Raw genomic sequence first — 115,343 nt, forward strand, 5'->3', positions numbered from 1 at the left:
GCTTCAGAATTTATGTCTTCTTCCTCACCTAATTCCTTTTGTATAGCTTTTAATTGCTCTCTAAGATAGTATTCTTTTTGAACTTTATTCATTTGTTTTTTAACTCTTAAAGTTATCTTTTTTTCTATTTTTAATATATCTATCTCTTCTAGTAATATAGAATATATAAGTTCAAGTCTTTTCTTAATATCAAATTCTTCTAATATTTCTTGTTTCTGACTTGATTTTAGATAAATATTTGCAGCTATTGTATCTATAAATCTATCTACATCTTCTATATCAGCTAAAGATATCAATATTTCTGGTGATACTCTATTTCCAATATTTATATACTCTTCAAAAGCATCAAATACATTTCTTACAAATGCTTCAATTTCAACTTCTGTTTCACTATCTAAATTATCACTATCAAAAACAATTTCTTCTATTACTGCTCTAAAGTATCCTTCTTCTTGTTCTATTTTTTTAACTCTACCTCTTGATACACCCTCAACCAAAACACGAACTGTATCTCCTGGTAATTTTATCATTTGTTTAACTTTACAAATTGTTCCTACATGATAAAAATCCTCTTCACCTGGTTCATCAACATCTGCTTCTTTTTGAGATGTTAAAAATATAAGTTCTTCATCCATCATAGCTTGGTCTAAAGCTTTAAGAGATATTTCTCTTCCTATATCAAAATTTAATATCATATATGGAAATATTGCTAATCCCCTCAAAGGGATTAATGGTAATTCATGATCTATTTTAGTATAATTTTGTTCCATCAACATTACTCCTTTTCTAGTTTAATTATTTTGCATTTTATATTATATATTTGCACATGTTAATTTTCAACATTAACAATAACTTCTTGGCATATTATATTATTATTTTATTATGATATAATATTAATGTTAGTATACTTAGATGTTATTTATCATTTGGAGGTTTCTATTATGTTGAAATTGTTTTTAACCTTTTTAAAAATTGGTGCGTTTACATTTGGTGGTGGATACGCTATGGTTCCTCTTATACAAGATGAACTTGTAAACAAACAAAAACTTTTAGAGCAGGAAGAATTTATCGATTATCTATCCATAGCTCAAAGTTATCCTGGAGTACTAGCAATTAATATATCTGTATTATTAGGATATAAGCTTTATGGTATACCAGGAGTTCTTATATGTACCCTAGGCTCTGCTCTACCGTCATTTTGTATAGTCTTAGTATTGTCATATTTATACTTTAAAAATTCCTCATCTAAAATTCTAGATGGATTTTTTAAAGGAGTTGCGCCTGTAGTAATAGCTCTTATATTGTATTCTTTTACAAGCATGTTTAAGAAACTGCCAAAGTCTAAAACTAACATACTACTATTAATTATAGCAGTTTTATCTGTTGGTGTATTCAATATAAGTCCTATTTATTTAATAATTGGAGGAGGTGTATATAGTCTATGTCAGAAATAACACTACTCTTCTTAATATTCCTTAAAATAGGAGCCTTTAGTTTTGGTGGTGGTTATGCTATGCTACCATTTATTCAACAAGAATTTATATCTAAATACCACCTTATAACTAATCAAGAGTTCTTAGATTTACTTGCTATATCACAATCTACGCCAGGTCCTGTAGCAATAAATAGTGCTACATTTGTTGGATTTAAGACTGCTGGTTTTTTTGGTTCTTTATCTGCAACTATCGGTGTTACAGTATTTGCATTAGTAGGTTTAACCATTATATCAAAGTTATTTGCTAAGTTCAAAAATAATAAAAAGGTAGAGAATTTATTAATGGTACTTAGACCAATTACTCTAGGTTTTATACTGTCAGCCGCTTTTTCATCTGCAAAAGAAGTTAACTGGGACTTATATGGAATAATCGCATTTGTAACATCATTCTATCTTCTATATAAGGGAAAAATTGGCTCTATTGCAATTGTATTCGTCTTTGGTATTATAGGTATTCTACTCACATTTTTATCATAATAATACCTAATTTCATATTAGCATAAAAAAAGGAGCCTTTTAAAGCTCCTTTTCATCATCTTATGCACTTTCCTCTTGATCCTTAAGTACTATGATAGGATTTACTGAGTCTTCGTTCACAGATTTCTCTGTTACTATAACCTTCTTTATATTATCTCTAGATGGTACTTCAAACATAGTTTCCATCATTACACTTTCAACTATACTTCTAAGTCCTCTAGCTCCTGTATTTCTTTCTATAGCCTTTTTAGCTATTGCACGAAGAGCATCATCTTCAAATTCTAGTTCAACATCATCTAACTCTAATAATTTCTTATATTGTTTTACTAGAGCATTTTTAGGTTGTTGTAGTATTTGCATTAGTGCATCTTCATCCAGCAATTCTAAAGTAGCTAAAACTGGTATTCTTCCTATAAATTCAGGTATTATACCATACTTTAATAAATCCTCTGGAAGTACTTTTTCATATAACTTCCCTAAATCTAATTCTTTTTTACTTTCTATCTTAGCTCCAAATCCTAGTGTCTTATCTCCACCACGTTTTTGGATTATCTTTTCTAGCCCATCAAAAGCTCCACCTAATATAAATAATACATTTGTAGTATCTATCTTTAAAAATTCTTGATGAGGATGTTTTCTTCCTCCTTGTGGTGGGACATTTGCAACAGTACCTTCTAATATTTTTAAAAGAGCTTGTTGAACACCCTCTCCACTAACATCTCTAGTTATAGATGGATTTTCAGATTTTCTTGCAATCTTATCTATCTCATCTATATATATTATACCTCTTTCAGCTTTTTCTATATCAAAATCAGCAGCTTGAATAAGTTTTAAAAGTATATTTTCAACATCTTCTCCAACATATCCAGCCTCAGTTAGTGATGTAGCATCTGCCATTGCAAAAGGTACATTTAAAGTTCTAGCTAAAGTCTGTGCTAATAATGTCTTACCAGAACCTGTAGGCCCTAATAAAAGTATATTACTCTTTTGGATTTCTATATCCTTGCTACTAGACTTTTTACTATATATTCTCTTGTAATGATTGTAAACTGCAACTGATAAAGCTTTTTTAGCTTTTTCTTGACCTATTACATAATCATTTAAGATATTCATCATTTCTTTTGGTTTTGGTAAAGATGTAGTATCTTCATCTATAGTATCTTCTATTTCTTCTTGAATAATTTCGTCACAAAGTTCAACACACTCATCACAAATGTATACATTTGGACCTGCAATTAATCTTCTTACTTGATCTTGATTTTTACCGCAGAATGAACACTTTAATTGTCGTTTCTCTTCGTATTTAGACATATTAACACCTCTCTCTATCTACGGTCTCTTTGTAAATACTTCATCTATTAAGCCATATTCCTTAGCTTCTGATGCACTCATGAAGTTATCACGTTCAGTATCCATTTTGATTTTCTCTAATGGCTGACCAGTTCTTTCAGATAATATTTCATTTAAAGTTTCTTTTATTTTTAAAATTCTCTTTGCGTGAATTTCTATATCTGTTGCTTGACCTTGAGCTCCACCTAGTGGTTGATGTATCATTATCTCACTATTTGGTAGTGCTAGTCTTTTTCCTTTTGCTCCTGCTGCCAACAAGAATGCTCCCATAGAAGCAGCCATACCTATACATATAGTACTTACATCTGGTTTGATGTATTGCATAGTATCATATATAGCCATTCCAGAAGTTATACTTCCTCCTGGAGAATTTATATATAAATGTATATCTTTGTCTGGGTCTTCAGCTTCTAAGAATAATAGCTGTGCTACTATAAGCCCTGCTGTGGCATCATTAACTTGATCTCCTAAGAAGATTATTCTGTCCTTTAATAGTCTAGAGAAGATGTCATAAGATCTTTCTCCTCTTCCTGTTTGTTCAACAACTACAGGTACTAATGCCATGGTTTCATACCCCCTTTATTCTATATAATTTACAGTAGCTTTTTTAAGCTACTGTAAATTATTTTACGCATTTAACTAAATTATATTTGCACAACATTATATACTAAACATTCTATAACGTCAACTATATTAGTTATAGCGGTTATTTTATTAAGCTATTGTCGCACTTTCAACTAATAAGTCTATTGTCTTTCTTATTTTTATTTGTCCTTTTATATCTTCCTTATCAGCATCTCTTAAAGTAGTTTCTATTTTTTCTACTTCCATATTGTAAGCAGAAGCCATTTTTTCTAATTCAGCTTTAAATTCTTCTTCTGTTGATTCAATTCCTTCAGCTTTAGTTATTGCTTCCAATACTAGAGAAGATTTAACTAATTTTTTAGCATCTTCTTTTCTTTCTTCTCTTAATTCTTCCATAGTTCTACCAGTCATCTCTAGTAATTGTTGTAATCCAAATCCTTGATATTGTAATTGGTAGTTAAGTTCGTTTAACATATTATCTATTTGATGTTCTACCATAACTTCTGGTATTTCTATTTCTGTATTTTCAGCAACTTTTTCTACTACTGAATTTCTAATTTCTGCATCTGCTTTATTTTTAGCTTCTTCTTCTAATTTAGCTCTTACATCTGCTTTTAATTCATCTAAAGTATCAAATTCACTAGTATCTTTAGCAAATTCATCATCTAATACAGATAATTCTTTTACTTTTACATCATTTACTTTTACATTAAATACAACTGGCTTTCCAGCTAAATCTTCTGAGTGGTATTCTTCTGGGAAAGTAACATTAACTTCAACTTCTTCACCAGCTTTTTTACCTACTAATTGCTCTTCAAATCCTGGTATAAATGTGTTTGAACCTATAACTAAGTTATAATTTTCACCTTTACCACCATCAAAAGCTACACCATTGTCAAAACCTTCAAAGTCTATTATAGCTGTATCTCCATCTTCTAAAGCTTTGTCTTCAACACTTACTAATCTAGCATTTTTTTCAACCATTTCTTGTAATTTAGCTTCAACATTTTCATCACTTACAGTATTCTCAACCTTAGCTACTTCTATACCCTTATAGTTTCCTAATTCAAACTCTGGTTTAACTTCAACATTAAGAACCATAACTAATCCATTGTCTTTGCTTATTTCTTCTATATCTAAATCTGGATTGTCTATTGGATCTATATCTAATTCCTTGATAGCTTCTGGATAAACTTCTGGGAATAACACTTCTATAGCATCATTATAGAAGATACCTTTTCCATATTGAGTTTCTATAACAATTCTTGGAGCTTTACCTTTTCTGAATCCAGGTATATTATATTTGCTTTTGCTTTTATTATAAGCCTTATTTACTGCTGCTTCAAATTTATTGTTATCTACTGTTATTTTTAAAGTAACTTTATTACCCTCTTTTTTAATTAGTTCTGCTTTCATCCTTCTAATCCTCCTAGTGATATTTATGTAATACCCGATAATGGTATCATAATTCATTCTATTTATAATTCAACCACTTAATTATATCACATAAGTTTTTTTATTTACAAGTGTTCCATTAATATCGTTGTACTTATTTGATAAAATTTAATTTTTTGAGTGTTTTTTGCTATTTTTTTAGATAAATACACCTTTATATGCGTATTTCCTCTATATTTATATCATCTTCTTCTATCTCCATAATTACAAAACTCTTATACGATACTCCTCTTGGAAGTGAAGTACTTCCAGGATTTATGTAAAGCACACCATTTTTAATTTCTCTAAATGGAGTATGAGTATGACCGAATATAACTATGTCAGCATTAACTTCAGTAGCTTTATTTTCTAACATTTGTGTTCCATATTTTACACCATACTTATCACCATGGCATAAAAATATAGTCTTATTTGCTACTTCAAAGACAAGTTCTTCTTCTATAGCATCAAAATCACAATTTCCTTTAACTGCAATAATTCCCACTTTAGTCATATTATGAAGATATCTTGAGTCTGTAAAGTTGTCTCCTGCATGAATTATTAAGTCACATTCTTCTAAATATGGTATTGTCTTTTCCATATTTTTAATCATCATATGTGTATCACTTATTATGCCTATTCTCATTACTTCACTACCCTTTTCATAAACTCTTGTTTCATAATCTTTAGTCCATTTGCTCTGTGGCTGATTGAATTTTTTATAACACTAGGTATTTCACCAAAAGTTTTATTATATCCCTTTACTATAAACAAGCTATCATATCCAAAGCCATTTTTGCCCTTTTCTTCAAAGCCTATCATTCCTTCACAAATTCCTCTTACTACAAATTCTTTTCCATCTGGAAAAACTACTGCTATTGCAGAGACAAATCTTGCATTTCTTTTACTCATTGGCACATTTTGCATGGCTTTTAATAGCTTTTCTCTATTTTCTTCATCTGTAGCATGCTCTCCTGCATATCTAGCTGAATAAACACCTGGTTTTTTGCCTAATGCATCTACCTCTAAACCAGAATCATCTGCTATAGCTATAAGTTTAGTTTTTCTAGCTATTGTTCTAGCTTTTATCAATGCATTATGCTCAAAGGTTTTTCCATCCTCTATTATTTCTATACCTGCTAAATCAACATCTTTTAGAGAATATACAGTATATTCAAAGTCCTTTAAGATTGCACCTATTTCTTCTAACTTATGAGCATTATTAGTAGCAATAACAACTTCATTGCCATAATCCATACCTAATATCTCATCTGCTATTTCACCTAAAACATCCCTTTGATGCCTTATTAGTTCTTTATTCCCTTTTTCTCCTAACTCTAACAATAAATTTAAATCTTTTCTTGAAAAAGGTTTCTCTTCACCAGTCCCCTGTACTTCTACAAACTCACACTTATCAGTCATTATTATATTCATATCTACTTGTGCTTTAGAATCTTCTTCGTAACATAAATCTAGCATATGAGTTTCATTTACTATTCCGACACTAATTGCAGATACAAAATTTGTTATTGGCATTTCTTTTAATGTTTTTGCTTTATATAATTTATAGATTGCTTCTGCAACTGCTACAAACGCCCCAGTTATAGATGCAGTTCTAGTTCCACCATCAGCTTGAATCACATCACAATCTACCCAAATAGTTCTTTCTCCTAATTTATTTAAGTCTATAACAGACCTTATCGCTCTTCCTATTAACCTTTGTATCTCTTGAGTTCTTCCGTCGATTTTTCCTCTAGATGCGTCCCTTATTTTTCTCTGTTGAGTTGCCCTTGGTAACATTGAATATTCAGCATTTATCCACCCAGTACCACTATTTCTCAAAAAAGGAGGTACTTTTTCTTCCACTGATGCAGTACATATAACCTTTGTCTCTCCCATTTCTATAAGAACAGAACCTTCTGCGTACTTTGTATAATTTCTAGTAATCTTTACAGGTCTTATCTGTTCATTAGTTCTATCATAACTTCTGGTCATTTTTTATATCCTTTCCTAATCCTTATATATTTTATAAATTTATTTTTATAAGTTTTAATTTTATTAATCTCATATAATGTCATTTTTCATAATTCGATAGCTTACTGAACTATTCTATCATTAATTATAGTAGTTTTCTACTAAATTAAGTGACTTTTTAGCCCTCTAATATAGCTTTTACTTCATCTTTCGATAATAAAGTTAATAATTCTAAAAATCTCTCTTCATCTATAACTTTAATTCCTAAATCATTTGCTTTTGTAAGTTTAGAGCCAGCTTCTTCTCCAGCTAAAACAAAAGTTGTCGATTTACTTACACTAGATGTAGCTTTTCCACCTCTTTTTTCTATCATATCTTTTGCATCATTTCTTTTTAATGTAGGAAGTGTACCAGTCAATACTATTTTCATTCCTTCAAATATTCTTTCTACTGTTTCACCTGTATTTTCTAATGATTTTGTATTTACTCCTACACTTTTTAGTTTTTCTATGACATTTATATTTTTATCTTCCTTAAAAAACTCAACAACACTATTTGCCATTATACTCCCAAATTCCTCTAAATCTTCTAATTGCTCAATTGTTGCAGAAATCACATCATCTAAATCTTTAAATTTTGAAGCAAGTATCTTAGCTGCCTTAACGCCTATAAATTTAATTCCTAAACCATTTATAAGTCTCCATAAATCATTTTCTTTTGACTTTTCTATTGAATTTATTAAATTATCAGCAGATTTTTCACCCATTCTTTCTAAATCAACTACATCTTCCTGTTTTATATAATATAAATCAGACACATCTTGAATTATTTTTTCATTTAGCAACAATGTAATTATAGATTCTCCTAAACCATCTATATTCATCGCGTCTCTTGATACAAAATGTATAATTCCCCTTCTTATTTGAGCTGGACAAGACATATTTATACACTTTACAGCAGCTTCTCCTTCTAATCTTACTGTTGGTTCTGAACAAACAGGGCATTTTTCTGGCATTTTAAAATCTACTTCCTCCCCAGTACGAGCTTCTTTTATAACTTCTAAAACTTGAGGTATTATATCTCCTGCTTTTTGAACCAATACTGTATCATTTATTTTTATGTCCTTCTCTTTTATATAGTCTTCATTATGAAGTGTTGCTCTACTTACAGTAGTACCAGCAAGTCTAACTGGTTCAAGTACTGCTGATGGTGTTATTGTACCAGTTCTTCCAACTTCTACTATTATATCTACTATTTTAGTTTTTTTCTTTTCTGCTGGAAATTTATATGCAATTGCCCATCTTGGGCTCTTTGCCGTATATCCCATCTCTTCCCTTTGTTTTATATTATTTACTTTTATTACCATTCCATCTATCTCGTATTCTAAATTACCTCTATTTTCTGTCCAATGTTCAATATGTTCGATAACTTCATCTATATTTTTACAAACTTTATAATTTTGACTTACTGAAAAGCCTAGCTTTTCTAAATATTCTAAGGATTCGCTGTGACTTTTTAAGTCATAATCTTCTATATTTTCCATATTGAATACAAATATATCTAGTGGTCTCTTTGCAGTTAATTTTGAGTCTAATTGTCTTAATGAACCTGCTGCAAGATTTCTTGGATTAGCAAATAGTGGTTGTTCCTGTTCTTCTTGTTGTTCATTCACTTTTCTAAAGTTATCTTTTGATATATAGACTTCTCCTCTAACTATTAACTCTTTTTTTTCATCTATTTTAAGAGGTATGCTTTTGACCGTCATTAAATTTTGAGAAATATCTTCTCCCACAATCCCATCACCTCTAGTTGCTCCTTTTTCAAACGCTCCATTATCATAGGTAAGACCTACTGAAAGCCCATCTATTTTAAATTCAACAACGTATTCAACATTGTCTCCCACATAATCTTGAACTCTCTTATCAAAATCTCTCAAATCTTGTTCTGAAAAAGCATTTGATAAACTTAGCATAGGAGTTTTATGTACAATTTGATTAAATTTATCTAATGGCTTACCTCCTACTCTATTTGTTGGAGAATCAACTCTCTTTAGTTCTGGATTTTGTTCTTCCAAAGATATTAGTTCTTTCATTAGCTTGTCATATTCGTAGTCCGATATTTCTGGGCTATCTTGGTTATAATACCTTTCATTATGATAGTTTATTTGTTCTATAAGTTTATTAATTTCATTTTTAACGCTCACTCTTAGCACCTCTTCATATTTTTTAAATTGAATCATTTTAAAATTTCCCTATAATTAATTATTTCCTATTTATATATTTTTTAGTATATCACTTTTTTGACTTTAAATTTATTACAAAAAAAACTCTTATAGTATCTCTAACAATACCAATAAGAGTTTTTTATTTTCATTAGAATTTTTATATATTTAATAACCTTTTGATATATCTACAACATTATCTACAGGTTTATTTTCTATTATATAATGTTTTAAATTATTATAGACCATATTAAATGTTCTCTCTTTATTTTTATCAGACACCCAAGAGTTATGAGGAGTTACTATAACATTTTCAAGCTCCCATAGTTTATTATCTTTACTTAAAGGCTCACTTTCAAATACATCTAACGCTACACCTCTAAACTTCTCTACACAATCTTCTAAATCTTTCTGATTAATGGTGTTTCCTCTACCTACATTAATAAATACAGAACCTTCTTTCATAAGATTAAACATATCTTTATTTACTATTCCGTCTGTACTCTTTGTAGAAGGCATTGCTACGACTATTATGTCACATTCCTTAAATACAACATCCATATCTTCAGTAGAAAAACACTTGTCAAAGTATTTTTTATTACTTCCATCAGTATTGACTCCCCATATTTCTACACCAAAGGCCTTTAACCTTTTAGCTGCTTCTGATGATATAGTTCCTGTTCCAAGAAATCCAACCCTTTGACCATATAATTCTGATACAGAAAAATCCATTTTCCATTCTTTATTTTTCTGTTGTTTAAAAAATTTTGCACTATTTTTATAAATTTCTAAAATATACATAACAATGCTTTCACCAATAGGTATACTATACCCGCCTCTATTGTTAGCTATTTTGATATCTCTTTTTAACACATCTTCTTTTGGTATTTGGTCTATACCTACACTTGTTGTTTGTATATATTTTAAATTTTCCATTTTGGAAATATCTAGTCTGTCAAAAGGATTATATGTAACTAGCACATCTGCAGTGTTTACATCTTCATTATTTTCTATACTATCTTCAGAATAATGTATAACATCATATCCTAATTCATTTATTTTTTTAAATTTTTCTTCTCCATAATTTATTGTAAATAATACTTTCATTTTACTTTCCTCCATCCACTTATATTAAGATTTTTATATCTTACAGTATAATATGATACTTAACACATATTAGTTAAATTTATTAGAAGATGGTTCTAAAAACTAATTTACTTATGCTCAATTGTTTTTCCTGAAGACATAGCATTGCGTTCTTGAACTAAATTTTCTATTAAATTATTTAATGTCCAATCAATAGATGTCTCTGTTACCATTGCTGTAAAAGGTCTATTTATTCTTACTTTTTTCAATCCTTCTAAAAATGCATTTACTTGTGTGCTGGAAATATTATTAAATATTACAGACTTACTTTTAATTCCATTATCACATTCACTTGATATATTCCCATCCAAAATATCTCTTACTATGTTTTCACCATTTTTATCACTTAAAATGATATGGTCTCTTATTCCAGCAAAATTACTAACATTTTTAATTAATGATAATTCTTTTTGATTAAAATTTACAAACATAATACATTTCCTGCTGTGTATTTTATCTAGATTATTATTATTTATTTTTTCAAATGACATTTTATCCATCCTTTCATTTATCTATATATTTTAATTTACCCTATCTATTTAAAATAATCAATTTTTACAGATAATTTTTATATTAATACCCCAAATTACATACAACTAATTCATCTATCCAAAACTAATATATAAATTTAGAATAATTAGATTAATATTTACAAATTATAATCTAAAGGAGAGATATCATACCATGAAGACACTACTAAACAAAAATTTTAGCATTAAAAACTTTTCATCTGCTTGGATTATAGTACTTGGTTGCATGTTGATACAAGCTATACCATTTAGTATTGTAGCAAGTATACAGCCTCAGTTTATAAGTTATGTTGTAGAAGGAGAAGGTTTTAGATTAGCATCTTTTTCTCTAATATTTACTTTTGGTACTATTGCTTCAGCAATTGCTTCACCATTTATAGGTAAATTATTTTCCAAGGTCAATGTTAAGATATTATATTTATTAGGCTGTATAATTTCTAGCATTGGTTTTGCTACATTTTCTATATGTACTGAACTATGGCAATTTTATACAGTATCATGCATCGTACAAATTGGAGCTACAATTATATCTGCGATAGGAATACCAATTTTAATAAGTGCTTGGTTTGATGAAAAAAGTAAAGGAAAAGCTATGGGCTTTGCTTTTGCTGGTGGCTCTATTGGTAGTATATTTCTACAACAACTTGTAGTTCGTTCATTAGCATCTCAAGGATATAGCCGTTCTTATCTAACATTTGGAATTGTAGCACTAATAGTTGGTATACCTGTGACATTATTTATGCTTAAAATGCCTAAAGATACTAATGAGAAAATAAACTCTAAAATAAAAAATGATGAAACACCTAATAAAATAACCCCTTCAGTATGGGGTTATACGTTAAAAGAGGCTAAAAAGAATAAATATTTTTGGATTATGACAATTGGATTTGCTTTTGTAGGTATATATGTTTCATCATTATCTGTACAATATCCAACCTACCTTAGAAATTATATAAATCCAATTTTAATAGGAACAGTAGGTTCCACTTTTGCATTATTTGCTCTTATTGGTAATTTATTTGGAGGATTATTGTTTGATAAATTTGGTCAAATAAAACCACTGATTATATCTTTTATATTTGTACTTATAGCTACTTTATCATTACTATTTGTCGATAAATCTTCTAATCTTGCATTTGTATTTGCTATTTTAAAGGGTCTTTCTGTATTTGCTTATATGATAGGACCTGCTTATTTAACTGGTGCTTTTTTTGGTCAAAAGGAGTTTGGCAGTATTTTTGGCATTGTTCAGTTAATTTTTGCAATTGGATTTGCACTTGGTTCAACATTATTTGGATTACTCGTTGATAATTTTGGCTATAAATTCTCTTGGTCTATTATAATTTTATCAGTTATAGTCGCCTATGCCTTACTTATCACAGCTTCTATGGGAATGACAAAGTTAAATAAGAAAAGGTTAGATAAATTGGCACAATAATTAATTCTTAATCCCTATAAAAATTATACAAAAAAGATGGAGACTCTAATAACAACTAGAACTCCATCTTTTTATTAATTATATTATAATATAGCTAACTTTCTTTTATTTTTAACAGTATTATCTATATCCTCATCTTTAACTATAGTAAATGCTTTTGTTGGACATACATTTACACATGCTGGTCCTTCTGGTGAATCTATGCAAAAATCACATTTGTTTGCTGTCATTCTTTCTCTAAAGCAAAGCTTTCCTTTGTCTATATCTTTTAGTGTAACTATATCTATTGCTCCTATAGGACATGCCAGCATACAAGTCTTACATCCTATACAATTTTCTTCATTTATTTTTATTGTATTACCCACCCTAACTATACCACCATTTGGACAGGCCTTTGCACAAGGAGCATCCTCACAATGTCTACATTGTATTGGAGCACTAACTTCCTTTGTTTTTATGACAGAAAGTTTTGGATTAAAGTTTATCTCGTCTGGACTTTTGTAAAAAATATCTTCATCTGAATGTGCAACCACACATCCTATCATACAAGTTCTACATCCTATGCACTTATCAGGGTCTGCTATAACAAAATAATTCATTACTTAGCCACTTCCTTTCCTATACAGTATGTAGTGTGTAATAAATGATGAGATTTTTCTCCTAATGGCTCCACTAGATATTCATCATATAATTTTTTAATGTCAGAATTTTCATGAGATTTTCTAATTGCCAAGTGTTCATCATGCACATATGTTGCTTTTGTTCTATTTTCATAGGCTAATTCTTTATATTCTTCTAGTAAAATTTTTGGCTGACCTCCACCACTTACACATCCAACAGGACAAGTCATAACCTCTATAAAATCTATATCCAACTTTCCTTTTTCTAAATCTTCAAGTACTGGTATTACATTTTGCAGTCCACTTACTACACCAACTCTTAAGTCTAAATCACCTACCTTAATAGTTGATTTTCTAAAACCACTTTCTCCTCGTACTTGTTTTACTTCTACATTAGGTATGCTTTCTCCAGTTATAAGCTCATAACCTGTTCTTATAGCTGCTTCCATAACTCCACCAGTAACACCAAATATAGTTCCAGCTCCACTGTAACTACCTAAAGGGCTGTCAAACTTTTCTTCTCTTAAATTTTTAAAATCAATTCCCATGTCTTTTATTAGGTAAGCTAGTTCTCTAGTAGTTAACACTACATCTACATCTCTATATCCACTAGAATCCATCTCTTCTCTATCACATTCATACTTTTTACATGTGCATGGCATTATAGAAACACTAAATATTTTAGATGCATCCACATTATTTATTTCTGCGCCATATGTCTTAAATATTGCGCCACCCATCTGTTGAGGTGATTTACAAGAAGATAAGTGATTAGTTAACTTAGGATAATTTTTTTCCATAAATTTAACCCAAGCTGGACAACAAGATGTAAACATTGGAAGAGTTCCACCTTCTGTAACCCTCTTAATTAACTCACTACCTTCTTCCATTATAGTTAAATCAGCTGCGAAATTAGTATCATAAACTCTATCAAATTTTAATGCTCTAAGCGCTGCTGCCATTTTTCCAGCACCTAAATATCCTAGATAGTATCCAAAATCCTCTCCCAAAGCTACTCTAACTGCTGGTGCACATTGAACCATAGTAAATACATCTGGGTCACTTAAAGCTTTTTTTACCCTATCTACATCGCATACATTATGTGCTGCGAATATAGGTTCATTTATTGATTCTGGTATTTTTCGTTCTTGTTTTTTATCTTTCAAAAACTCAAATCCTTCATCTATAACTGAAGCATACGATTTACAAGTTTGAACACATTGACCACACATAACACATCTATCTAGGTTTATCTCTTGTGGTTTTCCTTCTTCCCCCTCAATAGCATTTACTGGACATACCTTTGAACATTCTCTGCATCCAGTACATAAATCTTTATCTATATTTATTATCATAAACGTCACCCCTTTATCCTTTATTTATTTGTCAACAATAAACTAAGTGCAGCTTGTCTATTCTTAGCTTTTTTGTCATCTATTGGAGTAACAAGTTTTAATGCATCTTGAGGACATGCGCTTATACAAGCTATTTTTTCATTGTCTTTACATAAATCGCACTTATACGCTATTTTTTTATTTTCTTCCAAAATTACTTGTTCTACTTCTTTACCATCTTTATATTGTGGAAGTAAATCTATAGCTCCAAAAGGACATGCTAGGAGACAAGTTTTACACCCTATACACTTTTCTTCATTAACAAACATGACATTGTTCTCTTTGTTTATAGCTTTTTGTGGACATGAATTTAGACAAGGAGCATCTTCGCAATGTCTACATTGTATTGGCATACAGAAAGTATCACCTTTTACTAAATAGAGTCTAGGTATAACTGGTATGTCAACTGTCCCAACCGTATATCCTACATTATTATGTTGGTTATGCATTGTAAAACAAGCTACTTCACAAGATCTGCAACCTGTACATTTACTTGGGTCTGCTATTACAAAAGAGCCTATTTTATTATTCATATTATCCCACCTTTCAATTTGTATATTTCTAAGTCCCTAGTTATTTTTATTATATATATTTATATATTTTAGTGTTTTTTCAATACTTATATTTCGCTTGCATTTTTTACACAAATTATATTTATTGGCATATACTTTGTCAGTATCATCAATTACTACTCCACACACTTCACATCTTGAATATTTTTTTTCTTCTTTATTAGCATACATACGCTTCAGTCTCACTTTTTGATAACTCTCTGTGAATTTGCATAGATATTCATTCGTCTTCCTCTTACAAATCCAATAAGAGTTATATTTAATTTTTTAGAAAGCTCTATTGATAAATTAGTTGGTGCTGATTTTGATATTACAATAGGAATTTGAGTCATAGCTGCCTTTAGTATCATCTCTAAAGATATTCTCCCACTTACAACTACAGTTTTATCTTTTAGTGATATTTCATTTAAAACACAAAACCCTATTGCTTTATCCATTGCGTTATGCCTTGCTACATCTTCACAGGTCACTATTTTTTTATCATTATCAAATATGGATACACTATGTACTCCACCTGTATTTTTAAATAATTCTGACGAATTTAAGTTTTTATCCATTATACTGTAAATCGCATCATAATTTATTTTTATATTACTCTCTACAGGAGCACAACTTATATAGTCTAGTGAGTTTAAAAATATAATTTGTTCCTCTTCATCCTTATGTCTCTCTTGAATAGTTACTTTTGTAACACGTTCCTTATCATTTATTTCTATATCTAATATGTCTTTTTTATTTTCTATATATCCCTTTGTTCTCAAAAAACCAACTACAAGCTCTTTTAAATTATATGGTGTACATAAAAATGTATTTATGTATTTATCATTTAAAATAAAGCTAAGTGGATATTCTGCAATTATTTCTTCATATTCATTTGATAAATCATGTTCATTTATTTTGCTTATTTCTAATTTAAAAGAATTCATGTATTCATAATCTACTAAACTATAACTGTTTTCAAAAACTTCACCTTTACTATTTTCTTGGGACTTAGTTTTTGAGTATATATTCTCCATAAGATATTTGCCCTTCCGCTTTTTATAAATCTTTAATCTAATAACTACTAAACATTTGTGGCAGTCATTTTATCTTTAAGACTTTGATATTCTTCTCTTACACATTTCTCTGCTAACTCTTGGTCATCAAGTTTTTCAAGTTTAACAGCACAATATTTGTATTCTGGTGTTTTAGATATAGGGTCTAAGTTTGCTATTGTAAGCTCATTACAAGCTCCAACCCACCACTGATAAGTCATATATGTTGCTCCTTCTTTAACTCTGTCAGTTACTGTTGCTCTTGTTATTACACTTCCTCTTCTTGAACTAATTCTAACTAGTTCATCATCTTCAATTCCTAATCTATCTGCATCATTACAATTTATTTGAACACGACCTGGCTCATCTTCTAATGAACTAAGTGTTCTACAGTTACCAGTCATAGTTCTTACTGAATAGTGACCAACTTCTCTCACAGTACATAAACTAAATGGATACTCATCATCTTCAACTTCCATAGGAGGTCTCCATTCTGCAGCAAATAAATTACCTCTTCCATTAGGAGTAGAGAATTTTTGTCCTTCATATAGATACATAGTTCCTTTGTCTTCCATACTTTCACTCTTACAAGGCCATTGAACAGAACCTTGGGCCTCTATTTTTTCATAAGTAGCACCTAAGAAATTTGGACATAATGCTCTAAGTTCATCCCATATTTCTCTAGTATTTTTGTAGTTCATAGGATATCCCATTGCTGTAGAAATTTCACTTATAATTTGCCAGTCTGGTTTTACATCTCCTTGTGGCTCTATAGCTTTTCTCATCAATTGGAATCCTCTATCTGCACATGTATATACTCCATCATGTTCGCCCCAAGAAGTAGCTGGAAGTATAACATCAGCATGAAGTGCTGTCTTATTCATAAATATATCTTGAACAACAACAAACTCTAACTCATCTAAAGCTTCTCTAACTTCTGATGCATCTGGGTCACTTTGTACTGGGTCTTCCCCAAATATATAATAAGCTTTAAGCTTCTTCTCTTTTAACACTAAATTTGGAACTTGAGTTAAACTATATCCATTATTAGGAGATAACTTTACTCCCCAAGCATTTTCAAATTTTTCTCTTATCTTATCATCAGTTACATTTTGATAACCAGGATATACATTAGGAAGAGCCCCCATATCACAAGCTCCTTGAACATTATTTTGTCCACGTACAGGTCCTATTCCAACGCTTTCTCTACCAAAATTACCTGTAAGTAGAGCAATTGATGCAAGCCCTTTAACTACATCAACAGCTTGACCAAATTGGCAGACACCCATTCCATAAAGTATCATTGCCTTCTTACCTTTTGCATATTCTCTCATAGCTCTTCTTATAAGTTCTTCTGGAATTCCTGTCAGCTTCTCAGCATATTTAGCTGTATATGGTTTAACAATTTCTTTGTACTCATCAAATCCTTGTGTATGGTTTTGAACAAAGTCTTTATTGTAAAGACCTTCTTCTATTAAAACGTTTCCAAAAGCATTTACTAAAACCATATTTGTTCCACCCTTTATAGGTAGATGTATATCAGCAATTCTTGCAGACTCAGTTAATCTAGGGTCAGTAACAATTAACTTAGCTCCATTTTTCTTAGCTTTAATTATTCTATTTGCAACTATTGGATGTGAATCTGCTCCATTATATCCAAATATGAATAAAACATCTGCGTTTTCTATTTCTGGTATAGAATTAGACATTGCACCACTACCTAATGAGTAAGCCAGACCGGCTACAGATGGTGCATGTCAGACACGAGCACAATGGTCAACATTATTAGTTCCTATTGTAGCTCTCATAAATTTTTGCATTATATAATTTGCTTCATTACCAGGCCCTCTTGCAGAGCCTGTTCCCATAATAGAATCAGGACCATATTTTTCTTTAATTTCGTTTAATCTTGAAGCTGTATAACTTATAGCTTCATCCCATTCAACCTCTTCTAACACACCTTGTTTTCTTATCATTGGTTTTTTTAGCCTAGGTGTTAAAATTTTAGGGTCATTTAGAAAATCCCATCCATAACGACCTTTTAAACATAAACTTCCTTGATTTGTTCTACCATCAGCTGGCTCCGCTTTTAATATCTTGTTATCTTTTACTACTAGATATAATTGGCATCCAGCTCCACAGTATGGACAAACTGTTAAAATTTTCTTCTCCATACATTTCCCCCCTTAGATTTATCCCCTGATGAGTAAAATTTACCTTAAAGATAATAAAGTACTTTTATAATATGCAAAATTTACAAATATTTTGCAATATTATCTATTAAATTCAACAATTTTCTCACAATTCCTTTTAAATTTTAAAAAAAATATGTCATAACAATCCTTATATTTTAATCGCCTAATTAAAATATTATAGTTCTTATGACATATTTTTTACTATATGCTTATTTAGATTTATCTAATTTTCACTTAAAATGGCATTTCTACCAATTCTATTTTTCATTCTATAGTGAGTGATTACAGTAAAGATACCACTTCCAATCAGAATCAAATAGTACATAAATCCACCATATAAAAATACTGCATAACCCATTAGAGGTTGAGGGAATACTGATTTAAATATAGTGAAAAATGCTAATTCATTAGCTCCTACATTACCAGGTGTTGGTATTGGAGATATTGCCATATATAAAAAAGCTTGTAGTGTTAATATATAAATATAACTATAACCTTGTAAATTAAATGCTTTATATATCCAAAATGAGACACTAAAGTAAGCACTTAATTGAATAAAAGTCACTATAATAGTTAAAATCAATACTTTTTTATTTTTAGCAAAAAAACTTATTGCTTTACTATAATCATCTATAAAATTTTCTATAGAGTCTACTTTACTCTCTAGGAATCTTAAAAACTTAAATTTTGATAAATATTTTACTGAAACTCTCATAAAATATTTTATTTTTTGAGGATTTAAAATAACTAAAATTATCATAATTAAAACAAATGAATTAATTGCTATTCCTAGAAACACTAAGGGCATGATTACTTTCATTTGTTTTTCTAGCATAGCTAGATTCATTAATACTAATATTGTGCAATAAACAGTAACTACTATTTGAAAAATAATAGACTTATTTGTAACAACTGCACTTGCTTTACTAAGTGGCATTTTGCATTTTTTAAGTACATATATTTGTACTGGTTGGCTTCCTGAAGCAAATGGAGTTATTAGATTATAATAAAATCCCATAATGGCTAGCTTGAAACCAATAAATCTAATATTGACTTTGTGAGTACTTTCTATAATTATCTTCATTACTAATCCTTCAAGCATTATGTGAGACATTATTGCCAAAGCCCCTACAAATAAAAACTTTTTATCTACCATAGTTATAACATTTGATAACATCTTAATATCTAATGTTTTAAATACCAAGTAAATTGTTATACCTATTAATAAAAATAAAAATGTATACTGTAGTAGACTCTTTCTAATATTTTTTAGTTTATCCATTAGAAAAACCATCCTTTGCTCAAGATTTATATTAAACACCATATTATTAGTATACACTACTAATATTAATATTTTATAACAAAATACCTTACAATTTTGTAATTTACAAAAAATATTAATCTATAAATTAAATTTTAATATATAGATTAATATTTTACAAACATTTTGTAGATATATAATGTATTTGCACTGAGTAATACTTTATTATATCCACTTATATCCTATCCCCCATACAGTCTCTATTGTATAAATATCATAAGATTTCAACTTGCTTCGTATATTTTTTATGTGTTCTGTAATAACACTTATATCACTTTCTCCATCAAATCCATATATATGCTCATATATTCTTTCTTTTGAAAAGACTTGTCCCTTATTTTTTGCTAGAAATTCACATATTAGGTACTCACTCTTAGTAAAATTTATCTTATTATTATCAACAGAAATTTCTTTTCCCAAAAAATTAAATTGAACATTTGATATAGTTAATGAATTTTTTTTCTCTCTATTTTCTCTTCTCAAATGAGCATTTATTCTGGCTCTTAACTCACCTACACCAAAAGGCTTTGTAATATAATCATCTGCCCCTATACCAAGACCATACATAACATCACTTTCCATATTTTTAGCTGTCAAAAACAATATTGGACAATCAACCTTATTTCTTATAATTTTACATACTTCAAAACCATCCATTTTGGGCATCATTACATCTAATATTATTAGATTAAAAGGATTATAATCAATATCAAAAATGTTTTCTACATCACTAATTACCTTTACTTCATGCCCATCTCTTTTTAATATATTTTCAATTAACTTTAACATATCTAATTCATCATCTACTACTAGTATCTTAGACATACTAACACCTCCATTACATATTTAATGACACCTTAATTTATATATTTAGTTATATCTTTATAAATTTATATAAAATCTCATACTATTATATTATAACTTAAAGCAATTAATTAATATTTTATAGTAGAATCATTTTAACACTTCAAACATAAAAAATTTATATTTTAAACACTTAATATTTATTTTACATAGATTCCTTTAAATAGCAAAATTTATTTATTAATTTAATATTGTAATATTCTGGATATATAATAAAATCAATAATAAGAAAACTTTTTATAAATATATAAATAGGTCTTTAAATCGGAGGAAAATATTATGGATAAAAATATCAAAACAAGTAATTATAATGTCCCATTTGATTATGCACGAAAAAAACTCAAAGAATTGGACCCTCATACAATTAGTAATTTAAGTAATATTGACTTTAATAGTGATTCAAGCAAATTTACTATTGATTTTTTTGGTAGACAGTATATAGTTGATTATCCGAGTGGAGAAGTTTGGAATAGTAATGGAAGTCTCTGTAAAAATTTCGAACTTAAGATTCTAATGCTTAGGTATTTGTGTAATTCTAAAGGTATACCTCTTACAAATAAATATATAACTTTTAAAGAAGTTCCTGGAGGCAATGTCTATTATCCTAACTTTCTAAATAGAACTCTAGCAAGACTTTCAGAAATCTTTACATCTAAAATAGATAAATATAAACTGGTCATGGAGAATATTGGAGCTGAAAAAATAAAGATGGGTGACCTAGCTTATAAGTTTACATACATAGGTAATACTTCTATGATATTTATACTTTGGTTTGGAGATGATGAATTTCCACCAAATTCAAATATATTATTTGACTCTAATATAATTTATTATTTTAATGCAGAAGACTTAGCAGTTGTTCCTGACACAGCTATAGATGCAATTTTGAATAAAGTAAATCAATTATAAACATTGATACTATTGTAGTAGAATTCTTGATAAATTTAGTCAGAATCTAATATGAAATGGAGTTAAGAAATGAACATAGAAAATCAATATTTATCAGATAAGGTAAGCCAAGTGCACTAGCTACAACACACTACTATGAGATATTAGAAAATCTAGAAAAAAGATAATGCTATTATACACAAATAAGTATAGCTTCTTTGTATTTTTTAAAGCTGCTATACTTATTTAAAATGATGTTACATAAAACATGTTAAACTGGCTGGTCTAACCGATTTAAATATTATTGTTTACTCTTTCCAATTTGTAACACAATCTCATAATTTAACTTACTTCTCCTTAGGTCAACTCCAGATATACTTTTTATCATCCCACAGTCTAACATGTCTTCAAAGACCTTTCTAGATATGCCAAGCTTCTCACGTAATAACGTGGATACCTTTAATTGACATGGATACTTACTTGTAATACGAATTTGTGTAGAGTCATCAATACAAATATCTTGACCTACTATTTTATATTCTGGGATGCCAACTTTCGCCCCATTTCTATGTAAAAACTCAACATTCATAGCATATTGTTTAACAAGATTATAATCATTCGTATAAAATTGTTCTAATATCTCTGGATTTAAGTTTTTTGGATTAATACGAGAATATATAGTTGAATTCCATGTTGAATCACAATTTGAGCATTTATATATTAACCAAATATCTAAATACTTATGTTGGGCATTCACTCTAAATAAATCTGAACAGATGTATTCAGTCTTTTTCCCACATTTTTTACAGTACCTAATTACTGGCAATTGGGATTTATACTCAATCTCCCAAGTAATTTTTTGCATAAATACATTTTCCTTTCTATAATATTGCTAAAATAGAAAGTCGTGAAAAGGTGGAATATAATCAAGCATTTTTTTCAAAACAGTACCTCCTAATTTTTAATAAATTTAAATTTCAATTACACACTTATATAATAAATTATTTCCTCTTAATATAGACACTACTGCTGAATTTTCTTATTATATAAGCTTCTGAAATTAATTAAATTATAGCATCCACTAAAAAAAAACTATACCTTAAACATTTTTAACAAAAGAAAATAAGCCAGTATAGTTATAGAACTATACTGGCTTACACTTAAATATCTTTTCTTTTTTCTTGTAATATAATTCTTTGAATACTCTTCAAAGACAGATAATATTTTTCTGATAAATACTGCAAATCATGACCAACTTGATAATCTTCATAAATTTGCATATTTCTAATTGTTAAATCTTCACGAGTAGATGTATTACTTCCCCATTCTCTTTTATTGTTTGATTTTCTGGGAATATAAATACATTCTCCATCCACATATTCTTGTATCAATTCAAGTAATTCTTCTGGTAATATATGTATTGCTTTTTTATAGCTCATTTTGCTCTCCTATTAAACAGTAATTTTTTATTAGGAATAGCAAAGGGCTATCTGTATATTAAATTTTATAGTTGCAATAGCCCTTGCTATGCAAAAATAAAGATTAAATCAAGCATAAAGTCTCACCCCTCCTTATATCACAGCGATACATATAAGTCTATCAATAGCACAAATAGTTGTCAATCAACATAATTTCTTTATTTTTTATTTATATTTGTAGTTTATTATATATCAAATTAGAATTGTTAATTAAAAAAAACTTTTACATTGATGGGTTTATTACTGAACATGGAACTCCAACTATACATTTTCCACAGATATCACATCCACCTATATAAGAATATTTTTTCTCATTTATCATACACATTTCATAACACTTATTTCTATCAAACCCATCTTCTTTTAAAGCTTCTTTCACACATTTACTTACACACTTTTTACAACTATTATTATGTTTATACAAGCAGTATTCCTTTTCTGGTCTTTTAGTTGGTTCTAACTTTAAGCTTGTGATTATACTTCCTATCCTTCCACAACATCCTTTTTCTGTAATAAGCATATTGTTTAGACCAAAAGTTCCAAGACCTGCTATGAATGCTACATGTCTTTGTGACCAATCACTAATCAATTTATCATTATCAAAATTATATGACCCAGGAATAGCATAGGAGTCAAATCCCATGTTGCCTAGCTCTTCACATAAAAAATTATTTAAATCGGAAATCAATTTATTAGTTTCTATATAAGCTCTTGCCCAACTTTCTGAACATTCGAGCCCTCCAATATTACTATTATTTATGTTTTTATCAAAGGGTATAAAATATGTAATTATAGTCTTACCATCTTTTAAAAAATCTTTTGGCATAGCATGAGATGTTCCTACAATATTTTTTAACTGATAAAACATTTCATCTTCAGCAGAAGCATAGGCAAATAAAAGCTCTTGCCACTTTTGAGTCACATCATTTGAATTATAATAATCTTTTACAAAGTTATTCATTAATTTTTCAATTCTATTTTTCATAATATCCCCCCAAAAAAGTATCTCTTTCTAATTTAATACTATTATTTTATATTATATAATAGTATGCTATATTCTGCTCATCAATTAATATAAAAAAGCTTCTAATATCAATCAGATACTAGAAGCCTTTTTTTAATTATATAATTTAGTTAATCGAAATTCCTGCACTTGCATATCCTGCTACAGTATTAACTAATGAAAGTCCTGACGCTGTCGCTGTAAATACTAGTAAGAATCTAGTTTGTGCTGTTACTGATATATTTAATCCTGTTACAATTCCATTAGAAACTGAACCAAGTGATAATATACCTGTAAGTGGTGGAGCCAGTGTAACTGTTGCTCCTGGTACAGCTGTAAACGAGTTGTTTGGTGCAGTTGATTCATAAAGTGTAGCTGTAATTGTGACTGTTGAACCAATAAGTGAAAGCGCTGCTGTTGTACTAAAATATGCTGAAATAGATGTTATTGTTCCAGCTCTTGGCATTGAAAATGCAAAGTTAGTCAATGTTCCTGCTGCATTTGTAAGGTCTATTACTCCACCAACTATACTTAGGCCTGGAGCTGAACTTCCAAAACCTACAAATCCTGGTGTGCCCACTAATCCACCAGCTATAGTTGTAAGTGCTAGTGGTATACCTGATGCAAAAGGTATTATAGCACTAGCTCCTGGTATTCCTGTTGCCCCTGTTGGACCTGTTGCTCCTGTTGGACCTGTTACTCCTGTTGCTCCAGCTGCTCCTGTATTTCCTGTTGCACCTGTTGGGCCTGTTGCTCCATCTGCTCCTGTATTTCCTGTTGCACCTGTTGGGCCTGTTGCTCCATCTGCTCCTGTATTTCCTGTTGCTCCTGTTGGGCCTGTTACTCCTGTTGCTCCAGCTGCTCCTGTATTTCCTGTTGCTCCTGTTGGACCTACCAATCCATCTGCCCCTGTATTTCCTGTTGCTCCTGTTGGGCCTGTTGCTCCATCTGCTCCTGTATTTCCTGTTGCTCCTGTTGGACCTGTTGGACCTGGTACTCCATCTGCTCCTGTGTTTCCTGTTGCTCCTGTTGGACCTACTAATCCATCTGCTCCTGTTGGGCCTGTTGCTCCTGTTGCTCCTGTCACTCCTGTTATTCCTGTTATTCCTACCCCTGTTGCTCCTGTTGGACCTGTTGGACCTGTTGCTCCAGCTGCTCCAGCTGCTCCTGTTGGACCTGTTGGACCTACTAATCCATTTGCTCCTGTATCTCCTGTTGCTCCTGTTGGACCTGTTGGGCCTGTTGCTCCATCTGCCCCTGTATTTCCTGTTGCTCCTGTTGGGCCTATCAATCCATTTGCTCCTGTTGCTCCTGTTGGGCCTGTTGGACCTGTCGCTCCAGGTGTTCCTGTTGCTCCTGTTGGACCTATTAAACCTGTTGCTCCTGTTATTCCTACTCCTGTTGCTCCTGTTGGACCTGTTGGACCTGCCAGTCCATCTGCTCCTGTTACTCCTGTTGGACCTGTTGGGCCTGTTACTCCATCTGCTCCTGTATCTCCTGTTGCTCCTGTTGGACCTGTTACTCCTGTCGCTCCAGGTGTTCCTGTTGCTCCTGTTGGACCTGTTGGACCTGCCAATCCATCTGCTCCTGTTGCTCCTGTTACTCCTGTTGGACCTGTTGCTCCAGGTGTCCCTGTTGCTCCTGTTGGACCTATTAAACCTGTTGCTCCTGTTATTCCTACTCCTGTTGCTCCTGTTGGACCTGTTGGGCCTGTTACTCCAAATCCTGTTGCTCCTGTTATCCCTGTTGGACCTGTTATTCCATTTGCTCCTGTTACTCCTGTTGGACCTGTTGGGCCTGTTACTCCATCTGCTCCTGTATTTCCTGTTGCTCCCGTTGGACCTGTTGGGCCTGTTACTCCAAATCCTGTTGCTCCTGTCGCTCCTGTTGGACCTACTGACCCTGTTGGACCTGTTGGACCTATTAACCCTGTTGCTCCTGTGTTTCCTGTTACTCCTGTGTTTCCTGTTGCTCCTGTTGGACCCATTGGTCCGGTTGGACCTGTTGGGCCTGTTGGACCTGTTCTACCTCTTGGACCCATTGGACCTGTTGGACCTATACATGATGGTGGGCAACCATGATGACAGTCACAACTATTACAACTATCACAACTGCTATTGCAATCATCATAGTTGTTATCATGGTTATTACCATCAAATGGGCCAAAATATTTATTTCTACTCATTACTTAAAGCACCTCCTAATATATTTGAGCTTTCATGCTCTCTATATAATATGTCAAAATTAGTATTATTGTGACTTATCAATAACTTTTATATTTACTAAAATAATTTTCATTGTACAAAATAGCACTATCGTTAGGTTTGATTTCTTTTGCTTTTTCATGATAAGATATCGCTTTATCCATTTCTCCTAGTTTGTCATAGCATACACTTAATTGTATATATGGTAAGTATCCATAACAATCATTTGACTTAAATCCTCCATTAATGTCATTTTTATCTCTAGTTAATGCTACTTTATACCAAAAAATAGCTTCTTTATATCTTTGTCTATCAAACAAGTGCTTTCCTATATCACAGCAAACTTCTGCTCTTGGCTCATCAAATTCAAAGCTTCTAAATAAAGAATATAAGGCACTTTTTTCATCATTAATTAAGTAATAACATGTGGCTAAATCTCTGCAAGCACTTATACAATCCTCAATCCACCCTTTTGAAGAGTCTAAAAACTTAGTAAAACCTTCTATAGCATCTTTATATCTTGCATTATAATACAATTCTCTTGAGTAATAAAACTGATGTCTTGGCTCCAATATCCTACCTTCTGAAATCATTTTTTCAAAAATTCTGAGATTTCTTAAAGGGTCCTGTCTATGAAGTTTTTTATGTGATATTGCAATGTCAGAATAAAATATTTCTCCAACAAGAGGTATTACTTCATGAATAGGGTCAACCCATTTATAATTAGAACTTCTCTTAAATAAGCGTTCTCTATAATATGATAAAGTTGGTTTTCCGTTTTCATCAAATGATACATTGTATTTTGCCATGACCATATCAATAGAAGTATCTAAATTTTCTTTAACTTTTGATAGTTCTTTTCTATCCTCTTCTAAAATTATGTCATCTGCATCAAGCCACATTATATAGTCTTTAGAAGCTTTAGAAAATGAAAAATTTCTCGCAGCAGAGAAGTCATCTATCCATTCGAAATCGTACACCATGTCTGTATATTTTGAAACTATTTCTTTTGTGGAATCTGTGGAACCAGTATCTACAACTATAATTTCATCTACTAAATCCTTTACACACTCTAAACATCTGCCTATAACTTCTTCTTCATTTTTAACAATCATGCACAAACTTATTGTAATCATAATGTACAACTCCTTTGTCTTTTATATATTACAGACATAAGTAATATATGGTATTTACTCTTATTTTGTTATTGAAATATGGAAAATTTTTAACGACAAAAAATTAGTAGGTAAGTTTATTTATCATATATGTTTATAGTTCATTTTTATTTAATTCATAATTTAAATATATCGATTTGATTGATATTTATTTTTGCGTTACCATAAGTATAAGAATACGTAAAATTTAACCATTCATACAAGATAAAAAATAAAACTATTTTTGATAGGAGGTAAATTATGAAAAAATACTTTGAAATATTAAAATCTAGTGGAGCTGACATTGCAGTTTCAATAGACCCTAAAACGATTGTCACAGCAGCATGGACAATTTATAAGTGTCAGTTTGGTTGTAATACATATGGTCATAGTCATTGTTGTCCACCCAATACTCCAACCTATCAACAGACGCAAGCAATAATAGATTGTTACAAAAAAGCTATTTTATTTCGATGTCATAAAATGAGTATTGTTACTCCTTTAGCTGTTGAAATAGCAAGAGAACTTTTTTTAGATGGATATTATAAATCAATTGCTTTTGGAAGTGGCCCTTGTACAAAGTGTGCTAAATGTAATCCTGATACTTGTAGTTTTCCTAACAAGACTGCTCCATCAATGGAAGCATGTGGTATTGATGTTTTTGCTACAGTAAGGTCAAATGGACTTGAAATAAATACTTTACGAGAAAAAGGAGAAATTCAAAACCACTTTGGCTTATTATTAGTTGATTAAAAAAATTAATATTTTCTACTGAACTTTTTATATCAATTTTTTGTATTTATTATCTGCATAATAGTATGCAATTATATATTATAAACTTATATTTATAATCTTCTTTATCTTTTATCATAAGTTCATAGGATTTACATCTAAATTAACCCCTTATGCAAATTAACCAGTGTGGTCTATAAGTTATCATATCATTGCAACCACATTGGTTAATATCTCTAGAAAATCTCTAAACTGATACGTAAAATTACTATTTATTACTTATTTACTTGACATTTTAAAAAACTTCTTTTTTTAAACAAAAAAATAATCATGTTCATTTAAACATGATTATTTTGACATTAGTTATATACTATAAATTAAGCTTTTAAAATAATACTCTACTCACACTTCTCCATTATATGATCAATCAATCCATATTCTTTAGCTTCCTTTGCAGTCATAAAATTATCTCTATCTGTATCTACTCTAATATCTTCTATTGATTTTCCAGTATTCTCAGAAAGAATTCTATCTAATTTTTCCTTTGTTCTCAACATATTATCTACTGCTATTTTTACATCTGTTGCTTGCCCTTTAGCTCCACCCATAGGTTGATGTATCATAATTTCTGCATTAGGTAAGGCATATCTTTTTCCTTTTGTACCTCCAGAAAGTAAAAAAGCGCTCATACTTGCAGCCATACCAATACAAATAGTTGATACATCACATCTTACATAGTTCATAGTATCGTATATAGCAAACCCTGATGTTACAGCCCCTCCTGGGCTATTTATATATATAGTTATATCTGCATCTGGGTCTTCTGATTCTAAGAATAGTAATTGAGCTACTACTAAACTTGCAATAGCATCATTAATTTCTTCGCCTATAAATATAATTCTATCTTTTAATAGTTTTGAATATATATCATAAGACCTTTCACCTTGACCTGTCTGTTCAATTACATGTGGTACTAAACTCATGCTACTTTCACCTCACAATTAATATTAAAGTTGAGATAAGAATTGATTTCATCTCTTCTTCGTTCATAACTAATACTTGTATAAGAAATACAATCTACATTTTGGATTTGATGATTTGGATTTAAAACAAATCTTTGTTGAATAGGATAAAATTCATCTTTACTTCTATATACTTGTGGAGATTCTTTATATAAAGTTTTAAATGCTAATGTGAAAGACTGGTGTGTAGCATATCCAACTGTAAGAGCTATATCTATAATGTATTTATCTGTAAATACAAGTTGTCTAGCTGCTTCAGTAAGTCTCCTTCTTTTAATATATTGATACATAGTACATCCCACAATGTTTGTAAACATTCTGTGTAAGTGATATTTTGAATAACTAGCAACATCAGCCATTTTATCTAGATTTAGATTTTCTGTAAGATGTTCTTCTATATAATCAATGATTTCCATAATTACATCTGTATTTGTTTTCAACCTCATCATCTCCTTTTAAGTATTATAACTCATACAAGAATTTTCTTCTTAATATAAATTGCTATCTTAAATTAATGACTGATATAAAAACTCAATTAATAATAAATTTATAATTTGTTGAATTGTCTTAGCTATTATTTACTAATTTTATTTTTCCTATATTCTTTCAAACCTTTATTTAATAAAATAGATTCTTCCTTATCTCTTTTACAAGTAGCAAGTGTTATACAAAGATAGATAATAAATATAGATAGTGCTATAAACAGAGTTTGAAAAATATGACCACTATCAATCCAATTACTTTTAAATGAAAACCACAGAACGAAAACAAATAGAAAAATTATATGAATTACTTGGCGAATTAGTAACTCTTTTCTACCTAGTTCTCGTTTTGAATAAAAAATTAATGTGGATAGAGATGTGACCAATGCAATTAATAAAATCTGTTGGAAAATATTTATACTAAATGTCTCATCAGGGCTAAATACTAAACAAGAAGTAAAAACAGATATTAAAACTCCTGTAGTTATCATACAAAAATAACGAACTACATACTTTAGTGTATTTATTAAATTCATATTCAATCAACTCCTTTATATCTTTAGTTTTTTCTTCAACATTGGTACATATTGGCGTGAAATAATTGTCTTTTCACCATTATCTAGTATTACTTCAAATCTACCATTAAACGCTGGTACAATTGAGTCTATTTTTGTAAGATTTAATATTACAGACTTAGATATTCTAAGAAAGTCACTATTAAAAAAAATTTCCTCAATCTGATAAAGCTTCTTCTTAAACTCATAAACATCATTTTTACAATAAAGATAAGTGTGGTTATCTACAGATTCGAAGTAATAGACATCTAAAGGATTGATACGATAGAGTTGTTCATTTTTATATGCTATAAGAGACTCTCTTTGCATCTTGATGTTAAAAATCAATTTAAGTATTTCATCATCAATATTTCTGCATCTTATTATAATTTCATCCTCTTCTCCGTCTAAGGGAGTTTCAATTATTACCTTCACTCTAACACATCCTTTCTTTTGATTTCTATAAAAAGACTATAGTATATTTTCCTACTATTAATTTCTAGCTTTTTTTCTTGATACCATAAGTATAGTAACAAAATAAAATACTATTGCAGAAATAACTAGAAACATAATATGAATTGAATTTTCAGACAAACTTCCAATACCACCAAATGTTACTCCCATATGCTCATTAAATTCAGTTAATGCATTTGTTGAATCCACAAATGTTACTTTTGATGGAGACTCCGTAATAATTTGTCTAAGCAATACAGTCCCATGTGAAATTGGAAATAACTTTATAAGGGTTTGCACTGCTTGAGGTAAGCTTCCAATAGGTATATAAATTCCTGTCAAGAATCCAATAAGAGTACCTATAATCGTAGAAGCAGTTGAAAATGTATCTATGCTATTTAACAAATTTACAATAAAAAATATCATTGCACTAGATGATAAAACGGTTAATAAAATTACACCAATAACCTTTATAATAGAAAGCATAGGTAAAAATTGTCCCCCACTTGATACAATATATATCTCTGCAAGTATAAATGTAAATATACTCATAATTACACCAATTAAATATGAACTTAAAATATATCCTCCTACCAGCTCTCTTGTTTTAACAGGTGAACAATAAAAATCTTTGTTTCTTTTTAACTCCTTATCCAATACTGTAACTCCAAAAGAACCCATTGTTGTAGTTACAGAAACAACAGAAATAATTCCTGCCATTGCCCAACTATTCATTAATATGTCTATATCTTTAATATTTGGATAACCTTCCTTTAAATTTTCTCCTAAAAAAATAACATAGATGCCGATTACAATTATTGCACCTAAAAAAGATGAAAATACTCCTCTTTTATTTCTTAAAAAAATCATTATATTTCTTTGTGCTATATTAAACATTTTTTTCACCTCTATTTCTAACTATATTCAAAAATACATCATCTAAATTATTTGCTTTGTATTTATATTTTAGTTCATGAGGTGAACCTTTTGCTGTTATAACACCATAGTCAAGCATTACAATATAATCAGCTTTTGAAGCCTCCTCCATATAATGGGTTGTAAGAACTATAGAAAAACCATATTGTTTTTGTAATTTTAATATAGTATCCCATACACATTTTCTAGATTCTGGGTCAAGCCCTGTTGTAGGCTCATCTAGAAACAGTATTTTAGGAGTATTTAAAAGAGCTCTTGCTATATCGGCCCTACGCTTTTGACCTCCAGACAATTTACCATATGGTCTATCTATAAATTCCATAGCTCCTACAGATAAAGCAGATTTATGCACAATTTGTCTTACTTTATCTTTATTCTTGATATAAAATTTTGCACGAATTGTAAGATTCTCTCTTACTGTCAAAAGTGAATCTAGTATACTTTCTTGAAATACTACTCCAATTTTTTCTTTAATTTTATTATCCTCTACACCTAATTTATGCCCATCTATAATCACTTCTCCGCTATCATAACTCAATAACGTACAAAGAATATCAATTGTTGTAGATTTTCCAGCACCATTAGCTCCCAGTAATGCAAACAAATTCCCTTCCTCTACATAAAAATCAATCCCTTTCACAGCTTTAAAAGTATCATAGCTTTTTTGCAAATTAATTACTTCTATTATCTTATTCATACATTTCATCTACCTTCCTTAATTGATGATTTCAGAATACAATAAGTAATTTGTCCACACAATACAACTGGAAGTATGTAGTATAAATGAATATGTGAGTTGTAAAAAAACTAAAGTAAAATACATACCTAAAAATAAGATATTGTAAAAAACCTTTCCTAATACATCTTAATTTGTATGTATTATTTTTCTAAGCATTCTTACTCCCTGTTCAATTTCATCAAAATTAAGATGAGCATATCCTAGGACAACTTCATGGTCATATTCTGCTTTATTCTCAATTGCATATTGCTGTATAGGATAAACCCTGATATTTGCTTTATAAATTTGATTGATTAGTTTTTCAGTAAAAATAACATTATAAAAATGAACAACTATGTGAAGCCCAGCTACTTGCCCCTTTATTTTAAATTCATTTGTAAATTCAATATTCAAAATATCAATAAGATATTTACGCTTTCTATTATATAGCTTCTTCATTTTAAATATATGTTTTTCCAAACCTCCATTTTTAATAAATTCAGCTAGAACATACTGAGATATAGATTCTGTATGAACATCAGAATACATTTTTAAGGATTTATAGTCATCTATTATATCATCTGGTAACAACATAAATCCCATACGAATGGCTGGAGATAGTATTTTACTAAACGAACCTATATAAATTACTTTATTTGGATTAAGTTCATAGAGGGAACTAATTGGTTGACCTTCATATCTAAATTCACTGTCATAATCGTCTTCAACTATATAGCAATTATTCTCTACTGCATATTTAATAAGTTCTAGTCTTCTTTGAATTGGTAAAATACCACCTAATGGATATTGATGTGAAGGTGTTGTATATATAAAAGAAACATCCTTTATAGATTTTATTAGGTTAGTATTTATACCTTTATCATCCACTTGAATCCCAACAACTGAATATCCCACAGTAGAAATTACCTTTAACAATCCTTTGTGGATAGGATCCTCCACAATAACTTTTTGATTATTTTTATATAAAACTTGTGATATTAAAGATAGCCCTTGTGTTGAACCAGAAACAATCATAATATTTCGTGGACTACATCTAATTCCTCTAATACGAAATAAATATTGTGATATTTCTTCTCTTAATTTCCACACCCCTGCAGTACTATTATATCTAAAATCTAAGTGTGACAAATCATGTAGTATTTGTTTATATAACTTTGATAATTCTTTGCGTGGAAATAGCTTTAATTCTGGAATTCCAGAACAGAAATCTATATAATTATTTTGTTTATACTCATGTAAACTATCTCTAATTTCAGAAGTATAGTCTAACTTAAAGTCAATTTGATGGTCTAATATTACTTTGGCTATAGTTGTGCCATAGCCATGCCTTGTTTCCAAATATCCCTCTGCAATTAATTGATTATATGCATCTAACACTGTATTTCGTGATACAGAAAGTTCTTTTGCCAAAGTTCTAGATGAAGGTAGTTTTTGTTCAAAATTTAAGCTCCCGCTTAAAATCATGTCTTTTATCTCACAATAAATTTGTCTTGACAATGATATGCCACTATTTCTATTAATTGTAATCCACATTTTAATACCTCCAAAAGTGGTTCTATAAAATTACTATAAAAATGGAACTACAAAATCCATTTTTTACTTGCTAAGATTATACCATAAAACAAAAAATTAAAAGGAGTCTAAATTATGTTAGAAATATCAAGTAACACAAAGGAAATTTATCCCAATATTAAATTTGGAGTTATGATTGTAAATATGACCTATTCAACACCTAATGAAGAAAATTTTTTACTTCTTAAAAACTCTGAAATTGAAAATATTATTGCACAAAACCCTGAATACAATCGCAAAGAAAAAATTAAAACAGAGCCTCTTTCCAACTACATAAAGTATTATAAAAAATTTAAAAAAACTTATCCTGTATTACTTCAATTAGAATCCCTTTTACTAAAATCAAAAGGTATTCCAAATGTAAATCTGCCTATTCAAGCAATGTTTTTAGCAGAATTAAAAAATCTTCTTCTAACAGCAGGACATGACCTTGATAAGATAGAATTGCCTTTAAAAATAGATTTAGCAAATGAAAATGAACATTTTTATGGTATAGGAGAAAGAAAGCAAACTCTAACAAAAGACGATTTATTTTTATCAGATAACCTTGGTATACTATCTAGTATTCTTAATGGACCAGATAATCGTACACAAATTACAAAAAAAACTAAAAATATTCTATACTTTGTATATGCTCCTGATGGAATTTATGAAAAACAAATTTATAACCACCTAAGTGATATAAAGGATTATATTTTAAGCGGTTTTCCAGACTCGAAAATTGATTTAATTGATGTATTTTAATTAATATCAATATATTTTAGTTAATATCAATGTATTTTAGTTAATATAATGAAAATTTAAGCTTAGCAAATATTCAAAGTATTAGTGGGTATTCTAAGTAATCAAAATAGTGAAGTATACATCATTGTTCAACTAGATATATACTTCACTAAAATTAATTTTATATAAGTATTAACTTTTTTTAAAACTTTATTTAAAAAAATAACTCATTATATATCTCATATAGATAGTTTACTTTTATATCTAAAGAGTTTCATAAGAAACAATTTCATTTAAAGGAAGACGAGTTTTATCATGTCTATTTGGACTTTCTGGTGTTCCAACTTCGTATCCTATTAGTAATATATTTACTGGCTCAAGATTATCTGACAAATTAAATTCTTCTCTAATTACATCTGGATTGAAATAGCATACCCATACACTCGCTAATCCAAGTTCAGTTGCTTGTAACATCATGTGATCAGTAACTATACTTGTATCAATATCTGTAAGTTGTTTACCATCAAAAGGTCTTGTCCAAACTTTATCCTTATCCCCACATACGATAATTGCTAATGGTGCATCATATATATTCGCAGCCTTAGAAACTTTATTAAGACCTTCTTTTTCTTGTATTACAATTAATCTTTGAGGCTGACGATTCCCCCCTGTTGGAGCTACTCTAGCAACTTCTAAAATTTTCTCAAGTTTTTCTTTTTCAACCTTTTTATCCTGATAATTACGACAAGAATATCTTTTTTTTGCGATTTCAACAAAATTCATTTATTTCCCCCCTATCATTTTATTAGGCTAAGTTGATGATTTATTTAACCTATGCTATAATCTTATCACTATAATTATATATTACAATAATGTACTTTTTTGTAACATAGTACCAAAAAGGGTACTTCAAAATATATTGAGAGGTCTAAAAAAATGAAAAAATGTTCAAGTAATTACAGTTGTCCTATAGAAGCAACCCTTGCATTGATTGGTGGTAAATACAAGACACTTATTCTTTGGCATCTTAAAGATACCACATTAAGGTTTAATGAACTTAAAAAATTAATACCTAAAGCAACTGCTAAAATGCTAACTCAACAATTACGTGAATTAGAAACAGATGGCTTAATTGTAAGAGTTGTTTATCCTGTTGTACCTCCAAAAGTTGAATATTCATTATCTGATTTTGGAAAAAGCATTATTCCTATTTTAGATGTTATGTGTGATTGGGGTTCTGATTACTTAAATAATCTTTAATTTATTATAATTTAAATCCCATAGCTAATTTTACAACTTCCATATGTTCCTTAGATGTCAACATTTCTAAAAGCTTAAAAGCTACATGTGGTGCGGTTTCTGGACAATATGAAGTTATAATGTTTCTATCTACAACAATTGGCTCATTGACTACATTTACATCAAATTTACTTAACTGTTTTTGTCTTTGACCATCTTTTAAATGATATGTAGTAGCTTTACGATTTTTTAAAACACCACTTTTACCAACAGGTAAAGCTGCTACACAAATAGTAGCAATTATCTTCCCTTTTGCATCAAACTCTCTTATTAAGTCTAAAAAAGATATATCATATGCTTCGTCATAAAATCCAAACTCTTCAAATCCTCCAGGAATAGCTAATGCATCATAATCATCTACACATATTTCATCTATTGTTTTGTCAACTAATACTGGAACATTAAATGTGCTTACAACTTGCTTTTTAAATCCACCAGTTACTACATCTATATCGTAATCATAATCATTTCTAGCCCATCCCATAACATCTACAAATACACTAAATTCCATAGTTTCAAAACCTTTTGCTAAAAAAACTAAAACTTTCATATTGTATTTTCCTCCTAAAAATATGTAAGAAAGTAGGTATTAATATAATCAATATTTTAGTATATGCTTATCTAAAAAATATCTTTGATTGTATTAATTTCCTCTTTAATTGTTGATAAAACAATGGTTGTATTAGCTTTCTGGATTCCTCTAATTTTTTTCAAAGTTATTGATATAAATTCTTCAAGTTCATTTGTATCCTCTGCTAATACTTTTATTAAATAATCATATTCTCCTGAAATGTGATGACATTCTAATACAGTGTCATACTCCAACATAGTCTTCTTAAACTCTTCTATGCTTTTAGATAAATCTGTATTGATAAATACGAAAGCTAAAAGTTTATACTTTGTTTTTTCTCGATTGATTTGAATAGTATACTTTTGAATTATATTTGACTGTTCAATTTTCTTTATACGCTCTGAAACTGCTGGTATTGATAGATTAACTTGTCTACTTATTTCAGAAGTTGAGGCTCTACTGTTCTTTTTTAGAGAATTAATTATTTTTAAATCTATCTCGTCTATGTCTATTCACCTCCTTAATTATTTAATATGATTTTATCTAATAATTTAAAATAAGTAAATAATTTAAATTATTTCAATAAAATTTAATGAAATATAGTATTTATCATTAAATTTTCAAACTAATTAAATACAACATACATGACACACTTAAAATATTTAAACTAAATTAAAATTAGTATTTTTATTGTATATCAACTAAATTTTTCTAAGTGTAAAGCTAATACTCTTCGAATTATTATTTTATAGTAACAAACTTTTTTATTTTATAAAAAAAGTAATGATTATAATTTATATATTTATAAAATTACAATCATTACTTAGTATTAATAATATATGTATTTCTCTATATACATATATTATATGTATCCTTTTACATACCTTTAAATTTATCTACTTCTTTAAGAAATGTATCTTTTGGCATAGGCTTTGCATACAAATAACCTTGTGCATAGTAACAATCAATACTCATTAAAAATTCTGCTTGTTCTATCCTCTCAACACCCTCACAAATCACCTCTAATCCCAAGTCATTTGCCATCTCAACTACTTTACTAATAATCTTACCTACCTTACCTTTTCCTTCAGAATTATCTAAGAGAGATTTATCTATTTTAAGAATATCTACAGAAACTTGATTAAGAAGATGTAATGAAGAATATCCAGAACCAAAATCGTCAACAGAAATTAAAAAACCAAGTTCCTTAATCTCATTTATCATATCATTTGATATACTATCATTTTCAAATAGACTTTCAGTTATCTCAAGTTCAATGATGCTTTTAGGTATATCATATTTAGCAAGCAAACTTTGTAATCTATTTATATAATCTTTTTTCTGAAAATGTACTCTTGATTGATTCACAGAGATTGAAATGGGTTTAACTCCAGAACTTATCCAAAATCTTGTCAACTTACATACTTCTTCTAACACAAAAAAATCAACATCTATAATTCCACCACTCTTTTCAAGTATAGGTATAAATTCTCCTGGATTCATAAATCCAAGTTCTTTATGATTCCACCTAACAAGTGCTTCTGCACCAATAATGTTATTTGTTCTCATATCAAACTTAGGTTGATAATAAACCTGAAATTCATTATGTTCTAATGCATAATCTATCCTATCAACAATCTCTTTTTCTTTGTTAAGACTTTCTCTAAGAGATTCATCAAAATATATAATAGATGAATTACTTCTTTTTGCTTTTCTTCTAGCAATTTCAGCATAATCAATAGCCTTTGTAATAACAATGTCTTGCTCTTTGATAATATATACTCCAAAGTTTGCCTTTACTTTAATGCCAATCCCCTTAACTTCAAAGTATGAAATACTTTTACTTATATCAATAAGAGTTAATTCCAAATCTTCTTTTAAATCATAGGGTAGGAGCAAAAGGAAATGGTCTGCTTTTACATGAGCTATTAATGCCCTGTCTCCAATAACTCTATTCAAAACTGATGCAACTTCTTTTATAATCATATCTCCAGAATCTCTACCATAATTTTCATTTATGATAGCAAACTTAGATATATCAAAAGCAATTACTGTATAAAATTTTTCTCTATGCTTTTCTAGAATTCGTGGTGCTTGATCTTCAAATCCATTGTAATTCCAAACTCCATTCTCTACATCTTTAAATGCCAAATCAAAAATATGATTGGAATGTCTTTTGTTGATTGCAATAACATAAGAAAGTACTGCTATTATAACTAAAAAGAAACAAAAAGAAATTAAAACTGTTTGAACTGGATGCTGATGAATATACTGTGATAAACTAATTTTATAGTCTTGAAAAATTGTATGCTTTGCAATAATTTCTGAATACTCATCTTTATTAAGTGCATTTATTCTCTTATCCAAAATGGAATATAATGTTGGATTTATATTTTTTCCAACACCTAAAGATATATTAGTTTTATAATCATTAACTAGAATTGCTTTTAAATTATTATAATCTTTTTGTATATAGTCTTCAGCAGAATATGTATTTACAAATGCTGCATCTGCATCTCCACTTTTTACTGCATTTATAGCTTTTTCTTCAGATTTATATCTTTGAATATTGCTACCTTTATAGTGTTCTTTGATATACTCATCATTGAATGTATCGCTCTCAGCAACAGCTATATTATCAATTTTGGTATTTTTATAATTTTTAGTTATAATGCTATAGTTCAATGTCATATAAGGAGATGTAATCTTAATTCCATTCTGCTCTGACCACCCATAATCTGAATTAAAAAAACATATAACATCTGCCTTTCCCTCTTTTACCATATCAATCGATTCTTTATATGAATTAGCTTTTACATAATCTATACTTAATCCAAGCTCTTTTACAATTAAATCAAATATATCTGGTACAATACCTTTAAGTCTACCTGTATCTAAATATGATAATGGATATGAGTTTGGCATACTTACTACACGTATATGATTATTTTTTTTTAAGTAATTGCTTTCTTCCCTGGAAAGAATAAATGTATCTTTATTACTAGACTGATAGTACTTACTATATAAATTAAACTTATATGCTGGATTGTCCATCTCAATATCTTCTAAAGCTTCATTTACATCTTGTAACAGTTCAGTGTTACCTTTTTTTACAATACAATAAAATGGGGATGGAGCAAATTGCGCAATTACGCTTTCATTTTTGACTTTTCTCAAACTACTAGTTAATATAGCATCTACTTTTCCACTTTTTAATGCATTTTCCAATTCTTCCTGATTTTTAAAATATTTAAATGTGTAATTAAATCCTTTTTCATTTGCAAATTTCTTTAAATGTTCATTTCTACTATTTCCATAAAGTAGTCCAACCTTTATTCCATTAAAATTTTTATAATCATTTGGTGTATACTTTGAATTTCCACTTTTTACTGTAAGTCGTGCATAACTACTTCCCATAGGTACCTCTGAAAAATCAAATTTCTCAGCACGTTCTTTTGTATATTGTGCAGAAGTAAGTAAATCAATCTGTCCATTTTCTAACATAGTTTGACACTCTTCCCATGTACCAGATACATACTCATATGTCCAGCCAGTATACTTTGCAATCTCATGAAGATATTCATATCCATACCCATTTCTATTTCCATTTTTATCATAATCATGATATCCTTCAAAATCAAAAAAACCTACTTTTATAACACGTTTTTCTGTCTTTGCAAGTGATTGTATTGGAAAACACATAAATATCATACAATTAATTAAAAATACGATGAAAATCAGTCTCTTAATTGACACAAACTTTATCCCCCCTCATATAAAACCTTCCCTCAAATTATTTATAATCATTCTAATAATACATTACTTAGATTTATATCATACATAAACTTATCATTATACTTAATACTTAAAAAAATATATGTTTATCTAAGAATAAATAAACATATATTTTTAGTGATTACTCTAAAAGTATAACTTTATATAGTAATTATATATTTTTATTTATTATAATTATATAAATATCTTAGCATACCATTAAAAGTTCAACAATACTACACCTTTGATTTTATAAGTCGCAATATTTTATGAATATATTCTGCTAGGGAAAAATATGTAATTTATAGCAAGTAATAGAAAATATTAACTGTACTTAGTTTTTTTCAAGCTATTGACAAATATTTTTTTATAGCTTACAATTTTAGAGAAATTAAATATTTCGGTAGGTGAGGCTACCATAGGGATACGGGTTGCTGCCGCAAAATAGTGGAGACACTATGAGAAGGTCAACAGTTTATGTCGATTCCAAGGCATAATCTAACGCAATTTCATCGCCCTATGAAGTTAAAGCTTGAACGATGAATGAAACAGTTTGTACTGTTTTATAAATATACTTAGGTTTTTATACCTTGGTTATTTTTATATGGATTTAAATCCCTTGTCATTGTTCTTGCTTTGACAAGGGATTTTTTAATACCTATTTGTCTATTATAGGTTTATATATTTTGAATTTAGGAGGTGGAGAAAATGGACGTAGGAAGTAGTAGTAGCATAAGCCCTGTCGGGCGAAGTAGTCACTTATTTGAAGAATACATGTACTATTTTGTACGTCTTATTTCTTCTACCTGTTTTTAATAAATATAAAATAAGCGATGTGTTTTCGTCACAGGCTTATGTCTTTACTTCCTTTTTTCTGTACAAAACAGATAATTATTAAGGAGGATTTAGACATGATAAAAAAATTAAATAAAAAATTTATTACAAGAACTTTATCTAGTTCAACTTCAAAGGAACGTTTAATTGATTCAGCTACAATGAGCGCCTGTATTTTATTAAACGAATATGAAAATTCTTATAATGGCTATTGTGAAAAAATGGTTAATAAAATGCAAGATAAGTACGGCAAAAATGAAATCACTCAAAAAAAAGGTGATTCTTTTATAAAAAAACTTATAAAATCTTTTATAAATCCCTTTACTATTGTACTTCTTACTTTAGCTATAATTTCCTTTATTACAGATGTTATTTTAGCAAAACCTGATGATAAAAATGCAACTACAGTTATTATAGTCTTAACAATGGTAACTATAAGTGGTCTATTGCAATTTATTCAAGAATCTCGCTCTGGAAAAGCAGCTCAAGCTCTAAGTGAAATGGTAAATACTACTATATCAGTTATGCGTAATTCTAAAGAATTAGTGGAAATACCACTAAGAGAAGTTGTAGTTGGAGATATTATCCATCTTACTGCTGGTGATATGGTTCCAGCTGATGTACGTATATTACAATCTAAAGATTTATTTGTTAGTCAGTCTTCTATTACAGGAGAAAGTGAACCAATAGAAAAGTTTTATAATACTAAAAAAAGTACTTCAAATAATGTTCTTGATTTAGACAACCTTGCATTTATGGGTAGTAATGTAATCAGTGGCTCAGCTATAGCTATTGTCATTGCAGTAGGTGATTGTACTATATTTGGTTCTATTGCTCAACAAATAACAAATAAAAAAACTATAACAAGTTTTGAAAAGGGTGTTAATTCAGTTTCATGGTTACTTATAAGATTTATGTTTGTCATGGTTCCAATTGTTCTCTTTGTAAATGGCTTTACAAAAGGTGATTGGACAGAAGCATTTTTGTTTGCACTTTCAGTAGCAGTTGGACTTACACCAGAAATGTTACCAATGTTAGTATCTGCAAACCTTGCAAAAGGAGCAGTTGCTATGTCACAGAAAAAGGTTATTGTTAAAAACTTAAGTTCTATCCAAAACTTTGGCGCTATGGATATACTTTGCACTGACAAAACAGGAACTTTGACTCAAGATAAAGTAATCTTAGAATATTCTCTTGATATTCATGGCAAGGAAGATAGACGAGTTCTTCGTCATGCATTTTTAAATAGTTACCATCAAACAGGTCTTAAGAACCTTATGGATATAGCTATTATCAACCATGCAAATGAAAATGGTATGCAAGAACTTTGGAAAAACTACACAAAAATTGATGAAATCCCATTCGATTTCAATAGAAGAAGAATGAGTGTAGTTGTTAAAAATAAACTAGGAAAAACTCAGCTTATTACAAAAGGTGCTATTGAAGAAATGCTATCAATTTGTACTCATGTTGAATATAAAGGTGATATTCAGTTAATCACTAATGAAATACGTAAGGAAATTCTTACAACTGTTTCTAAGTATAATGATGAGGGGATGAGAGTTTTAGGCATTGCCCAAAAAAACAACCCTTCACCTATAGATTCTTTTTCAGTTTCTGACGAAAGTAACATGGTTTTAATAGGTTATCTTGCATTTTTAGACCCTCCAAAAAAAAGTACAGCTAATGCTATAAAAGCATTACTTGAAAATGGAGTTGATGTAAAAGTCCTAACTGGTGATAATGATGCAGTAACAAAATGTATTTGTAAACAAGTAGGCATTAAAGTTAAAAATATCCTACTTGGTTCAGATATAGAAGACATGAGTGATACTAAACTTGATGAAATGGTGAAATGTACAAGTATATTTGCAAAACTTTCTCCAGAGCAAAAATCTCGTATAGTCGCATCTCTTCGTAGAAATGGTCATACGGTTGGTTTTATGGGTGATGGTATAAATGATGCTGCTGCTATGAAAGAATCTGATGTTGGAATATCTGTTGATACAGCTGTTGATATTGCTAAGGAATGTGCAAATATTATACTGCTTGAAAAAGACCTTATGGTATTAGAAGAAGGTGTTATTGAAGGAAGAAAAACATATGCAAATATTATAAAGTATATAAAAGTGACAGCAAGTTCTAATTTTGGCAATATGTTTTCTGTATTAATAGCAAGTGCATTTCTACCATTTTTACCAATGTTACCAATTCAAATTTTAGTGCTAAACTTAATCTATGATATCTCATGTATAACTATTCCATGGGATAATGTAGATGATGATTATCTAAAAATCCCAAGAAAATGGGACTCATCATCTATAAGTAAATTTATGACTTGGATTGGTCCAACTAGTTCAATATTTGATATTACAACATATATATTAATGTATTTTTTCATATGTCCAAGAGTATTTGGCGGAAGTTTTCATAGCTTAGATACTACAAGTCAACTTGGTTTTATATCTCTATTTCATGCAGGATGGTTTGTAGAATCTTTATGGTCTCAAACATTGGTTATTCATATGATAAGAACTCCACACATTCCATTTGTTAAAAGTAGAGCTTCATGGAGACTAACGCTCTTAACAACAATAGGAATTACAATTGGAACTATTATACCTTATACATCATTTGGAAATGCTATTGGTATGATTCCACTGCCAAACATCTATTTTATAGGGTTAATTTTTACTATCTTATCTTATATGGTATTGGTAACTATGTTAAAAAAAATCTTTATAAAAAAATATGGAGAATTGCTATAATTTAAATATTTATATATTATACAGATATAAATATTTTAAAATATATTCAAATAAAAGAAGCTATTTACTTTTTTAAAATCTTGTAAGTAGCTTCTATTTTATTGTAATTAATTCATATCCTTTATTTTTATAATATAACTTAAACTTATTGTATTATAAAAGTTCTCGTGTAAAAATATCTTTTATATTGACTATAATTAGGTATTATGATAACATGATTTAAGCTATAATTAGTGATATATGTATTAAATTAAATGAAAAAAATCAAAAGTACAATAGTGCAATTTAAATATAAATGAATTAGAATTAATATTGAGATTAGGATGTGAATAATTATGATTTATATAAAATTAGTTAAACTTGTTAGAAAACTTAACTCTACACAAATGTATATGATGAAGCGTTGTGTAGAGGTTAATCTGGAAGCTTAAAGCTTCTATCTTCATCGGCAAATATAGGTTTAGTGTAGTTTTTTAGCTATGCTTATTTAAATTTACCTATTTGCCGATAGATATATAGATTTTATGGCCATAGATAGCAATGCTTATCTATGGCCTTTTGTTTTTCCAAAAGCAGAGGTCGGCATTTTATAATGCTATTCCTCTGCTTTTTTATTTTCATAAAATTTTTATAGTAAAAAAGGAGTTTGAATTATGAGTTTATTAAAAGTAAATAATTTATCACAATGTTTTATGGATAAATCACTGTACGAAAAAGCTGACTTTGATTTATTTAAAGGCGAACATATAGGTGTGGTCGGCCAAAATGGTGTAGGTAAAAGCACCTTAATTAAAATTTTATTAGGAGAAGTTATCCCAGATACAGGAGAGATTAAGTGGCAACCTAATATCAAAATAGGTCATTTGGACCAATATGCAGATATTAATAGAGATACAACAATATCATTGTATTTACACACTGCATTTGAAGACCTCTATAAAATAGAGAAAGAAATGAATTTGCTATATCAAGAAAGTTCTATATCTGGAAATGAGCAACAACTTATTAAGGCATCAACTTATCAAGAGCAATTAATAGCAAGTGATTTCTACTCTATAGACAATGAAATAAATAAGGTAGCAAATGGTCTTGGACTAGATTCAATAGGAATGAATCGTATTATTGGGGAACTTAGTGGAGGTCAAAGAGCAAAAGTAATTATGGCAAAATTACTACTTTCTAATTATGAAGTTTTATTATTAGATGAACCAACAAATTTTTTAGACAAAGAGCATGTTGAATGGCTTGCCAATTATCTAAATACATTTAGAGGTGCATTTATTGTAGTCTCCCATGATTTCGACTTTCTAGAAAAAATTTCCACAGGTATTCTCGATATAGAATTTGGAATGATTAAAAAGTATCATGGAAAATACTCAGAATTTCTTAAACAAAAATCACACTTAAGAGAGGATTATATTAGAAAATATCAAGCACAACAAAAGAAAATAGAAAAAGAAGAAACATTTATACGTAAAAATAAGGCTGGTGTAAATTCAAAAATTGCAAGAGGAAGACAAAAACAATTGGATAGAATAGAAAAAATAGCTCCTCCTAACTTTACAGGAAAACCATGTATCCAATTTGCAGAAATTGAAATATCTGTGCAAAACGCACTCACAGTAACTAATCTTGAAGTTGGATACTATTATCCATTACTACCAAAATTAAATTTTTCTGTTAATGCAGGTCAAAAAGTAGTTATAACTGGATTTAATGGAATTGGTAAATCCACTTTGTTAAAAACATTGGTTAAAGATATCCCTTGTATTTCTGGAAGCTTCCTCTTTTCAGACCAGATAAAAATTGGTTATTATGAGCAGGATTTAAAATGGGAAAATCCTACTAAAACACCACTTCAAATAATGGCAGATATATATCCAAAATTAAGCACAAAGGAAATCAGACGCTCTTTAGCCAAGTGTGGTGTAAAAGAAGAACATGTTTCAAGAAGTGTTTCCACACTAAGTGGTGGTGAACAGTCTAAGGTTAAATTATGTTGTATGATGTTGTCACCTTGTAATTTCTTGATTTTAGATGAACCAACTAACCACTTTGATGCAGAAACAAAAGACGCTTTACAAAATGCTTTGAAACAATTTAAGGGAAGTATTATTTTAGTTTCTCACGAAGAAAAGTTTTATAAAGGTTGGATTGACAAGGTATTTAATTTGAAATCGTAAATATTTTACTAAAATATAAGCATATTAATAGGCACTCATAAATGAGTGCCTAAAAAACAACTACTAAAATTCAGCCTAATCAACTCTATTCACAAGCTTATATCCAAGCCCTTTGACTGTTATAAGTATTTTAGGATTTGAAGGATTATCTTCAATCTTTTCTCTTAGATGTCTTATATGTACCATAATTGTATTGTCGCATATACTACTATATACACCCCATACCTGTTCATAAAGACTTTCTTTTCCTATAATTTTATTTAAATTTTGAGCCATATAACTTAAAAGTTGATATTCTCTACCTGTTAACTCAATTTCATTTTCATCTTTATACACACGGCATCCTTCTGTATCAACTGTAATATTACCTAACCTAATTATTGAATTTTCTGATGATACAACACTTTGATATTGTTGTCTACGCAACTGAGCTTTGACTCTAAAAACAACTTCTCTTGGACTAAATGGCTTTGTTATATAATCATCTCCTCCACTACTAAGACCAAGTATTTTGTCAATATCATCATCTTTTGATGAAAGAAAGAGAATTGAACAATATGAAAACTCTCTAATTTTTTTGCACACTTCTATGCCATCTACATCAGGTAACATTATGTCGAGAATAACAACATCTGGACATTCTATCTTACACAAAGAAATCGCATCTAAGCCATTATAAGCTTTAACAATATTTTTAAAGCCATCCTTTATCAATACTTCCTCAATTAAATTTATTATATCTCTTTCATCATCAACAAGTAATATTTTCTTATCAAAGTATGTTTCCATAGTAAAATCACTCCTAATAAAGAGTTATTGTCTTTTATCTACTAACCCTCTAACTCTATGCGTTCTGCTTAAAGTATATTCAAATAATTAAACAAAATCAAGTACATATCAATTATAAATTAAATTATAGCTAATTGTAATCTTTCTCATATTAATTCAAACAATTAAATAAAGTTTGAACAGAATTATCAAGAATATTCCATCCTTTTAGAAATATTAATAAGATTATGTTGTTGCTATAATAACCTTATGAATTATATGTGTTATGCTAGCAAATTACATTTAGCATTTTCAACATATTGTTTACATATAGTCCATACTTTCTCTATTGTCTCTTTGTTATTGACATAAGGTGGATAAACATCTGTGCTTGTAATGCTTTTTATAAATGATATTGAGTCATTAGCCATTTCAACAATCTTTCCTTGGTGATTTATTAGTTTTCCAGTCATACCTGTATAAACATTAGAGGTGCAAATCGAAAAGTAAGCCTCTCCAATAATTTCTGATTTTGGTATAATAATGTTTTGTAAAAATGCAAGTACTTTCCAATACGAATTAAATTTCTTAATTGTTTCTTTACTCATTTTTGTTGCTGGAACCATAATTGCATTTACACTTATATTATAAGGCTTGTATTCTTGTTTCATCATACTTGTAACCATAAGTAAAGCTATTTTAGAATCTCCATAAATTTTATAAGAATTATATTCTTTATCTTCTACAGTTTCACCACTTAAAACTCCAAAATTAATTTTTCTTCTTTCATCAAAAAAATGCTTTATATTTGTACTACATACATTTAGAATTTTAGGATTTTTTGATTTAGCAAGCATATCCAATAATAAATTGGTCATAAGAACTGGCCCAAATAGATTGGTAGCAAATGTTAATTCTATACCATCAATACTTCGTTGAAAATTTTTTTCTCCATGTTTAAAATGTCCAGCATTATGGATTAAGATATCCAATACATTGTATTTTTTTTTATAGGTCTCACAAAAACTATAAATTGATTGTCTCGATGAAATATCTAGTTGAAGCAAATCCACATTAATATTTTTAGTTTTAGCTATAATTTCCTGACACACGGGTTCACTAATCTGAATATTACGACATGCCATTATAATCCTATAACCCTCTGATGCAAACTTAAATGCTGCTGCCTTTCCTATCCCTGAATTAGCTCCAGTTATTATTACAGTTCCTTTCATGTTAGCTACCCCCTTTTCCTTAATTCTGACTATTGTTTGGCCACTCATTAATTAATTTCTTCTTTAAATTTTCAAACCATGCTATTTCAAAATTTGTCCTATCAATTCCAAACTTTAAGGTCAATAACTCAAAATCAATTATATCTTGAATATCTCTTTGTATGTTGGAATGTTCAGTATCTTGTAAAAAGTGATTAAACTGTTCTTGGTTTTCTTCTAGATAGGTAATATACTGTAATTTTGCAACATTGATGTCTTGTATTTTGATATTCTCCAACTGCTCTCTTTCCTTTTTGAGGTCAACAATATAAGATTGAATTAGTGACAATCTTTTTTGCGTTGGAACAAATCCCATAAAAAATAATTTACTTAATTCCATATCCTTCACTTTACCTGCAACCATAGACGTCTCTACCCATTCTAAAAAACATGCTTTTCCTGCATCCGTTAATGCATAAAATTTCTTATTGACACTATTTTCAACAAACTCTTCATACACTATCATCTTCTTTTCAAGCAACTTTTTTATTGCTGCTTGAATACTTCCCATACTGTTGCTACACATAGAAGTGAAATTCATTTCTATGATACTTCTCAGTTCATAAATTGTCAGCTTCTTAAGCATAAGTAATCCTAAAATAATTTTGTCCATTTTATTTACTCTCCTTTTATATTACTAATAGTAACATTTCTAATAGATAAAATCAATCACTAAAAAAGTCAAAGTAACACCTTTAAAATCGCAGTAATAATCTTTTAAGAACTCTAGAAAATTAATTTTATATAGATTTTATAGCTTTAATAAGAAAACAGTAATAGTCTTAATGATAACACCTAGAATATTTTAAGATAAATAATTAAAGATTTGTATCATACTTCCACATGTGTAAGCTTTAATATTTTATATTATAAGAACAATATTCTGTTTATAATTGACTTTATCTAAATCGTATTATAAAATATAAACAGAACAATATTCTGTTTATTTGAATAAGATGCTAATTTTATGGCAAGAAAATCTGCTTTAGAAGGAGGAAAAAGAGAAGAAATACTAGATTCTGCTATTCAATTATTTTTAAAGTATGGGTATGAAATCATCTCTGTTAGCATGATATTAAATAAGGTTAATGGAGAAGTTGGAATGTTTTATCATTATTTTAGCTCTAAGCAAGAGCTATTTTACAAATCATTAGAGCATTTCACTATTTTACAAATTAGTTAATAATAAGGTCCAATAAAAATAAACAGCATACAGTTATTTCTGAATTTTTAGGTAGAACGTTAAAAGTTCCACCTCTTATATTTACAAAGTGAATATATAATAAAAACATTTTAAGGAGGTTTGATTATGAAAATTTTATTTATAAATTTACCTTTTTCTGGACACGTATACCCTACCCTTGGGTTAGTGGAAAAATTAGTGAATAGAGGTAATTCTGTAACATACTTACTAACTGAAGAATGGAAAGATAAAGTCTTAGAAGTGGGAGCTGATTTCCTTTATTATGAAGATAACGAAAAACTTTCTATTCAAATAAAAAATGTCTATCAAGCCTCTATAAAGGTAGCACATGAATTCGATTTAATTATTTATGAGCATTTTTTCTTTCTAGGAAAACATATAGCAGAGAGATTCAATAAACCTGTTATTAGGATTATTACTGCACCAGCTACTAATAAAGTTTTGATGAAAGAATTTATTAATTCGGGTGGCGTGTTAAGTGTATTTCGTTTTGAATGGGTATGTCGTAGATGGACTAAAAAAGTGTCAAAGGGAATTAAATTAAAGACTGATTCTTGGTTAAAAGAGATTACTGAAAATCCTCCAGAACTTAATCTTGTATATACTGTAAAAAAATTCCAACCATATGCAGAAGATTTTTCAGAAAATAAATTTAAGTTTCTGGGTACCTCTATTTATCAACGTAATAAAAAAAATGAATTTATATTGCCAAAATCAAAAAATAATTTGGTCTATATTTCTCTAGGTACAATTGTAAATAAAGCAATGTCATTTTACAAAAAATGTATCAATGCTTTTAAAGATGAAAATGTAACTGTCATTATATCTGTTGGTAATTCAATAAATATATCAGATTTAGGTAAGATACCAAATAATTTTTATATTTTCCCTTTTGTACCACAGCTTGAAATATTAGAAAAAGCAAGTGTTTTTATAACTCATGGTGGCTTAAATAGTGTTATGGAGTCTCTTTATTTTGGCGTTCCTATGGTGGTTATTCCGTTTATAAGTGACCAACCAACTAACGCACAGCAAATTGAACGCTTAAACTTAGGAAAAAAGATTTCTCACAAACACATTACAAGTGACATTCTTAAAAATTCTACCTTAGCTGTTCTTAATGATTCGACTATAGCTCAAAGTATATTGCTTATGCAAAAAGAAATTAGAAATGCAGGTGGTAATGAATTTGGTGCTGATTTGATTATTCAGTATATGGATAACAAAATGGTAAAAGAACATTAAAATCGTACTGTTGTTAGGAACAAACTTGTCAGTTAAGGAATGAATCCAAAGGAAAGAATACAATAAAAGCCCATAAATAAATGAAAAATCGTTACTTATGGGCTAAATGATGTACAGTCGAAAAAGATATATATTAATTATATTTATTATTGTATTTATATATAGTTATACTTATTCTTATATCTATATATAAAACTAACTGTTAAAAATAAGGTTAAAAACTCAGCAATTGGCACTGCTAACCATATTCCATCTATATTCAAGATATTTGGTAATGTCAATAAACCTATAGTTATAAAACCAAATGTACGTAAAAAAGATAATATTGCAGATATCTTTCCATTAGATAATGCTGTAAACATAGATGATGTAAACCTATACTGGTAATTAGTATTCCAATTATAGCTACAGATAATATAATCAAAGTAAAAATTTTCTTTGCTCCATCCATATCCATTCCCCATCTTGCAAGCTACAATAGCACTTCCTCCAGTAGCAAGCCTGGTTCCAAGTCCAACAATAATATTAATAATAGGACAGACAAGATTAATTGCAGATAAAGCATTTGTATCTACAAATCTAGATACAAATATAGTATCTACAATCGTATATAATCCCATAAAAATTATATATAATTATTTAAATAGAGTTTTAATATATCTTGCTATTATAATATCATATATGATAAGTATAATACCTTAATCTTTAATCTAATTATTTTTCATCTTTTAATCAATACTTACATAAATTTTAGTTTCTATTGTCTAGTATCATATGAAACAGGTTTATGAAATAAGTACTTCTATAATACTACTAATATCTATTTTTAACTCTTTAGATAATATATGTATTATTACTTCTTCAGTGGCTGAGATACTTGCTACAACACAAACTATACTTGCAAGTAAATTTGTATTCATAATATTATAAACTAAAGGTAAACAGAATAACATAAAACCAGATAATTTATTTCCATATGTATGTAATATAGCAAATGTGTTGTATTTACGAATCACTATAATTATTGATGTAATTCGAACAAGGACAATTATTAATATCCATAATACTATATATTTTGAAATATTTATCACTGGAAGCATAATAATAAACATTGATATTACTAAACATATATCAGCCATACTATCAAGCCTTGAGCCAAGCTTACTTTCTATATTCATTTTTCTAGCTATATATCCATCAAGAAAATCACTTACTCCACACATAATATAGACTGTAAAAAATAAAGAAGAAAACATATCTATTTTGAGCAAAGCTATTGATAAAATGATTCTAAGTATAGTAATAATATTTGCTATATTTTTCATTCCTTGTCACCTCTAAACTGAAAATTTATTAACTACTTGCACTTTTATAATGTTTCAGTCCTAATTTCCAAAACCTCCACATAAATACTGTAAATACAAATACAATACTAATTGAGTAGATTAATCCTTTTATTGTTAATGTCCCAGACAAAATTTGAGTTGGGATTGTTGACATAATTCCATATGGTAAAATCAAATAAAATAGTAGCTTAAAAATACCTTCATAAATTATACCTGGAATTTTCATATTCATTGGTAGTAAATTATCTTCCAATCTCATTATAGCAGAGGATGATATAACAAAAAATGGAATTGTCCGAAATATAATACACACATCATAAAAAAGCAATGTCATCAATAACACCATACATGTATATGCCAGTACCATAGCAAAAGTTATTTCTGAATTTAATCCAGATACTCCATATACAACTATAAGTATACTTGCCAAAATTAAAGGTGATGAACCGATATTAACATTCTCAAATGTCAATCTAAACAATGGGTCTATTGGCTTTGTAATATAATAATCTAATTCTCCTTCTTGAATTTTGCGTGGAATATCATAAATTCCAAAACAGAAAATGGTCATATTTATAGCATTTATTAATGAAAAAGTTCCTATAAATATTATCATCTCTCCACGCTGCCAACCTCCTATTGAATCTACATGAGAGTAAATGCCATTAAACATTAACAATTGTAATATAAATAATGAACTATCTACAAAAAATGCTCCAAAAAAATCAAATCTAAACACCATCATTTTCGATAATTTCATTTTTAGTAACATAAATATTATTTTAAATTTTTTTTTCATTATATCCCCACCCCATCAAATAGTGTTCTCATCTTCTTATAGACAATTTTATTTACTATAAAGAAGAATAAAACCCATAATGCTATAATAATCAGTCCTTGTACTGCATCATTACTATTTCTACCTATTAATAACATAGATGGTAAATAGGTTGTGTAATAAAATGGAAACAATTTCATAACATTTACTACAACTTCTGGCAAAAGAACAAGCGGTATCATTGTTCCTGTAACAAATTCAGTTATATTATCGATTATCATTCTAAAAAAACCAATCTCTAGAAATTTAAATGATAAAATTCCAATAAAGAAATGAAGCTGCATCATAAAAATAAGCCCTAAGAAAATCATCAAAATTGAAATTAAAATTTGTATTGGATTTGATGTAAAAGCAAAATCTATTTTAAATATAAAAATCCATACAAAAGCAGAAATCATATTAAATACTAAGTAAAAAAAGGTCATTCCAAAATTTTTAGCAAAAAAATAATTTTGTGCACCAATCGGAATAATCATGTATTTTGAAAATGTACCCAACTTTACACGATTGCATATCTCCTCACTTGTACTTCTTGACATATCAATACCTGATAAAAATGAACTTATTATATAATAAGACAACATTGAATTAAATGTAAAGCCAGAAACTATGTCATTTTCACCAAAAATTGCCTTCCACAAAATATAAGCAAATAAAATTTTTATAATAGTAAACATCATGTTAACTACTACATCAAACCTCCAAATAAGTTGTACTTTGAAATTAATTTTAGCTATTTCATAGTACTTTCTTATATTTTGTTTAAATCTATAAAACAATGATTGTCTTGAATATGCTTCATTATAGTTGTTCATAATACTCTTCACATCCTTCTTTGTATATTCGTTCTACAACATTCCCTATATCTTCTTCTTCAATTGTTACATCCTCAACATCATACTTATCAAAAATCCATTTAACAGTTTCATTACCTTTTTCTTTTGGTACAATTACTGATGTTTTATGTTTTGTTTGCTCAATAATCTTATAGTCTTTTGGAAATAAAATTTTAGTTTCATCAGTGAAGCTAACTGTTATTTTCTTATATTTTTGAAAATGATTAAATAATTCATCTGTAGAGCCATCATATATTTTATGACTATTTTCTATGACAATACTTCGACTACAAAGGCTCTTTATATCCTCCATATAATGAGAGGTAAGCATTATTGTAGTACCTTTTTTCTTATTTACTTCTTTCAGAAAATACCTAATTTGTTTTTGTGCCACTGCATCTAGACCTATTGTTGGTTCATCTAAAAATAAAATTTTAGGATTATGAAGAAGTGCTACAATAAGCTCCATTTTCATTCTTTCTCCTAAAGAAAGTGTTCTAACTTGAACATTTAGATAATCAGATACTTCAAACAACTCTATAAAATAATCCAAATTCTTTTTATACTCTTCATCAGATATATCATATAACTCTTTAAATAAAAGAAATGTATCTGCTGGCGTCAATTCAAAAAATAGCTGACTTTTTTGCCCCATAACAACAGCATATTGTTTTTTAAAGTTATTTTCTAACTTATTTGGATAATAACCCATGACAGAGATTTTTCCAGAAGATGGAGCAATAATTCCAGTCATCATCTTGACAAGAGTTGTTTTTCCAGCTCCATTTTTACCTATTAATCCAACAAATTCTCCTTCCTCTATTTTTAAATTAAGGGATGATATAGCTGTTTTTTCTGTATATTTTCTATTAAATAAAGATTTTATACTTCCCATAAATCCTGGTTCTTTCTCAAACCTCCTATAAGATTTAGTCAGTTCATTAAGTTCAATAATACTCATTTTTATTGCCTCCATATCTTGTATTTTCTACAAAAAAAGTCCACAGGTATTCATATCTGCCTTTTTATGTGGTATTATTTACCTACACAAAAACAGAAAACTCCTGTGGACTAGAAAATTTAATCTTTTCTATTTCAACATAATTATATTTAAAATAACACTATGGAAAATTAATAAAGGTGTAGCAGATTAAAGCCCACTACACCACAATTTAACAAAGTAATATATAATAATATTATTATTTGTTGTCATATGTTAGTTATCTATAAAGGCAGAACAAGACACAACAATTAAATGTATCAAAAATACACTTAAAAATTCTGATTAAACAGAATACCTATGCGTCTCCAACTATTTACTTGTTGGTTACCATTATATATAACTCCGACATCAAGCAAGACACTCCTTTACTAATATTATTGCTGATATTTTACCATAAAATTTTTTTATATTCAAGTATAATTTAAGATACTCATATATTTAAATTTATTTTATTTCTTTACAATTGAAATTAAATTTCATTAATTGCTTTAATCAAAATTTAAAAATACATTATTTACATTAGAGATGATTACCCTATGCTTCTTCTTATAAAGTACACTATTGTACAAATCAGATGCAATTTTTTTAATTCTATATTATAATATTGTCACAAGCATCCAAATAAATAGTACTAACTAAAAGAATTATAAACTACAAATCTTAAGGGGTTACTCTATGGAAAATAATACAATACAAGAACAATTATGTGATTTATCAAAGAAAATCTGGCACATTTATATTTTAAATCCAGACGAGGATGGCTTACAATTTATCATGTCTTTATTAGATGATAATTTTACATTGTTTGGAACAGGAAAACATGAATTCTATACATCATTAGAGAACTTCATTATAAATCTTGAAAAAGACCAAATAGAATCAGAAGAAATAAATTTTAAAATTATAGATGAGTGGTACTCATGTACTAAAGTTACAAATGAAACTTTTATAGTATATGGAACTCTATGGGTAATAGAAGAAGAGTACTTAGAAAGAGACATCTATGTAGAAATGGATACTCGATTTACTATGGTATATAAAGTTATAGATGGTAAAATCACACTGCTCCATATACACCATTCTATTCCAAACTTTGATCAGGTAAAAGATGAATACTATCCTAAAACAATAACTGAAAAAGCAAAAGAAGCTCTAGCTATGGCTAATGAATTTAAGTTGAAATCAGAAAAAGACCTTATGACTGGATTATATAATCGTCATTTTTTTGAAGTACATATAAAAGAAATGCTAGAAACTACTTCATGTGGGTATTTTTATATTTTTGATTTAGATAATTTTAAGCAAATAAATGATATATTTGGTCATATTAGAGGAGATGAAATATTAATACAATTTGCTAATGTTTTGACTAAAGTGTTTACCAATAATGCTATTATTGGAAGACTTGGAGGAGATGAATTTGCTGTATTTGAATATATCAATCAGTCTAAGGAAGATGTTGAAAATAAAGCAAAAAAAGTTGCAAAGTTATGTTCTGATATCAATTCTTGCTCTATAGGCATATCAAGACTAGAAAGCAACTTAGATACGTTTCAATCTTTATATAAACAATCTGATTATGCTCTATATTATACAAAGAGAAACAACAAAGGAAATTTTAGTTGGTTTTAAGATTAAATAATTTCAGATGCATGAAGGGGTGATAAGATTTGATTACCACCCTTTTCATTTGTATAATGTTTTATAATTTTTACTAAAATTGCCACCAAAATTACATTGTTTTGGCAATTCGGTGGCAATACAATATATTATTGATATATACTTCCTACAAATGTTACTATGCTTGATTATCTTAGCTACAGTTTCTACATATTTTAAGGATACCAAAATATACTTGTTGAATTTGGAACTCCAGTGTATTTCATAAAGAACCACCTATGAATGTAATTTTTTAGGCTCTTCTGCCTGCATTTTGTGAATTTAAATCTGCCTTCCACCATCAAATTTATAGCAATTCGCAACTCGCCTTCCGCTCTACAATCCCAATAAAAATTCATTTAAAAACTAAAAATAATAAAAATATTTTATCTGTAATTCGTTGCATTATTTTCTAACTACCCATTATCGTAACCTTTAGATAATTAATTTTAAGTTTTCTAAATTTTACAATTTCTATATACAACACATTATAGCTTCTTTTAATAGTAATTGGGTTATAAAAACCTTATTGTAATTACCTGCTTTTAAATAGTGTAACATAGCATTTATACTATATTAAACCAATAAACCACCTTCTGTCGTTTATTACTTAGAACATCTGTACATTCGATGCCAGCCAAATCTAGTTAGACTCTGAATGATACTATATAATTTCTGCATTTCTCATCATAGACATTAGCTATGATAAATTTTCCATAAACATTTACAATACTCTTATTTCTGTTGATTCTCCTCTCTTCCAATGCTATATAATATAGTTTGAAACAAAAAAGTATCTATTGACATTAAAATCGTTAAGTTTCTTTGCCCTCCCGAATCTCACAAATAGGTTTGACTGTTTCAATTTACTCAAGTCAATACCTTCACCTTAAATACCTAAAATTTCTTGTAAGCATTTATAGGCTAAATCAGGAGTGCTAATATCAAGCATCAAAAATATCTTTCCTTTTCTATTATATATTTTCTAAAATCTCTATTTTACATGCAATACTCTTTTCTTTACTATCTTTAATTGATTTCATCTCAGTTCACTCCATTTTATAATACCATTATTAATTGGAGTGTAAACAATTTTTATCACAGTTTTAACCAAATGATAGATTAATAAAACCCAATATAACCATGTGGAAACTGATAATAACACTTTGAACCTACACTATCTGTTTCATATACTCAAGGTTAGATTCAATTCTATGTTTTAGAAAAATATAATCATTCATATTATAGATTATATTTTGTTCTTTTAATTTTCATCCAAAATCATCTAGTCTTTGAATAACATCCAAAAGTTCTTTACCTCTATTACACTCCCCAATGCATACTGTATGGAAACAATATAATAAATTTTCGTTATACTTGTTTTCTTTTTTTTCTAGGACAAAAAACAATAATTAAAATCCTGCTGTGAATATCTCACATGCTCCTGAAATATATCTGTAGATTTAGTTAATTGATACACAACTCCTAAATATTCCTACCTTTCAAAATAATCAGTACTATGGTTGTGATAGTAAACATTCTTTGCAAATATTGTCTTTATTTTCTACTGAAAAAGTCAGTATCAGAAACAGTATGCTGTCTCCTAAAATTTTATTAGTCATCCTTTTTAAAATATAAAATTTTAATTATCATATTTAATTTTTGATTCATTTCTTATTAATCAAGGTAATACTTGATTTATAGTTATATTGATAGAATTAGAAAAATCATACATCCTTTTTATATACCCAATTATATTTTGGAAAATAAAATATCTGGTTATTTATATTTTTTATTGAGAAATCACATGAGCATTTTCAAATGTAATCCATCTTCTTAAATTCATCTATATACTGTGACTTATAAAGCTGGAGTTTTTGTTCAAATGATGAGACTACAAAACAGTTTTTTTAATTTTCTCTGATTTTTATTATCAAAAAAACAACAAACACAAGACATTCTAACCTCATACTTCGTGTATCATTAAATAGATTTTTAAAACTACATTAATTATAACTGTACTTATCATAATCTTTAAGCGACTATTTATAGAAATTATTACGTTTACAGAATAAATCGATTAAAGCTATTAATGTATCTCTCAAAACAATATTTGACCAATCACATATGGACTAAGAATAAGTATAATATTTCCTTCTACTATGTATAAAAAACCCTTCAAATACTTTCTATTTAAAATTTCATGTATCCCAAATAAACATAAGGGAATACATGAATTATCTCTATCCCTCGCAAATATAAATAAACTAAGAAAAGCAAACATATAAAAATCAATTTTACTTATATTTCTTGTTCTAAAGGAGTCAATTATATGTAACCAGAAATTATTTATCTTTGATGTGAATTTACTTTTTTCACCTAATTCTGAAGAAATCGCACACCATATAGAAACAAACAAGCATGATACTGCCTTTATAAATAAAATTACCATTGTGTTATTAGAGGCATCATATTTTCCAATTAATATTTTAAATATTGTGACTGACATTATTATTAGAAGCAGAATAAAGAAAACTATTACTGAAATTGCTTTTCATTCTGCATAGTTGTATTTTTTTGCAATAACACAATCAAGAAGACAATAAGCATTATAATATCCACTGATATTATGGTAAAATTTAACTTTCTAATCCCTAAAATAACATTATCTGATATAATTACTGCGTAAACAATAATAAATTTAACTATGTCAATTAATATCTCTCTTCTTTCCACTTTCTTTTTGTCTTTGAATTGCACAAATCTACCTTTCATAAGCATAGATATAAAAGATGTTAAAATGGAACTATTAATATTATAAGTTCCATAGATTCCCTCAGTTTATATCTAGAATTATTTTTACATTTCTATTTATCGATTTGAAACGCTATCCTTTTCACTCTATGACATTTTTGAAGTAACAAACACTTCTCAGATATTCAGATTTCAGAATTTCAAATATAATTTAAAGATAAATTCAATAAAAATTAAATTTATCCTAAAATCAGTTTACTTAGTATATTGATAGCTTTATCCTTTCTATGTTGAGGAACTTCATTACCAAGATAAGACGCTCGAATACATAAATCGTCGACATACTTATCTACTGTTTTAAGTGATTGAGATAAGATTCTTTCAAACTGCTGAGCAATGTTATGTTGTACTTCAAAATCAAGTGATGATAATAGCTCTTGGTAATTAAATTCACTAAATTTGATAAGCAAAAATTTTAATACTCCATCATTTCCTCTCCATTCATGTTTACTAATATATTCCATCATGTTTTTTATATTTATGAAATCATTTACAATCATGAGCATTTCAAAATTACTATTTAATATCAATTTATCAATTCCTATTTTATATTTTTGACAATCAAAGATATCGTATAATACCTTAATAAAGTACTCTTCTTTCATTACACCTCTTATTTTTGAGATTTCATTAATAAATTGAATCCTTATTTCATCATTTAGAAAGTTTATATCTTCTAATATTCTATAATAAAAACATCCATCTTTAAAAATATATTTAAATGATATAAAAGTCGCTAAACTCAAATATCTTCTTTCAGAACATGCCTTTACTATATTCTCATTTATTGGAGAATTTATATTGTGAAAAATCCAATTAATTAAATCATAAGAAATTTTATGACCTATATTGACATTTGCTATGGCTTCAGCAACAAAATCCACATTCTGTTTTCCAAGAATGTTATCTTCATAATGTCTAGATGAAATTAGGTTTTTAAAAAAGACTATTTCTTCCCTCCATTTTGAATAATCTGATCCTGTATATAGAATACGATAAGTAATAAAAAACATAATATATTTTTCTTCCATGAACTCACCTAATTTATTTATAAAACTTCGGTTAAGTTCATTATTCTCCAACTCAATAAAGTAATGTAACAGTTTATACTTGAGTAATCTTTTTAATTCTTCTCTAAAATTTATATAAGTCCTACATGTATCCTCTCCCTGTATTTGATTAAAATTCCTCTTTTCTTGTTTGCAAATTTTAATATCTAATGTATCCGCGATTTTTCTACTATCCATTTGCAAGATTATTTCTTTTTTCTTATTGAAAACTTTTATTATAAACTTACAATATTGTTCAATTATTTTTTCTCGCAATAATTCTGTACAATAATAATCACTACTTTTGAACAAATGATCTAGCATCTTCATCATTTGAAGGTTACGAACTGAGTTGCATAATGAAATAATATCTTCTTGAGAAAAAATGGCTTTCCAAATTGCTGTAGGAAGATCTAAAAAATTAATTTCACCTAATAATGTATTGTCAGTTTTATAAACTCTCTCAAACATGGATGAAAATTTCTCTTTATCATCACCAGATTCTTTTTTTATGAAATTGAACATAAAATCTTCTTGTTTTATATATATTTTTAGTAACTCTTCAAATTGTAGCTTAAGCTCACTTTTCTCATACTGATTCCAAAAATTCGAATTTATTAATCGTAAACTTACTAATTTATAATATGAGTTTTCCTTCTCTACCCTTTTGAAAATTTTCTTTAATGGAAGCAAAATCTTTTTATCTTTGCTTTCCCCAACCCATTGATACCATGAATATACATGGCATAATACTGAATATACCATTTCTTCCCTTTGTGATTTTTCTATATTTGATAAATCCACAAATAATATTTCTATAAAATCAAGATTCTTTGATTTTATTGTTTCGTTAAATACAAACTGATACTCTTTTAAAATAGTTATTTTAATTTGCCTATTTATCCTATCTCTATCCTCTTGAACATAAAATAGCACATTACTAATCATTAATCCCTTTATAAATAAAACAATAAATTCCATTATAATGATTGTTATAGAAACATAAAAAAGTGACTCAGCATAACCATTATATTTACTCAGTAAAAATATTTTCTTGAAATTTAAAATTGAATAAACAGATAAATATAAGAGTAACATCCTAAATAATTCCGAATTGAACATCCTATATTCAATGCTGTCCATAATAATTAATTTTGTTTTACTTTTTCCCCAATAAAGATCCCGATTATTCGCTGATGAATAACTAATTAAGAATTGTATAAATGAAATAAATATTCCATACATAGTATAAATAGCTACAGTTAAAACTATTGGATCGCAATTTAAAGGAATTCGCATAAACTGCGTTTTTTCTTGAAGAACAGTAAATATGAACAGTAAAATCATCGCTATATATTTAATGAGAAAAGTTATTAGACTACTCATTGTAGGATATTTGATTTCAAATTCTCTTTCTCTAAATCTAAACCTTATTCTCTTCATTTTTTTATCTATCAAAATAAAAAGTAAATATATAACTATAGTACATATAAAAATAATTAGTATATTATCCATTTAGTCCCCCTTACTACATATATATTACTGCTTACTACAAATCTGCTTATAATGCATTTTCTCAACTAGATTTCTTTACATTTTAATTAATATTAAGTATCACCATAATTCTCCAAGAACATATCTTGAATTCTCCTAAATAACTCTAGATAAATTGTGATTTTTTAAGTTTGAAATACCTATTATTGTTTGATTCAAATTTTCATATATTTCATGACAATGATTTATAGCTCTAATAAATGGTGCGTCTGTTTCAACAAGTAATTTATATTCTGGTATCTTCTGAATCACTCTTTTTCCTCCTACTATAGTAATTATTTTGCTATTGGAACCCCCAACTCTATAACTTGTCTTAAAGGCATATTTTTCACATTTTAAGAACTTCTTTAATGCATACAATCTAAATGTATATTCCTTTGGCAATTCACCATTCATTTCATAAAATGATATATATGAAAAATCCATTCTTATTTCGGTATTATAATCTATATTTTCTGATTCCTTAATTTTCCCTCTTTTTAATAATAATTCTGCTATACTAATCCTATATTTTAAGTCCATTACATGTATTTTTTCTTTTTTTCTATATAATTAGTAAGATTTTCGCCTAAAATCCAAATTTCATTGTTTATAGAATAATTTAATTCTTCAAATGCAATTGCACATCCTGCAAACATATCTATATCATCATAGAGGCTAATTATAGATTTAACTTTCTCTATATCTCCTTGCAAAAGTAAACTATAAGTGATATCAAAATTCTTAAATAGGATATGGACTCTAATCATGCATCCAATTCACTAATCATATCCATTGCCATGTATATGCCTAATCGTGATACATGTAGTCTATCAACTATATGTTAAAAGTTTCTATTATTCTTTTCTTCTTTTGAATATTATTTTATTGTTACAGAAGATGTAGCAAAAATTAATCTGTTCGCTCAGTATATTTAATTAATGAATTTGAATATATTTGTAATGTTAATTCATTTAATGAACTAAACTTTGATTTTCTCGAAATATATCTGGATATGATACTTTCAAATCCTAATTTTTAGCTAGTTCAATATTATCTAATATAATTTTTTTCACTCCAGCATCAGTAGCTCTACATTTAGTTAATAAATACAAAAGTTTATGTGCATCTAACTTATAATTATTATTATAAATATCATCAATTGAGAAAGCACTTTTAATTCATTTTGATATAATTTCGTTTTTTCATCTTCGATTAATGAAATATTAATATTGTTTATAGTATAAATTGAATCCAAAATTTCATTTAGTTTTTGAGTCTTCTCTAGAAAAATATGAAAATATTTAATAGAATAATCATAATCAAATCACTTATTATAAAGAGTTCCAGCAATTTTTGTTATTGCTAACTCACTATTTTTAATTGTTGTTTTTAAATAATTTTCAAAGTCTTTATCTCTAAAGGTTATAATCCCATTTCCTAAATAAATACTAATCAAATATTCAAAGCATGCACTTTCCAATTTTTCAATATTATAATCAGTAGAACTTGTAATAATATCAACTGGAATTGGTCTTTGCAATTCAACTAATGATCTACACAACTCTTCAAAATATATTATCTCTGAAGTTATTCTAGTATCTATCTTTTTTATTGATTTTTTGAATATCCCATTCAAGTCTTTTCCATTTGGGTTGAGATATTGCAACACTTCCTCAATAGTATAAGATATCTTAGAAAAAACATAGTATTGAACCTTTGTATTTTTACTGGTAAGTTTTTTTACTTCTTCACATTTAGAACCTGATACATTTTCATAAAACATATCAATGTAATTACGTTGCTCTTCCTTATTAAATCCTTCTAACTTAATCATAGTTGTTCCATAAGGTAATTCAAAATTTTCTAATCGTTCTGTTCTTGATATAACTAAAATTGAAATATTTTATTGTAAAGTAATTTTCAAGAGTTTGTCTGCAAAACAAGTATCTCCTAATACTTATGATACTGAATAACTATTGTCAACCGCATCTAATACTAATAATATAGCTGCTGCTTTATTAATTACTTTTACATAATTAGATGCTTGTTTAAGTATAATAAAAAAATTTCTTAAATAGTCACTTTCATCTAAATTAGTTTTAACAAGAAATGGCGTGTAATAATTTTAATGCTAATTCATTTCTTAACTGTACTATAGCATTTTTGTATGTATGAATATAATCCACCACCAAGACAATCATATAATAATACTAATGAGCCAATTGGCAATTCACTTCTAAATCATACACTACTGTAGCCTTACCTATTCCGCCAGTTGCATGTAAACAAATATATTGATTTCTACTAATAATTATTTCTCTGACAATATCATCACTAATATTTCTCTTAATATGTTTTTGTGGTTTTATTACTTGTGAATTATAAGGAAACAAACCATTTGAAATTGTATTAAAGAAATTTGCCATAGTATTTTTGTCAATTGACACTGTATCATTTTCCTCTGGAGACATTTATTTTTTATAAATTGCATTAGCTTATCATAATTATTTTTCAAATTTAACACTCCCAATCTAACCAAAGAACTAATTACCTCTGATTCATGTATATCTCTTATGTCACTTCCACATTCAATCAAATCAATACATTTTAAAAAATCTACAAATTCTATGGTACTCAACTTTGACTTTTTGTAAAATGACTTTAAATACTCATGATTTTCTTTAGGTAGTGCATGCTTTAAACTGAGATAATTTTTACAATCATTATTTTCAATTTCTTCATCACAATTATCTATAAGCTTTTTAAAGTTCTCTTCTATAGTTCTATTGATTACTAATTTTAGCCTTAATTTTTCTATATCTTTAGGATACTTTTTTTAAAATCTTTATATATCTGTGCTAGTCATTGAATAATTGAATTAGCTTTTCTTGAATTTGTAGATACTGATAAAGACGAAAGTATCCAAGGTAAATCACCATGTGAAATACTATATTTTAATTGAGAAAAAATCACTCTACTTGCATCTTCATATTTTTTCCTTCAAAATACTCAGCAACATCTATTGATAATAATGACTTTTCATCATCTTCAATACTTGTTCCTTCTACATAGAATGCTTCCAGCTCTGTACCAGGTTCTAACAATTGAAGTGATTTTTTAGCAGACCAAATGAAATGAAAATTATCTCCTTTATTTGACTCCCTTGCTTCTGTTGCTTCCTTCATAGTAAATTAACCTCTCTCATCTCACAATATTTTAATAAATTATTATATTTTTCAAAACTTACTTTATATATCTATAATAAGTTCTAATTTTAATATTCTACAAAATTCTAAGTATTCCTCTTCATTTCCCACAAGTATACCAAAATTCATTTGTATTTCTTCATATTATATAAATATCAATTAAATAGAATGATTTTATTTCTTTTTTTAATAAAGATAAAAGTTTCTTATTTTTTTGTTGTATACTAACTACTTTCCCCCTGATTGTTTACACAAAATAGGTGCTCATTTCTGAACGTCCAGACATAAAAAAAAGATACTGTTTTCACAGTATCTCATAACTTTTAATTTTATTCTATCTTAACCCTCCATATCGATAACCACAGAAACATTAATATATTTTTTCAACTGTTCATTACCAATTTTATCATCTTCATTTTTAAAAACAAAATGGTTCAAGAAATGCCTAAAATTAAAGCTTTCTACATAGTTTTTCTTTGTATCAAAACCACATTTTCCACATGCTTATCATTGTCCAAACCTATTCATCAAAACAGTAAGTCTAATTAATCATAATTACCTAAGCTCACTTTCCCATTATATAGTTATAATTTAATCTATCTATAAAGTTAATATCTTTTTCTTCTTCAAAACTCAACGCGGTTATATCTAAATGGTATCTACTGATTTTCTCTAAAAATTCACTTATTTGAATTTCCTTTTCCACTAGATTAGATGAAAAAGTTGAATATAACAGTAAAAGATCAATATCATTCGAAAATTTACTCGGGTTCAAAATAGATCCAAAAATATAAACCTCATCAAATTCATCAAACAACATAATGTTATCTATTATTATATTGATAATAATATTATTATTTGATTTTATTGACATATCTGTAAAAATCCTCAATTGTAAGCAAAGTAACTCCAAATGTATTCGCTAAATCATAGGCCTCTTGTGAAATACAGAACTGCCCATTCCAATTATGTAAATTTACAATTACAGAGTTTGGTTCAGGAGACATTTTGGTCAGAAAGACCTTGCTCAAACAATATTCATAAACAAAAAATATACTTACACCATTTACAATAATTTCTCTTAGCATAGTTGGATCTTTATAGATAAAATTAATGTTTCTAGATTTCAGATATTTCAAAGCAAAATTTAAGCTTTCTAATCTAACACCTGTTTTTATAAAACACTTGTTATCAAAATATAATTGTCTTAACCTAGGTGTATCCGTCAAAACTACTTTATCATCATCCTTCAATAAAATGTATGGTTCATCTATTCCTAATAAAATTTCCTCTATTCTATTCTGTTTTTGCATAATTTTTAAAAAACCTTCCAATGACTCAGTAGACGGCATAAGATGTTCTTTTACAGGTACAATCCCAAATATTGAATTAATCTTTTCTGGAAAAAGTACTGCTCTATTTTTTTCTTCGTCCAATCGAGTACATATAAATTCATTAATATGAGTAATGAATTTACGAACCACTTCTAAATTAGAATACCCTTTCTCTGAATGGTTTTGAAATAGGTTCATATTATTTTCAAGTAATAACTTTAATTTTTCATTACTTGATAATGCTTGAGGTTCAAATTTATCCCATAATGCTTTTTTATCTCCTAAAAAATAATTCTCATAAATATACTTGTTTTCATTCAATAAAGGACTAACTACCTTTTTAAGTTCTTCAAAGGAACCATACTTAGTAGAGAAAAAAGACTCTAGTTGCTTTCTTCTATTTTCTTTCCACTTTTTTACGGTTTCTTCACTTAATGAATTAATCTTGTCAAACTTCTTATGGCAATTAGGGCATAAAATAATTAAATTTTCGTACGAATTATCTTCTGTTTCAAAGTAGGGAGCAATATGAGCCTTTTCCATAATATCATTATCTTTTATAAATAAATTTTCTTGGCAATCTGGATTCATACACTTTCCCATTGATTCAGCATATAATCTTCTTTTTACATTTTCATTTATTGACTTTCTATTCATTTTATTTCCCCAAAAAAAGATTAATATATTATATAGAATGCTATTTAATAAAGTCCCTTTTTATTTCAACATTTTAAAATACTTCAAAGCAACCAAAATAGCTTCTTCTTTTTCAACCGAGCACTTCAGAACTTTCTGATTTTCATTTCTTGATATATTGTAATTCTCCCTAACTTCTAAACCATGCTTCCTCTTAACTTGCGCAATATAAAGTGTAGACACCTTAAATCCATACTTTTTAAAAACAGAGTTTTGGATTTGCTCATATGTTGCTTTACTCTATGCATTTGTTAAGTCCATATCATCCATTGGAAATTCCACACTAATATGCTTCTTTGAATCAAGTTTGGAAAGCAACGCTACAGTTTCCACATGTGTAGAGTGTAAAAACTACTATGCTAGACTAACCTACACTAGTTTTTAAAATTTTTAAATAGCTACACTAAAGGAAACTACTCTCCTGCACTACCCTCTACCGAATTTACTATAAAAAAGTATAAGTTTTTAAAACGGTGGCAAAATGGTGGCAAAATACAATTTGCCACCTAAAATAATCTTTATTTATTCTTTCTCTTTTAAATTTTTAAAATGTTCTTCAAGTTCAATTAATTTATCTTCATCTACTTCATCATCTTCACTATGCAATGCTGACATTAAACTTGAAATTGAATTTTTATGTATGTTCTTCAAAAATTCTTTCGTTTCAAACCTTAAATATTTTTTCTCTTTTACTAGTATATTATAATGTGTAAGTTTACCTATTTTCTGTGTACTTAAAAATTCCCTTCGCTCTAATCTTTTTAAAACTGTAAATGTAGTTGATTCATTCCAACCATATTTTTCTTCCATCGTATTAACTAAATCTCTAGAAGTTAATACTTTGTTAGCTTCCCAAATATATCTCATAACTTTTAATTCTGCTTCTGGTAATTTACTAATTTTCATAGTTTACACCCCTTTGCCGATTTATGTATATGTAAATTCTACATCAATAAAGCTTCCCAAACAAGAGAATTTAGCCAAATGTATCCATCCAATTTTTACCATATCATTCTTTTAAGTTTCTGTAATACTCTTCTAATGAGTCTAACTTTTCTTTACTTACAGTTTTATGTGTCGTAGTAAGTGAACGCATTATTTTTCTACTTTTACTAGATTTTAGTACTTTTTTCTTAAAAGCGTAATATTCTTTGTTATCTATTATTATTTTATAATGAGATTGAAATTTTATAATATCTCTAGCCAAATAACCTTTGTCAACTAATCTTTTTAGTAGTGTTTTTATTGTACTTTTATGCCATCCATACATCTGTTTTATATCTTTTACAATTTCTTTTTTAGAAATTTTAGAATCTTTTTTCCATAAATATTCCATTACTATTAGTTCGGCTCTTAATAATCTTTCTATTAACATTTCTTCTTCCATCTTAATGTCGCTCCCTCATTCAGTCTAACTTAAACTAATAATAGAAGCTTTTTAATACAAAAACTACAGGTAAAATTTACCATATGTTCTACTTATTTAGTTTATTTTTATATATAAAAAATATTATTCATATCTATAAACTTATTCAATTTTCAAACATATCTGTTGAATAATAACTAGTTGCATTGTATTGTTTTAATTGTAGAATAATACTAAATTGGTAAAACTAAAGGAATTTAGTGGCATAAATATTTATTAAATAAGACTTGTAAAATGAATTATAAGTTATATTGGTAAGTTATCAAAAACATATACTTTTTTGGTTTTGTGAAAGTTTTTTAGGTGGGCAATAATATCTATATTTAGAGATAAAATAAAATATATTTCTAGTATTCACAGTTTTATTTTTTGTTAAAATGCGATATAATAAAGATGTAAAATCGTATCAAAAAGAGATAAGAGAACTGTAATTCCCTTACCTCTTTAGAAATAAGGAACTATAATCTATTGTCGAGAGTGTAGTTTCCGAAAAAAATTAGTACTTTTTATATTTAATTTTTACTATTAGTTTATTAATAGTTAAATTAAATATAAAGCCACTCTTAGCTTCCGACTTTGAGTGGCTTTTTACTTTGTATATATCAAGTAAAAATTTTGCTATGTAATAAACTGCTACTATTTCCACACTTCCCACCTCCTTTCATTAGAAAGTAGGTTAGAGCATAATGTGGAAACTGCCACTCTTAGATATTTAGTTCCTTACTTATAAATTATAACATAATTTTACAACTATAAAATATCTATTCTCTTAAAGTTGTAATTAATCTATATCCTTTCATTTGTATCTTTAGTAGTAAAATAAAAATCAAATTCACAATCAAGCACGTTTGCAAATTCCCTAATTTCTTTTTCTGAAAAATTGTCTCTTGAAAATTTATTTGAAAGATTTTGTCTTGTTTGTCCTGTTTTTTCTGCTAATTCACCTATAGTCATATTTTTTCTTTTCAGTATTATTTTTATCTTTTCTCCAAATGAAATCGACAACATAACCACCTCGCTTTTCTATATATAATTATACACTATATAGTTTCTTTTATCCATTTTTATTTTACAAAGAAAACTAAATAATTTCATTTTTATATTTACAAACGACACTTTATAGTGTACAATATACTTAACAAAATAATTATTGGGGGTATTTAAGATGATAAAATTTGAAGTAGGCAAAACTTATGCAACAAGAAGTGTATGTGACCATGACTGTGTGTTCACTATAGAGGTTATTAAAAGAACTGATAAAACTATAACTTATAAAGAAGATGGTACTATTAGACGTGCTAAAATTCGTTTTAATTATGATTGTGAATACATAAGGATTGGCAACCATAGTATGGCACCTTGTTTTAATGCTGAAGGCTTAGTTATAGAAGACAAAGAAAATGTATCTACTGCAGAAAAATACTTCGTAATAAGCAGATACTATGATGATGGCAAGACTATTGCTTTTATAGAAATAAATAACACTAGATATAAGACTGAATATGTTAGAAACTTTGACCAGTATGTAGACGAATTTTTTACTTTGGAAGAAGCAGAAAAGCGCTTACAAGAATGCCTTAGTGCTTAAGGAGGGATATAGATGTGTTTTAAGACTTATATACTAAAAAGACTTGTAAATAACAAGCAACTAGAATTAACTCGTAGTTTTGACTTAGATAATCTTATTTGTACTGCAACAGAAATATTAGAAGAAAACGAGATTGATTTGATAATTACAGATGAAAAAAACAAGATTGTTTGGAGAAATGAAAAAAGCACTCCCCAACATGAGAATGCTTAGTTACAGATATAGAAGTGTACTGCGAATACACTTCTATTTTTTTATTATATCATATATTCTAGGTTGTTAAAAAGACCTATTTAAATCGTTTCTAAGATATGTTGAGTAAGGTTATTGATAGTTTATACATTTAATGTATTTCAAAAAAATAAGCACTCTTTTTATAGGAGTGCTTTGGTGTATGTTAATGTATATATCTAATACAATTATAACAGGTCTTATGTTTTAGTATGATAATTTTCGTTCGTTTTATTGTTACAGGTTATGCTATAGTTTTATGTATCCTGTTAATATTTGTAATATTTTAGATACTCTTTATACTTACATTGCTGCTATACTTTTATTAAGAAAATTAATACAATATGAATTTGTTATTATAGAAAAGAAAGTAATATGTTAAAGGAGGTTTTTGTATTGAAATTACAAGAAAAATGGATTGATTTATTAAATCCAAGATATATTGAAAATGAAGAAAAAAGAAAGAAAACTCAGATTATAATATTTTTTTCTATAACTTTTGGCTTAACCTATTTATTAGGTTTACTATTATATTTCAATAAATTTATTGACCCAGAAAATTTTGCATCATTCATGATGATATTACCTTTATCTTCTGTTGCTATCGCAAAATTTTATACAGAAGGAAAAACTAATGATAGGTATAAGTTTTATTCATTGATAATATTATTTTTCCTTTTGTACTTTTTATTATTTATTATTGCCTCATTAAAGTTAATAACAAATAATGAATTCTCAATAATAAATATTGTATTAACCTTTATAAGTAGTTTATGTGTTATTATTTATTCTTCTAAACCAACAGATTTGTATCTTCTAAGAAATCTAAGAATAGGTGCTTTATTAATTGTCTACTTTATATTTTCTCAAATTATCCTTGGATTAATAATAAGCAAAAATAATCTTAATTATAATGGTATTTTATTTTATCTTAATCTTACTATAATATCACTAATATATATTTATCCTTTTTTATCTGAAGAATACGGCTGGAGATGTTTTTTACAAAGTATTTTCTTTGGTAAATTTGGCAAAAAAATAGGTGTTATAATTGTAGGTGTTTGCTGGAGTTTATGGCATTTACCTTTACAATTTACATTCTATAGTCCAGATGCTCCAATAATGGGAAGTGTAATTCATTTAATATATGGAATCGGACTTTCTATATTTTTAGGTTATGTTTATTTGAAAACTAAAAATATATGGTTTTGTTCTATAATTCATGCTTTAATTGATAATTTAGATGTTATTTGTAATAGTTCTGAAATGACATTTAGCTACTATGTTATTTTAGAGAGGCTTATATTTGTATCATTATTTTATCTTCCTTTCCTCTTTGCAAAAGAATATAAACAACATACATAAAAATTATTTTGTAAAGGGGGTATCTACTATGAATTTTTGGAATGGACTATTTTTACTTTTTGGAATAATATTTATAATAGGGAATATAATAAAAGGCTTAACTAAACATAAATTTAACTATTTTAGGAAAAAATATTTTAACAAATTAGAATTAAAATATGGAAAAATAGATAGAGAAAAAACTATTAAACTAGAGATGTTTTATCAATATTTAATAGGCTTGGAATACATAATAATGGGTTTATTAATAAAAAGATTAGATACTGCAATAACAACATTAATATTAGTATCCATTATAACAATAGTATCCCATTGTTTAATTAGAAAGAAATATATAACTATATAAACTATTTATAATAAAACGCTGATATAATCAATAAAGAAGGTAACAACTATCTCCAGTCGCTACCTTCTAATCATCAATTCTTAAGTTTTGATATACTAAAATTTTTAACTTGAGACTTGAATAACTGCTCAATCTCACCGACTACACTCTGTATCTTATTTTCATATCTTGAATCATAATATATATTTATCTCTCCTATACTATTTATGCTTATAGAATAGTCTTTTCTTTCTATTATACATATGCTTCCACAATCTGATAAATCATTCTTGTATATTGATTTTAATTGTCTTTTTATCTTGAGAAAGTCTATTGCTGGATAAATATTATTTGGATAAAAACTCTTATCATTTATTAACATCTTATCCACCCCTTATCGTTTTATTTATAAAACTTTATACCTTATTAAAATTATATTAAACATATTTTTCCATATATTCATAATTATTTCATATAAAACATTTACTCTATCTATTAATAAAATCCAATGCTTTGTAAAGCGTATCAAATCTATCATTACCCTTTATCATTGTATATTTTTCTTTAGTTATGGACCCTATCTTATTACATGCCCCTCCCCCTACAACATATAAATTCTCTGTCTGACCTGGTACATAATTTTTTATATCGCATATTAATATTTTACCATCATTATAACCCCAGCTAACTACAGTTGCAGGGATTTTGTCAACCTCTCCATCGTAAACGATTGTATGTTTGTACATTTGCTTAACTCCCTCATTACTTATATTTTTATTCAATGTACCTTCTACAATTAGCTTAGCAATACCTTCATACCCAAACTTCTTAGCTTTCTCATAATCATCTTTATTGTCACAAAAGAAACTTTCTATTAATATTGCTGTAGGTTTGGAACTATTTAAAATATATAAACTTTTATCTAATTTAGCTCCTCTATTACCTACTTCTTTATCTCCTTTTTTTCTTATGAAAGGTTTAGATAGTTTATCTACTACTCTTTGTGCATATTCTTTCCCTTTTTCACTATAGTAAAATACTTCTGTTCCAAAAGCTCCTACTCCACTTGAATTTAAATGTAACTCTATAAGTAAGTCATATGCTCCGCTATTAATTCTAGGTATTTTGTAAGACCTTTCCTCACCCTTAGTTTTAAACTGCTTTTCGGGGCATATTATTACATCTACCTTATGTCCTTCTTTTCTGAATGTATCTGCCAATATTGGTGCAAAAGATTTATTATATTGATACTCGTTAACTACTCCATCAGCAGAAGTACATGCTCCACTTTTTAAAATACTATGTCCTACTGTAATGCATATTTTCATTATTTATTTTCCTCCTTCAACTGTTTGTAAGTTTGATTTATACCTATTGATATACCCCAGCAAATTACACCTTGTAATATTGAGGTTGGATTTAATCCTAACATCCATACTGAAAAACCTATTCCAAGTGCTAACAACACTACTGGAATATATTTATTATCTAGTTGTTTATACTTCTTACAACCTGCTCCTATAACATAAAGAGCAGCTACTAAAATTAGCAACTGCTCTGGTATGAAACTTATTAAATTATCCATTTATTTTCCTCCTAATTAAAATATTCCTCTTTGAATTGCAAATATAAAGAACCCTACTAATGTTGTAATCATTGTTCCAATTAGCCACTTTAACATACTTGTAAGTGAGTTTAAATTCTCACATAGTGCTTTTAATTCTGCTTTAGACTCTATATTTGCTACTTTTAATTCATCTATTTCATCATTATGTTTATTTATTGTTGCTTCATGTCGTTTCAAATTATCTTTGAAAAGTTCTTCATTCATGAAAACCTCCTTATTTTTGCATAAAAAAGACTATGCTATATAGTCCTCTCCTACAATTTCTTTATATTCTGTTAATGTTATTTTACTCTTTGAAACTGCTGTTTTAACTTGCTCTTTAGTCCAATTCCCATTTTTATAAAAATCATTTATTATCTTATACCAATTCATATTATATCACCCCATTACTCATAAGTTGAAATGTTAAATCTGCTATTGTTTGTTCTGTAGAATTTATTTTATCTTCTAGTCTACTTTTAATATCTGTATATCTATAGAAAACCTCTTTAGTATCTATATTTATAAATAACTTCGCCTCTTTATTCTCTACATATTGTTGTGTCGGCAATTCCTCAACTAAAATGCCCTTTTTTAAATCTTCTTCACCTAATGCACTTGGTTCATAATGTAGCATCCCAATATATTTTATATTTTGTTCCTCTGTATCCATTAAATTTCCTAAATAAATCATAACGATTCTCCTTTCTCATCTGAATAAATTCCTTTTGTTAATACATTTCTATAAATACCACCATTAATAAAAAAAACTAAATTATTTATTATAATCATATCATCATTTGGAAGTGTATAACCTAATTTACTATAGCCATTAATCACTTTTAAGTTTAAATCAAGTTTCTGAAAAGAACTAGTTGAATTTATGTTTAAAGCATATATATATCCATTGTGAATATCAAAATTTCTATGAGTATGCATTTCTGTATAAGCAATAACATTTAAATTTGCATCATATTTTACTAATCCACTTTTTTTATTACTTTCAACTTCTATTCCCCTGTCTCTTTCAGATACAAAAACAAAATCATTTAAAAACTTAATATTTTTTTCATACAATTGTCCGCCTAGCCTTAACTCTTTAGAAATAGAAAAATCAAAATTTATCTTAGTTAGGTAACAATCTGTAGAACCACTTGAATTTGAATGCTCTGTCGTAGCGTAAATGGCATTCCTATTGCAAACAAACTTACCTCTTTCAAAATCGTAAATACTATTGATTGACATATCTTTAGTTAGCATTTTATACATATCAGATATTCTTATCTTGTGAAGTATTGAAGAAGTTTCATCTCCATAGACTCCATAAATAAATTCCCCATAAGTACATAACTTATAATAACCACCTTCTATAGATTGTATCTCACTTCCTGTCATTTTATTTATTTTATATAATTTAGTATTATCAGATATAAATAAAAATTCTTGAGTAATGCAAATACATGAGAAGTTAGCATTAGCTAAAGTAATGTCAAAAACTACAGTTTCATCAATGGCATTAATTTTAATTAAATGAGTTTCTTTAATTACATAAAAATAAGGTTCTTCATATTCTAATGTTTTGAAATTCCCACTACATTTTTCAATGTATTTTATAGCGCCATTTATAACTAAATATGGGGAAGAATTTGAAAGCATCGCTTCTCTTAAATCCAACCTGCCTTCTTTTTTATCAATTTTATCTTTTATTTCTTGCCATGTATCACTTGTAGCAACTTCTGCACCTTTGGAGTTCAATGCTGTTACTACATTATTTTTAGCATTAACTCCATTTTGAAAAACCTCTTTTAAAGCATCTTCTACATTATCACTTACAAAATTATTCTCTGTATCCTCTATAGTTACTTTCTTTGCTTCTAAAACAAGATTTCTAACTTTATTAACCAACTCTTTGAAAGTCAATTAAACCACCTCTTTCCAATAAAAAAAGAACCTTCTATACTGTTGGTTCTGCTGGTGTTTCTTCTTTATTTAATAAACCTGTTAACTCTAAATATTGTTCCTCTGTAATCCTGTTTACTGCATAAAATACATCCATCTTATGTTGTAAATCTTCTTTAGTAATATAGTTCTTTTGTTCTATCATTAATTTTAATAAGTTATACATATTAATTCCTCCTAGATATTGTTATTTAATTTCATATTTACTATTTCAAATGCTGTGTTTACTATCTCACTATCTCTATTTTTATTTTCTTCTTTTAACATACTTAGTTCTTCTTCTAATGCTTGCAATCTCTTTTGTTCATCTGTTAAAATAACTTCTATATCTTTTAAGACAGTTTCTTTTGTAACTGGATTTATAGACTCTATATACTGTTTACTATAGTCTATACTTCCATATTCAACATCTAAAAAGTTCAATTCAGTTATTTCTGACCATTCTTTTATGTATCCTGTTGCTTCACCAGTTTGAAGCCATATATTGCCTGTTTGGTCGTAAATTATTCTATTATTTCTGTTCATATAACCACCTCATTTTTTATTATTCGTACGCTACCCAATCAAAATGTGTGTTAGCAATTGAAAAAATAGCACTACTAACTTTGTCAAAACCAGCAACTTTTTGTAATGAAAGAGTAAAACTATTCTGTGTAACTGAATTTAATTTTATAGAAGATGTACAACTATATTGTTCGTTAGTGCATTTACGACCAATAACAAAATCGCTTAAGTTTGTTATACAAGTAAATTTTACATCTTGAGCTGGTACATAACTACCTAAAAGCATTTCATTAATTATGATGATACTTGGAGTGAAGTCTAAATTAATAGGCACAATCAATTTTTTAACGGCAGAAAGACTATCCCCATCTATTAGTCTGAAATTAATCCTAGTTTCTTCATTAAAAAAAAATGTTCCTTTTGCTTTTCTTTTCCTTTGACTAAGTTGATTATTCAATTCTGTTATCCTATTTTGCAATTCCTGCACACTAGCATCTGAACTGTCAAAAGAGGTTTTAATTTTCTCTGATAATTCTACGAGTGTATTATTTAAATTTGCTTCTATATTCTTTAATGCTAAAGTATTTATAATACTTGTCTTACCAGTTTTAAATCCTGCATTAACTTCAACTAATTTTGTAGATATATCATTTAAATTCACATTTTCGGGTAATGGCATTATATTCTTACTTATACTTAATACTTTTTCTACTGTAGCATTTGCACTATCTGTAACGACTATTTTAAGTGTGTGTAGTGCATTATCTTCTAACGTATAGTTAATTGTTTTTTCTGTTGTTAAATCTGTTGTGATAGTTTCTTTTAACACATCATCTATAAAGTATTCAATTTTATTTAGTAGCGTAGGGTCTGTGTGGTCTGCTTTGAATGTTGCTTGTGTGGAGTTATAAGAAGATACAGTTAAAAAAGGTAATGATTGTAGTAATGTTATTTTAGCATAACCATCTGCTTTAGTAGTATTACCTCCAACAGTCATAACTACATTTTCAAGATAATATTTAGATGTTGGCGTATATCCAATAGGTTTATAACTATCTTTGGTTAACACATAACCACTTCCACCTCCTGCTCCACCAACTCCTATTATAGCAGAGCCACCAAACCAGCCACCTCCACCTCCGCTTCCATTTCCGTTTCCATCTCCTGTTATAACGGAACAACCTTTTCCAAAACTTCCATTTTCTGTACTCACACGACCGATACCACCTTGGTATTGTGTACCACCAGGGCGATGTGTAGAATTTGCGCTATATCCAGTACCTCCTTCTAATCCACCTCCTGCACCACCAGTATGAGGATAATATGCACCACCACCTCCACCAGCAACAATTATACGAGAAAGCAAACTTTGAGAATTATCCCAAACACCTCCAATAAGCCTTATATCCGTAGCACCACCGCCGTACATAGAAAAATAAGTACCCATAACCTGTTGATTTAAATAACCTTTACCTCCACCATTAAACCCTTTTTTAGTGTTATTACTAGTAGATGAAGAAGCAAAACCAGTTTCCCCAACATAAACATACAATGTAGTTAGTTTATTTAATGTAAGTTCGCCTTTAGAATATCCGCCTCTAGCATTAGTATCCCAAGAAGAATTATTAATACCGCCAGAAGCACCATAACACTCCATTTTATATTTGCCAGGTTTTAATATTACACTTTGCGGTGAACCTGTATAATTAAAATTCCATACTGTCTGCACCTTATCACTCTCCTTTCTAACAATAAGTTATTAACTCATTTACGCTAGTTGCAATATTGGATAGCCCACCATTCAATTTTTCTTCTATATTAACTAATCTATCTTCAATTTTTTTAGATGAATAAGTAGTCATTTCACTCACTCTGTTATCATCCACTGTAGCGTTTATAAAATGAGTCTCTGCATTCCCATTTATCACATAAACATTTAACTCAACTTTTACTCCACTTCTAACCTCAATAGAATTATCGTCTATAATTGTGAAATCGGGTACTACATTATCTTTTGTAGTAGCATCTATAATACTTACAGTTATTCTCTGAGTTAACAAACTATGTGTTACAATTGCTTTGAATCCACCTTCTTGATTATCTATCCAATCATCAATTGTTATTGTTTGAGTAGATGCTACATTAGAACCCCCTGCTATTAGCTGGTCAATTTTTATATTTTGTTTCTCATTTTCTGTGTCAATTCTAGTGTTTAACTCTGTCTTAGTAGTTTCTATGTTGCTTGTTAACTCTGTTTTAGTTGTATCTATTTTAGTGTCTAACTTATTGATATTTGTTAATATTTTTTCTTCATCTTTTTTAGTTAAAAATATCGCAGTTGGGTCAACAACTAAGGTCACTTTCTCTACATTAGATACCTCTATGATAAATTTCAAATACAAATCTTTCATAGCTCCATTACCAACTTTTGGCTTATATGTTTCAGGACTTTTACAAATTGCAATCATATCGCCTTCATTATCTATAAGAGCCATTTCTCTAACTGTAAACCCACCTATTGAACCAGGTACACATGCTGTTGCAATAATCCAATTAGGATTATTTTCATCCTTGTCAAAAGCATTTATATTACCTTCCCAAACTTTATTTTTTAATGCTGTTTGCTCTTCTGTTGGATTGTAATAGCTTCCTCCTCCATCACCTGCTTGAATCTTCTCTAGTACTACTGATTTACCTAGCATTCCTGCGTTAGCAATTTTAGCTTTTCCTATATTTGTAAGTATAGTGTAAAATTGTTCATCAGCCATTTATACCACCTCCTTTTGGATATACTGTTAATATTTCTGAACTCATGTTATGAGCTAATGCAAACTTAGCTTTAACATTAGCTTTTACTTCTTTACTTGAATAAGGATATACTGTTATTTCTTCACTCATAATTGTTGTTTGTGCAAAATAAGTTTTACTTTTTAATAAAGATACTAACTTATAACTTACAGATAGATGAGAAGGTTTTATAACATTTACTCTCTTATATAAATCTTCTAAATCTCTAGGAAAACCTTGAGTACTGATTAATTCAACACCGAAAGTATATGGAGATATGTTTTCATTTATTTTTATATTTGCACCTGTATAAGATTGAAGTATCATAGACATTCTTTTAGGTGTCATAATATATTTGCTTTGGAGCTTAGCAATGACTTTTCTTCTCCTAGTTTCTATAGCTTCATCTAGATTAGTAGCTAAACCTACTTTATTTTCCCAAAAACTTAAACCCCATGTTGCACTTTGAGGAAATAATTGTAATTCTATTTCTTTATTTAATAACTCTAAATTATCAAATTCGCTTCCTATAGCTTCATATAAGCTTTGCATTATGATAGATTGCTCGTATATCGGTGACAATGTAAGAAGCATTTCTCTACCTTTTTTAGAAGCTATCATCCAACCACCTCGTTAACTATTTCCCCTACTCCGACCACTTGGTCCTGCAATTTTATATTTTCTTTTACATCATTTATAGTAAGATTAGAAAAGTCCTGTATGCCTTCGTCTGTCAACATCATAGAACCTACTATAGCCTGTATAGCATTGTATGAGACCGTTCCACCTAAATCAATTTTATCCAAATATTTGTCTATCTTAGTTTTTAAATTGTCTAATACTGTTTCTTCATTAAAACTGTTACTAAATATAAAACTAGCTTTTACATTAATAAGTAATGTTTCGGGTGTTACAACTGTTACTAAAGCCCCGATAGGAGCTTTCCCATCCCTATTTTCTCCTTCTGATATATTTAATGGATATATATAATCTTGAACTTTATTTATCAACTCTTGTGTTGCTGCTTTTCTATTTTTGTCTAGTATTAATACTTTTACTGTCCCCGCTCCATTCCATTCGGGAACTACATAAGCATATCCAACTCCATCTACTTCTTTAGCCCATCTTATATAATCTGAATTAGCTCCACTAAGTTTGTCTTCTTGCTCTGCTACAAGAACTCTTTCTCTAAAATGTTCTTCGTCTTCTATATCTGTTCCACCTTTGAAATCTTCTTTATTATTAACAGATTTAATTCCATTAATCGAACCTAATAAAACAGTTACAGTATTTTGAGATACGTTTCCTATAGTTCCAGTTTCTCTACATTCTGCTTTAATATCTACTGTTTCATTTTCTCCTATAGTTTTAGTTTCAAGAAGCTCAAACTCTATACTCTGCTTTTCATCAGTTGCAACAGTAGTTACTATAGTTCCTTTTGTAATGATAGCTCCTTGCATACCTGTAAATGTAATAATTCCAGTAGCCTTAGTTGGTTGATTTTTAAACACTCCCTTACATTCACCAAGCCACTCTAAATAAGTTCCATAGCTGGTTTGAGGAAATGCAACCTTTAAATTATTTTGTAATCCTAGTTGTTTTAACTGTGCAACTTCTTCTGCTGTGGGTCTTGTTGCATCATAAATAAAGTCTCCTTCCAATGTAGAAATATCTTGAAAGTTACTTAACATTCTTTCGTGTATTGCTTCTTCATCTTCTGTCAAAAAAACTGGTATAGGTAGCTCTCTTTCCATGTAATAATCACCTACCTTTTTATGTTCCCATCTATAGTTATATTTTCATCATCTATTGTTAGTACATCAAATTCATAATTAACAAGCCTACTATTTTCAAGCCAATTGAATATAAAATTACTCACTTCTTTTGTATATGGATGAACTAAAATAGTTTCTTTTATTAACCTAGATATTTCAAGTTCTTTAGCACTTTGAGATAGGTTACTAGCAATTAAGTCTTTTATTTCACTTCCATATACACTAGAATAAGCTGACCTTTTATACCTAGGTGTTAATATAGCTTTTTGACACCATTGTTTATATGCCTCTACCTTGTTACATCTTTTTAATGTTCCATCTGCATTTTTAACAAATTCACCTTTTATAAAATCAAATAAAAAAGAACCTTTTAGGTCCAGTTCATTTTCATTATTATTTTTTAATTCTATAGTTTCAAAAGTTTCATTTTGTGGAAATAGGTTTGGCATTTACAACCCTCCCAATTATTGCAAATTCAGTTCCCATAACGGCTACTAATACATTATCACCTATAGTCAATGGTTTCAACTCTTTTGGAGTTTCTATTTTATGTTTATGTCTATATTCTGCACCTAACATTTCATCTGAAAGAGTAAAATAATCTTCTTTTAATGTTAAATTCTCTAATATTAAATAATCTTGTATTTCATCTTTATAGCCACTTACTTTAAGGCCATTTGTTGTTATTTCTGCAAGTGAACAACCCATTCCAAAAGTGCCATTTGCCACACTTTTATTCATTTTTTCTTTTAATATTCTAGCAACTCCATTGAATCTAGCATCAGTCATTGTTATAAAATTTCCTCCTTATATAATCTAAAGTTCCTATATTGAGCTTCATTTTTGGTGTAGAGTCTAGTGTATGAGTCACATCTATAACATAGTATTCTCTTCCTTTTAGAGATACCTTGTCACCTGCTCTTATTCTATTTATATCTAATACACAATCAACACTTATTGTTTCTTCGCCCGAATTAAACATTGCTTCTGCTGCTTTCTTAGCTTCTTTTGCATTAGTTATCTTTTCATCTTGTTTAATCTTTTGTAGAGTTCCATATTTGTCTGAGTCCTTTTTATATGTGCCAATGATAGGTGCTTTTGTATTTTCATCTTTACTCTTACCTAACACTTTTACACTTGTTACTGCATCATTAAAACTACTTGTAAAGTTTGCATCTTCTAATATACTATCTAATTTATATACATTTGCATTAGTTCCAAGCTTGAATAATTTTAATTTATTATCCATTCTTACTCTAAATAAGTCTCCACCTTTTGTTGCTGTTTCCTTTAAATCTTTTTTAATCATATCCAGTATATTTGTCTTATGTATTACTTTAGCAAGCTTCTTCTCTGTGTTGGCTAGATTGTAGTAAGGTATATTCCATTGCTTACAGTAATATTCAATTCTCTGTGTTGCTGTATTTTCTTTAAAACTATATTGTTCTTCTGATTCTTCCATATAGACTGTTCTTTCTCTGCAAGACAATGTCAGTTTCTTACTCTTTTCACTTCTTCTAGTTTCCCATATGACTCCATCAAAGATTGTTTCTTCTTTTTTACTCTCATATGCTATATCAATTAGAACTATTTTATCACCTTTTTTAATTCCTATATCTTGAAGTTGCTTAGGTTCTACTAATGATACATCCATTTTATATGCAACTCCGTCTATAGCTTCACTTAATGTTATTCCTTCATTAAAATTTGCAATATCATATTTTCCATTTAATATTATTTTCATTTGCTAGGTATCACCAACTTTTGTCCTTTTTTAATAATATTTGGATTTTTACCAATAACTTTTTTATTTTCGGGTATATTATAAATCTCTTTCCACCTTGAACCCTTACCTAAAAGATTTTTAGCTATCTTATATAATGTATCACTTGCTTTAACAGTATATATTTTAGATTTAGTTTGAGTATTAGGTCTATTATCTTTTAAGTCTGTTTTAGCATTACTCTTAGTCTCTTTTTTTAATGTCTCTATCTTCAGTTCTCTGTAAGTTCTAAATGTTATCTCAATGTCTCTATCTTCTTCTCTTCCTGCTGTTTGAGTATTACTAAAATTAGATATTGTAACTAATCCATTGTAGCCAAAACCAGTTATAATAAGTCTTAGAGGTTCGGTTTGGTCTACCCATTTTTCAAGCATTGCAACTATTTCAATTGGATTTTTTAACTCGCTATATCTGCAATAAGAAGCATCATATAAGTTGGGTAAAAAGGTCTTGAATGATATTTCTCTTATCTTCTCCCCTTCTTTTTTAATGTCAAATTCACCTAGATTTACTATATCAACAGTTTCAAATCTTTTTTCTTTTTTTATAGATAGAGAATCTTGTGGATTTACTGGAAAATGAAAATCTATTTTTTCTTTTTCATTTTTTAGGTATATGTCTATTACCAAGTTATCACCTCTTTTTTTACAATAAAAAGCTCTTACAACTTGTAGGAGCTTTTTATTATTATACAAATATTAATTAAACATAAAATTTATTTGTTCTTCTATGCTATTAACTTCCGTATTTGTATTATTAATATGATTTTGAAATTTTGGTGGTTGCACATGGAATCCATCACTTATTGCAACAGATTTGTCGGGCTCATCTTTTTTATTGTATTGCATAACTGTTACAACTTCTTCTCCAATATCATTTTCATAAAATTGAAATTGAATGGTATCATTACTTTGGTTATCATATACATCAATCTGTCTTAATGTCGTTTCATTTGGTTCTATAATTTCATATTTATAACCAAATATATCTAAGTTTGATTTTATACCTTCATAAGATGTCATATTAACACAATTTTTATTTTTTAAGTATACATCAGTAAAAAACTTTGTTGGTTCATTATTTTTCTCTTTTTCTTCATTCTTTTGTTGTTCTTCCACTTTTTTTGCTTCTTCTTTCTTTTGTTGTTGTTCTTGAATATTATTTTCAGATTTTCCCTTATCTTTATCATTATATGAAACTTGCTTCACAGGAATAGGCTCTTCTTTATCTATACTTAATACATTATAAACATTTCTAGTACAAAGCGTTGTCAAAAAAACTAATATGCAACCTAATGCAATCTTAGCTTTTTTCTTACTCCCAATAGCTTTAACTAAAAACTCAATAGATAACAAAACTAATGTTATTGGTAAAAGAATTACAGCTATAATTCCAATAATAATTTTTAAATTTCCATTCATACTTTTAAATCTCTGCCACATAATATAAAAGTCCCCCTCATAAATTTATATATTAATATAATTATAACATCTATAAGAGGGCTTTTTTTAACAACAATTCGACATTATCCAATGTCTTGTAATGCTTCTCTTATTTCACTCTCTACTTGAGATAATATTTCTTGTATCATTTCTTCTTTGTTATTACTCTCTTGAACGTTTATAGATATCCCGCCTAGATTTATAGTGCTATTAGAAGAATTAATACTATTTGGTGTAGCTTCTCTATATTCTTTATTATCTGTATCTAAAATATTTTCGAGAGGAAATTGTCTAACATTATTTATAACATTAGAATAACTTCCTCCAATTTTTTGTGATGGAGTCGAGCTTAAGCCTAACATCTTGCCTGTTTGCTCATACAAGCCTATCGCTCGACTTCTTCTATTGTTAGAAAGAGGAATAACCATTTCAGCTCCATCTTCTCCACAAATAGAAGTTCTTGTTGCAACTCCACCATCTGCAAACTGACCAAATATATTACTTAGTATTCCGCCGCCTTCATTTACTGTTCTTTTGACAGTTGTTTGCGTAGTCTTAACATTAAAGGATGCACTTATTGGTGCTGAAACTGTTGCTCTTACACTATTCCAATAGCTAATAACTTGGCTTGACATAGCATTGACTTGGCTTACCACAGAACTACACATAGTAGAAATAGCACTTATAGCTGAACTACTTAAACTTGTAAAAGATATTCTAGCACCATTGTACATACTACTACACGCTACTCTAACATTTGTTGCTAACATATTAAAAGAAGTTGTAGCACCATTATATAAACTCGAACCTGCTTCTCTTCCAACTTGAGCTAATTGGCTAAAGCTTTGCTTAGCCCCATTATACATATTTGTAGCTCCTTGTTGGACTGTTGCAGTAGCTTGGTTAAACGCTGTATCTATGCCAGTTGTAAGATTAGAACTGTTAACTTGAGGTGTAGCATTATTTAAAGCATCTGTAACACCTTGTTGAGTTGCTACTCCTAATTCATTTCCTTTTTGCTGAACTGTTGGTACCCCTGCTTGAACTCCACTAACAACACCATTTGTTATATCTGTTCCAAGTTGTTGTCCTGCCTGTTGCACAGCTGGATTTCCTTGCGTTAGAGCATCTACAACCTGCTGATTTGCTTGTTGAGCAGTTTGAGAAGCTGAACCTTGTATTTGACTTGAAGTTTGAGCAAATATACTTCTTACAGTTTCTAAAGCTTTTGGTCCTTCTATTCCTAGATTATTTAGGTTTTCTAAAACTTTAGAAGCTTGTGTTTCTATTGGAGTGCTAAAGTCTACATTAGCAAATATTTGCCCCATTTCCCCATCCATTTTGCCTAATGTCTGTTGCATTTGTGGTCCTATTTGATTAATGGTACCAAGCATACTGCTTATTGCTCCATTCATACCATCTTGGTTAAAACCAATTTTAAACGAATTAAATGTATCACTCAAACCTTGCTTTAGGTTTGTAGTATCTAGTGCAGTAGAAGCTTGTGAGAAAATAGTTCTTAATGTGTCTATAGCTTGCGTTCCTTCCAATCCTAGACTATTTAGATTCTGTAATACTTTAGTTTTCTGTGTATCTATAGAAGAATTAAAGTCCACTCCCTTAAAAATCTCTGATGCTTTACCACCTAGACTTTTCAATGTTTCTATAGCCTGTGGTCCTGTTGATTTCAGCGAATTTAGCATTCCAGTAACTCCGTCTTTCAACCCACCTACATTTGTTCCTTCCTTAAAAGCATTAAAAGCATCACTCATACCTTGTTTTAAGTTATTAGAAGAATCTGCACTATATTTACTTATAAAATTTAAAGTTTCTTGTATACTACTTCTATATTCTTGAGCACTTAATTTACCTGCCTTAAAGGCATCATTAAGATTTTTGGTAATTTTACTTACTTTATCACTTGGGTTCATATCTGCTGTCACGCCCGACAATATTATTGCCATATTATCATTAAGCCCTCTCATCATAGTAAGAGATTGGTCATCTAAACCTTTTAATCCATTCGTTAATGCTCTAGCTATATCACTAGATTTCTTCTCTGTTACATTTTTAGATTGGTCAAAAGCTGTTGAGAAGGCTTTAGTAACACCTTGTAACTCTTTTGAAGTAGATTTTTTTAATAGAGCTGTTGCGTTAGAAGTTTCTGAATTTATATCTGATAAAGCTTCTTTTGTATTTGTTTTAATTTCTGCTGTAGTTTTTCCAAATAGATTTTTTAATGCCGAAGCTTTTTCATCCCAACTTTTATCAGATAAAAGTATTCCTATTCCTTCACCTATTCCTCCAAGCATTATCATCAAATTTCCTAATGTAAGCTTTATAACTCCACCGATTGACTCCATTATTGTAGTAATATATTCACCAAAGGAACCAAATCTAGTTTGTAAATCCATCATGGCAGTTTTATTATTGCTTATTGCAACTGTCATTGCTGCAAAAGCTATAATCACAGCTCCTATTCCTACTGTTAATCCAAAAGCCGCTAATTTAGCTGTACCAAAAGTACTTGCAAGTAAACTTAAACTTTTAATAGCTCCTCCAAAAGCAAAGGTGGCTTTAAGTACCATAATAGAGGCTATAACAGAAGCAATTGCAGGTAATAACACTTGAAATCCTGCTTTTATCTTATCAAAATTATTAACAAATTTTTCTGTCACTCCAACTATAGAATCACCTATCTTCGGCATATCTCTTATAAGTTTCTCTACAAATCCTCTTGTCATAGGTCCTAGTCTTTGCCCTACGCTTATTCTTACATCATCAATTGCAGATTTTAAAAGTGTAAATTGACCACTTAGAGTATCTAATTTCATGTCAGCAATTCTTTTAGCTTCACCTTCTGATTCTGCAATAGCTGTTGTTAACTTATTAAAGTCACTTTCGCTTGCATTTACAACAGCCGCCCAACCTGCCATTGCTGTTCTTCCAAATATAGAAGATATTGCAACGCCTTTCTCAACATCTTCTAATCCACCTAATTTTTCTCTAAGACTTCCTATTGTTCCTGCTAAATCCAAACTTCCATTTTTATTTTTCTTTAATTCTATTCCGTATTTTTTGATTGCAGAAGCTGCTTCTGCTGGTGGCTTTATTAATCTAACTAGACCTCCTCTTAGCGAAGTACCTGCCATGCTTCCCTTGACACTTGCACTCAATTTGTTATGTATAAGTTCTTTATCTTATACTCTCCTAGTTTCCTAAGAGTATCGGACTATATCTTCATCTTCAACTTTACTTGCTAAGATGTTCGGCACTCGTGTTGGTATTATTGTTTGCTATACTCAACCATTAGTCTCTACACCTTCTAAGTTACTTTTATTAGCTTCACTTAGCTTGGTTCGGAATTAGCATATTTTTTAAACTTAGCTTTTCCCGAGTTCACCGAATGTTTTTTACTTAAATTTCTTTAAGCTGACCAATTATTTAGCCATTAGACCTGTCGCAAGAGATAAATCTTTCATAGATACTCCTAATGCTCCACCCATAGAACCTACATATTTAAACGTCTCACCCATTAATTCAACACTTGTATTGGAATTTGTTATAGTTGCCGCCATTACGTCAACAAATTCAGTTGTATCATTTGCAGTTAGCCCCAATGCAGTTAAACCATCTGTCACTATATCAGATGTTAGAGCCAAATCTGTTCCTCCTGCTGCTGCAAGATTTAATACATCAGGTATTGCTTTTATCATTTGACCAGACTTCCATCCTGCCATTCCCATATAATAAAAAGCATCTCCTGCATCTTTAGCTGTAAAGCTAGTATCTCTCCCTAATTGCCTAGCTTTAGCTGTTAAAGCTTCCATTTCCTTTCCTGTTGCTCCCGAAACAGCTTGTGCATTCTTCATACTTTGCTCAAAACTTGCAAAGCCTTTTACCGCAGAACCTACACCAATTCCACCTATCAAAGCTCCTGCGGCAGCCGTCAACTGAGCAAACTTACTAATAGCTCCACTCACAAAAGAGTTAATTTTTCCTGTAAGTCCTCCAAGTGCCGAACTAGCTTCATCTCTAATCTTAACTGCCGCTTCATATCTCTTACTTACGAATTCTTGTAGTTTATTTTTAGTTCGAGAAATAGTGTTTATAGCTTCATCTGCCTGTGTCTTTATCTTTATAATAGTATCAGCTTTCAAATTCTGTATCTTAGCTTTTATTTTGTCTATTATAGAGCTAGACTCATCTTGTCCTCGAATTATTATAGGTGGTGCAGGCTTAGAAACTTCTTTTATCTTATTATTAACTTTGTTAACAGTAGAACTCGCATTATCTGTAGCTTTTAACCTTGCTGTTACTGTCTTTCTAGCTTTATTAACATTATTACTAGCCCTATTAGCTACATTACTAGCATTGTCTGTAGCCTTTATTCTTGCTGTAACAGTTTTTTTTGCTTTATTCATATTGTTATTAACTCTATTTACAACACTTGAAGCTTTATCTGTAGCTTTTATAGCAGGATTAACTTTTATTCGGTTAAGTGTTTGCATCCTTTTTTCTGTCTGCTTCATGTATTTTTCTATAGCACTTAGTTTGCTTTTTGTTTCTCCATCACCTTTTGCACTTATGACAACATCAATATGGTACATTTCCTTTTTAGCTATTTCCCTCACCTGCCTTTGTAAAAATATTTATTTTTTCATAGCTTTATTCTCTTGCTCTATTTCATTTTGAGTAAATACTTTCATTAAGCGTTGAGACATTAAATTTTTCTTAACATAAACATCTGGAGGAACATGATGCTTAACAAAGATGTTATTTAAAACAGTCAGTCGTCCCCCCATTTTTATTAGTTTTTTATATCATCGTCACTTATTTCATCATAAAAACCAGATAGCTCTAATATTTGGTCACTTATTTTACTTAATTCTCCTGCTAAAAATTTTCTCTTTATAAATTCTCTAGCATTTGTTACTTTCATAGCATCAAGTAATTTTTGATTAGAAAAGTTAGGTTTTACAGTCCCTTTTTCTATTAATGCTAGATTAAACTCATCATCATTTAATTTTTCTTCTCTTCGCCCTTGAATCTTTGCAATTTTAGTACAATCTTTTCTTATTTTACTAATCTCTTTTTCTGTTAATGCTTTCAATGTGATTGGTATTCCTAACCTTTCTAAAAATACAGTTCTTTCGGGTACTGGCGAATCTTCCAATAACTTTGCTATTATTTCATCCTCTTTCATCATCAACCTATCTTCATTTGTTTCCTCTATTTCTTCATCTAAATCATTATCTTTTTCTATTGCCTCATTTTCTAACTCTCTTTTATCCATATCTAACATATTCTTTCCTCCATTAATTTTAATAAAAAAAGCCACAAACACATTAACTGTTTATAGCTTTTTATACATAACACTTTTATATTTTAAAGTTCATTCAATAAATCATATCCTCTAAAACTTCCCTCTACTTCTATCTTTACAATCTCGCCAGCTTTAGAATTTATAAGAGGTAATTTTTTTAATCTACAGTTTTTTAATCTAACGCTTTCATATCCTAATGTTTCAGAGTTAGATAATTTATATATTATTTCAAAAGACCTAAATCCTATTTTTGCAAATCTTGAATCTGTCTTATATCCATTTAAAGAGAATGAACCTTTAGTAGTCCCAACTCTTGATATTTCATTTTGACAACCTAACAGTTTGATACTTTGCTCATCTTGCTCAAAATCAGCTTTTATTTCTTCCATGTATAGCTCTTCTACACCATCAATAAGTAAAACTACATCGGAACCATTCAGAAAACTGGCTTCTTCTATATAATCATCATTATACATATTTTATAACCTCCTTTATCCTAGATACCCTGTACCATATATTTTTTTCATCACATCAACCTTAATAGCATCCCATTTCCAGTAAAATTCATCTGCTTTGGCGGTTGCTTGAAGTTCTGTATCTATATCAACATTAAATTCTGATATAATACCTTGACTCATTAATTCTTCAAAATATTTCTTTAATGCACATATAACAGTTGTCTGCCCTGTCGAATCGTTGAATATCTTACCTACAAATTCCTTTCGCTTCAATGAAGTATCTTTATTTATAGTGTTAATAAACATAATATTAGAGATATATCCCATAGCTTCATTTTTATTATCTGTATACTTCTTAAATGTGTTTACATCATCAACTATAATCACGTCTCCATCATCAAAATCTAAGACCAGTGTCCCACTTTTCAAACACTCTTTAACTTCTGATTGACTTAGTCTTGGTTCCACTTCTTCAAATATAGTCTTAGCATTACATATACTACCTGTTATGCCTTTGCTTACTGCTAATGCTCCTATATAAACAGCTACTTCACTAGGAGTATATTTTATTCCTTCAAGATAAGCTGAGCTTCCAAGGTTAATTATATTTTCATCATTAAAGCTTTTTGATTTATCATTAATTTGTTTTATATTATCCTCTGTTTTTCCACCTAGAAATAACAGTATGTCTTTTCCTAATTCTTTATTTTTAGCTATCCAAGCTTTTGTAGTTTCTTGCAAAGCTTCCTCAGCTACACCATCAAGTACAAAAGAATCAAAACTATATCTCTCAAATTCTTCTAATGCTTTTAGATAAGACTCATTAGTAATGGATGTGCAACCATCATTACCACCTTCAAGCGCTACATTTACTAAGTTTGCTAGTGTTGTATCACTATCAGCTACTTTAGTTGCGATTACATACTCATTATCTAAATTAGAGTTTATTTCTAGCACTATTTCATCTATAGTACCTTTAACACTTGAACTAAATAACTGCTTAGTTCCTTCAAAGAATATAAAGTCCTTTTTATCTGAATCAACTAGATTAGATTTTATTGTTACATTAAAGTTTCTAACTGTTGGATACTTAGTTTCTAACTTAATTACATCTTTTGCAGTATTTTCTGTAGTATCTTTAAGTATTAATGTACCATTTTTTTGATTTCCATCTACAAGTCTATACAGCAATAGTTCCTTTACATTTCCTAACAGAGCTAATTTACCTAATTTGTAGGCTGAATAACTCATATCATCACCAAATAGAGTTTTAAGCTGTCTCAAATCATTTTTTATTGTTATTACCTTACCTACATCTCCCCAATTAGCTCTAATAGGCATTGCTAATCTACCCTTTAAACCTGTATTTGTAGACTTTTCTGCTTGAGTCTTGAACCTGTTATAAAAACCAGGCATCTCCTTTTTTTCTTTTTCATTCCATGTACCAGTTGCCATTTTACTTCACCTCTCTTTCTAAGAAATCTTTTATAAGCTTCTCGAACTCTACTCTTGTAAGTTCATCTTTCTTACAATTAAATAAAGCACCTGCAACTACCATCTTTTCGTAGCCAAGTGCTTCACCATTTTTTAAGAAATCTTCTTTTGAATATTTTTCTTCCTGCTTACTTACATTAATCTTTTTATTATTTGTTTCAGCCAATCCTTGCACCTCCTATCTTAAATTTCCACTATTATAAATCTCATTCATAATAGGTCCTTCTCTTTTTATCTTACCTATCATTTTAAATACTACAGCTAATTGACCATTAGAAAACATGTCTGATTCTCTATCTTCAACTACACTTACAAGAGTTAAATACATGCTTTTATCTTCTCTAAGTCTTACTCTCTTATCTATTATTAACTTAGTCTCTAATTCTTCAAGAAGCTTAACTATTTCATCTTTATTTTTACTTACAACATGACACTTCATAGTTTTAGTAATCTCAATCAGATGATAGTTAATCCTTTTGTTTTCAACATTTATAGTTCGCCATAATGCACATGGAGCTATAAAGTTTTTCTTCCAATTATCTTTGTAACTCTCAATTTCTAATAAATCTCTTGTATATCTTGATAGAGCTTCAACCCACCTATCACTAGTTGTATCTTCCTTATCATCTAAAGCTATTACACTAAACCTTATACCTCTTGCTATAGCATCCCATTCCTCAACAACAATATCATTTTCACTTGTACCTTTATAAATGCAAGTAAAAGCTTCATTTTCAGATTCATCAACTATAGTATTCATGTCTAAGATTTCAATAACTTGTTTAGTTAATTTATCTAACTTCTTAAATGTAGTTCTACCTTCATAAATCCATACTTCTATACTTCTTTCAAAACCTATTGTTTCTCCAATATCATTGTCTTGCCCTTGTACAACTACCATATAAGGTTTTTTAGTATCCTTGTTTGGTACATTAGGTTCATAACAACCTTTCAATTCTTTTATATTATCTATTAAAGCTTTTCTTATTCCTGCCCTCATTTAATCACTCCAATATCTAAAAATCATATTACCTATTTTACCTATATTTTTATCAATAGTTGGTTTTATAATAGGCATTGCTTTTGTACCAGGATGTTGAACTGATTTTACAGGATGTGAAGCACCTCTCCAGTATAAAGCTTGAGCTGATTTTGGAGTAATAACATGTGGTTTTGAACCTTCTTCAAGTATTCCTCCATATTCTGCACCATGCGATAATCTAATAATGAAATTATTTCCTCCTCCAAGAGTTTTAGCATTTAAACTTTGTCTTGCGTGTGATGTTCTGTCTGTCCAACTTGCATTTGCTTTAGCTTCACCTTCTAGCATTGCACTTGCACTCATGCAAAGTACAAACATACCTGCTTTTTTTCTATTTATATCATTTATTGCATTTGTGAAAGCACTCATTTTAATCAATCCTTTCAAGTGAACATTGATACCCACAAAGTTCTCCTTTTACAATTTGAGGATATATATTAACTATTTTCATTCTCCCATATATGCACTCAAACTCTAAAAAATCTCTACTGTTAACCTCTAAGACAACATCACTACTTACTAACATTCCATAAGTTCTAATAGAACTAAAAGTACCTTGCTTTTCACTTGATATTTGTTTCTCTGCTGTCTTTTCATTAAATATTCTAACAGTACATTTTTTCTCTGTTTCAATTTCTTCAAAAGCTCCATTTATTTCAATTTTTTTAATACTAGTTATAGTAATATTGGTAGGGTTCATATTAATAGTTCTTATTATGTCTTTTCTTCTTTTATCAATATTTATCATATTTCAAATTCTGTGCTAATACCTAACATAAAACTTCCTTTTTCTTTTTTGTTAGTACACATATCCTTGAATTTATCTGCATTTTGATAAGCTACAGATACTAAGTCTTTTATACTAGAGCTTTTATATGTTTCTTGACCCACTTTATACTCATACATTTCCCCTACTGTATTTTCATATTGTAAAGATTTTAATACCCATCCTTGGGAAGCTGCACAGTAAATACAGTCTGCTTCTTCTAAAAACAAGTTTAATTCTTCATCCGTGAATGTTTTTTTATCTTTATCATTTAATAATAGTCTTAATTTTTCTATTAAATTACTAGTTGGTGTCATATATTATCACCTCATAAAAATAACACTCTTATGAGTGTTTTATCTAAAACTTATTTCTTGTACATTTTCTTCTACTGCTGCAAAAGCACCTCTATAACAATGACCTACAATTTGGTTTTCTACTAACTTACTTAAATCAGCATTTCCAACCTCTGTTGTTAAATCTCTTTTTATTAACTCTTTAAATCCTCGCTTAGGTCTTACCAAATATCCTTTGCCTGGTGTAACACCTTTGTAAGAATATGTTTTTTTACCAACAGTAACCTCCCACCCATCATAATAAATTACTGTTGATATATTTTTTATAGATGGATACATGCTTCCGTTTAATAAATGTCCTCCATTTAACGCCATTTCTATTTCAATTTGGTCAGCACTAGAAGCTATTAATATATTACCTTGTCTTTTTGCTATAACTGTATCTTTTTGTGCTTGTGTTAATGTTCTCCAAATTCCTAGCCATATTGGGTCATTAGCTTCACCTTTAAAAGCTGTCTTATTAGAAGCTTTATAATTAAAATTTATTATTGGGCTTAGATGTATATGGTTCAACAATGCATTGTAACTCTCACCAATTGATTTATTTAATATTTCAACACTAAATGTTTGGTTAAAATCCTTCATTTCTTTTGTATACTCAAAACCAGTTGTATAAGTTTGTATCCTTGCAACTGGACCATTTTCTGCATTTATTGTACCGAATTTAATTTCTTCACCTTCTATATGCTCTAGAAATACACAGTTACCTTGTAAAGCCCACTTAGCATCCATAACTTGTGGTAAATTAGAATCTGCTATACTGTCATATATTGGTTTATATAATAGTTGTACTTGCTCTCTGCCCAGTTCAACATCTAATACAACTTTTCTTAATAACTCTTTTAAATTTGAAGTCGAGCTAAAGGTCATCATTTCACCAAGTGGCTTATTCAACTCCAAAGTTTCCATTTCTCCATTAGATATTTTCTTTGTTACATATTCCATTTCTCCATTTACTATAAATGGTATATCTTCTTGTAAAGTTTCTTTTCTTTTTTGTTCCAACAAATTTTCTTGACTAATTACTTTAAATGCCATATAAACATCACTCCTTTTCTATTGTTGAGGTAATAATATAAACCAAATTACATTGTTGCTGTCTTTCCCATCTGTTACTCTACCAACTAGCCTATTACTTGTAGATGTAGTAGTAAATTTCTTAGCTGTATTATCCCAATAAATCAATTCTCCTACCTCAAAAGCTTCTGATGTAACAATATTATCCGTTTCATATTCAGCTTGCTCTATTTGCAAAGTAACTTCGTCACCTTTTTCTCCATCTTGCATAGCGACTCCGAAAAATCCATTTATAAGATAAAATTGTTGTGTTTTAGTGCTTTCACCATCTGAAAGAATAACTCTTACAGATTTCCCATCACTTATTTTTGCTCTTGTTATCTGTGTTATTGTACTTGGTGTTGGTTGACCTTTAAATGCCATATATTCATCACTCCTTTATATTCTATTTTTCTTAGTTGTTAGACTTCCATTATTGCTAGAGTTTAATAATCCTGTTGTTGCTGGATTATCTTTATACATATTAGACATTGTATTTTTTACAAACTCATCATTTAATATATTTTCTATTTCCCCTGTTATCACTTCTTCACTTGAGCCCTCCTCAACATTTAGCATTTTCTTAACTAATGTTTGAGCTATTTCGCCTGACACTTTATCTCCGATTACTTTATTAACTATAGAGTTCCAAGCTTCCTTCTTCTCATTCTCTAAAGCTTTCGAAGCCTTTTTTGCCACTTCAATTGTATCCATCTCTCCTACTATTCCAAGTACTTTTTTCACTTCTTTTAATTCTTTTTCTGCTTTTAATGAGCTTTTCACATCTTCCATTTCCCCTGTCACAATCTCTTTAGTTAAGCCTATTCCTTGTATGACCTCTGAATATGATATTTCACCAGTTTGCAACAATCCTTTGACATTTTTTATTAACTCTTTTCCTTCCAATTTGTTTTCCTCTCCTTTCATTTCTCCTTTAGCTTCATAGCTTATTTTCTTTATTACTTCAATTTCTTCACCTAGATTTATTTTATTTTCAACTATAGTAAATGGTATACTATAAAGCTTACATAATCCATTTTGCTCCAACTCATATATGGCAGTATTGCTATCATATCTTATGTTTTGTATATAGAGATATGAATTATTATCATTAATAGAAAACTTAGCTTTTAAAGCTTCTCTTAAATCTATTCTTAAAGCTTCAAAAGTTCCATCTAACTGTTCGCCATTAGGACTCATTTCCATACCTACAATACTTGTTGGCATACCTGGTCTATGTAAAGGAGTCCAATCAATAGATAGTGGCTCATATCCTATAACATTCATTTCACCTTTAACACCTTTTTTAAGCTTTGGATAACCAAATATACTGACTTCCTTTATCCTCTTAGTTCTAATCCATCTTTTTAAATTTTTAGCATCTGCATCAATCAATCCTCTAAAGTATGCCTTATCACCTTTCATTTCTGCACCTATCCAATGTGTTACAGGTGGTGCAAATTCAGTTGATATATTTTCAGCTTTTTGATGTCCTAAAAAACCATTAAGAGTATTTTCATTAGTGTAATCTACAATATCTTTCAAACTTTTAGCAGTATAGTTCCATCCTCTTTTGGATTTTGTAGCTGGTATCTCAACAACTACCTCAAGAGGGTCATTATCTATAGATTTTAAAGCTTCTATGTCTATATCTTTAGCTAAAGGAATATCAGAAGGTTTTATACTAGATATTAACGCATTCATTGAATCCATTTCTCCAGTTATTACATTCATTTAATCACCACCTTTCAATTTAAAAACCAATATTTCCATACACATCTTGATACCACATTTCAAGAGGCACATCATCCATAGGATTTTTATTCCAATTTTTCAATCTATTAACTAACACATCAAGTGGTTGAACTACTGTAATCATAATACACAAACAATGAGGGTGAAATGGATATACAGGAACTTCATTTATAGGATAAACACCTTTACCCAAACCAAAATTATCCTCTCCACATATTTCGTCGCATATATCTGTATGAGGATGTGCCATGGATAACATAAATTGAATACCAATAGTTGCAGGATTAATCATTGCAGAAGCTAAAACCCCATCGCCGTAAGCTGATGTCATTTCAGTTCTTGCTAACCTTAAAGCTTCATAACTTATATTTTGAGGTACTCTATTTCCTATTCTTTTAATCATATTTGGATATTCGTCAACTAAAGTTTTCTTACCTTTTAAAACATATTTGTCTAACATCTTAGCAGTTTTAACACAGTCTTGACCTTCTGTTACTGCTGTTTGTAATATAATTTTCATATCGTCTCTGTACTTCTTACACTTAGACCAAATTCTATCGGATAAAAATAAACCATCTTTAACTCTTGCATAATAAGCTTCTACAGTTCTTATATTAATATCATAAAAAGCTTTTTGTATCATAGATTTAGTTACTTTGGTTATTTGAGCTGTCTCAACTGCATTAATTAAAATGTTTTTAGAGTAACTAGTAGCTGTTTCAACATTTTTATTTAAATATTCGTCAAAATTAAAAACCAGTTGTTCATTTAATATTTTTATTTCTTTTGTTAATTGTTTTAGTACCTGTTTTAATCTAGTCTTATTGAACTCTGAAAGATTTCCTTTTCTTATTTCTTTTGTAATATTTCTTGTTATGTTAATATACATTACTCTTATTTCATCATCTTGTCTGAGTCTTAAATCTATAAATTTTTTTCTAGCTTCTAATGCCCATTTCTTGTACTCCCCTGCAACAGTTATTAATTTCAAAGTACTTTTATCCATTGTCATTATTGTCCTTTATTTTATCTATTTCCTTGTCAATTTCATTTGACTCATCATCTAAGCCTTTAGAATCATCCAATCTGTATTTTAACATTTTAGTTTTTATTATCTTTTCTCTTTCTCCAACTATTTCAGGGTCATCACTTATATAATTGCTCATTGTATCTATATATTGAGCTAAAAAATTTACTGTTGATTCTTCACTAATAAATCCACCTTCTAAAGCTTTATCTAATGCACTACATACTTTTTCTAATGTTTCAGCTAAGTCTTTGTCATCTCGTGGATTTACTTCATCCCAACCTATAGTCACATCATAAGATGAATATTTCATACCACTAGAATTAGAACTCATTATTAAAATCATTCTTGCAAGTAATTGCCAACTATTTGTAAATTGTTCTCTTTTTCTTCTTATCTTATTTACCATAATAGGCATTTGCTCTTTTACAGAAGCTAAAGCACTAGGAGTATGTACTCCAAATATAAACTCGGGTGTTTCAGATACATCTACTATGCAATAAAAAAGAAGCTTTAAAAGCTCCTTAGCATCACCTATAGCTGACTTTACTTCCACGAACTCAGCTTCTTCATCTTTATTTAAAAATAATATCTCATGTCCATCAAGATTTATCTTTCCACCTTCTTTTGCAAATTTAACAGGGTCTTCAACACCAAAATTATGTGCTAAAAAACTTGCAACATCAGTTAATTTCAACTTTAGTTTTGGAGTAGAGTGCATTTTGCTACCTTTTAACGCATGTAACATAACATCATGATAAGCTTTTAAAAGAGGTTCTATTGGTTCTATATCGCTTTGCCCATATTTCAATGTTTCATCAGCTTCATTTTTAAAATGTATTATTGGTATAAAGCCCCATACATTAGGCGTTTCCCCTTCCTCTAAACCTTCTATCTTATCACCTTCAACCTCAACAATTCTACTTTCAGCAGTTATTATTTGTTTTACCTTAGCCCTCCTCTTGTTTTCTTCTAAGTCAGTCCATTCATTTTGACTTTCTAATATATAAGCTATAGGCTCTTTTGTTGTAGGGTCTAATATTATTTCTTTTACTTCTTCGGGTGATATGAAGTTATATATTAATCTAACTTTTTTATCAGGATATAAAGGATTTTCTCTTTCTTCTCTAGTTATCCAAATATAACAATCACCTTGCTTTAAACTATCTGCATGTGTTTTCAGCATTTTAGATGTGTTATCTAAAACAAATTCATCTAATATATATTGAGCTTCTTCATCTTCTATTTGAAAATGAGGTACACCCATAAAACCAGTTGTTGAATTGACAATCGGTCTAACAAAACTAGAACCTAATTTGTAATTAGCATTCTTATTTTGATACAGTTCTCTTGCTAACTCATAATCAACTCTAGAATCGTCTAATTTATATACACCAATGTTTCCACTAGACATACGCATAATCTCTCCTGTAGGTCTTTTAAATAGCTTTTTTACATAAGATATTATCCCCATACACTACCCCCTTTCAATAAAGATAAATCAGTATTGTTATTTTCTGCAAACGAATATATTACTGCATCAGCTCTATCGGGCGATTCTCCAATTCTTTTTTTCATTTCCTTTTTACTTTCTATTTGTATTTTTCCTTTTGAATCTACTGTATATTTTCTATTTGATAATTGTTTAATAAGTTTGTCATCATCGGGAAGCTGTATTATAGCTTCTTTATTTTGTATAAAACTGCTTAAATTTGCATCTAATTCTTCCCTCATGTTATCCCACATTTCAGAAGCTTTATTATAGTACTTATCTTTCTCTATAGCACCAGAACCATTTTGAATAGGTATAACTTCATATTTAAGTTTTTCTTGTCTTATAACCTCTTTTAATCTATCTGTTACACCTGCACCTAAGCCATCATCATCCGTTTTTATTTTTACTCTGTTAATTTGATGATACATATTTTTAAATTTATCAACTGCTCTTAATATATTTCCTACTGTTTCCATTGTATCTTTTTTTGAATAAGTTAATAAATCAAATACTTTTCCACCTATTCTTGGAGCTATTATGGTTTCATCATCGCCATATCTTGCTATATCTGCACCTATATTTAATACATAATCATTAGATATATTTACATCTCTTATAGTACTTGTTTCAACAGCTTCTAACGATATTAACGAATCACTTTCACCTTTTGGGAACTCTCCAAGAACTCTAACACGCCATGGGTCAGAGCCTTCATGATACTTTCTTTTTAACATTTCAATATTATCTTTCGAGGTTCTAGGACTGTCTAAAGAAGATACTTTAAATGTCTTATATAAATCTCTATCCCTATTATGACTATCATAAAATGTTCCGCTTGTTCGAGTTGGATTTCCGCATAAAAGAAGCTTATTTTCTGCACCCGATAATGTTCCCAATATAGCTTCCATAATTGGGTCAGCAACTCCCGAAGCTTCATCAACAACAAATAACATATAATCTTCATGGAAACCTTGCATATTCTCAGGCTTTACTGCTGTTCTAGCTGTAGCCCACCATCTTTCTTCAAAACCTTTCATATACACTTTTGTTTTAGTCCATTCAAGAAGTTTCTCAACCTTGCTATTGCTTAGCCACTTAGCTATTTCTGCCCACAATACATCATACAGTTGTTGTCTTGTTGGAGCTGTAGCAACTACTTTCGGAAAAGGTCTAGTACTTAAATACCATACAGTTGCAACACTTTCTAAGCCAGTTTTGCCTACACCTTGACCACTTCTAATTGATACTTTATCATTTTGAGCTAAAGACATTAAAACATCAGATTGCCACTTATCAGCTTTGAAATTTAGCATATCTTCTGCAAACCAAACAGGATTATCCCAATAACAGTCTAATAGTGTTAATAAAGCTTTATTCATTGTTAACACCACGTTTCATTGCAATATTTTGTATAGCTTCAACCCAAGTTTTTGAGTCATCTTTATTGTTATTGTCTATTTCTAATTCAAATCTCTTTTTATCCATTTTTAACTTCTGTAATCTTTCAATGTTCTTAGCTTTTTCTTTTTGTATCTTAGTTAGTTCAGCTTCTAGCTTTTGTACTCTTTCAAATATAGAAACTGCTCTTGTAACAGTTTCTGTCTGTGTCTGCTCATTATCTTTTAGTAAATTACCTTCTATCTTTAAAGTTCTTTTATCTATGCTTTCTAGCGTAATTTTATCAACTTTTTCTTCATACTGCTTTATTCTTTTCATATGTCTGTGTTCTCTAACTGTAAGCAGACTTATTTCTAATTCAAGTCTGTGTATTTCATCTTTATTTTCACTTTTTATCAACTCTATTTCTTCATCTGTTAGAGTGTTAAAGAATATTTTTTCATATATTCCATCTTTTAATCTATTTTTATTCCCTTTTGGAGCACCATTGCCAACAGCATTTTTATTGCCAATTTGTCCCCCTCTTTTCTTTGTAGTACTACATTCACCTTTTCGTAGTACTACATTCCATTTGTCTCTACACTTCCAGTTGCTAATAGTCTTTTCATTTTCTTTTAATATTTCTGATATTTCTCTGTTTGTTATATTTCCATTGCGTTCTATATATAAATTAAGTGCTTTATCCCTGTTGGGGCTTCTAGCTTTTGCCACACCACCACCTCATTATTTCTATATTCGTTTGAATCTTATTTTTTATTATTAAGCTTGTTTATCTACTTTTATTTCTTCTCTTGTCAATAAATAAAAGAATGGAGTATCTGCTAAAGCTAAGAAGAACTTAACTACATATTGACTTAATATCATTACTAGTAGATTTGGAACAGTACCCCAAAATCCAATCGTAATGAAAATAGATGTGTCTATCAACTGGCTTAACATAGTACTAGCATTGTTCCTTAGCCACTTATGTTTTCCATTAAATCGCTCTTTTAACTTATGAAATATAAATACATCATTACTTTGAGCTAATATATAAGCTATTAAACTAGCTAATACAAATCTTACATTCTGCCCTAACACTACTTTTAGATTATTTCCATATTCTTGTGCAAAACTTGCACTTGGAAGGGCTATTGCTATTGTAATTAATAAAAGACTAAATAACTGCATTAAAATACCTCTTTTGACTGTTCTGTTAGCTTCTTCTTTGCCCCATATTTCTCCGATTATATCTGTACACAAAAAAGTTAGTGGATATGCTACAACCGCGGCAGGAACAATTAACCCAAATACATCAATCACCTTTCCTGCAACAATATTAGAAACCACTAAACTTGTTACAAATACACAATTTAATGATGTTAAATTTCTTTCTGTCTTTTTCACCATCTCACTCCATCCATATATTTTTGATATTTAACCCACTCGCACATGCTATGAGCTACTAATTTTTTTAAATCAGTTTTCTTATTACCTTCTTTTTCTAACCTTCTTATATGTATATCTCCATTTTTAAATGTATATAATTGCTGACCAATACTTGCCCCTATAGTCCAACTACTGCTGTCAACACTATAAAACTTAAATGTTTTTAATATCTTTGTCTTAGTAAAACCTAATCCATGTACTTTTACATTTCTAACATAAGCATAATCAACCATTTTTCTTATTAAATCATATTCCTGTTTCTTTATATCATTTATTGCAAATCCTCCAACTGCAATATATTTATACTCTTTACATAGTTTTTTCCAATACTCCACACCTCTTGATTTATGCCATACAGGAATACATTGTCTACCTACTTCACTTTCTATTTTTTTAGTCCATTTTTCTACTTGTTCCAGCCCAAAAATCACATCTACATCAACTTCAAAGAAATATTTTATATTATAGTCCTTAATGAACTTTATATATCTATCAATATAGTTTTCCATTTCTGCCTTCTTCACTTTTGTGCCATTCATAAAAGAAAATGCACCCGAATCTAATAAGAAATTCTCATTTTCTACTATACTCATAGCTTCCAAACACGCTTTTTCTTTATTAAAAAAAGTTTCAAGTATATAAAGTGGTTTACACTTCTCTATTGTTTTTTCTTTTAATTCTTTATTCATTCCACTTTTTGTTGCTGCTAAAAATATCCTCATTTTTATATTTCAAACTCCTCACCACAACATGGACATTTCACCATTTTACCTTTTTTCTCTTTTTCTTCTAATTCTTCATCTAATATAAAATCTGCATCAATAACTCCTAAATCTTCAAACATGTGTATGTTGAATCCCAAATTACTCATATCAATATTTTCTATTTCAGCTAATTCTTTTGTTAATTTATCAAACTCCCAATCTGAAAATTCACTTGTCTTATTATCAGCTAATCTATAACCTCTTATTTCTTCTTCTGTCAAGTCTTTTAAAACTAAGCATGGAACTTGCTTCAAATTAAGTACTTTAGAAGCTTCATACCTTGTGTGACCTGTTACAATTACATAGTCTTTATCAACTGTAATTGGATTATTAAAACCAAATTCTTTAATTGAATTAACTACTTTTTCAACTGCATACTCATTGTTTCGAGGATTATTTTCATAAGGTTTTATATCTTCTAAATTAAGATAAACAACTTCTCTTTTGTTCATTTTAAGACCTCCTTTTTAAAATTTAAATATAATAAAAGAGCCACCTGCAAAGATGACTCTTTAAACTAAACACTCATATTTTCCTTCTTTAAAAAAATAAAAGACTAAGCTTACCCAAACTTAGTCTTTTTATGGGGGAGGTACATATTCTTTAAGGGAGCAAGTTCTAGGAATCGAACCTATATTAAACACCAGTCCTTGCATGGTGAGTGAGGTTACCAAGCCCCACCCGATTTTTAGACCTCTGAATTAAGATACAAAATTGTATGAGATTTTAATCTCAATTCAAATACTAACATAGTGTATTAATAAAACCTTTTGAACATAGTTAGAATTGAACTAACAGCATCCTCATGCCCTGCCTAGTCTGTTCACATAAAAGACTTTCTGTCACTGACATCTAAGCCCTTTATAATAATAGAGCGTGCAGTTTTGGCATCCTTTTTTTAAATCTATAACATATCCGCAAATATATTATTGCTTTCTCTATTATTGTATTGTGGCTAGGGCAATCCCTTAACCCTAGCCAACTATTTAATTTTGAGAGGGAAATCTTTCATTTCCACAATACTATTATCTCATGTCTAAAATTAAAAAAACGGCACATTTTCGGCAATTAAAATTCATAGTCTAATTTAGTCTGTAATCTAACAATTCAAAAAGAGGTTCTTGTTCTAACAATGCTTTCTTTCCAAATAATGCTATTGATATTGAATTTATAGCTTGATTAGCTCTTTCTCTCAATTGTCTTTCTTCTAAATATACCTTATCAACTATTAAACTCCATTCTAAGCCTTCAATATATTTGTATGTTATAATTTGCTTGTGTATAGGTTTTAAGTTCCTTATAGCTAAATCTATTGTAGATTTAATTATTTCTGACTCATATAACTCTATTTCTTTTTCTGTTATTAAGTCTGATACATTAACAATAGCATCCTCAATCATATTACTAGTTTTGTTTGTTTTTCCTGTTTTGACACTATCATAACTTACACCTTTCATTAAATCCCCAACTGAATTATCTTTCAACATTTGTATTTCATTTTTTAATTTTATTATATTTGCACTTAATTGTTTATAATTAGAAAGTTGTTTCTTAGTTGCATTAAAAAACTCTTTTTTAGTTTTAGACATACTCACACACTCCTATCAATTATTTATGTTATAATAATATTTGTATATAAAAGTTTTATATTTTTGACAAGTGGAGTGTGAAAGCACTCCTTTTCTTTTTAATTAACCTATTGAAGGTTTTCCCCTTTAAAGAGGGAAAGTCTTCCCTGTCTTAACTTACTATTGATAATTGACTATTTAATAATCTTATTTCTTCTTCAAGAACTGTAGGTAGCTTATAATTATCTACTATTTCCAGTACCTTATCTAACTGACAACGCTTTATAGCCTTATAACTTTCTACTCCAAATTCTCGTTTAATTTGATGGTATATATCACTATAAACTTTGCCTCTTAGAGATTTATTTTTATAAGCCCTACTACCATGTCCACCAAGTGATTTTGTTGCTACTCTCTTAACTTCTTTAACAATACTCTCACACTCTATATTAAACAGTGGTGCATCATCCATAAAGTTTTCTAACTTCTCATTAACACTCTCTATTTTAGTTTCTAAGACTTCTTGTTTCTTATCTAGCATAAATATAGCTTGTAACTCCTTTGATGCACTTAAAAGAGGATTATTTAATTCTTTTCTCATAGAGAAATATCCATCAACTATTTTCTCGTATTGTTCCCAAGCCTTATCATCTTCCAGTATTTTAAGTAGCTTTGAATAACCTCTCTCAGATAACAAATAAATATTTCTTGACTGATTAAAAGATTGTTTACTATATCCAACATCTTCATAACCTAATCCTTTTGAAGGATTAGCCTTTAAATCACCTAGTCGTTCAGAACGACTCACTTTTAAATCTATAATATCTACATTTGTTTTAAATCTCTTTATATTACTATTAATTAGTTCATTTACATGTTTAAGTTCTCTATTATGTATCTCAGCTATATCCTTTACTAACATTGCTTTCTTGCCTTTTCCAAACCCACCCTCAATATCATGAAATTTCATTCCCTCAACTTCTAAAGTTCCAAGTACTATTATTTCTTTATTTATGTTTTCATTCATAGTCTATCTCTCCTTTATCATTTGATATATTCTTTATTTAGCTTTTTCACATTTTTATGAAAAACTAAGGACCTAATCTAACAAACGAATTTTTCCATTGGTTAAATAACATCTTCCAATACAACTTCAATCCTTGGCTTATCACTATAATACTTACTAGCTACTACCTCAACTATCTGTGTATCATCCTTATACGCTATCTCATTAAGTGCATCAGCCACAATCTTAACAACATTATCAATATCGGGTTTCTTACTAGGTCTTAACGCATTATTTCTTTTCTGCTCTTTAACCTTTTTACTATTACTTTTAGCTATAGAATAATAGCATCTTAAAGTCATTTTTATATAACCTTCAAAGTAATATTTAACTTTAGATTGATATAGCCACTTTATAAGATTCTCATAATCTTTAGTTTTATTAGGTGTATAGGTTCTTTTAGCGTAAGTATTCATTCTTGGTCTTTCTTTTCCGATTGGTTCTCCATCTATTGTAAAATTAATCTTCATTGCCTCTCCTTAATCCTCTATATAATAAAATTCCGCTTCTCCTACTTCACATTCATGAACTATCCAGTCGCGTGCTTTACTACTACTATAATAAATATAGTTAAATAAAAATTCCTTAATTTCATCTTTTTCAACTTCAACTTTAATCTTTGTTTTACAATTCTCACAATCATCCCTACTGCATCTATCACAATACATTTCAACCTTCATTAATTTACCTATTTCTTTTTTTAATAGTCTTAAGTTCTCTCTATCTTTTCTTAATTCATCTAAATCTTCTAGTGTTATAGTTGCTGTTGCAGATTCTAACATTTGCTCTTCCTCCTTAAATTCTTATTTTATTCCCAACTCAACATAACCATTTCCAAGGTTAACAAAATACTCAACTTCTTTGTTTACTTCAATTCCTGTAAATTTTTTATCTTTAAATGACTGTAATATAACTGTATCTCCCGCTTTAAAATCTGCTGTATGCTCTACTTCAATTTGTTTTTTATTCTTAATTACATCTTTAAAAGTACTAGAAGCTATCTGTAATTCATGTATCATAAGCTCACATCCCTTAATTTACTCAATTACTCTCATATTCACTTTTCCATTTTTAAAAAGTTTTATTTGATATTTTTTTCCACAATGAGGACAAGTAACTATCATTTTTTTAAACTTAACTAATGTGTAGAAATTCCTACCACATCCACCAAAACATTTACCTCCATTAAATATTTTAAATTCTCCATAGTCTCTATCTAACTCATCTGCTTCATCTCTATGTTCATTAACTATATATTTATATATCAAAGTATTCATTAAAAACACCTGCCTAATCTATTTCAATTTCGACTATAGCTCTGCTTAAAAGCTTCACATTATAATTTTCTTTTATATTTTCCTCATCTTTTTTAAAAGCTCTTGCTTCTTCTAAATCATTAAATATAGAGCTGTATATGTTCCCTTTTTCCCATTCTCTTGTTGTCTGCCAAGTCACTTTAAACTCTGTAATAACTATATTGACCACTCCTTTTTATAAGTCAAAGTAAGTCTATAGACTTTTAGTTTCATTAACAAACTTACCTTGACTATTTATTTTATTTTCTTAATTCCTTATAGTTTTCTTGACATATTTTATCCATATTTTCTTTGTATCTGCACCCTATGCACACATTACAAGTTATAAGCTTATTACTAATTACAAAGTCATAATTGGCACATCTTTCATCACATTTTTTATGAAGTATTCTTTTTTTAATTTGATTCTTTTATTCATACTTAACCCTCCCTTAGTTTCTCAATTATCTCAATTTCATCATCTGAAAACACCATACAAGATTCCCCATCACATTCACCATTTTCCCAATCTTTTTTAAATCGTTCATATTCATTTATATAACATCCAGTCCATTCATCTTGTTCTAAAAGATAATGTGCTTCCATTATTGTTTTTTCATCTTCCTCACTGCAATTAGCTAGACAATATTCATCTGCAAATTTAACTACAATCACTTCTAAACCATCAATCAAATTATAGTATCTAAGTGCATTTTTTAATCCTTCTTCTGAATAGTCAAAGTCTACGCTTTGTTTTTTTTATTTGTTCCAATGTTCTTTTAGTTTTAAGTTTTACTTTATAGATGCTAAGCATAATAAATATCCTCCAACCAATTTTTGTATGTTGTATCACAATCTTTGCTCTCACAATCTCTCTTATCATTTTTGCAACTACCACAAATCTCTTTCCTAAATTCCTTATATATTTCTCTTTCACCAAGATTCTTTGACTCGCACATTTCTTTATTAGTCATATGAGCACCTTCCAGCTTTCTAATTATCTCCTGTAATTTTAAGCAATACTTGTTTAACCTGCATAATTTCATCTTTAAATTCATCAAAACTTATCTCAATTTCTTTTCTTAACCATTCGTTCATAATTTCATCTTTAAAAACTATTGGAATTTCAGTTCCATCTTTACCAATAATCAAAACTTTTGCTTTTTCACATTCTTTTAGTTCTTTTAAATAAACATTTATTTCTTTTTCATCCATTTCAACTTTTTTCATTACTTCATCTACTGTTCCAAGTTTATTTAGTACAAAACTACCTTGATTTTTCATTTTAAATCCTCCTTTATTTCGTTTTTAAGAGTCACAAAATACTTCAACAGTATTTATATTAAGATACATTTTGCAACTCTCTAAACTGTTTTAATTAGATATTTTGCATATCTTCCATGTATTTACTTGTAAGTTTGCAAAGAACTTCATGCAATGCTCTTCTTGCTAATTCGAACTCTTCTTCTGTCGCTTCTTCATGTATGCTAAAATTTGTATATCCTTCTGTAAAATTAGAAAAAACTATTTTTATTACTCCATCTCCATGTGTTCCTGCATAAAGAAATTGACTTTGCTTATATGCATGCTCTTTTTTATGTTTCAATTCTTCATATTTCTCAATTTTTTTCGTTATATTTTCTTCTGTACGCTTTAATTGTTTATACTCCTCAAGTTTTTTTATTATATCCTCTCTTTCGCACTTTAATTGTTCATATTCTTCTTCATGCATTATTCTTCTACCTCCATATCAAGCCACTCTTTGCATCCAACAAAACAACTATAGATACAAGTCTCAATTTCATAAGCACAATACTCACAAACACAATCAGTACTCCCAAGAAAATCAGCTATTCCATCCTCATCCAAACTTTTTATCATTTCAAAATTAGTCATTCTTAACCTCCTCTTTATCTCTCAATAATTTACGAGCTTTTTCTTCATCATAACTGCAAATACTTCTACCATCACAATAATGGCAAAGTAATCTAGTATTTTTAGTAACAGTAGGAAACATTTTTTTACAAATATCTAATCTATCATCCATTCTTATACACCTCTTTTATTATCACAATTTTCACGCTCTTTTAAATTCAATCTATATGATTTTAATTAGATTCAATCTCTTTCATGTATTTTTCACATTCATCAATCGTATTACTAAAAAGCTTAATTAATTCTTTCTCAATATACCTTGCTATATGAATATTTTTATTTTTAATCTTAGGAAAATCATTATTAAAGTTCAGATTAATGTTGTTAAGTTCTCCTCCATATTTAAGTGCCTTTATAGCATCCTCCATTTGCCATTGCATTTCTCTAATACCTTCATATTCTCTAACTTTTGACCTCATTTCCAAAAATTCTTTATTTGTCATTATTTCTCAACTCCTAATCTAACTTTTAATATTCTATTTTCTTCTCTCAACTCATTGATTTCATTAAAAACATCTAAAAGTAACTTTGAATCAACTTCATCATTTTCATTTAAATTCAATCTATACTCATAAACTCTACCAGCTATAAAACTTCCTATTACTAATATCATACTAGCCAATATATTCATTAGATTTCATCCTTCCTATCATCAATTAATATATTAAACCCACAAGAACACTCCCTATAATATGTGTGTTCTTCAATTATTAACTTGCCTTCATCATTTCCAATCTTTTCATTACCACAATCAGGGCAATAGCAATATTTTTCTCCAAGTTTTATAATATCTTTTAATTTCATTTTTCTAACATCCCCTCACATTCATATCTACTTAATATTTTTATAGCTGTATCAATTGCTTTATTAATTGAACACTTTCTCTTATTTATTATCTTTTCAGCTAACTTAATTACTTGCTCTACATTTGCTAATACCATCTGTCACTCCTTGAATATATTCTGCTTTCCAACCTTCTCTAGTTACTCTATTATCTCTAGCTAAACAGCTAGCATAATCTCCACTAATTTTTAAATATTTACTTGCAGCCTTTGCACTTTTAAAAATCCTAACTTCTCCAGTTTCAATATTAAAAACTTTTATAGGTTTACTTTTTGTATCATTAGTTGGTTTTTTCCTTATTTTCTTGAATTTCGATTCATTAAGTTTCAGCTTTATTTTCTTACTTTCATTTGCTTTTCTTACTTTTCTTAAATTAAGCTCAAACATATCTTCTATATCAATAGTTTTTTCTAAAAACGTTCCTGCATCTACCCAAATTTTAGCCATATTCTACCACTCCAAATCTTTAAATATTATTTCATAGCTACACTCACCAGCTTCAATAAATATACCTCTTTCATCTTGATAAATATTTTCTACTCCAATAATTCTTAATTCTGAATTTTCAAAGAATAACTTACACATATTGCCTTCTCTTAAATCTCCAAAATCTATAAGACATTCTTTACCTGTTAAAAATGAAAATTCTTTTTCTCCTGTTTCAAAGTTAAAAACAATCACCAATTCCATAACTCTTAATCCTATTCCACAAATCTTACAATACCTTGCATCCTTACTTATATCTTCATTTCTGCATTGATAACAAACATTAATCTTATTTTTTCTTATCATCTCTAACATTCCAGTATTTTCATATATATTTCCGACAATTTCAATATCTAGACTTTCTTCAAATAAAGATATTTTTTCTTTTAGCAAATCATTTACAACAACAAATCTTCCATTTAAAAACTTAACTTCACACAAAAAGTCAGATTCATGTACTAAATCATTACATGAAACAATATCGCCCTCATATACTTCTCTTCCATGATAATCCTTCAAGCCTGTGTATATCATTGTTTCAATATTTTTATTGTTTGGCACAAAAACTCCATTACAAATCAATTTTTCTGTCAAGTTATTAGCTTGATGTATTAATTCATCATAACTATACATTTTTTGTAGTTTTTTAGCCCATTGTCTAAACTTTAATTCCATTTTTCAATCCTCCAATATATTTTTAACTTCTAGGAAGTAATATTGTATAATTACTCCCTAGATTATTTAACTGAACTTCTCCTTCTGACTTTTCTTAATAATGTCGTCTAGCTCATCCTCTGAATACTTAGTAAATGTTTGTTCAAAGTTAGCAAACTTATTTTTACTTTTACTAGGAGCATTGGCAACTTTATTATTAGACTGTTTCTTCTCCTGCCTACTCTTTTTCTTCCTCTCGAATTCATTTTGATACTCTGTAAGTTCTAAACTAGTTTTTACACCTGCTTCTATCCAGTTGCTTAAGATTGTCTTTACATATCTATAGTTCTTAACTCCACTCCCTACAGCTTCATCAATAGCCCTTATAATTACTTCTAACTCCATTCCATCATCTAGAAAGCCTAGTAACTCTAAAAAGTTGTTTGGAGTAATTACACCTATATATTTTTCAAAGTATTTTTTTATGTAGACAGTTTTATCTTGTTGAGGTTGTTCATTAATAACAATAGTAGTAACATCATTACTTACTTTAAAGTCATTACTTACTAGTTCCGTGTTTTCCGGTTTCCGAGAAACCCGGTTTCCGGGAAATCCGGTTTCCGGGAAATCAGTTTTTCGGGATTTTAGTTCTTGTGGATGTTCAAGTGGTATCTCATATACCTCATAATCATATCCTCCAAGCATCTTATTAGTCCTAGTATCTCTACAAGGTTTTCTTGTTATATATCCATTTTCTATAAGTTCCCTTAAAATATTTGCTGTAGAATCTCTACCGTTTTTGCTCCTTTTATATAGGTCATTAACATAAATTTTCCAATGGTCTGGCTTACTAATCAGATATGAATGTAATCCTTTTGCTTGCCAACTTAGCTTCACATCATCCAAACAAGTTTTATTTAAAACTACATATGGATTATCTCTGTCTTTACTTACTCTTATAATTCCCACAATATCACCTGCCTTTATTGCTTCTTATTTTCATAAGCGTTGCATATTGAGTCATATTCTTCTTTAGTTAATTCCCTTATTTCTTTTCCATATCGTTTAAATACTTTATCTTTTAATTCATCTTTACCAACACCTGCACTATTAGCTATCGCATATACTCTACTTAATTGTTTATCTGTTAAAGTTTTGTTATTAGTACCTTTATTTTCTTGAGTATTCCTATTATAATTATTTTTAGCTGCTTCTTTTCCACTTACTGCGTCAAAACTATCATTCTCAGTTATGTTGAGTAACTGAATATATAAATATCTAGTTTGATAGGTTTCTATACCTCCTAGTGCTTGTAATTCATTAGAGCCTTTAAGTTGTAAGTCTCTCATTGGAGAAGTGAATATAATCTGTTCTGTGGGGTTTTCTCCATTAATCAACGTTAGTGTTGCATAGTCATTTGTAAAAACTACTATAGGGCATAATTTAGCTTCTTCAAGTAATTCAGTAGCTTGTGGCAAGAAGTCTGCTAACTCAAAATACTTGAAGTTAGCGAACTTATTCTCTCCACTTTTCTTTAGATTTAACTTACTGAACTTGACTCTTACATCCATCAATTTAATGTAAATATTATTAGTTTCCAATTCCACCACGCTCCATGTCCTTTATATTTCTTTTTAAAACACCTTCCCATCCATCTATATAGTCTCCATATAAACCATCTGATTTTTGCTTTTCTAAATCTTCTTTAAACTGCTCTATTGTCCAATTTTCTTTATGCCTTTTTATACAATATTCTAGTCCTGCAATACTTCCTAAAGCTTGTTCTGCTTCTATTCCTTCAAATCTAGTAAACTTTAATATAAATAATCTATCTTCTAAATCATTAATTATCTCATTTCTAGTTTTCATTTCTTCCCCCTTGTGCTATAATATAGCTATAATTTATTTGTATCTATTTTTGATTAGAGCCAGTCGTAATGGCTCTTTTCTATATCTGAACATCTATAGGTCTATCTCTTTCAATTTCTTCTAAAATTAATTGAAGTCTCTTGTAATCTTCACTTTCCTCATGTTCTTTTGATTTAATCTCTACATTTATACTTTCTAAAATATTTTCAACAGCATATTTTGCTCTTTGCCATGCAACTATTTCTCTTAGATAATCTCTCATGTGTGCATCATCTATTAAATCCCTGTCTTTGTTTCTAAGTTTCTCATAAAGCACACTATTTTTACTTATCTCTAATTCAGCTAAATCTAATTGTTTTTGCACCATTCTTTTTACATTGTTTAAACTCTCCATTAAATACACCCCCTAAAGTAACTTCTCAATTACATAATCATTGTTAATTGCATCTTCTATTGTTAAGTTCATTTCTTCTAAGCTTTTTAACTCTTTATCAAAGTAAATCAAATTCAACTCTCTTAAATAAGATTTAGTTATTATACAGTCGTTTACAATTTGTAGCCTTCTACAACTTACTCTTACTACATCACCTTCTATAAAAATATCTGGTTCAAAAGCTGTTAATTTTGCTTCCATAATTAATCCCCTCTCTTAAATTTCAGGTCCTCTTTGTTTGCATTCTTCCATATAAGCTACACACTCTACATAAATCTTGGTGTAGGTACTCTTTTATGTTTCTTGCAAAATCTTAGAAACCATCTTAGAGTCAATTAAATCACCCCCTTTCTGCTTTTAGCATCTTCTATTACCTCACTTAAATCTTTTCCTTTGCTTTGTTCTATAAAATCATCTAAATCATAACTCGCTATTTTCGTTGCTCTTTTATTTCGTATTACTGGAATTAAGCCTAAATCAATTAAATCTTTCAACGTTTCTTTACCTATATTTAATCTTTTTCTAACTTTTTCTTTTGGTATTAATTCGTTTGGATACCCTCTTTGCATTAATATAACTATTTTTTCTCTATCTGTTTTTTTCTCTATTTCTTGTTTTGCATTTTTTACTTCTTGTAGTATTATTGTTTTAATACTTTCATTAAAAAGCTCTCCAATATTTAAATTTTTCATATTAAATCACCACCATTTCAAGAATATTCTGTATTTATTGTTTATCAAGAAAGTTATAAAATAGTGCATCAAGCATGTATAATAAGTGATTATCTTTGTCTATTGTCTCTACCTCCATAATTTTTAACTTAATATTGATAATTGTTTTTGCCCCTCATAAGTATTATTCTTTTGTTTTATAACACCCAGTTTCAAAAGCTTTTCCATTATTTTGTCTATCCCTTTACTAGTTAAAAATGTCTTATAATCTTCTATTAACTCTCCTTGTTCTATATGTGTACCACTAGGTTTTCTTATAAATAATCCTTGTTCTACATATCTTGTATAAGGGCTATTATCTTTCTTTAAATACTCCACTTCTCTCAATAATTTATACATATTGTTTCTTCCATAACCTTTTATTGCTAGTGTCTTTGAAAAATCCTCTATTGTTGTAAGACCTTCATTATTTAAAAATCTTTCCCATTTCTCAACTTTAGGCTGTTGTAGTTGTATTATGTTGTCTTTTTTCTTAATTAAAGATTGATTTTCTTCTTGTTCTTTTATCCAACACTTAGCGCGTTCGATTGGGTCATCTATCATATAGCTACACTTTAGCTGTTGTTTCGATTCTTGTTCCATTTCTTCAAATTTTTTCGTATATGTTCCTGTAAATGCAGTTCCCTTTATTCCTGTCATTTTATTTGCTATAAAGTCACAACCTATTTTTGTTATTGCATAACATGGCTTTTCTCTTTTATAATCATCCAAGTAAGTATTTTCAATAAAATAATCAGATGGGTACAAATCTGTACTCATGTTTTTATTAGCTTCTTCCATCTGGTTTATATAGTTTCTTATATCTCTTAGTAAAATCTTGTGCTCCTTTTCAACCATTAAAGCTATATCTCTGCTATCAGTTGTTAGTTTATTGTTAACTTTTACTATTGTTAACTCTTTCATGTTTATACCTCCTTTTGAGTTTTCATATTTCTTGAAAATTTTAATTTTAAAATAGCTTCATATATACCTTCTAACTTTTCCATAACATCATTCCAAACTTCTTCTTCATCTTCATCAATCACATCATCTTCAACTATATCTATGAAATCATCTTCCTTTTTTAGGTAATCTTTGATTTCTTTATGCAACTTTAGAGTTATACTTGAAAGACTTTTCATTTCTAACTTTGGTAAAAACATTACTCCTGCTTCTGTAGTCCTTCTAACATGTTCATAACCTAATAAATTATTTCTATAAATAGAAACCATTTTTGATACTATAGCATTTGGTGGTATCCTTTTATCATTCTCATATGCTCTTAAACTCTCTACTGATATATCTAGTAGTTCAGATGCCTTTTCTTGTGTAAGACCAGTATTTTCTCTGCTTAATTGATATATATTTTGGTATTGATATGACATTTAAATTCCTCCCTTTAGGATGTATAATTAGTTTAATCATTTAAATATTTAAACGCTATGTTTAACTTATATCTAAAAAAATTTCTTCTAACTCAACACCAAATATTTTAGATATTTTGAAAGCATATTTTATTGGAAAACTTCGTTTATTATGTTCATACATAAAATATCTTTGGCGAGAAATTCCCAATAATTCAGCCATCTCAGTTTGAGTTAGGCCTTGATTTTCTCTAATAATTTTTAGTCTATTCATTTTTTTCACCTCTCTTTTTTAAACATATTGTTTAATATATTTATATTATATTCAAACACAACGTTTAAGTCAATACTTATTACAACATTTTGTTTAATTTTTTTAGTAAAATTTTTACCTATGATATACTATAGTAAACAAAATGTTTATTTTGGAGGTTTAAATATGACTTTTGGAAATAGATTGCGTAAACTAAGAGAAGATAATAATATTAAACAAGTTGAATTGGCAAAAGTATTTAATATAACAAGCCAAGCCTTGTCTCAATATGAAAGAGATTTAAGAATGCCTGATGCAGTTTTACTTGATAAACTTGCAACTTATTTTAATGTTTCTGTTGATTTTCTTTTAGGCAGAAACTTGAATACTTTATCAGAAGAAATAGATAATGAGATAAAAAAAATAGTTGATGCAATATTTGAATTAGATAAAGAAGATAGAGAAAGTATATTTAAAATAGCTGAATTAGATAAAGGAGATAGAGAAGCCATTTTGAAAATTCTTGATTCTTTAGATAATAAACAGAAATAAAAATACATTGAGTTGCATCCAATGTATTTTTATTTTTTTATTAACTTTAATAAAAATATATATTTTTAATCATTTTTTTATTTTTCATAAGAATCCTTATAATTTTCGTGAAATTTTCATAATCATTTTCGTCCTTTTCCCTTAACATTCTTATAATAGCAACAAGTCTTTCTTTATCATTTTGCATACTACCACCCCTTCTTTACTCCATACAAGAACTTACGTTCGCTAAAATAGTTAGAATCTTCCCTTTTTTAAAACTTAATTGAAAACCAAATAAAATTAAAACTGTCCTTTGAAATTACTCTTCTTATATTTACTTTATCTAGATA

The 115,343-nt window shown here is 28.8% G+C and carries 137 protein-coding genes and 1 riboswitch (1 of these 138 only partly in view); of the genes, 17 read left to right on the forward strand and 120 right to left on the reverse strand.

The window, feature by feature from the left end; all coding sequences use genetic code 11:
- Nucleotides 1-770 carry the 5' portion of an endopeptidase La gene (gene lon / locus IC218_RS11915; RefSeq protein ID WP_227435758.1) on the reverse strand. Its footprint begins 1,594 nt before the window's first position, so the window shows 770 of its 2,364 coding nt (coding positions 1-770); its start codon is at nt 768-770; the stop codon falls past the left edge of the window.
- Between the two features lie 171 nt (nt 771-941).
- Here lon and IC218_RS11920 point away from each other — a divergent pair, with 171 nt between their 5' ends.
- Nucleotides 942-1,454, forward strand: coding sequence for a chromate transporter (locus IC218_RS11920; RefSeq protein WP_227435756.1), 513 nt, complete (start codon nt 942-944; stop codon nt 1,452-1,454).
- Nucleotides 1,442-1,972, forward strand: a complete 531-nt coding sequence (locus IC218_RS11925) for a chromate transporter (protein ID WP_227824504.1) — start codon at nt 1,442-1,444, stop codon at nt 1,970-1,972. Before IC218_RS11920 ends, IC218_RS11925 begins: the two co-directional genes overlap by 13 nt.
- Before the next feature lie 60 nt (nt 1,973-2,032).
- Here IC218_RS11925 and clpX read toward each other — a convergent pair whose 3' ends face one another.
- From clpX to IC218_RS11965, 8 genes are all read right to left on the reverse strand, one after another.
- Nucleotides 2,033-3,283: an ATP-dependent Clp protease ATP-binding subunit ClpX gene (gene clpX / locus IC218_RS11930; protein WP_227435752.1), complete on the reverse strand. Its 1,251-nt coding sequence runs from the start codon at nt 3,281-3,283 to the stop codon at nt 2,033-2,035.
- Nucleotides 3,284-3,301: 18 nt separating this feature from the next.
- Nucleotides 3,302-3,886, reverse strand: a complete 585-nt coding sequence (gene clpP / locus IC218_RS11935) for an ATP-dependent Clp endopeptidase proteolytic subunit ClpP (RefSeq protein ID WP_227435751.1) — start codon at nt 3,884-3,886, stop codon at nt 3,302-3,304.
- Between the two features lie 150 nt (nt 3,887-4,036).
- Nucleotides 4,037-5,323: a trigger factor gene (gene tig / locus IC218_RS11940; RefSeq protein WP_227824505.1), complete on the reverse strand. Its 1,287-nt coding sequence runs from the start codon at nt 5,321-5,323 to the stop codon at nt 4,037-4,039.
- A gap of 193 nt (nt 5,324-5,516) precedes the next feature.
- A complete protein-coding gene (locus IC218_RS11945; RefSeq protein ID WP_227435747.1) occupies nt 5,517-5,987 on the reverse strand; it encodes a metallophosphoesterase family protein in 471 nt (156 codons plus the stop codon).
- Entirely contained in the window at nt 5,987-7,336 is a 1,350-nt protein-coding gene (gene rph, locus IC218_RS11950; RefSeq protein ID WP_227435745.1) for a ribonuclease PH, read from the reverse strand. Before rph ends, IC218_RS11945 begins: the two co-directional genes overlap by 1 nt.
- A 157-nt stretch (nt 7,337-7,493) precedes the next feature.
- Complete coding sequence (gene ligA, locus IC218_RS11955) at nt 7,494-9,518, reverse strand: NAD-dependent DNA ligase LigA (RefSeq protein ID WP_227824506.1); 2,025 nt, start codon at nt 9,516-9,518, stop codon at nt 7,494-7,496.
- A 186-nt stretch (nt 9,519-9,704) separates the two neighbouring features.
- Nucleotides 9,705-10,643 carry a phosphoglycerate dehydrogenase gene (locus IC218_RS11960; RefSeq protein WP_227435742.1) on the reverse strand — a complete coding sequence of 313 codons (939 nt, stop codon included), beginning with the start codon at nt 10,641-10,643 and terminating at the stop codon, nt 9,705-9,707.
- Between the two features lie 107 nt (nt 10,644-10,750).
- Nucleotides 10,751-11,173, reverse strand: coding sequence for a DUF3783 domain-containing protein (locus IC218_RS11965; protein WP_227481839.1), 423 nt, complete (start codon nt 11,171-11,173; stop codon nt 10,751-10,753).
- A 193-nt stretch (nt 11,174-11,366) separates the two neighbouring features.
- Between IC218_RS11965 and IC218_RS11970 the strand changes: the two genes are divergently transcribed.
- Nucleotides 11,367-12,650 carry a conjugated bile salt MFS transporter gene (locus IC218_RS11970; RefSeq protein ID WP_227824507.1) on the forward strand — a complete coding sequence of 428 codons (1,284 nt, stop codon included), beginning with the start codon at nt 11,367-11,369 and terminating at the stop codon, nt 12,648-12,650.
- 83 nt (nt 12,651-12,733) lie between these two features.
- Here the strand turns inward: IC218_RS11970 and IC218_RS11975 are convergent, their stop codons facing one another.
- The 8 genes from IC218_RS11975 to IC218_RS12010 form a co-directional block, all read right to left on the reverse strand.
- A complete protein-coding gene (locus tag IC218_RS11975; RefSeq protein ID WP_227435736.1) occupies nt 12,734-13,249 on the reverse strand; it encodes a 4Fe-4S dicluster domain-containing protein in 516 nt (171 codons plus the stop codon).
- Nucleotides 13,249-14,625, reverse strand: a complete 1,377-nt coding sequence (locus IC218_RS11980) for a [FeFe] hydrogenase, group A (protein WP_227824508.1) — start codon at nt 14,623-14,625, stop codon at nt 13,249-13,251. The genes IC218_RS11975 and IC218_RS11980 overlap by 1 nt, the downstream gene beginning before the upstream one ends.
- Nucleotides 14,626-14,645: 20 nt before the next feature.
- Nucleotides 14,646-15,197 (reverse strand): 4Fe-4S dicluster domain-containing protein, encoded by a 552-nt coding sequence (locus IC218_RS11985; protein ID WP_227435731.1) that lies wholly within the window; start codon nt 15,195-15,197, stop codon nt 14,646-14,648.
- Nucleotides 15,198-15,233: 36 nt separating this feature from the next.
- Nucleotides 15,234-15,407, reverse strand: coding sequence for a hypothetical protein (locus IC218_RS11990; protein WP_227435728.1), 174 nt, complete (start codon nt 15,405-15,407; stop codon nt 15,234-15,236).
- Between the two features lie 11 nt (nt 15,408-15,418).
- Entirely contained in the window at nt 15,419-16,252 is an 834-nt protein-coding gene (fdhD, locus tag IC218_RS11995; protein WP_227435717.1) for a formate dehydrogenase accessory sulfurtransferase FdhD, read from the reverse strand.
- A 47-nt stretch (nt 16,253-16,299) separates the two neighbouring features.
- Nucleotides 16,300-18,444, reverse strand: a complete 2,145-nt coding sequence (gene fdhF, locus IC218_RS12000; RefSeq protein ID WP_227481836.1) for a formate dehydrogenase subunit alpha — start codon at nt 18,442-18,444, stop codon at nt 16,300-16,302.
- Between the two features lie 244 nt (nt 18,445-18,688).
- The gene (locus IC218_RS12005) at nt 18,689-19,747 is read right to left on the reverse strand and encodes a lysylphosphatidylglycerol synthase transmembrane domain-containing protein (RefSeq protein WP_227435711.1); all 1,059 of its coding nucleotides are present in this window, start codon (nt 19,745-19,747) and stop codon (nt 18,689-18,691) included.
- Nucleotides 19,748-19,951: 204 nt separating this feature from the next.
- Nucleotides 19,952-20,611 (reverse strand): response regulator transcription factor, encoded by a 660-nt coding sequence (locus IC218_RS12010; RefSeq protein WP_227481835.1) that lies wholly within the window; start codon nt 20,609-20,611, stop codon nt 19,952-19,954.
- 318 nt (nt 20,612-20,929) lie between these two features.
- Here IC218_RS12010 and IC218_RS12015 point away from each other — a divergent pair, with 318 nt between their 5' ends.
- Nucleotides 20,930-21,559 carry a DUF3786 domain-containing protein gene (locus IC218_RS12015; protein WP_227824509.1) on the forward strand — a complete coding sequence of 210 codons (630 nt, stop codon included), beginning with the start codon at nt 20,930-20,932 and terminating at the stop codon, nt 21,557-21,559.
- A 280-nt stretch (nt 21,560-21,839) separates the two neighbouring features.
- Here IC218_RS12015 and IC218_RS12020 read toward each other — a convergent pair whose 3' ends face one another.
- The 5 genes from IC218_RS12020 to IC218_RS12040 form a co-directional block, all read right to left on the reverse strand.
- Nucleotides 21,840-22,403 carry a DUF1062 domain-containing protein gene (locus tag IC218_RS12020; RefSeq protein WP_227824510.1) on the reverse strand — a complete coding sequence of 188 codons (564 nt, stop codon included), beginning with the start codon at nt 22,401-22,403 and terminating at the stop codon, nt 21,840-21,842.
- 295 nt (nt 22,404-22,698) lie between these two features.
- The gene (locus IC218_RS12025) at nt 22,699-22,977 is read right to left on the reverse strand and encodes a CD3324 family protein (RefSeq protein WP_227435701.1); all 279 of its coding nucleotides are present in this window, start codon (nt 22,975-22,977) and stop codon (nt 22,699-22,701) included.
- A gap of 262 nt (nt 22,978-23,239) precedes the next feature.
- Nucleotides 23,240-24,001 (reverse strand): epoxyqueuosine reductase, encoded by a 762-nt coding sequence (locus tag IC218_RS12030; protein WP_227435699.1) that lies wholly within the window; start codon nt 23,999-24,001, stop codon nt 23,240-23,242.
- A 145-nt stretch (nt 24,002-24,146) separates the two neighbouring features.
- On the reverse strand, nt 24,147-26,204 hold the full coding sequence (locus tag IC218_RS12035) for an exosporium glycoprotein BclB-related protein (RefSeq protein WP_227824511.1): 2,058 nt from the start codon (nt 26,202-26,204) through the stop codon (nt 24,147-24,149).
- 78 nt (nt 26,205-26,282) lie between these two features.
- A complete protein-coding gene (locus tag IC218_RS12040; RefSeq protein WP_227435695.1) occupies nt 26,283-27,359 on the reverse strand; it encodes a glycosyltransferase in 1,077 nt (358 codons plus the stop codon).
- Between the two features lie 279 nt (nt 27,360-27,638).
- On the opposite strand from IC218_RS12040, the gene IC218_RS12045 reads away from it, so the two are divergent.
- Nucleotides 27,639-28,130, forward strand: coding sequence for a DUF2284 domain-containing protein (locus IC218_RS12045; protein WP_227435693.1), 492 nt, complete (start codon nt 27,639-27,641; stop codon nt 28,128-28,130).
- 377 nt (nt 28,131-28,507) lie between these two features.
- Here the strand turns inward: IC218_RS12045 and clpP (IC218_RS12050) are convergent, their stop codons facing one another.
- The 7 genes from clpP (IC218_RS12050) to IC218_RS12080 all read right to left on the reverse strand — a co-directional run bounded on the left by clpP (IC218_RS12050) (nt 28,508) and on the right by IC218_RS12080 (nt 33,828).
- A complete protein-coding gene (gene clpP, locus IC218_RS12050) occupies nt 28,508-29,092 on the reverse strand; it encodes an ATP-dependent Clp endopeptidase proteolytic subunit ClpP (protein ID WP_227435691.1) in 585 nt (194 codons plus the stop codon).
- Nucleotides 29,089-29,571: a helix-turn-helix domain-containing protein gene (locus tag IC218_RS12055; RefSeq protein WP_227824512.1), complete on the reverse strand. Its 483-nt coding sequence runs from the start codon at nt 29,569-29,571 to the stop codon at nt 29,089-29,091. The genes clpP (IC218_RS12050) and IC218_RS12055 overlap by 4 nt, the downstream gene beginning before the upstream one ends.
- 134 nt (nt 29,572-29,705) lie before the next feature.
- On the reverse strand, nt 29,706-30,149 hold the full coding sequence (locus tag IC218_RS12060; protein WP_227481831.1) for a DUF3021 family protein: 444 nt from the start codon (nt 30,147-30,149) through the stop codon (nt 29,706-29,708).
- A gap of 15 nt (nt 30,150-30,164) precedes the next feature.
- The gene (locus IC218_RS12065; protein ID WP_227435684.1) at nt 30,165-30,602 is read right to left on the reverse strand and encodes a LytTR family DNA-binding domain-containing protein; all 438 of its coding nucleotides are present in this window, start codon (nt 30,600-30,602) and stop codon (nt 30,165-30,167) included.
- A gap of 57 nt (nt 30,603-30,659) precedes the next feature.
- Entirely contained in the window at nt 30,660-31,517 is an 858-nt protein-coding gene (locus IC218_RS12070; protein ID WP_227435682.1) for an ABC transporter permease, read from the reverse strand.
- On the reverse strand, nt 31,510-32,253 hold the full coding sequence (locus tag IC218_RS12075; RefSeq protein WP_227481829.1) for an ABC transporter ATP-binding protein: 744 nt from the start codon (nt 32,251-32,253) through the stop codon (nt 31,510-31,512). Before IC218_RS12075 ends, IC218_RS12070 begins: the two co-directional genes overlap by 8 nt.
- A gap of 168 nt (nt 32,254-32,421) precedes the next feature.
- The gene (locus IC218_RS12080) at nt 32,422-33,828 is read right to left on the reverse strand and encodes a PLP-dependent aminotransferase family protein (RefSeq protein WP_227824513.1); all 1,407 of its coding nucleotides are present in this window, start codon (nt 33,826-33,828) and stop codon (nt 32,422-32,424) included.
- Nucleotides 33,829-33,942: 114 nt separating this feature from the next.
- On the opposite strand from IC218_RS12080, the gene IC218_RS12085 reads away from it, so the two are divergent.
- A complete protein-coding gene (locus IC218_RS12085) occupies nt 33,943-34,611 on the forward strand; it encodes a phenylalanine--tRNA ligase beta subunit-related protein (RefSeq protein ID WP_227824514.1) in 669 nt (222 codons plus the stop codon).
- A 243-nt stretch (nt 34,612-34,854) separates the two neighbouring features.
- Here IC218_RS12085 and IC218_RS12090 read toward each other — a convergent pair whose 3' ends face one another.
- Nucleotides 34,855-35,373 (reverse strand): nitroreductase family protein, encoded by a 519-nt coding sequence (locus IC218_RS12090; RefSeq protein WP_227435671.1) that lies wholly within the window; start codon nt 35,371-35,373, stop codon nt 34,855-34,857.
- Between the two features lie 153 nt (nt 35,374-35,526).
- Between IC218_RS12090 and IC218_RS12095 the strand changes: the two genes are divergently transcribed.
- Entirely contained in the window at nt 35,527-35,850 is a 324-nt protein-coding gene (locus tag IC218_RS12095) for a winged helix-turn-helix transcriptional regulator (RefSeq protein WP_227435669.1), read from the forward strand.
- Between the two features lie 4 nt (nt 35,851-35,854).
- On the opposite strand, the gene IC218_RS12100 is transcribed toward IC218_RS12095, so the two are convergent.
- The 3 genes from IC218_RS12100 to IC218_RS12110 all read right to left on the reverse strand — a co-directional run bounded on the left by IC218_RS12100 (nt 35,855) and on the right by IC218_RS12110 (nt 40,216).
- The gene (locus IC218_RS12100) at nt 35,855-36,439 is read right to left on the reverse strand and encodes a DJ-1/PfpI family protein (RefSeq protein ID WP_227481826.1); all 585 of its coding nucleotides are present in this window, start codon (nt 36,437-36,439) and stop codon (nt 35,855-35,857) included.
- A 71-nt stretch (nt 36,440-36,510) separates the two neighbouring features.
- Nucleotides 36,511-36,972, reverse strand: a complete 462-nt coding sequence (locus tag IC218_RS12105; RefSeq protein WP_413926665.1) for an Lrp/AsnC family transcriptional regulator — start codon at nt 36,970-36,972, stop codon at nt 36,511-36,513.
- 364 nt (nt 36,973-37,336) lie between these two features.
- On the reverse strand, nt 37,337-40,216 hold the full coding sequence (locus tag IC218_RS12110) for an EAL domain-containing protein (RefSeq protein ID WP_227824515.1): 2,880 nt from the start codon (nt 40,214-40,216) through the stop codon (nt 37,337-37,339).
- Between the two features lie 410 nt (nt 40,217-40,626).
- A riboswitch (M-box (ykoK) riboswitch) is annotated at nt 40,627-40,785 on the forward strand.
- 360 nt (nt 40,786-41,145) lie between these two features.
- Here IC218_RS12110 and mgtA point away from each other — a divergent pair.
- Nucleotides 41,146-43,836, forward strand: a complete 2,691-nt coding sequence (gene mgtA, locus IC218_RS12115) for a magnesium-translocating P-type ATPase (protein WP_227824516.1) — start codon at nt 41,146-41,148, stop codon at nt 43,834-43,836.
- A gap of 653 nt (nt 43,837-44,489) precedes the next feature.
- Nucleotides 44,490-46,019: an ABC-F family ATP-binding cassette domain-containing protein gene (locus IC218_RS12120; RefSeq protein WP_227824517.1), complete on the forward strand. Its 1,530-nt coding sequence runs from the start codon at nt 44,490-44,492 to the stop codon at nt 46,017-46,019.
- Nucleotides 46,020-46,094: 75 nt separating this feature from the next.
- On the opposite strand, the gene IC218_RS12125 is transcribed toward IC218_RS12120, so the two are convergent.
- From IC218_RS12125 to IC218_RS12135, 3 genes are all read right to left on the reverse strand, one after another.
- Complete coding sequence (locus IC218_RS12125) at nt 46,095-46,808, reverse strand: response regulator transcription factor (protein ID WP_227824518.1); 714 nt, start codon at nt 46,806-46,808, stop codon at nt 46,095-46,097.
- A 263-nt stretch (nt 46,809-47,071) separates the two neighbouring features.
- A complete protein-coding gene (locus tag IC218_RS12130) occupies nt 47,072-48,022 on the reverse strand; it encodes an SDR family NAD(P)-dependent oxidoreductase (protein ID WP_227824519.1) in 951 nt (316 codons plus the stop codon).
- 19 nt (nt 48,023-48,041) lie between these two features.
- On the reverse strand, nt 48,042-48,674 hold the full coding sequence (locus IC218_RS12135; RefSeq protein WP_227824520.1) for a PadR family transcriptional regulator: 633 nt from the start codon (nt 48,672-48,674) through the stop codon (nt 48,042-48,044).
- Nucleotides 48,675-49,028: 354 nt separating this feature from the next.
- Here IC218_RS12135 and IC218_RS12140 point away from each other — a divergent pair, with 354 nt between their 5' ends.
- Together IC218_RS12140 and IC218_RS12145 are read left to right on the forward strand one after the other, a co-directional pair.
- On the forward strand, nt 49,029-49,244 hold the full coding sequence (locus IC218_RS12140; protein WP_227435644.1) for a TetR/AcrR family transcriptional regulator: 216 nt from the start codon (nt 49,029-49,031) through the stop codon (nt 49,242-49,244).
- A gap of 126 nt (nt 49,245-49,370) precedes the next feature.
- Complete coding sequence (locus tag IC218_RS12145) at nt 49,371-50,510, forward strand: macrolide family glycosyltransferase (protein ID WP_227435642.1); 1,140 nt, start codon at nt 49,371-49,373, stop codon at nt 50,508-50,510.
- Between the two features lie 155 nt (nt 50,511-50,665).
- Here IC218_RS12145 and IC218_RS12150 read toward each other — a convergent pair whose 3' ends face one another.
- From IC218_RS12150 to IC218_RS12170, 5 genes are all read right to left on the reverse strand, one after another.
- Nucleotides 50,666-51,130: a hypothetical protein gene (locus tag IC218_RS12150; protein ID WP_227435640.1), complete on the reverse strand. Its 465-nt coding sequence runs from the start codon at nt 51,128-51,130 to the stop codon at nt 50,666-50,668.
- 165 nt (nt 51,131-51,295) lie between these two features.
- Nucleotides 51,296-51,835 carry a CDP-alcohol phosphatidyltransferase family protein gene (locus IC218_RS12155; protein ID WP_227435638.1) on the reverse strand — a complete coding sequence of 180 codons (540 nt, stop codon included), beginning with the start codon at nt 51,833-51,835 and terminating at the stop codon, nt 51,296-51,298.
- A gap of 28 nt (nt 51,836-51,863) precedes the next feature.
- On the reverse strand, nt 51,864-52,655 hold the full coding sequence (locus IC218_RS12160; protein WP_227481816.1) for an ABC transporter permease: 792 nt from the start codon (nt 52,653-52,655) through the stop codon (nt 51,864-51,866).
- Complete coding sequence (locus IC218_RS12165; protein WP_227435633.1) at nt 52,655-53,509, reverse strand: ABC transporter permease; 855 nt, start codon at nt 53,507-53,509, stop codon at nt 52,655-52,657. Before IC218_RS12165 ends, IC218_RS12160 begins: the two co-directional genes overlap by 1 nt.
- Complete coding sequence (locus tag IC218_RS12170; protein WP_227481814.1) at nt 53,496-54,491, reverse strand: ATP-binding cassette domain-containing protein; 996 nt, start codon at nt 54,489-54,491, stop codon at nt 53,496-53,498. The genes IC218_RS12165 and IC218_RS12170 overlap by 14 nt, the downstream gene beginning before the upstream one ends.
- Nucleotides 54,492-55,208: 717 nt before the next feature.
- Here IC218_RS12170 and IC218_RS12175 point away from each other — a divergent pair.
- Entirely contained in the window at nt 55,209-56,165 is a 957-nt protein-coding gene (locus IC218_RS12175; protein ID WP_227824521.1) for a diguanylate cyclase domain-containing protein, read from the forward strand.
- A 3,020-nt stretch (nt 56,166-59,185) separates the two neighbouring features.
- Here IC218_RS12175 and IC218_RS12180 read toward each other — a convergent pair.
- The 12 genes from IC218_RS12180 to IC218_RS12235 all read right to left on the reverse strand — a co-directional run bounded on the left by IC218_RS12180 (nt 59,186) and on the right by IC218_RS12235 (nt 69,261).
- Entirely contained in the window at nt 59,186-61,570 is a 2,385-nt protein-coding gene (locus IC218_RS12180) for a hypothetical protein (RefSeq protein WP_227824522.1), read from the reverse strand.
- A 135-nt stretch (nt 61,571-61,705) separates the two neighbouring features.
- Nucleotides 61,706-62,131: a hypothetical protein gene (locus tag IC218_RS12185; RefSeq protein WP_227824523.1), complete on the reverse strand. Its 426-nt coding sequence runs from the start codon at nt 62,129-62,131 to the stop codon at nt 61,706-61,708.
- Nucleotides 62,131-62,358 (reverse strand): hypothetical protein, encoded by a 228-nt coding sequence (locus tag IC218_RS12190; RefSeq protein ID WP_227824524.1) that lies wholly within the window; start codon nt 62,356-62,358, stop codon nt 62,131-62,133. Before IC218_RS12190 ends, IC218_RS12185 begins: the two co-directional genes overlap by 1 nt.
- A 557-nt stretch (nt 62,359-62,915) precedes the next feature.
- Nucleotides 62,916-63,425 carry a hypothetical protein gene (locus tag IC218_RS12195; protein ID WP_227824525.1) on the reverse strand — a complete coding sequence of 170 codons (510 nt, stop codon included), beginning with the start codon at nt 63,423-63,425 and terminating at the stop codon, nt 62,916-62,918.
- Between the two features lie 376 nt (nt 63,426-63,801).
- Entirely contained in the window at nt 63,802-64,038 is a 237-nt protein-coding gene (locus tag IC218_RS12200) for a hypothetical protein (protein WP_227824526.1), read from the reverse strand.
- A 522-nt stretch (nt 64,039-64,560) separates the two neighbouring features.
- A complete protein-coding gene (locus IC218_RS12205; protein WP_227824527.1) occupies nt 64,561-64,776 on the reverse strand; it encodes a hypothetical protein in 216 nt (71 codons plus the stop codon).
- A gap of 586 nt (nt 64,777-65,362) precedes the next feature.
- Entirely contained in the window at nt 65,363-65,671 is a 309-nt protein-coding gene (locus tag IC218_RS12210) for a nucleotidyltransferase domain-containing protein (protein WP_227824528.1), read from the reverse strand.
- Nucleotides 65,652-66,788 carry an HNH endonuclease signature motif containing protein gene (locus IC218_RS12215; protein WP_227824529.1) on the reverse strand — a complete coding sequence of 379 codons (1,137 nt, stop codon included), beginning with the start codon at nt 66,786-66,788 and terminating at the stop codon, nt 65,652-65,654. Before IC218_RS12215 ends, IC218_RS12210 begins: the two co-directional genes overlap by 20 nt.
- Nucleotides 66,789-67,349: 561 nt before the next feature.
- Complete coding sequence (locus tag IC218_RS12220) at nt 67,350-67,733, reverse strand: BlaI/MecI/CopY family transcriptional regulator (RefSeq protein ID WP_227824530.1); 384 nt, start codon at nt 67,731-67,733, stop codon at nt 67,350-67,352.
- A gap of 103 nt (nt 67,734-67,836) precedes the next feature.
- On the reverse strand, nt 67,837-68,214 hold the full coding sequence (locus tag IC218_RS12225; RefSeq protein WP_227824531.1) for a BlaI/MecI/CopY family transcriptional regulator: 378 nt from the start codon (nt 68,212-68,214) through the stop codon (nt 67,837-67,839).
- Nucleotides 68,215-68,749: 535 nt separating this feature from the next.
- Nucleotides 68,750-68,899, reverse strand: coding sequence for a hypothetical protein (locus IC218_RS12230; RefSeq protein WP_193600867.1), 150 nt, complete (start codon nt 68,897-68,899; stop codon nt 68,750-68,752).
- 140 nt (nt 68,900-69,039) lie between these two features.
- Nucleotides 69,040-69,261: a helix-turn-helix domain-containing protein gene (locus tag IC218_RS12235; protein WP_227824532.1), complete on the reverse strand. Its 222-nt coding sequence runs from the start codon at nt 69,259-69,261 to the stop codon at nt 69,040-69,042.
- Between the two features lie 157 nt (nt 69,262-69,418).
- Here IC218_RS12235 and IC218_RS12240 point away from each other — a divergent pair, with 157 nt between their 5' ends.
- The 4 genes from IC218_RS12240 to IC218_RS12255 all read left to right on the forward strand — a co-directional run bounded on the left by IC218_RS12240 (nt 69,419) and on the right by IC218_RS12255 (nt 71,783).
- Entirely contained in the window at nt 69,419-69,841 is a 423-nt protein-coding gene (locus tag IC218_RS12240; protein WP_227824533.1) for a hypothetical protein, read from the forward strand.
- A gap of 12 nt (nt 69,842-69,853) precedes the next feature.
- Complete coding sequence (locus tag IC218_RS12245; RefSeq protein ID WP_227824534.1) at nt 69,854-70,054, forward strand: hypothetical protein; 201 nt, start codon at nt 69,854-69,856, stop codon at nt 70,052-70,054.
- Nucleotides 70,055-70,468: 414 nt separating this feature from the next.
- On the forward strand, nt 70,469-71,437 hold the full coding sequence (locus IC218_RS12250; RefSeq protein WP_227824535.1) for a CPBP family intramembrane glutamic endopeptidase: 969 nt from the start codon (nt 70,469-70,471) through the stop codon (nt 71,435-71,437).
- A 28-nt stretch (nt 71,438-71,465) separates the two neighbouring features.
- Nucleotides 71,466-71,783: a hypothetical protein gene (locus IC218_RS12255; RefSeq protein ID WP_227824536.1), complete on the forward strand. Its 318-nt coding sequence runs from the start codon at nt 71,466-71,468 to the stop codon at nt 71,781-71,783.
- A 73-nt stretch (nt 71,784-71,856) separates the two neighbouring features.
- Here the strand turns inward: IC218_RS12255 and IC218_RS12260 are convergent, their stop codons facing one another.
- The 66 genes from IC218_RS12260 to IC218_RS12585 form a co-directional block, all read right to left on the reverse strand.
- Nucleotides 71,857-72,144, reverse strand: a complete 288-nt coding sequence (locus IC218_RS12260) for a hypothetical protein (RefSeq protein ID WP_227824537.1) — start codon at nt 72,142-72,144, stop codon at nt 71,857-71,859.
- 106 nt (nt 72,145-72,250) lie between these two features.
- Complete coding sequence (locus tag IC218_RS12265) at nt 72,251-73,090, reverse strand: N-acetylmuramoyl-L-alanine amidase (RefSeq protein ID WP_227824538.1); 840 nt, start codon at nt 73,088-73,090, stop codon at nt 72,251-72,253.
- Entirely contained in the window at nt 73,090-73,347 is a 258-nt protein-coding gene (locus tag IC218_RS12270; RefSeq protein ID WP_227824539.1) for a phage holin family protein, read from the reverse strand. The genes IC218_RS12265 and IC218_RS12270 overlap by 1 nt, the downstream gene beginning before the upstream one ends.
- Before the next feature lie 15 nt (nt 73,348-73,362).
- Complete coding sequence (locus tag IC218_RS12275) at nt 73,363-73,593, reverse strand: hemolysin XhlA family protein (protein ID WP_227435859.1); 231 nt, start codon at nt 73,591-73,593, stop codon at nt 73,363-73,365.
- 30 nt (nt 73,594-73,623) lie between these two features.
- Nucleotides 73,624-73,761, reverse strand: a complete 138-nt coding sequence (locus IC218_RS12280; RefSeq protein WP_227824540.1) for an XkdX family protein — start codon at nt 73,759-73,761, stop codon at nt 73,624-73,626.
- Between the two features lies 1 nt (nt 73,762).
- Nucleotides 73,763-74,062: a hypothetical protein gene (locus IC218_RS12285; protein WP_227824541.1), complete on the reverse strand. Its 300-nt coding sequence runs from the start codon at nt 74,060-74,062 to the stop codon at nt 73,763-73,765.
- A complete protein-coding gene (locus tag IC218_RS12290; RefSeq protein WP_227824542.1) occupies nt 74,059-75,288 on the reverse strand; it encodes a hypothetical protein in 1,230 nt (409 codons plus the stop codon). Before IC218_RS12290 ends, IC218_RS12285 begins: the two co-directional genes overlap by 4 nt.
- A gap of 34 nt (nt 75,289-75,322) precedes the next feature.
- Complete coding sequence (locus IC218_RS12295; RefSeq protein ID WP_227824543.1) at nt 75,323-75,493, reverse strand: hypothetical protein; 171 nt, start codon at nt 75,491-75,493, stop codon at nt 75,323-75,325.
- A gap of 11 nt (nt 75,494-75,504) precedes the next feature.
- Nucleotides 75,505-75,852 carry a hypothetical protein gene (locus IC218_RS12300; protein ID WP_227824544.1) on the reverse strand — a complete coding sequence of 116 codons (348 nt, stop codon included), beginning with the start codon at nt 75,850-75,852 and terminating at the stop codon, nt 75,505-75,507.
- Between the two features lie 19 nt (nt 75,853-75,871).
- A complete protein-coding gene (locus tag IC218_RS12305; RefSeq protein WP_227824545.1) occupies nt 75,872-77,560 on the reverse strand; it encodes a glycine rich domain-containing protein in 1,689 nt (562 codons plus the stop codon).
- A gap of 16 nt (nt 77,561-77,576) precedes the next feature.
- Nucleotides 77,577-78,599: a phage tail protein gene (locus IC218_RS12310; protein ID WP_227824546.1), complete on the reverse strand. Its 1,023-nt coding sequence runs from the start codon at nt 78,597-78,599 to the stop codon at nt 77,577-77,579.
- On the reverse strand, nt 78,592-79,239 hold the full coding sequence (locus IC218_RS12315; protein ID WP_227824547.1) for a YmfQ family protein: 648 nt from the start codon (nt 79,237-79,239) through the stop codon (nt 78,592-78,594). The genes IC218_RS12310 and IC218_RS12315 overlap by 8 nt, the downstream gene beginning before the upstream one ends.
- Nucleotides 79,236-80,372 (reverse strand): baseplate J/gp47 family protein, encoded by a 1,137-nt coding sequence (locus IC218_RS12320; protein WP_227824548.1) that lies wholly within the window; start codon nt 80,370-80,372, stop codon nt 79,236-79,238. The genes IC218_RS12315 and IC218_RS12320 overlap by 4 nt, the downstream gene beginning before the upstream one ends.
- Nucleotides 80,373-80,383: 11 nt before the next feature.
- Nucleotides 80,384-80,842 (reverse strand): DUF2634 domain-containing protein, encoded by a 459-nt coding sequence (locus IC218_RS12325; RefSeq protein ID WP_227824549.1) that lies wholly within the window; start codon nt 80,840-80,842, stop codon nt 80,384-80,386.
- A complete protein-coding gene (locus IC218_RS12330; protein WP_227824550.1) occupies nt 80,817-81,182 on the reverse strand; it encodes a hypothetical protein in 366 nt (121 codons plus the stop codon). Before IC218_RS12330 ends, IC218_RS12325 begins: the two co-directional genes overlap by 26 nt.
- Nucleotides 81,175-82,137 (reverse strand): XkdQ, encoded by a 963-nt coding sequence (locus IC218_RS12335; RefSeq protein ID WP_227824551.1) that lies wholly within the window; start codon nt 82,135-82,137, stop codon nt 81,175-81,177. The genes IC218_RS12330 and IC218_RS12335 overlap by 8 nt, the downstream gene beginning before the upstream one ends.
- Nucleotides 82,134-82,805 carry a LysM peptidoglycan-binding domain-containing protein gene (locus IC218_RS12340; RefSeq protein WP_227824552.1) on the reverse strand — a complete coding sequence of 224 codons (672 nt, stop codon included), beginning with the start codon at nt 82,803-82,805 and terminating at the stop codon, nt 82,134-82,136. Before IC218_RS12340 ends, IC218_RS12335 begins: the two co-directional genes overlap by 4 nt.
- Before the next feature lie 69 nt (nt 82,806-82,874).
- Nucleotides 82,875-83,618 carry a hypothetical protein gene (locus IC218_RS12345; protein WP_227824553.1) on the reverse strand — a complete coding sequence of 248 codons (744 nt, stop codon included), beginning with the start codon at nt 83,616-83,618 and terminating at the stop codon, nt 82,875-82,877.
- A gap of 83 nt (nt 83,619-83,701) precedes the next feature.
- Nucleotides 83,702-86,770: a phage tail tape measure protein gene (locus IC218_RS12350; protein ID WP_413926963.1), complete on the reverse strand. Its 3,069-nt coding sequence runs from the start codon at nt 86,768-86,770 to the stop codon at nt 83,702-83,704.
- Nucleotides 86,771-87,058: 288 nt separating this feature from the next.
- Complete coding sequence (locus IC218_RS12355; protein WP_227824555.1) at nt 87,059-88,252, reverse strand: phage tail tape measure protein; 1,194 nt, start codon at nt 88,250-88,252, stop codon at nt 87,059-87,061.
- Nucleotides 88,253-88,428: 176 nt separating this feature from the next.
- Nucleotides 88,429-88,923 (reverse strand): phage tail assembly chaperone, encoded by a 495-nt coding sequence (locus tag IC218_RS12360; RefSeq protein WP_227824556.1) that lies wholly within the window; start codon nt 88,921-88,923, stop codon nt 88,429-88,431.
- A gap of 83 nt (nt 88,924-89,006) precedes the next feature.
- Nucleotides 89,007-89,420 carry a phage tail tube protein gene (locus IC218_RS12365; protein WP_227824557.1) on the reverse strand — a complete coding sequence of 138 codons (414 nt, stop codon included), beginning with the start codon at nt 89,418-89,420 and terminating at the stop codon, nt 89,007-89,009.
- A gap of 15 nt (nt 89,421-89,435) precedes the next feature.
- The gene (locus IC218_RS12370; protein WP_227824558.1) at nt 89,436-90,857 is read right to left on the reverse strand and encodes a phage tail sheath subtilisin-like domain-containing protein; all 1,422 of its coding nucleotides are present in this window, start codon (nt 90,855-90,857) and stop codon (nt 89,436-89,438) included.
- A 1-nt stretch (nt 90,858) separates the two neighbouring features.
- Nucleotides 90,859-91,062: a hypothetical protein gene (locus IC218_RS12375; RefSeq protein WP_227824559.1), complete on the reverse strand. Its 204-nt coding sequence runs from the start codon at nt 91,060-91,062 to the stop codon at nt 90,859-90,861.
- 12 nt (nt 91,063-91,074) lie between these two features.
- Nucleotides 91,075-91,896, reverse strand: coding sequence for a hypothetical protein (locus tag IC218_RS12380; RefSeq protein WP_227824560.1), 822 nt, complete (start codon nt 91,894-91,896; stop codon nt 91,075-91,077).
- Nucleotides 91,897-92,343 carry a hypothetical protein gene (locus tag IC218_RS12385; RefSeq protein WP_015994348.1) on the reverse strand — a complete coding sequence of 149 codons (447 nt, stop codon included), beginning with the start codon at nt 92,341-92,343 and terminating at the stop codon, nt 91,897-91,899.
- On the reverse strand, nt 92,309-92,686 hold the full coding sequence (locus tag IC218_RS12390; protein ID WP_227824561.1) for a hypothetical protein: 378 nt from the start codon (nt 92,684-92,686) through the stop codon (nt 92,309-92,311). Before IC218_RS12390 ends, IC218_RS12385 begins: the two co-directional genes overlap by 35 nt.
- Nucleotides 92,683-93,021: a hypothetical protein gene (locus IC218_RS12395; protein WP_227824562.1), complete on the reverse strand. Its 339-nt coding sequence runs from the start codon at nt 93,019-93,021 to the stop codon at nt 92,683-92,685. Before IC218_RS12395 ends, IC218_RS12390 begins: the two co-directional genes overlap by 4 nt.
- 39 nt (nt 93,022-93,060) lie before the next feature.
- A complete protein-coding gene (locus IC218_RS12400; RefSeq protein WP_074074088.1) occupies nt 93,061-94,098 on the reverse strand; it encodes a hypothetical protein in 1,038 nt (345 codons plus the stop codon).
- Between the two features lie 18 nt (nt 94,099-94,116).
- Nucleotides 94,117-94,500, reverse strand: a complete 384-nt coding sequence (locus IC218_RS12405; RefSeq protein WP_227824563.1) for a DUF2190 family protein — start codon at nt 94,498-94,500, stop codon at nt 94,117-94,119.
- 15 nt (nt 94,501-94,515) lie between these two features.
- Nucleotides 94,516-95,850, reverse strand: coding sequence for a hypothetical protein (locus IC218_RS12410; RefSeq protein WP_227824564.1), 1,335 nt, complete (start codon nt 95,848-95,850; stop codon nt 94,516-94,518).
- Nucleotides 95,851-95,869: 19 nt separating this feature from the next.
- A complete protein-coding gene (locus tag IC218_RS12415) occupies nt 95,870-96,877 on the reverse strand; it encodes a hypothetical protein (RefSeq protein ID WP_227824565.1) in 1,008 nt (335 codons plus the stop codon).
- Nucleotides 96,870-98,372 (reverse strand): phage portal protein, encoded by a 1,503-nt coding sequence (locus tag IC218_RS12420; RefSeq protein WP_227824566.1) that lies wholly within the window; start codon nt 98,370-98,372, stop codon nt 96,870-96,872. Before IC218_RS12420 ends, IC218_RS12415 begins: the two co-directional genes overlap by 8 nt.
- The gene (locus IC218_RS12425) at nt 98,363-99,772 is read right to left on the reverse strand and encodes a DEAD/DEAH box helicase family protein (RefSeq protein ID WP_227824567.1); all 1,410 of its coding nucleotides are present in this window, start codon (nt 99,770-99,772) and stop codon (nt 98,363-98,365) included. Before IC218_RS12425 ends, IC218_RS12420 begins: the two co-directional genes overlap by 10 nt.
- Entirely contained in the window at nt 99,765-100,502 is a 738-nt protein-coding gene (gene terS, locus IC218_RS12430; protein WP_227483500.1) for a phage terminase small subunit, read from the reverse strand. Before terS ends, IC218_RS12425 begins: the two co-directional genes overlap by 8 nt.
- Before the next feature lie 48 nt (nt 100,503-100,550).
- Nucleotides 100,551-101,180, reverse strand: a complete 630-nt coding sequence (locus tag IC218_RS12435; protein ID WP_227824568.1) for a queuosine precursor transporter — start codon at nt 101,178-101,180, stop codon at nt 100,551-100,553.
- Complete coding sequence (locus IC218_RS12440) at nt 101,174-101,941, reverse strand: hypothetical protein (protein ID WP_227824569.1); 768 nt, start codon at nt 101,939-101,941, stop codon at nt 101,174-101,176. Before IC218_RS12440 ends, IC218_RS12435 begins: the two co-directional genes overlap by 7 nt.
- Before the next feature lie 2 nt (nt 101,942-101,943).
- The gene (locus IC218_RS12445) at nt 101,944-102,435 is read right to left on the reverse strand and encodes a ParB N-terminal domain-containing protein (protein WP_227824570.1); all 492 of its coding nucleotides are present in this window, start codon (nt 102,433-102,435) and stop codon (nt 101,944-101,946) included.
- A gap of 630 nt (nt 102,436-103,065) precedes the next feature.
- Nucleotides 103,066-103,572 carry a hypothetical protein gene (locus IC218_RS12450; RefSeq protein WP_227824571.1) on the reverse strand — a complete coding sequence of 169 codons (507 nt, stop codon included), beginning with the start codon at nt 103,570-103,572 and terminating at the stop codon, nt 103,066-103,068.
- Nucleotides 103,573-103,723: 151 nt separating this feature from the next.
- Nucleotides 103,724-104,578: an ORF6C domain-containing protein gene (locus tag IC218_RS12455; protein ID WP_227824572.1), complete on the reverse strand. Its 855-nt coding sequence runs from the start codon at nt 104,576-104,578 to the stop codon at nt 103,724-103,726.
- A gap of 101 nt (nt 104,579-104,679) precedes the next feature.
- Entirely contained in the window at nt 104,680-105,087 is a 408-nt protein-coding gene (locus IC218_RS12460; protein WP_227824573.1) for a RusA family crossover junction endodeoxyribonuclease, read from the reverse strand.
- A 9-nt stretch (nt 105,088-105,096) separates the two neighbouring features.
- A complete protein-coding gene (locus IC218_RS12465; protein WP_227824574.1) occupies nt 105,097-105,399 on the reverse strand; it encodes a hypothetical protein in 303 nt (100 codons plus the stop codon).
- A gap of 21 nt (nt 105,400-105,420) precedes the next feature.
- Nucleotides 105,421-105,636, reverse strand: coding sequence for a DUF3850 domain-containing protein (locus tag IC218_RS12470; RefSeq protein ID WP_227824575.1), 216 nt, complete (start codon nt 105,634-105,636; stop codon nt 105,421-105,423).
- Nucleotides 105,637-105,654: 18 nt separating this feature from the next.
- A complete protein-coding gene (locus IC218_RS12475) occupies nt 105,655-105,894 on the reverse strand; it encodes a hypothetical protein (RefSeq protein ID WP_227824576.1) in 240 nt (79 codons plus the stop codon).
- Between the two features lie 13 nt (nt 105,895-105,907).
- Nucleotides 105,908-106,102, reverse strand: a complete 195-nt coding sequence (locus IC218_RS12480; RefSeq protein ID WP_227482694.1) for a hypothetical protein — start codon at nt 106,100-106,102, stop codon at nt 105,908-105,910.
- 251 nt (nt 106,103-106,353) lie between these two features.
- Nucleotides 106,354-106,605 carry a hypothetical protein gene (locus IC218_RS12485; protein ID WP_227824577.1) on the reverse strand — a complete coding sequence of 84 codons (252 nt, stop codon included), beginning with the start codon at nt 106,603-106,605 and terminating at the stop codon, nt 106,354-106,356.
- Between the two features lie 113 nt (nt 106,606-106,718).
- The gene (locus IC218_RS12490) at nt 106,719-106,886 is read right to left on the reverse strand and encodes a hypothetical protein (RefSeq protein WP_227824578.1); all 168 of its coding nucleotides are present in this window, start codon (nt 106,884-106,886) and stop codon (nt 106,719-106,721) included.
- 19 nt (nt 106,887-106,905) lie between these two features.
- Nucleotides 106,906-107,196 carry a hypothetical protein gene (locus tag IC218_RS12495; RefSeq protein WP_227483508.1) on the reverse strand — a complete coding sequence of 97 codons (291 nt, stop codon included), beginning with the start codon at nt 107,194-107,196 and terminating at the stop codon, nt 106,906-106,908.
- Nucleotides 107,197-107,290: 94 nt separating this feature from the next.
- Nucleotides 107,291-107,644, reverse strand: coding sequence for a hypothetical protein (locus IC218_RS12500; protein ID WP_227482701.1), 354 nt, complete (start codon nt 107,642-107,644; stop codon nt 107,291-107,293).
- The gene (locus IC218_RS12505; protein ID WP_227824579.1) at nt 107,644-107,808 is read right to left on the reverse strand and encodes a hypothetical protein; all 165 of its coding nucleotides are present in this window, start codon (nt 107,806-107,808) and stop codon (nt 107,644-107,646) included. Before IC218_RS12505 ends, IC218_RS12500 begins: the two co-directional genes overlap by 1 nt.
- Entirely contained in the window at nt 107,801-107,959 is a 159-nt protein-coding gene (locus IC218_RS12510) for a hypothetical protein (RefSeq protein WP_227824580.1), read from the reverse strand. Before IC218_RS12510 ends, IC218_RS12505 begins: the two co-directional genes overlap by 8 nt.
- A 61-nt stretch (nt 107,960-108,020) precedes the next feature.
- Entirely contained in the window at nt 108,021-108,290 is a 270-nt protein-coding gene (locus tag IC218_RS12515; protein WP_227824581.1) for a hypothetical protein, read from the reverse strand.
- On the reverse strand, nt 108,290-108,478 hold the full coding sequence (locus tag IC218_RS12520) for a hypothetical protein (protein WP_227824582.1): 189 nt from the start codon (nt 108,476-108,478) through the stop codon (nt 108,290-108,292). Before IC218_RS12520 ends, IC218_RS12515 begins: the two co-directional genes overlap by 1 nt.
- Nucleotides 108,478-108,651, reverse strand: coding sequence for a DUF3797 domain-containing protein (locus IC218_RS12525; RefSeq protein ID WP_227824583.1), 174 nt, complete (start codon nt 108,649-108,651; stop codon nt 108,478-108,480). The genes IC218_RS12520 and IC218_RS12525 overlap by 1 nt, the downstream gene beginning before the upstream one ends.
- Nucleotides 108,648-108,788, reverse strand: a complete 141-nt coding sequence (locus IC218_RS12530) for a hypothetical protein (RefSeq protein WP_227482706.1) — start codon at nt 108,786-108,788, stop codon at nt 108,648-108,650. The genes IC218_RS12525 and IC218_RS12530 overlap by 4 nt, the downstream gene beginning before the upstream one ends.
- Nucleotides 108,757-109,137 (reverse strand): NUMOD1 domain-containing DNA-binding protein, encoded by a 381-nt coding sequence (locus IC218_RS12535; RefSeq protein ID WP_227824584.1) that lies wholly within the window; start codon nt 109,135-109,137, stop codon nt 108,757-108,759. Before IC218_RS12535 ends, IC218_RS12530 begins: the two co-directional genes overlap by 32 nt.
- 3 nt (nt 109,138-109,140) lie before the next feature.
- Nucleotides 109,141-109,851 (reverse strand): YopX family protein, encoded by a 711-nt coding sequence (locus IC218_RS12540; RefSeq protein ID WP_227824585.1) that lies wholly within the window; start codon nt 109,849-109,851, stop codon nt 109,141-109,143.
- Nucleotides 109,852-109,917: 66 nt separating this feature from the next.
- The gene (locus IC218_RS12545; RefSeq protein WP_227824586.1) at nt 109,918-110,799 is read right to left on the reverse strand and encodes a DnaD domain protein; all 882 of its coding nucleotides are present in this window, start codon (nt 110,797-110,799) and stop codon (nt 109,918-109,920) included.
- Between the two features lie 14 nt (nt 110,800-110,813).
- Nucleotides 110,814-111,431: an ERF family protein gene (locus IC218_RS12550; protein WP_227824587.1), complete on the reverse strand. Its 618-nt coding sequence runs from the start codon at nt 111,429-111,431 to the stop codon at nt 110,814-110,816.
- Nucleotides 111,421-111,699 carry a hypothetical protein gene (locus IC218_RS12555; RefSeq protein ID WP_227824588.1) on the reverse strand — a complete coding sequence of 93 codons (279 nt, stop codon included), beginning with the start codon at nt 111,697-111,699 and terminating at the stop codon, nt 111,421-111,423. The genes IC218_RS12550 and IC218_RS12555 overlap by 11 nt, the downstream gene beginning before the upstream one ends.
- A 79-nt stretch (nt 111,700-111,778) precedes the next feature.
- Nucleotides 111,779-112,093, reverse strand: coding sequence for a hypothetical protein (locus IC218_RS12560; protein WP_227824589.1), 315 nt, complete (start codon nt 112,091-112,093; stop codon nt 111,779-111,781).
- Nucleotides 112,094-112,105: 12 nt separating this feature from the next.
- The gene (locus IC218_RS12565) at nt 112,106-112,333 is read right to left on the reverse strand and encodes a hypothetical protein (RefSeq protein ID WP_227824590.1); all 228 of its coding nucleotides are present in this window, start codon (nt 112,331-112,333) and stop codon (nt 112,106-112,108) included.
- Nucleotides 112,334-112,467: 134 nt separating this feature from the next.
- Nucleotides 112,468-112,824 (reverse strand): helix-turn-helix domain-containing protein, encoded by a 357-nt coding sequence (locus tag IC218_RS12570; RefSeq protein ID WP_227824591.1) that lies wholly within the window; start codon nt 112,822-112,824, stop codon nt 112,468-112,470.
- Nucleotides 112,825-112,947: 123 nt separating this feature from the next.
- On the reverse strand, nt 112,948-113,766 hold the full coding sequence (locus IC218_RS12575; RefSeq protein WP_227824592.1) for a Rha family transcriptional regulator: 819 nt from the start codon (nt 113,764-113,766) through the stop codon (nt 112,948-112,950).
- A 2-nt stretch (nt 113,767-113,768) separates the two neighbouring features.
- Entirely contained in the window at nt 113,769-114,227 is a 459-nt protein-coding gene (locus IC218_RS12580; RefSeq protein WP_227824593.1) for a helix-turn-helix domain-containing protein, read from the reverse strand.
- Nucleotides 114,228-114,288: 61 nt separating this feature from the next.
- Nucleotides 114,289-114,480 carry a helix-turn-helix transcriptional regulator gene (locus IC218_RS12585; protein ID WP_167640219.1) on the reverse strand — a complete coding sequence of 64 codons (192 nt, stop codon included), beginning with the start codon at nt 114,478-114,480 and terminating at the stop codon, nt 114,289-114,291.
- A 165-nt stretch (nt 114,481-114,645) separates the two neighbouring features.
- Between IC218_RS12585 and IC218_RS12590 the strand changes: the two genes are divergently transcribed.
- Nucleotides 114,646-115,011 carry a helix-turn-helix domain-containing protein gene (locus IC218_RS12590; protein ID WP_107613007.1) on the forward strand — a complete coding sequence of 122 codons (366 nt, stop codon included), beginning with the start codon at nt 114,646-114,648 and terminating at the stop codon, nt 115,009-115,011.
- Between the two features lie 46 nt (nt 115,012-115,057).
- Here IC218_RS12590 and IC218_RS12595 read toward each other — a convergent pair whose 3' ends face one another.
- The gene (locus tag IC218_RS12595; protein WP_159067252.1) at nt 115,058-115,198 is read right to left on the reverse strand and encodes a hypothetical protein; all 141 of its coding nucleotides are present in this window, start codon (nt 115,196-115,198) and stop codon (nt 115,058-115,060) included.
- Nucleotides 115,199-115,343 lie beyond the last annotated feature (145 nt).

Source organism: Clostridioides sp. ES-S-0005-03, from assembly GCF_020658455.1.
Classification (GTDB): domain Bacteria; phylum Bacillota; class Clostridia; order Peptostreptococcales; family Peptostreptococcaceae; genus Clostridioides.

Bases quoted from the DNA above. Each gene is read 5' to 3' on its own strand.
- IC218_RS11920 (WP_227435756.1), top strand. From the start codon at position 942: ATGTTGAAATTGTTTTTAACCTTTTTAAAAATTGGTGCGTTTACATTT.
- IC218_RS11925 (WP_227824504.1), top strand. From the start codon at position 1,442: ATGTCAGAAATAACACTACTCTTCTTAATATTCCTTAAAATAGGAGCC.
- clpX (WP_227435752.1), bottom strand. From the start codon at position 3,283: ATGTCTAAATACGAAGAGAAACGACAATTAAAGTGTTCATTCTGCGGT.
- clpP (WP_227435751.1), bottom strand. From the start codon at position 3,886: ATGGCATTAGTACCTGTAGTTGTTGAACAAACAGGAAGAGGAGAAAGA.
- tig (WP_227824505.1), bottom strand. From the start codon at position 5,323: ATGAAAGCAGAACTAATTAAAAAAGAGGGTAATAAAGTTACTTTAAAA.
- IC218_RS11945 (WP_227435747.1), bottom strand. From the start codon at position 5,987: ATGAGAATAGGCATAATAAGTGATACACATATGATGATTAAAAATATG.
- rph (WP_227435745.1), bottom strand. From the start codon at position 7,336: ATGACCAGAAGTTATGATAGAACTAATGAACAGATAAGACCTGTAAAG.
- IC218_RS11960 (WP_227435742.1), bottom strand. From the start codon at position 10,643: ATGAAAGTATTATTTACAATAAATTATGGAGAAGAAAAATTTAAAAAA.
- IC218_RS11965 (WP_227481839.1), bottom strand. From the start codon at position 11,173: ATGTCATTTGAAAAAATAAATAATAATAATCTAGATAAAATACACAGC.
- IC218_RS11970 (WP_227824507.1), top strand. From the start codon at position 11,367: ATGAAGACACTACTAAACAAAAATTTTAGCATTAAAAACTTTTCATCT.
- IC218_RS11975 (WP_227435736.1), bottom strand. From the start codon at position 13,249: ATGAATTATTTTGTTATAGCAGACCCTGATAAGTGCATAGGATGTAGA.
- IC218_RS11980 (WP_227824508.1), bottom strand. From the start codon at position 14,625: ATGATAATAAATATAGATAAAGATTTATGTACTGGATGCAGAGAATGT.
- IC218_RS11985 (WP_227435731.1), bottom strand. From the start codon at position 15,197: ATGAATAATAAAATAGGCTCTTTTGTAATAGCAGACCCAAGTAAATGT.
- IC218_RS11990 (WP_227435728.1), bottom strand. From the start codon at position 15,407: ATGTATGCTAATAAAGAAGAAAAAAAATATTCAAGATGTGAAGTGTGT.
- fdhD (WP_227435717.1), bottom strand. From the start codon at position 16,252: ATGGAGAATATATACTCAAAAACTAAGTCCCAAGAAAATAGTAAAGGT.
- IC218_RS12005 (WP_227435711.1), bottom strand. From the start codon at position 19,747: ATGGATAAACTAAAAAATATTAGAAAGAGTCTACTACAGTATACATTT.
- IC218_RS12010 (WP_227481835.1), bottom strand. From the start codon at position 20,611: ATGTCTAAGATACTAGTAGTAGATGATGAATTAGATATGTTAAAGTTA.
- IC218_RS12015 (WP_227824509.1), top strand. From the start codon at position 20,930: ATGGATAAAAATATCAAAACAAGTAATTATAATGTCCCATTTGATTAT.
- IC218_RS12020 (WP_227824510.1), bottom strand. From the start codon at position 22,403: ATGCAAAAAATTACTTGGGAGATTGAGTATAAATCCCAATTGCCAGTA.
- IC218_RS12025 (WP_227435701.1), bottom strand. From the start codon at position 22,977: ATGAGCTATAAAAAAGCAATACATATATTACCAGAAGAATTACTTGAA.
- IC218_RS12030 (WP_227435699.1), bottom strand. From the start codon at position 24,001: ATGAAAAATAGAATTGAAAAATTAATGAATAACTTTGTAAAAGATTAT.
- IC218_RS12035 (WP_227824511.1), bottom strand. From the start codon at position 26,204: ATGAGTAGAAATAAATATTTTGGCCCATTTGATGGTAATAACCATGAT.
- IC218_RS12040 (WP_227435695.1), bottom strand. From the start codon at position 27,359: ATGATTACAATAAGTTTGTGCATGATTGTTAAAAATGAAGAAGAAGTT.
- IC218_RS12045 (WP_227435693.1), top strand. From the start codon at position 27,639: ATGAAAAAATACTTTGAAATATTAAAATCTAGTGGAGCTGACATTGCA.
- clpP (WP_227435691.1), bottom strand. From the start codon at position 29,092: ATGAGTTTAGTACCACATGTAATTGAACAGACAGGTCAAGGTGAAAGG.
- IC218_RS12060 (WP_227481831.1), bottom strand. From the start codon at position 30,149: ATGAATTTAATAAATACACTAAAGTATGTAGTTCGTTATTTTTGTATG.
- IC218_RS12070 (WP_227435682.1), bottom strand. From the start codon at position 31,517: ATGTTTAATATAGCACAAAGAAATATAATGATTTTTTTAAGAAATAAA.
- IC218_RS12075 (WP_227481829.1), bottom strand. From the start codon at position 32,253: ATGAATAAGATAATAGAAGTAATTAATTTGCAAAAAAGCTATGATACT.
- IC218_RS12080 (WP_227824513.1), bottom strand. From the start codon at position 33,828: ATGTGGATTACAATTAATAGAAATAGTGGCATATCATTGTCAAGACAA.
- IC218_RS12085 (WP_227824514.1), top strand. From the start codon at position 33,943: ATGTTAGAAATATCAAGTAACACAAAGGAAATTTATCCCAATATTAAA.
- IC218_RS12090 (WP_227435671.1), bottom strand. From the start codon at position 35,373: ATGAATTTTGTTGAAATCGCAAAAAAAAGATATTCTTGTCGTAATTAT.
- IC218_RS12095 (WP_227435669.1), top strand. From the start codon at position 35,527: ATGAAAAAATGTTCAAGTAATTACAGTTGTCCTATAGAAGCAACCCTT.
- IC218_RS12100 (WP_227481826.1), bottom strand. From the start codon at position 36,439: ATGAAAGTTTTAGTTTTTTTAGCAAAAGGTTTTGAAACTATGGAATTT.
- mgtA (WP_227824516.1), top strand. From the start codon at position 41,146: ATGATAAAAAAATTAAATAAAAAATTTATTACAAGAACTTTATCTAGT.
- IC218_RS12120 (WP_227824517.1), top strand. From the start codon at position 44,490: ATGAGTTTATTAAAAGTAAATAATTTATCACAATGTTTTATGGATAAA.
- IC218_RS12125 (WP_227824518.1), bottom strand. From the start codon at position 46,808: ATGGAAACATACTTTGATAAGAAAATATTACTTGTTGATGATGAAAGA.
- IC218_RS12130 (WP_227824519.1), bottom strand. From the start codon at position 48,022: ATGAAAGGAACTGTAATAATAACTGGAGCTAATTCAGGGATAGGAAAG.
- IC218_RS12135 (WP_227824520.1), bottom strand. From the start codon at position 48,674: ATGGACAAAATTATTTTAGGATTACTTATGCTTAAGAAGCTGACAATT.
- IC218_RS12140 (WP_227435644.1), top strand. From the start codon at position 49,029: ATGGCAAGAAAATCTGCTTTAGAAGGAGGAAAAAGAGAAGAAATACTA.
- IC218_RS12145 (WP_227435642.1), top strand. From the start codon at position 49,371: ATGAAAATTTTATTTATAAATTTACCTTTTTCTGGACACGTATACCCT.
- IC218_RS12150 (WP_227435640.1), bottom strand. From the start codon at position 51,130: ATGGGATTATATACGATTGTAGATACTATATTTGTATCTAGATTTGTA.
- IC218_RS12155 (WP_227435638.1), bottom strand. From the start codon at position 51,835: ATGAAAAATATAGCAAATATTATTACTATACTTAGAATCATTTTATCA.
- IC218_RS12160 (WP_227481816.1), bottom strand. From the start codon at position 52,655: ATGAAAAAAAAATTTAAAATAATATTTATGTTACTAAAAATGAAATTA.
- IC218_RS12165 (WP_227435633.1), bottom strand. From the start codon at position 53,509: ATGAACAACTATAATGAAGCATATTCAAGACAATCATTGTTTTATAGA.
- IC218_RS12170 (WP_227481814.1), bottom strand. From the start codon at position 54,491: ATGAGTATTATTGAACTTAATGAACTGACTAAATCTTATAGGAGGTTT.
- IC218_RS12175 (WP_227824521.1), top strand. From the start codon at position 55,209: ATGGAAAATAATACAATACAAGAACAATTATGTGATTTATCAAAGAAA.
- IC218_RS12180 (WP_227824522.1), bottom strand. From the start codon at position 61,570: ATGGATAATATACTAATTATTTTTATATGTACTATAGTTATATATTTA.
- IC218_RS12185 (WP_227824523.1), bottom strand. From the start codon at position 62,131: ATGGACTTAAAATATAGGATTAGTATAGCAGAATTATTATTAAAAAGA.
- IC218_RS12190 (WP_227824524.1), bottom strand. From the start codon at position 62,358: ATGATTAGAGTCCATATCCTATTTAAGAATTTTGATATCACTTATAGT.
- IC218_RS12195 (WP_227824525.1), bottom strand. From the start codon at position 63,425: ATGATTAAGTTAGAAGGATTTAATAAGGAAGAGCAACGTAATTACATT.
- IC218_RS12205 (WP_227824527.1), bottom strand. From the start codon at position 64,776: ATGAAGGAAGCAACAGAAGCAAGGGAGTCAAATAAAGGAGATAATTTT.
- IC218_RS12210 (WP_227824528.1), bottom strand. From the start codon at position 65,671: ATGTCAATAAAATCAAATAATAATATTATTATCAATATAATAATAGAT.
- IC218_RS12215 (WP_227824529.1), bottom strand. From the start codon at position 66,788: ATGAATAGAAAGTCAATAAATGAAAATGTAAAAAGAAGATTATATGCT.
- IC218_RS12220 (WP_227824530.1), bottom strand. From the start codon at position 67,733: ATGAAAATTAGTAAATTACCAGAAGCAGAATTAAAAGTTATGAGATAT.
- IC218_RS12225 (WP_227824531.1), bottom strand. From the start codon at position 68,214: ATGGAAGAAGAAATGTTAATAGAAAGATTATTAAGAGCCGAACTAATA.
- IC218_RS12235 (WP_227824532.1), bottom strand. From the start codon at position 69,261: ATGTTGTCGATTTCATTTGGAGAAAAGATAAAAATAATACTGAAAAGA.
- IC218_RS12240 (WP_227824533.1), top strand. From the start codon at position 69,419: ATGATAAAATTTGAAGTAGGCAAAACTTATGCAACAAGAAGTGTATGT.
- IC218_RS12245 (WP_227824534.1), top strand. From the start codon at position 69,854: ATGTGTTTTAAGACTTATATACTAAAAAGACTTGTAAATAACAAGCAA.
- IC218_RS12255 (WP_227824536.1), top strand. From the start codon at position 71,466: ATGAATTTTTGGAATGGACTATTTTTACTTTTTGGAATAATATTTATA.
- IC218_RS12260 (WP_227824537.1), bottom strand. From the start codon at position 72,144: ATGTTAATAAATGATAAGAGTTTTTATCCAAATAATATTTATCCAGCA.
- IC218_RS12265 (WP_227824538.1), bottom strand. From the start codon at position 73,090: ATGAAAATATGCATTACAGTAGGACATAGTATTTTAAAAAGTGGAGCA.
- IC218_RS12270 (WP_227824539.1), bottom strand. From the start codon at position 73,347: ATGGATAATTTAATAAGTTTCATACCAGAGCAGTTGCTAATTTTAGTA.
- IC218_RS12275 (WP_227435859.1), bottom strand. From the start codon at position 73,593: ATGAATGAAGAACTTTTCAAAGATAATTTGAAACGACATGAAGCAACA.
- IC218_RS12280 (WP_227824540.1), bottom strand. From the start codon at position 73,761: ATGAATTGGTATAAGATAATAAATGATTTTTATAAAAATGGGAATTGG.
- IC218_RS12285 (WP_227824541.1), bottom strand. From the start codon at position 74,062: ATGATTTATTTAGGAAATTTAATGGATACAGAGGAACAAAATATAAAA.
- IC218_RS12295 (WP_227824543.1), bottom strand. From the start codon at position 75,493: ATGTATAACTTATTAAAATTAATGATAGAACAAAAGAACTATATTACT.
- IC218_RS12300 (WP_227824544.1), bottom strand. From the start codon at position 75,852: ATGAACAGAAATAATAGAATAATTTACGACCAAACAGGCAATATATGG.
- IC218_RS12310 (WP_227824546.1), bottom strand. From the start codon at position 78,599: ATGGCTGATGAACAATTTTACACTATACTTACAAATATAGGAAAAGCT.
- IC218_RS12315 (WP_227824547.1), bottom strand. From the start codon at position 79,239: ATGATAGCTTCTAAAAAAGGTAGAGAAATGCTTCTTACATTGTCACCG.
- IC218_RS12320 (WP_227824548.1), bottom strand. From the start codon at position 80,372: ATGGAAAGAGAGCTACCTATACCAGTTTTTTTGACAGAAGATGAAGAA.
- IC218_RS12325 (WP_227824549.1), bottom strand. From the start codon at position 80,842: ATGCCAAACCTATTTCCACAAAATGAAACTTTTGAAACTATAGAATTA.
- IC218_RS12330 (WP_227824550.1), bottom strand. From the start codon at position 81,182: ATGACTGATGCTAGATTCAATGGAGTTGCTAGAATATTAAAAGAAAAA.
- IC218_RS12335 (WP_227824551.1), bottom strand. From the start codon at position 82,137: ATGAAAATAATATTAAATGGAAAATATGATATTGCAAATTTTAATGAA.
- IC218_RS12345 (WP_227824553.1), bottom strand. From the start codon at position 83,618: ATGTGGCAGAGATTTAAAAGTATGAATGGAAATTTAAAAATTATTATT.
- IC218_RS12350 (WP_413926963.1), bottom strand. From the start codon at position 86,770: ATGGCAGGTACTTCGCTAAGAGGAGGTCTAGTTAGATTAATAAAGCCA.
- IC218_RS12360 (WP_227824556.1), bottom strand. From the start codon at position 88,923: ATGTTAGATATGGATAAAAGAGAGTTAGAAAATGAGGCAATAGAAAAA.
- IC218_RS12365 (WP_227824557.1), bottom strand. From the start codon at position 89,420: ATGTATAATGATGATTATATAGAAGAAGCCAGTTTTCTGAATGGTTCC.
- IC218_RS12370 (WP_227824558.1), bottom strand. From the start codon at position 90,857: ATGGCAACTGGTACATGGAATGAAAAAGAAAAAAAGGAGATGCCTGGT.
- IC218_RS12380 (WP_227824560.1), bottom strand. From the start codon at position 91,896: ATGAGGGCAGGAATAAGAAAAGCTTTAATAGATAATATAAAAGAATTG.
- IC218_RS12390 (WP_227824561.1), bottom strand. From the start codon at position 92,686: ATGATAAATATTGATAAAAGAAGAAAAGACATAATAAGAACTATTAAT.
- IC218_RS12395 (WP_227824562.1), bottom strand. From the start codon at position 93,021: ATGACACCAACTAGTAATTTAATAGAAAAATTAAGACTATTATTAAAT.
- IC218_RS12400 (WP_074074088.1), bottom strand. From the start codon at position 94,098: ATGGCATTTAAAGTAATTAGTCAAGAAAATTTGTTGGAACAAAAAAGA.
- IC218_RS12405 (WP_227824563.1), bottom strand. From the start codon at position 94,500: ATGGCATTTAAAGGTCAACCAACACCAAGTACAATAACACAGATAACA.
- IC218_RS12410 (WP_227824564.1), bottom strand. From the start codon at position 95,850: ATGAATGTAATAACTGGAGAAATGGATTCAATGAATGCGTTAATATCT.
- IC218_RS12415 (WP_227824565.1), bottom strand. From the start codon at position 96,877: ATGGATAAAAGTACTTTGAAATTAATAACTGTTGCAGGGGAGTACAAG.
- IC218_RS12420 (WP_227824566.1), bottom strand. From the start codon at position 98,372: ATGGGGATAATATCTTATGTAAAAAAGCTATTTAAAAGACCTACAGGA.
- IC218_RS12425 (WP_227824567.1), bottom strand. From the start codon at position 99,772: ATGAATAAAGCTTTATTAACACTATTAGACTGTTATTGGGATAATCCT.
- IC218_RS12435 (WP_227824568.1), bottom strand. From the start codon at position 101,180: ATGGTGAAAAAGACAGAAAGAAATTTAACATCATTAAATTGTGTATTT.
- IC218_RS12440 (WP_227824569.1), bottom strand. From the start codon at position 101,941: ATGAGGATATTTTTAGCAGCAACAAAAAGTGGAATGAATAAAGAATTA.
- IC218_RS12445 (WP_227824570.1), bottom strand. From the start codon at position 102,435: ATGAACAAAAGAGAAGTTGTTTATCTTAATTTAGAAGATATAAAACCT.
- IC218_RS12450 (WP_227824571.1), bottom strand. From the start codon at position 103,572: ATGTCTAAAACTAAAAAAGAGTTTTTTAATGCAACTAAGAAACAACTT.
- IC218_RS12455 (WP_227824572.1), bottom strand. From the start codon at position 104,578: ATGAATGAAAACATAAATAAAGAAATAATAGTACTTGGAACTTTAGAA.
- IC218_RS12460 (WP_227824573.1), bottom strand. From the start codon at position 105,087: ATGAAGATTAATTTTACAATAGATGGAGAACCAATCGGAAAAGAAAGA.
- IC218_RS12465 (WP_227824574.1), bottom strand. From the start codon at position 105,399: ATGTTAGAATCTGCAACAGCAACTATAACACTAGAAGATTTAGATGAA.
- IC218_RS12470 (WP_227824575.1), bottom strand. From the start codon at position 105,636: ATGATACATGAATTACAGATAGCTTCTAGTACTTTTAAAGATGTAATT.
- IC218_RS12475 (WP_227824576.1), bottom strand. From the start codon at position 105,894: ATGAATACTTTGATATATAAATATATAGTTAATGAACATAGAGATGAA.
- IC218_RS12490 (WP_227824578.1), bottom strand. From the start codon at position 106,886: ATGACTAATAAAGAAATGTGCGAGTCAAAGAATCTTGGTGAAAGAGAA.
- IC218_RS12495 (WP_227483508.1), bottom strand. From the start codon at position 107,196: ATGAAAAATCAAGGTAGTTTTGTACTAAATAAACTTGGAACAGTAGAT.
- IC218_RS12500 (WP_227482701.1), bottom strand. From the start codon at position 107,644: ATGCATGAAGAAGAATATGAACAATTAAAGTGCGAAAGAGAGGATATA.
- IC218_RS12505 (WP_227824579.1), bottom strand. From the start codon at position 107,808: ATGACTAATTTTGAAATGATAAAAAGTTTGGATGAGGATGGAATAGCT.
- IC218_RS12510 (WP_227824580.1), bottom strand. From the start codon at position 107,959: ATGGATGATAGATTAGATATTTGTAAAAAAATGTTTCCTACTGTTACT.
- IC218_RS12515 (WP_227824581.1), bottom strand. From the start codon at position 108,290: ATGACAAATAAAGAATTTTTGGAAATGAGGTCAAAAGTTAGAGAATAT.
- IC218_RS12520 (WP_227824582.1), bottom strand. From the start codon at position 108,478: ATGAATATATTGGCTAGTATGATATTAGTAATAGGAAGTTTTATAGCT.
- IC218_RS12525 (WP_227824583.1), bottom strand. From the start codon at position 108,651: ATGAAATTAAAAGATATTATAAAACTTGGAGAAAAATATTGCTATTGC.
- IC218_RS12530 (WP_227482706.1), bottom strand. From the start codon at position 108,788: ATGGTATTAGCAAATGTAGAGCAAGTAATTAAGTTAGCTGAAAAGATA.
- IC218_RS12535 (WP_227824584.1), bottom strand. From the start codon at position 109,137: ATGGCTAAAATTTGGGTAGATGCAGGAACGTTTTTAGAAAAAACTATT.
- IC218_RS12540 (WP_227824585.1), bottom strand. From the start codon at position 109,851: ATGGAATTAAAGTTTAGACAATGGGCTAAAAAACTACAAAAAATGTAT.
- IC218_RS12555 (WP_227824588.1), bottom strand. From the start codon at position 111,699: ATGAAAACTAGAAATGAGATAATTAATGATTTAGAAGATAGATTATTT.
- IC218_RS12560 (WP_227824589.1), bottom strand. From the start codon at position 112,093: ATGGAGAGTTTAAACAATGTAAAAAGAATGGTGCAAAAACAATTAGAT.
- IC218_RS12565 (WP_227824590.1), bottom strand. From the start codon at position 112,333: ATGGAAGCAAAATTAACAGCTTTTGAACCAGATATTTTTATAGAAGGT.
- IC218_RS12570 (WP_227824591.1), bottom strand. From the start codon at position 112,824: ATGAAAAATTTAAATATTGGAGAGCTTTTTAATGAAAGTATTAAAACA.
- IC218_RS12575 (WP_227824592.1), bottom strand. From the start codon at position 113,766: ATGAAAGAGTTAACAATAGTAAAAGTTAACAATAAACTAACAACTGAT.
- IC218_RS12580 (WP_227824593.1), bottom strand. From the start codon at position 114,227: ATGTCATATCAATACCAAAATATATATCAATTAAGCAGAGAAAATACT.
- IC218_RS12585 (WP_167640219.1), bottom strand. From the start codon at position 114,480: ATGAATAGACTAAAAATTATTAGAGAAAATCAAGGCCTAACTCAAACT.
- IC218_RS12590 (WP_107613007.1), top strand. From the start codon at position 114,646: ATGACTTTTGGAAATAGATTGCGTAAACTAAGAGAAGATAATAATATT.
- IC218_RS12595 (WP_159067252.1), bottom strand. From the start codon at position 115,198: ATGCAAAATGATAAAGAAAGACTTGTTGCTATTATAAGAATGTTAAGG.